The sequence below is a fragment of the Corynebacterium sp. HMSC076C10 genome (genome assembly GCF_001812455.1).
In the GTDB taxonomy this organism is placed as follows: domain Bacteria; phylum Actinomycetota; class Actinomycetes; order Mycobacteriales; family Mycobacteriaceae; genus Corynebacterium; species Corynebacterium jeikeium_D.
The window spans coordinates 57473-168819 of the sequence record NZ_KV809084.1 but is presented as its reverse complement, the minus strand read 5'-3'; the positions used below and the strand labels follow the sequence as shown (position 1 = coordinate 168819).

The 111347-nt window shown below is 60.3% G+C and carries 100 protein-coding genes, 2 tRNA genes, 2 pseudogenes and 1 riboswitch (1 of these 105 cut by a window edge); of the genes and pseudogenes, 48 read left to right on the top strand and 56 right to left on the bottom strand.

What is annotated here, in order from left to right; translation table 11 throughout:
* A partial coding sequence (locus HMPREF2857_RS00795; RefSeq protein ID WP_083310475.1) for an Abi family protein occupies positions 1–956 on the top strand: 956 nt, incomplete at its 5' end.
* Positions 957–1091: 135 nt separating this feature from the next.
* On the opposite strand, the gene HMPREF2857_RS00790 is transcribed toward HMPREF2857_RS00795, so the two are convergent.
* The 10 genes and pseudogenes from HMPREF2857_RS00790 to HMPREF2857_RS00745 form a co-directional block, all read right to left on the bottom strand.
* Positions 1092–1403 carry a hypothetical protein gene (locus HMPREF2857_RS00790; protein ID WP_110217538.1) on the bottom strand — a complete coding sequence of 104 codons (312 nt, stop codon included), beginning with the start codon at positions 1401–1403 and terminating at the stop codon, positions 1092–1094.
* A 666-nt stretch (positions 1404–2069) separates the two neighbouring features.
* Positions 2070–3053: a Fic/DOC family protein gene (locus HMPREF2857_RS00780; protein ID WP_070642172.1), complete on the bottom strand. Its 984-nt coding sequence runs from the start codon at positions 3051–3053 to the stop codon at positions 2070–2072.
* The gene (locus HMPREF2857_RS11165; RefSeq protein ID WP_162565070.1) at positions 3050–3223 is read right to left on the bottom strand and encodes an antitoxin VbhA family protein; all 174 of its coding nucleotides are present in this window, start codon (positions 3221–3223) and stop codon (positions 3050–3052) included. Before HMPREF2857_RS11165 ends, HMPREF2857_RS00780 begins: the two co-directional genes overlap by 4 nt.
* A gap of 86 nt (positions 3224–3309) precedes the next feature.
* Entirely contained in the window at positions 3310–3684 is a 375-nt protein-coding gene (locus HMPREF2857_RS00775; protein ID WP_070642169.1) for a hypothetical protein, read from the bottom strand.
* Positions 3685–3821: 137 nt separating this feature from the next.
* Positions 3822–4280: a hypothetical protein gene (locus tag HMPREF2857_RS00770; RefSeq protein WP_070642168.1), complete on the bottom strand. Its 459-nt coding sequence runs from the start codon at positions 4278–4280 to the stop codon at positions 3822–3824.
* Positions 4281–4399: 119 nt separating this feature from the next.
* Positions 4400–4615: a ribbon-helix-helix protein gene (locus tag HMPREF2857_RS00765; RefSeq protein ID WP_110217540.1), complete on the bottom strand. Its 216-nt coding sequence runs from the start codon at positions 4613–4615 to the stop codon at positions 4400–4402.
* 51 nt (positions 4616–4666) lie between these two features.
* Complete coding sequence (locus HMPREF2857_RS10825) at positions 4667–6139, bottom strand: AAA family ATPase (protein WP_083310474.1); 1473 nt, start codon at positions 6137–6139, stop codon at positions 4667–4669.
* A gap of 955 nt (positions 6140–7094) precedes the next feature.
* Positions 7095–7436, bottom strand: a pseudogene (locus HMPREF2857_RS00755) (sodium:glutamate symporter); the annotation flags it as partial.
* Between the two features lie 34 nt (positions 7437–7470).
* A complete protein-coding gene (locus HMPREF2857_RS00750) occupies positions 7471–8544 on the bottom strand; it encodes a trypsin-like serine protease (protein WP_070642159.1) in 1074 nt (357 codons plus the stop codon).
* 2 nt (positions 8545–8546) lie between these two features.
* Positions 8547–9503 carry a DUF418 domain-containing protein gene (locus HMPREF2857_RS00745; protein WP_070642158.1) on the bottom strand — a complete coding sequence of 319 codons (957 nt, stop codon included), beginning with the start codon at positions 9501–9503 and terminating at the stop codon, positions 8547–8549.
* Positions 9504–9714: 211 nt separating this feature from the next.
* On the opposite strand from HMPREF2857_RS00745, the gene HMPREF2857_RS00740 reads away from it, so the two are divergent.
* Positions 9715–10221: a hypothetical protein gene (locus HMPREF2857_RS00740; protein WP_070642155.1), complete on the top strand. Its 507-nt coding sequence runs from the start codon at positions 9715–9717 to the stop codon at positions 10219–10221.
* On the opposite strand, the gene HMPREF2857_RS00735 is transcribed toward HMPREF2857_RS00740, so the two are convergent.
* Together HMPREF2857_RS00735 and arsB are read right to left on the bottom strand one after the other, a co-directional pair.
* Positions 10218–10646: an arsenate-mycothiol transferase ArsC gene (locus HMPREF2857_RS00735; protein ID WP_016423240.1), complete on the bottom strand. Its 429-nt coding sequence runs from the start codon at positions 10644–10646 to the stop codon at positions 10218–10220. The genes HMPREF2857_RS00740 and HMPREF2857_RS00735 overlap by 4 nt on opposite strands.
* A gap of 15 nt (positions 10647–10661) precedes the next feature.
* Positions 10662–11729 (bottom strand): ACR3 family arsenite efflux transporter, encoded by a 1068-nt coding sequence (gene arsB / locus HMPREF2857_RS00730; protein ID WP_049172185.1) that lies wholly within the window; start codon positions 11727–11729, stop codon positions 10662–10664.
* Between the two features lie 72 nt (positions 11730–11801).
* On the opposite strand from arsB, the gene HMPREF2857_RS00725 reads away from it, so the two are divergent.
* On the top strand, positions 11802–12140 hold the full coding sequence (locus HMPREF2857_RS00725; protein ID WP_016423238.1) for an ArsR/SmtB family transcription factor: 339 nt from the start codon (positions 11802–11804) through the stop codon (positions 12138–12140).
* A 42-nt stretch (positions 12141–12182) separates the two neighbouring features.
* Here the strand turns inward: HMPREF2857_RS00725 and hisN are convergent, their stop codons facing one another.
* The gene (hisN, locus tag HMPREF2857_RS00720) at positions 12183–12983 is read right to left on the bottom strand and encodes a histidinol-phosphatase (RefSeq protein WP_070642152.1); all 801 of its coding nucleotides are present in this window, start codon (positions 12981–12983) and stop codon (positions 12183–12185) included.
* Positions 12984–12993: 10 nt separating this feature from the next.
* On the bottom strand, positions 12994–13878 hold the full coding sequence (locus tag HMPREF2857_RS00715; RefSeq protein WP_070642150.1) for an inositol monophosphatase family protein: 885 nt from the start codon (positions 13876–13878) through the stop codon (positions 12994–12996).
* A 47-nt stretch (positions 13879–13925) separates the two neighbouring features.
* On the opposite strand from HMPREF2857_RS00715, the gene prfB reads away from it, so the two are divergent.
* Positions 13926–15038, top strand: coding sequence for a peptide chain release factor 2 (gene prfB, locus HMPREF2857_RS00710; RefSeq protein ID WP_038626269.1), 1113 nt, complete (start codon positions 13926–13928; stop codon positions 15036–15038).
* Between the two features lie 2 nt (positions 15039–15040).
* Here the strand turns inward: prfB and HMPREF2857_RS00705 are convergent, their stop codons facing one another.
* On the bottom strand, positions 15041–16396 hold the full coding sequence (locus HMPREF2857_RS00705; protein ID WP_246819565.1) for an HNH endonuclease signature motif containing protein: 1356 nt from the start codon (positions 16394–16396) through the stop codon (positions 15041–15043).
* A 419-nt stretch (positions 16397–16815) separates the two neighbouring features.
* Here HMPREF2857_RS00705 and ftsE point away from each other — a divergent pair, with 419 nt between their 5' ends.
* The 4 genes from ftsE to HMPREF2857_RS00685 all read left to right on the top strand — a co-directional run bounded on the left by ftsE (position 16816) and on the right by HMPREF2857_RS00685 (position 20650).
* Entirely contained in the window at positions 16816–17505 is a 690-nt protein-coding gene (gene ftsE, locus HMPREF2857_RS00700) for a cell division ATP-binding protein FtsE (protein WP_016423233.1), read from the top strand.
* Positions 17506–17553: 48 nt separating this feature from the next.
* Positions 17554–18456 (top strand): permease-like cell division protein FtsX, encoded by a 903-nt coding sequence (gene ftsX, locus HMPREF2857_RS00695; protein ID WP_070642144.1) that lies wholly within the window; start codon positions 17554–17556, stop codon positions 18454–18456.
* An 83-nt stretch (positions 18457–18539) separates the two neighbouring features.
* A complete protein-coding gene (ppk2, locus tag HMPREF2857_RS00690) occupies positions 18540–19436 on the top strand; it encodes a polyphosphate kinase 2 (RefSeq protein WP_070437500.1) in 897 nt (298 codons plus the stop codon).
* Between the two features lie 86 nt (positions 19437–19522).
* A complete protein-coding gene (locus HMPREF2857_RS00685) occupies positions 19523–20650 on the top strand; it encodes a 3-hydroxyisobutyryl-CoA hydrolase (protein ID WP_070642141.1) in 1128 nt (375 codons plus the stop codon).
* Here HMPREF2857_RS00685 and HMPREF2857_RS00680 read toward each other — a convergent pair.
* Together HMPREF2857_RS00680 and HMPREF2857_RS00675 are read right to left on the bottom strand one after the other, a co-directional pair.
* Positions 20647–21603: a MinD/ParA family ATP-binding protein gene (locus HMPREF2857_RS00680; protein ID WP_016423229.1), complete on the bottom strand. Its 957-nt coding sequence runs from the start codon at positions 21601–21603 to the stop codon at positions 20647–20649. The two genes, HMPREF2857_RS00685 and HMPREF2857_RS00680, sit on opposite strands and share 4 nt — an antisense overlap.
* A gap of 51 nt (positions 21604–21654) precedes the next feature.
* Complete coding sequence (locus HMPREF2857_RS00675; RefSeq protein WP_070642139.1) at positions 21655–22449, bottom strand: YwiC-like family protein; 795 nt, start codon at positions 22447–22449, stop codon at positions 21655–21657.
* 109 nt (positions 22450–22558) lie between these two features.
* A riboswitch (FMN riboswitch) is annotated at positions 22559–22728 on the top strand.
* Positions 22729–22738: 10 nt separating this feature from the next.
* Between HMPREF2857_RS00675 and pnuC the strand changes: the two genes are divergently transcribed.
* Together pnuC and HMPREF2857_RS00665 are read left to right on the top strand one after the other, a co-directional pair.
* Positions 22739–23458 (top strand): nicotinamide riboside transporter PnuC, encoded by a 720-nt coding sequence (gene pnuC, locus HMPREF2857_RS00670; protein WP_049192843.1) that lies wholly within the window; start codon positions 22739–22741, stop codon positions 23456–23458.
* A 10-nt stretch (positions 23459–23468) separates the two neighbouring features.
* Positions 23469–24128 (top strand): hypothetical protein, encoded by a 660-nt coding sequence (locus HMPREF2857_RS00665; protein WP_016423226.1) that lies wholly within the window; start codon positions 23469–23471, stop codon positions 24126–24128.
* Here the strand turns inward: HMPREF2857_RS00665 and HMPREF2857_RS00660 are convergent.
* From HMPREF2857_RS00660 to HMPREF2857_RS00650, 3 genes are all read right to left on the bottom strand, one after another.
* The gene (locus HMPREF2857_RS00660; RefSeq protein WP_070642137.1) at positions 24125–25825 is read right to left on the bottom strand and encodes an FUSC family protein; all 1701 of its coding nucleotides are present in this window, start codon (positions 25823–25825) and stop codon (positions 24125–24127) included. The two genes, HMPREF2857_RS00665 and HMPREF2857_RS00660, sit on opposite strands and share 4 nt — an antisense overlap.
* Positions 25826–25849: 24 nt before the next feature.
* Complete coding sequence (locus HMPREF2857_RS00655) at positions 25850–27496, bottom strand: peptide chain release factor 3 (RefSeq protein ID WP_070642134.1); 1647 nt, start codon at positions 27494–27496, stop codon at positions 25850–25852.
* Positions 27497–27594: 98 nt separating this feature from the next.
* Entirely contained in the window at positions 27595–28488 is an 894-nt protein-coding gene (locus HMPREF2857_RS00650; protein ID WP_070602839.1) for a Cof-type HAD-IIB family hydrolase, read from the bottom strand.
* 183 nt (positions 28489–28671) lie between these two features.
* Between HMPREF2857_RS00650 and HMPREF2857_RS00645 the strand changes: the two genes are divergently transcribed.
* From HMPREF2857_RS00645 to HMPREF2857_RS11375, 3 genes are all read left to right on the top strand, one after another.
* Positions 28672–30123, top strand: a complete 1452-nt coding sequence (locus tag HMPREF2857_RS00645; RefSeq protein WP_049172209.1) for a glyceraldehyde-3-phosphate dehydrogenase — start codon at positions 28672–28674, stop codon at positions 30121–30123.
* A 75-nt stretch (positions 30124–30198) separates the two neighbouring features.
* Positions 30199–30447 carry a hypothetical protein gene (locus HMPREF2857_RS00640; RefSeq protein WP_016423221.1) on the top strand — a complete coding sequence of 83 codons (249 nt, stop codon included), beginning with the start codon at positions 30199–30201 and terminating at the stop codon, positions 30445–30447.
* A 106-nt stretch (positions 30448–30553) separates the two neighbouring features.
* Positions 30554–30676 (top strand): hypothetical protein, encoded by a 123-nt coding sequence (locus tag HMPREF2857_RS11375; protein ID WP_256375556.1) that lies wholly within the window; start codon positions 30554–30556, stop codon positions 30674–30676.
* Positions 30677–30810: 134 nt separating this feature from the next.
* Here HMPREF2857_RS11375 and HMPREF2857_RS11275 read toward each other — a convergent pair.
* Positions 30811–30979, bottom strand: a pseudogene (locus tag HMPREF2857_RS11275) (IS110 family transposase); the annotation flags it as partial.
* 567 nt (positions 30980–31546) lie between these two features.
* Between HMPREF2857_RS11275 and HMPREF2857_RS00630 the strand changes: the two are divergent.
* The 11 genes from HMPREF2857_RS00630 (at position 31547) to HMPREF2857_RS00580 (ending at position 50716) form a co-directional block, all read left to right on the top strand.
* Positions 31547–32128 carry an ECF transporter S component gene (locus HMPREF2857_RS00630; RefSeq protein WP_246819564.1) on the top strand — a complete coding sequence of 194 codons (582 nt, stop codon included), beginning with the start codon at positions 31547–31549 and terminating at the stop codon, positions 32126–32128.
* 107 nt (positions 32129–32235) lie between these two features.
* On the top strand, positions 32236–34437 hold the full coding sequence (locus tag HMPREF2857_RS00625) for an ATP-binding cassette domain-containing protein (protein WP_246819563.1): 2202 nt from the start codon (positions 32236–32238) through the stop codon (positions 34435–34437).
* Between the two features lie 174 nt (positions 34438–34611).
* Positions 34612–36384, top strand: coding sequence for an AMP-binding protein (locus HMPREF2857_RS00620; protein ID WP_016423217.1), 1773 nt, complete (start codon positions 34612–34614; stop codon positions 36382–36384).
* A 10-nt stretch (positions 36385–36394) separates the two neighbouring features.
* A complete protein-coding gene (locus HMPREF2857_RS00615; RefSeq protein ID WP_070642191.1) occupies positions 36395–42727 on the top strand; it encodes a non-ribosomal peptide synthetase in 6333 nt (2110 codons plus the stop codon).
* Complete coding sequence (locus tag HMPREF2857_RS00610) at positions 42720–43898, top strand: saccharopine dehydrogenase family protein (RefSeq protein WP_246819562.1); 1179 nt, start codon at positions 42720–42722, stop codon at positions 43896–43898. Before HMPREF2857_RS00615 ends, HMPREF2857_RS00610 begins: the two co-directional genes overlap by 8 nt.
* Entirely contained in the window at positions 43895–44938 is a 1044-nt protein-coding gene (locus HMPREF2857_RS00605; RefSeq protein ID WP_049172221.1) for an ABC transporter ATP-binding protein, read from the top strand. Before HMPREF2857_RS00610 ends, HMPREF2857_RS00605 begins: the two co-directional genes overlap by 4 nt.
* Complete coding sequence (locus HMPREF2857_RS00600; RefSeq protein ID WP_070642125.1) at positions 44935–45687, top strand: ABC transporter permease; 753 nt, start codon at positions 44935–44937, stop codon at positions 45685–45687. The genes HMPREF2857_RS00605 and HMPREF2857_RS00600 overlap by 4 nt, the downstream gene beginning before the upstream one ends.
* Positions 45684–46421: an ABC transporter permease gene (locus tag HMPREF2857_RS00595; RefSeq protein WP_070602850.1), complete on the top strand. Its 738-nt coding sequence runs from the start codon at positions 45684–45686 to the stop codon at positions 46419–46421. Before HMPREF2857_RS00600 ends, HMPREF2857_RS00595 begins: the two co-directional genes overlap by 4 nt.
* 106 nt (positions 46422–46527) lie before the next feature.
* Entirely contained in the window at positions 46528–47211 is a 684-nt protein-coding gene (locus HMPREF2857_RS00590; RefSeq protein WP_070602852.1) for a class I SAM-dependent methyltransferase, read from the top strand.
* Positions 47208–48986: an ABC transporter ATP-binding protein gene (locus HMPREF2857_RS00585; protein ID WP_070642123.1), complete on the top strand. Its 1779-nt coding sequence runs from the start codon at positions 47208–47210 to the stop codon at positions 48984–48986. The genes HMPREF2857_RS00590 and HMPREF2857_RS00585 overlap by 4 nt, the downstream gene beginning before the upstream one ends.
* Positions 48983–50716, top strand: coding sequence for an ABC transporter ATP-binding protein (locus HMPREF2857_RS00580; RefSeq protein ID WP_016423209.1), 1734 nt, complete (start codon positions 48983–48985; stop codon positions 50714–50716). The genes HMPREF2857_RS00585 and HMPREF2857_RS00580 overlap by 4 nt, the downstream gene beginning before the upstream one ends.
* A 181-nt stretch (positions 50717–50897) precedes the next feature.
* Here the strand turns inward: HMPREF2857_RS00580 and pth are convergent, their stop codons facing one another.
* From pth to HMPREF2857_RS00555, 5 genes are all read right to left on the bottom strand, one after another.
* Positions 50898–51506, bottom strand: coding sequence for an aminoacyl-tRNA hydrolase (pth, locus tag HMPREF2857_RS00575; RefSeq protein WP_016423208.1), 609 nt, complete (start codon positions 51504–51506; stop codon positions 50898–50900).
* 147 nt (positions 51507–51653) lie between these two features.
* Positions 51654–52295: a 50S ribosomal protein L25/general stress protein Ctc gene (locus HMPREF2857_RS00570; RefSeq protein WP_016423207.1), complete on the bottom strand. Its 642-nt coding sequence runs from the start codon at positions 52293–52295 to the stop codon at positions 51654–51656.
* A 250-nt stretch (positions 52296–52545) separates the two neighbouring features.
* Positions 52546–53523, bottom strand: a complete 978-nt coding sequence (locus HMPREF2857_RS00565; RefSeq protein WP_016423206.1) for a ribose-phosphate diphosphokinase — start codon at positions 53521–53523, stop codon at positions 52546–52548.
* Positions 53524–53530: 7 nt separating this feature from the next.
* On the bottom strand, positions 53531–55021 hold the full coding sequence (glmU, locus tag HMPREF2857_RS00560) for a bifunctional UDP-N-acetylglucosamine diphosphorylase/glucosamine-1-phosphate N-acetyltransferase GlmU (RefSeq protein ID WP_070642120.1): 1491 nt from the start codon (positions 55019–55021) through the stop codon (positions 53531–53533).
* An 87-nt stretch (positions 55022–55108) separates the two neighbouring features.
* A tRNA-Gln gene (locus HMPREF2857_RS00555) sits at positions 55109–55179 on the bottom strand.
* Between the two features lie 101 nt (positions 55180–55280).
* Between HMPREF2857_RS00555 and HMPREF2857_RS00550 the strand changes: the two genes are divergently transcribed.
* The 9 genes from HMPREF2857_RS00550 to HMPREF2857_RS00510 all read left to right on the top strand — a co-directional run bounded on the left by HMPREF2857_RS00550 (position 55281) and on the right by HMPREF2857_RS00510 (position 65388).
* Complete coding sequence (locus tag HMPREF2857_RS00550) at positions 55281–55973, top strand: TetR/AcrR family transcriptional regulator (protein WP_141737464.1); 693 nt, start codon at positions 55281–55283, stop codon at positions 55971–55973.
* A gap of 44 nt (positions 55974–56017) precedes the next feature.
* Complete coding sequence (gene mfd, locus HMPREF2857_RS00545) at positions 56018–59644, top strand: transcription-repair coupling factor (RefSeq protein WP_070642118.1); 3627 nt, start codon at positions 56018–56020, stop codon at positions 59642–59644.
* Between the two features lie 7 nt (positions 59645–59651).
* Complete coding sequence (locus HMPREF2857_RS00540; RefSeq protein ID WP_049182369.1) at positions 59652–60692, top strand: MazG nucleotide pyrophosphohydrolase domain-containing protein; 1041 nt, start codon at positions 59652–59654, stop codon at positions 60690–60692.
* Between the two features lie 71 nt (positions 60693–60763).
* Positions 60764–61624 (top strand): lytic transglycosylase domain-containing protein, encoded by an 861-nt coding sequence (locus HMPREF2857_RS00535; protein ID WP_049172246.1) that lies wholly within the window; start codon positions 60764–60766, stop codon positions 61622–61624.
* 85 nt (positions 61625–61709) lie between these two features.
* Positions 61710–62984 (top strand): phosphopyruvate hydratase, encoded by a 1275-nt coding sequence (gene eno / locus HMPREF2857_RS00530; RefSeq protein WP_048733955.1) that lies wholly within the window; start codon positions 61710–61712, stop codon positions 62982–62984.
* 112 nt (positions 62985–63096) lie between these two features.
* A complete protein-coding gene (locus HMPREF2857_RS00525) occupies positions 63097–63633 on the top strand; it encodes an FtsB family cell division protein (RefSeq protein WP_048733957.1) in 537 nt (178 codons plus the stop codon).
* A gap of 139 nt (positions 63634–63772) precedes the next feature.
* Positions 63773–64309, top strand: coding sequence for a DUF501 domain-containing protein (locus HMPREF2857_RS00520; protein WP_048733959.1), 537 nt, complete (start codon positions 63773–63775; stop codon positions 64307–64309).
* On the top strand, positions 64310–65299 hold the full coding sequence (locus HMPREF2857_RS00515; RefSeq protein WP_070642116.1) for a Ppx/GppA phosphatase family protein: 990 nt from the start codon (positions 64310–64312) through the stop codon (positions 65297–65299).
* A gap of 12 nt (positions 65300–65311) precedes the next feature.
* Positions 65312–65388: transfer RNA gene (locus HMPREF2857_RS00510), tRNA-Leu, on the top strand.
* A gap of 62 nt (positions 65389–65450) precedes the next feature.
* Here HMPREF2857_RS00510 and HMPREF2857_RS00505 read toward each other — a convergent pair.
* Both HMPREF2857_RS00505 and HMPREF2857_RS00500 read right to left on the bottom strand, forming a co-directional pair.
* Entirely contained in the window at positions 65451–67034 is a 1584-nt protein-coding gene (locus HMPREF2857_RS00505; RefSeq protein ID WP_049190697.1) for a succinic semialdehyde dehydrogenase, read from the bottom strand.
* 71 nt (positions 67035–67105) lie between these two features.
* On the bottom strand, positions 67106–67438 hold the full coding sequence (locus HMPREF2857_RS00500; RefSeq protein ID WP_048733964.1) for a hypothetical protein: 333 nt from the start codon (positions 67436–67438) through the stop codon (positions 67106–67108).
* 235 nt (positions 67439–67673) lie between these two features.
* Here HMPREF2857_RS00500 and HMPREF2857_RS00495 point away from each other — a divergent pair, with 235 nt between their 5' ends.
* Positions 67674–68501 carry a Bax inhibitor-1/YccA family protein gene (locus HMPREF2857_RS00495; RefSeq protein ID WP_070642113.1) on the top strand — a complete coding sequence of 276 codons (828 nt, stop codon included), beginning with the start codon at positions 67674–67676 and terminating at the stop codon, positions 68499–68501.
* 249 nt (positions 68502–68750) lie between these two features.
* Here the strand turns inward: HMPREF2857_RS00495 and greA are convergent, their stop codons facing one another.
* Entirely contained in the window at positions 68751–69263 is a 513-nt protein-coding gene (greA, locus tag HMPREF2857_RS00485; protein ID WP_048733968.1) for a transcription elongation factor GreA, read from the bottom strand.
* A 174-nt stretch (positions 69264–69437) separates the two neighbouring features.
* Positions 69438–69905 (bottom strand): DUF4307 domain-containing protein, encoded by a 468-nt coding sequence (locus HMPREF2857_RS00480; RefSeq protein ID WP_048733970.1) that lies wholly within the window; start codon positions 69903–69905, stop codon positions 69438–69440.
* A 261-nt stretch (positions 69906–70166) separates the two neighbouring features.
* Here HMPREF2857_RS00480 and mca point away from each other — a divergent pair, with 261 nt between their 5' ends.
* The 4 genes from mca (at position 70167) to HMPREF2857_RS00460 (ending at position 73564) form a co-directional block, all read left to right on the top strand.
* The gene (mca, locus tag HMPREF2857_RS00475) at positions 70167–71021 is read left to right on the top strand and encodes a mycothiol conjugate amidase Mca (protein ID WP_049172258.1); all 855 of its coding nucleotides are present in this window, start codon (positions 70167–70169) and stop codon (positions 71019–71021) included.
* Positions 71022–71048: 27 nt separating this feature from the next.
* On the top strand, positions 71049–71333 hold the full coding sequence (locus HMPREF2857_RS00470; RefSeq protein ID WP_048733974.1) for a hypothetical protein: 285 nt from the start codon (positions 71049–71051) through the stop codon (positions 71331–71333).
* 315 nt (positions 71334–71648) lie between these two features.
* Complete coding sequence (locus tag HMPREF2857_RS00465) at positions 71649–72740, top strand: 3-deoxy-7-phosphoheptulonate synthase (RefSeq protein ID WP_049172260.1); 1092 nt, start codon at positions 71649–71651, stop codon at positions 72738–72740.
* A gap of 38 nt (positions 72741–72778) precedes the next feature.
* Positions 72779–73564 (top strand): isoprenyl transferase, encoded by a 786-nt coding sequence (locus HMPREF2857_RS00460; protein ID WP_016423188.1) that lies wholly within the window; start codon positions 72779–72781, stop codon positions 73562–73564.
* Positions 73565–73594: 30 nt separating this feature from the next.
* Here HMPREF2857_RS00460 and coaA read toward each other — a convergent pair whose 3' ends face one another.
* Positions 73595–74530 carry a type I pantothenate kinase gene (gene coaA / locus HMPREF2857_RS00455; protein WP_042388837.1) on the bottom strand — a complete coding sequence of 312 codons (936 nt, stop codon included), beginning with the start codon at positions 74528–74530 and terminating at the stop codon, positions 73595–73597.
* A 150-nt stretch (positions 74531–74680) separates the two neighbouring features.
* Between coaA and glyA the strand changes: the two genes are divergently transcribed.
* Positions 74681–75982 carry a serine hydroxymethyltransferase gene (glyA, locus tag HMPREF2857_RS00450; RefSeq protein WP_005510713.1) on the top strand — a complete coding sequence of 434 codons (1302 nt, stop codon included), beginning with the start codon at positions 74681–74683 and terminating at the stop codon, positions 75980–75982.
* Positions 75983–76053: 71 nt separating this feature from the next.
* On the opposite strand, the gene HMPREF2857_RS00445 is transcribed toward glyA, so the two are convergent.
* Both HMPREF2857_RS00445 and HMPREF2857_RS00440 read right to left on the bottom strand, forming a co-directional pair.
* Positions 76054–77271, bottom strand: a complete 1218-nt coding sequence (locus HMPREF2857_RS00445; protein WP_241482098.1) for an HNH endonuclease signature motif containing protein — start codon at positions 77269–77271, stop codon at positions 76054–76056.
* A gap of 160 nt (positions 77272–77431) precedes the next feature.
* Positions 77432–77989 (bottom strand): GNAT family N-acetyltransferase, encoded by a 558-nt coding sequence (locus HMPREF2857_RS00440; RefSeq protein ID WP_070642108.1) that lies wholly within the window; start codon positions 77987–77989, stop codon positions 77432–77434.
* 80 nt (positions 77990–78069) lie between these two features.
* Between HMPREF2857_RS00440 and HMPREF2857_RS00435 the strand changes: the two genes are divergently transcribed.
* Positions 78070–78828, top strand: coding sequence for an enoyl-CoA hydratase-related protein (locus HMPREF2857_RS00435; protein WP_070642105.1), 759 nt, complete (start codon positions 78070–78072; stop codon positions 78826–78828).
* Between the two features lie 42 nt (positions 78829–78870).
* Here HMPREF2857_RS00435 and metS read toward each other — a convergent pair whose 3' ends face one another.
* From metS to HMPREF2857_RS00410, 5 genes are all read right to left on the bottom strand, one after another.
* On the bottom strand, positions 78871–79038 hold the full coding sequence (metS, locus tag HMPREF2857_RS00430; RefSeq protein ID WP_048733989.1) for a methionine/alanine import NSS transporter subunit MetS: 168 nt from the start codon (positions 79036–79038) through the stop codon (positions 78871–78873).
* A gap of 5 nt (positions 79039–79043) precedes the next feature.
* A complete protein-coding gene (locus HMPREF2857_RS00425) occupies positions 79044–80654 on the bottom strand; it encodes a sodium-dependent transporter (RefSeq protein WP_049190690.1) in 1611 nt (536 codons plus the stop codon).
* Positions 80655–80952: 298 nt separating this feature from the next.
* Complete coding sequence (locus tag HMPREF2857_RS00420; protein ID WP_048759734.1) at positions 80953–82125, bottom strand: acyl-CoA dehydrogenase family protein; 1173 nt, start codon at positions 82123–82125, stop codon at positions 80953–80955.
* A gap of 627 nt (positions 82126–82752) precedes the next feature.
* Positions 82753–83526: an alpha/beta fold hydrolase gene (locus HMPREF2857_RS00415; protein ID WP_070642103.1), complete on the bottom strand. Its 774-nt coding sequence runs from the start codon at positions 83524–83526 to the stop codon at positions 82753–82755.
* A gap of 52 nt (positions 83527–83578) precedes the next feature.
* Positions 83579–83971, bottom strand: a complete 393-nt coding sequence (locus tag HMPREF2857_RS00410) for a DUF5997 family protein (RefSeq protein ID WP_050773608.1) — start codon at positions 83969–83971, stop codon at positions 83579–83581.
* A gap of 40 nt (positions 83972–84011) precedes the next feature.
* Here HMPREF2857_RS00410 and HMPREF2857_RS00405 point away from each other — a divergent pair, with 40 nt between their 5' ends.
* Together HMPREF2857_RS00405 and HMPREF2857_RS00400 are read left to right on the top strand one after the other, a co-directional pair.
* Positions 84012–84764: a type 2 periplasmic-binding domain-containing protein gene (locus HMPREF2857_RS00405; RefSeq protein ID WP_070642098.1), complete on the top strand. Its 753-nt coding sequence runs from the start codon at positions 84012–84014 to the stop codon at positions 84762–84764.
* 64 nt (positions 84765–84828) lie between these two features.
* Positions 84829–85461, top strand: a complete 633-nt coding sequence (locus HMPREF2857_RS00400; protein ID WP_016423177.1) for a GNAT family N-acetyltransferase — start codon at positions 84829–84831, stop codon at positions 85459–85461.
* Positions 85462–85491: 30 nt separating this feature from the next.
* Here the strand turns inward: HMPREF2857_RS00400 and HMPREF2857_RS00395 are convergent, their stop codons facing one another.
* The 5 genes from HMPREF2857_RS00395 to glpX form a co-directional block, all read right to left on the bottom strand.
* Complete coding sequence (locus HMPREF2857_RS00395) at positions 85492–87090, bottom strand: MDR family MFS transporter (RefSeq protein WP_049172271.1); 1599 nt, start codon at positions 87088–87090, stop codon at positions 85492–85494.
* Positions 87080–87775: a TetR/AcrR family transcriptional regulator gene (locus tag HMPREF2857_RS00390; RefSeq protein ID WP_246819561.1), complete on the bottom strand. Its 696-nt coding sequence runs from the start codon at positions 87773–87775 to the stop codon at positions 87080–87082. The genes HMPREF2857_RS00395 and HMPREF2857_RS00390 overlap by 11 nt, the downstream gene beginning before the upstream one ends.
* A 192-nt stretch (positions 87776–87967) precedes the next feature.
* Positions 87968–89209 carry a TIGR01777 family oxidoreductase gene (locus HMPREF2857_RS00385; RefSeq protein ID WP_246819560.1) on the bottom strand — a complete coding sequence of 414 codons (1242 nt, stop codon included), beginning with the start codon at positions 89207–89209 and terminating at the stop codon, positions 87968–87970.
* A 283-nt stretch (positions 89210–89492) separates the two neighbouring features.
* The gene (locus HMPREF2857_RS00380; protein ID WP_016423173.1) at positions 89493–90893 is read right to left on the bottom strand and encodes a class II fumarate hydratase; all 1401 of its coding nucleotides are present in this window, start codon (positions 90891–90893) and stop codon (positions 89493–89495) included.
* A gap of 163 nt (positions 90894–91056) precedes the next feature.
* Positions 91057–92082 (bottom strand): class II fructose-bisphosphatase, encoded by a 1026-nt coding sequence (gene glpX / locus HMPREF2857_RS00375; RefSeq protein WP_005510610.1) that lies wholly within the window; start codon positions 92080–92082, stop codon positions 91057–91059.
* 369 nt (positions 92083–92451) lie between these two features.
* On the opposite strand from glpX, the gene HMPREF2857_RS00370 reads away from it, so the two are divergent.
* Complete coding sequence (locus HMPREF2857_RS00370; RefSeq protein ID WP_083310472.1) at positions 92452–93081, top strand: DUF4245 domain-containing protein; 630 nt, start codon at positions 92452–92454, stop codon at positions 93079–93081.
* Between the two features lie 118 nt (positions 93082–93199).
* On the opposite strand, the gene HMPREF2857_RS00365 is transcribed toward HMPREF2857_RS00370, so the two are convergent.
* From HMPREF2857_RS00365 to HMPREF2857_RS00350, 4 genes are all read right to left on the bottom strand, one after another.
* A complete protein-coding gene (locus tag HMPREF2857_RS00365; protein ID WP_005510689.1) occupies positions 93200–93490 on the bottom strand; it encodes an exodeoxyribonuclease VII small subunit in 291 nt (96 codons plus the stop codon).
* A 61-nt stretch (positions 93491–93551) separates the two neighbouring features.
* Complete coding sequence (xseA, locus tag HMPREF2857_RS00360; RefSeq protein WP_016423170.1) at positions 93552–94787, bottom strand: exodeoxyribonuclease VII large subunit; 1236 nt, start codon at positions 94785–94787, stop codon at positions 93552–93554.
* Between the two features lie 107 nt (positions 94788–94894).
* The gene (locus tag HMPREF2857_RS00355; protein ID WP_070642088.1) at positions 94895–96049 is read right to left on the bottom strand and encodes a DUF6542 domain-containing protein; all 1155 of its coding nucleotides are present in this window, start codon (positions 96047–96049) and stop codon (positions 94895–94897) included.
* A 79-nt stretch (positions 96050–96128) separates the two neighbouring features.
* Positions 96129–97679, bottom strand: a complete 1551-nt coding sequence (locus tag HMPREF2857_RS00350; RefSeq protein WP_038626131.1) for an AI-2E family transporter — start codon at positions 97677–97679, stop codon at positions 96129–96131.
* A 94-nt stretch (positions 97680–97773) separates the two neighbouring features.
* On the opposite strand from HMPREF2857_RS00350, the gene ychF reads away from it, so the two are divergent.
* Together ychF and erm are read left to right on the top strand one after the other, a co-directional pair.
* Positions 97774–98853 (top strand): redox-regulated ATPase YchF, encoded by a 1080-nt coding sequence (gene ychF / locus HMPREF2857_RS00345; RefSeq protein ID WP_038629114.1) that lies wholly within the window; start codon positions 97774–97776, stop codon positions 98851–98853.
* A gap of 686 nt (positions 98854–99539) precedes the next feature.
* Complete coding sequence (gene erm, locus HMPREF2857_RS00340) at positions 99540–100394, top strand: 23S ribosomal RNA methyltransferase Erm (protein WP_070642086.1); 855 nt, start codon at positions 99540–99542, stop codon at positions 100392–100394.
* Positions 100395–100613: 219 nt separating this feature from the next.
* Here erm and HMPREF2857_RS11230 read toward each other — a convergent pair whose 3' ends face one another.
* The gene (locus HMPREF2857_RS11230) at positions 100614–100937 is read right to left on the bottom strand and encodes a type IIL restriction-modification enzyme MmeI (protein WP_070642083.1); all 324 of its coding nucleotides are present in this window, start codon (positions 100935–100937) and stop codon (positions 100614–100616) included.
* Between the two features lie 415 nt (positions 100938–101352).
* Here HMPREF2857_RS11230 and HMPREF2857_RS00330 point away from each other — a divergent pair, with 415 nt between their 5' ends.
* Positions 101353–102360: an NAD(P)-binding domain-containing protein gene (locus HMPREF2857_RS00330; RefSeq protein WP_070642081.1), complete on the top strand. Its 1008-nt coding sequence runs from the start codon at positions 101353–101355 to the stop codon at positions 102358–102360.
* Between the two features lie 78 nt (positions 102361–102438).
* Here the strand turns inward: HMPREF2857_RS00330 and HMPREF2857_RS00325 are convergent, their stop codons facing one another.
* The 3 genes from HMPREF2857_RS00325 to HMPREF2857_RS00315 all read right to left on the bottom strand — a co-directional run bounded on the left by HMPREF2857_RS00325 (position 102439) and on the right by HMPREF2857_RS00315 (position 105636).
* Complete coding sequence (locus HMPREF2857_RS00325) at positions 102439–104331, bottom strand: heavy metal translocating P-type ATPase (protein WP_070642078.1); 1893 nt, start codon at positions 104329–104331, stop codon at positions 102439–102441.
* The gene (locus HMPREF2857_RS00320; protein WP_005510636.1) at positions 104328–104687 is read right to left on the bottom strand and encodes a Cd(II)/Pb(II)-sensing metalloregulatory transcriptional regulator CmtR; all 360 of its coding nucleotides are present in this window, start codon (positions 104685–104687) and stop codon (positions 104328–104330) included. Before HMPREF2857_RS00320 ends, HMPREF2857_RS00325 begins: the two co-directional genes overlap by 4 nt.
* A 274-nt stretch (positions 104688–104961) precedes the next feature.
* A complete protein-coding gene (locus HMPREF2857_RS00315; protein WP_070642076.1) occupies positions 104962–105636 on the bottom strand; it encodes a DUF998 domain-containing protein in 675 nt (224 codons plus the stop codon).
* Between the two features lie 26 nt (positions 105637–105662).
* On the opposite strand from HMPREF2857_RS00315, the gene HMPREF2857_RS11225 reads away from it, so the two are divergent.
* Positions 105663–105983, top strand: a complete 321-nt coding sequence (locus tag HMPREF2857_RS11225) for a hypothetical protein (RefSeq protein ID WP_210384763.1) — start codon at positions 105663–105665, stop codon at positions 105981–105983.
* A 126-nt stretch (positions 105984–106109) separates the two neighbouring features.
* On the opposite strand, the gene HMPREF2857_RS00310 is transcribed toward HMPREF2857_RS11225, so the two are convergent.
* The 3 genes from HMPREF2857_RS00310 to HMPREF2857_RS00300 all read right to left on the bottom strand — a co-directional run bounded on the left by HMPREF2857_RS00310 (position 106110) and on the right by HMPREF2857_RS00300 (position 108964).
* The gene (locus HMPREF2857_RS00310) at positions 106110–107834 is read right to left on the bottom strand and encodes a SulP family inorganic anion transporter (RefSeq protein WP_070642073.1); all 1725 of its coding nucleotides are present in this window, start codon (positions 107832–107834) and stop codon (positions 106110–106112) included.
* A 286-nt stretch (positions 107835–108120) separates the two neighbouring features.
* Complete coding sequence (locus tag HMPREF2857_RS00305; RefSeq protein WP_049170660.1) at positions 108121–108429, bottom strand: hypothetical protein; 309 nt, start codon at positions 108427–108429, stop codon at positions 108121–108123.
* 259 nt (positions 108430–108688) lie between these two features.
* Positions 108689–108964, bottom strand: a complete 276-nt coding sequence (locus HMPREF2857_RS00300) for an amphi-Trp domain-containing protein (RefSeq protein ID WP_049170663.1) — start codon at positions 108962–108964, stop codon at positions 108689–108691.
* A 372-nt stretch (positions 108965–109336) separates the two neighbouring features.
* Here HMPREF2857_RS00300 and HMPREF2857_RS00295 point away from each other — a divergent pair, with 372 nt between their 5' ends.
* Positions 109337–109831, top strand: a complete 495-nt coding sequence (locus tag HMPREF2857_RS00295; RefSeq protein WP_049170665.1) for a 2'-5' RNA ligase family protein — start codon at positions 109337–109339, stop codon at positions 109829–109831.
* Between the two features lie 47 nt (positions 109832–109878).
* Here HMPREF2857_RS00295 and HMPREF2857_RS00290 read toward each other — a convergent pair whose 3' ends face one another.
* On the bottom strand, positions 109879–110763 hold the full coding sequence (locus HMPREF2857_RS00290) for a hypothetical protein (protein WP_049170669.1): 885 nt from the start codon (positions 110761–110763) through the stop codon (positions 109879–109881).
* A gap of 147 nt (positions 110764–110910) precedes the next feature.
* Positions 110911–111347, bottom strand: the final stretch of a protein-coding gene (locus tag HMPREF2857_RS00285) for an MFS transporter (protein WP_371441557.1). Its footprint extends 787 nt past the window's final position; only the last 437 of its 1224 coding nucleotides appear in the window; its start codon lies beyond the right edge, outside the window — the gene reads right to left on this strand; its stop codon occupies positions 110911–110913.

The window sequence follows — 111347 nt, the reverse complement described above, 5'->3', positions numbered from 1 at the left end:
CCCGATTTCAGACACACTTTCTGACCCTTAACCCGAATTTCTCGAAACCCTCTCTCTCGCTTGACAAGCAAATCGAGCAACTGCAAAGTCGCGGGTTGGACTGTGAAAAAGAAGCTCTCAAGCAAGTCCTACAGCGAATGAGCTACTACCGTTTCACTGGATACCTCTGGTGGTACTACGAAGACGACGAGCAGGAAAATGGCGAGCATCGTATTGAGAAAGGGACGCAGCTCGAGGATGTCTTGAGACTGTATGAATTTGACGCTCGTCTGCGGAGTCATATTTTAGAGCTGGCTCACATCATCGAAGTGTGGCTGCGTGCAGCAATTACAAATAAGCTGGCGGAGAATTATGGTCCTTTCGGCTATTTAGAAGCGAGGAATTTTCATGGTAGGGGAGCCTTTTCCCGTGATATTAAGGAATTGGAGGAGCGGCTTGAGCTAAGTGATGGAGAGCCGTTTATATCCTCTTACCGGAGGAAGTATCACGACCGGTTTCCACCCATTTGGATGGCAACGGAAATCATGAGTTTTGGTCAGTTGTCTAAGTGGTATGACAATATCGGTTCTGAAAGAATCCGGAAAGATATTGCAAAATCGGTAGGATTACCGGCTTCCATGATTCTTGTGAGTTTTCTTCGTGTTTTCACAATCTTTAGGAATGCTGCAGCTCATCACTCACGAGTCTGGAGTCGACGACCAAATATACGTGTCGCAGAACTCCGGAACATACCAGATTGCTTGAATCTCTTAGCAGACGCGGACAGCAATAAGATTTTCTATACACTCACAATTGCAGTTTTTATCGTCCAAAAAGTGCATCCAGACAACCAAGTGGTCGATAGTTTACGGGATTTGCTTGTGAGTGCAGATGAAGAGTGGCTTGCGTGGATGGATTTCCCTCAGGACTTTGAGTTTGATGCTATCTGGAATCCGAATAATTACTCAGGAGACTGACTTTGTGAACAGCTGGAGTAGGTATGTCGAGCCTATTGGTGCAGGCGTTACTTCAAAAGAATGATTGGAATTGCACCAATGATGTCCACCATTAGCTAGACCGCATGCCCGCGAACAGGTATGCGGTCTTGCCTTTTAGCCAGTGATGGCTAGGCGGATTCTTTCGACTGCATCCGTTACAGCAATTTCAAGCCAGTTTTCCGCTGCTGTATTCACGGCGTTGTATGCGTGCGTTTGGATAGCGATTGCGTTGGTAATCCAGGGTGCGGGGGTGCCGTCGATGTGGAGGAGTGCTTGTTCTGACCATTCTTCGAGAGCAAGCCCGACGATGTGCTTGTCAACAATCATGTTGTGGTCATCGGCGAGCTCGTTTGTGACAAGTTCTGCGAGTCGAAAGAGCGTCCCGGTGACGGCAAGTCCGATTGGAATAGTGGCGTAGCGTGGCATTTTCTCTCCTTGCGTGATTGCGGTGACCATCTTTGGTGTGGTACCCGTCCTCGTTTTTTGCCTGAGAAGGCACGGAGTGCCGATTAGGTCGAGCTAAGTGGAATGCAAGTCCAGGTATCCGAGGAGGGAGAAAAAGTTTTCTGCGGAATAAGCGCAAGGAGCGGTACGCGACTGAAGCGCGTAGAAAAGTTTTTTGGAGGGAATCGGACGACGACGTCGCTGGACTTGCGTGGAGCGGGTCGACCGTATAATCGCCGCAGGCTTCTCATGGAAAAACGAGATTTAAGGATCGATCTCGATTCTTAAAAGAAAATGCCCCATGCTGTGCATGGGGTTCCGTATGTGGTCATGCCCGCATGACCGCCTGCCCGCATGCGGGCGTTGCGGTCTTATGCCTCTGTAGCATCACTATCAGCTGAGATATATTCGTGAGTTTCGGACTGGGGCTGGCTATTACCTTGCTCTGTTTGGCTGTCATTGAGCTGAATGCCATTGGGGTAAGCCGATTGTGCGAAAGCGAACGCATCGACTTGTGATTGGTCAATGTCAATGTTTTCCAGCTGGTCGTTAATCCACGTTTGGGCCTCATCGGTAAAGGAGTGGACGTTGCACGCGGCCATACCAAGATAGACGGTGTCGTCAGGCTCACGGTTTAGTAGGCCAGAGTCAAATACGGCGTTGAGGGTTTCGCGTGTGACATCGTGATTGATGATGATTTGGCGGCGGTCGTCGTCGAGGTCGATGTGGGGTGCATTTTTCGGTCAGCGTTGTGAAGATTTCTTCGTTGCCGTCTTCTTCATGGGTGAGAGTAATGCCGGGTCGTCCACCATTAATGTAGCGGTCGACCGTGACCTTGAGGTCGAAGTGTCGCCCATAGAAGTCCAGTGGAACATCCCAGTTTTGCTGAGCCATCGTGGGGGTTTTCCTTTCGTAGTCGTGTGCGTGTGTATAGCGGTCGAAGTGTTGGTCGAGCCGGTTCTTTGTTGCGTCGGTTTCATGCTGTTGAGCAAACAGTTCGTCGATGGTCAGGTCAGCGTCATCGTGTGAGGCTGGTTGGCATATTTGCTTGTAGAAGTTGTGGAATGGTGCCGAATTTAGCGTGGTGCCAGCCATGGAAGCCGCAGAGACATCATGTAGCTGACTGATGTGTCCGTCCCAGGCCAGCTCAATGTCGTATCTGGTAGCTAGGGTTTCCATGAGCGCGCGTGTTGTGCGTCCGTTTCCCTCTCGGAAGGCGTGGATTTCGTTCAGCTCGCAATGAAGATAAGCCAGAGCTTCGATTTTGTCGTCGTAGTTAGCTGAGTCCAGTGCGTCAACGACTTCGTCGAGTTCAGCAATCCGCGCTTCAACGGTGGTATGGCTCGCAAAAGTGGCGTAGCCGTCGGGGTGACTGGCGCTGGGGATCGTCATGTCGAGATCACGGAACTGTCCGGCCCAGTCGTAGCAATCCTGGAAGAGGTGTTCGTGCGTTTGAGCGAGCTGATTGGAAAGTGTCCCATCAAATCCAAGCGCAGGCAGGGTCAAGCTGCGCCTGAGAGATAATTGTCCCTCGGCCTGTTGCCACGCCTGTTCGTCTGTGATGCCTTGCTTATTTCGTAGCGTATTCGTGCCGGGGAAAAGGAGATTGTCCCAGCGTTCCTGCTGCGTCACTGGCTTGAGTCTTCGTTCGGAATGAAGCCCAGTTTGCGAATCTCGTCAGCAGCTGTGGATTGACCTCGGGCTAGGCGGTACGCCGCTTTAATATCCTCTTCGTCGAGGTGGACTCCCTCGGCTTGTGTGGAGGCAATGGCATTGCGGACTTTACGTTCATTTCGATCCATAGGGTGAGTGTATAGTCCATCACAATTTTTCGTAATGCGCTGCCCGCATGCCGGCGTGCGGGGCTGCGGGCATGCCCGCATGGCCGCTATTCGCCGTGCTTGCACTTAATCATCAGGTCGTAGCTGTCCTTAAGTCTTTGATCTCTTTCTTCCCATGACAGAGTGTTGGCGTCTTCCAAGGATTGCTGTGATACTCCTGGCAGGACGTCGTCGCCTTGGTCAGGTTGTTCAGCGCAAGGGTCAATGCCCGTCTGTTCAATTTGCTGTTCCCGCCAGTTCTTACCGTCTTCGCGCTTATGCAAGACTTCACCGAAGAGGACGAACGGGGTGGCGATGACAACATAGAGAATTGCGCAAATGATGCCGAGCGGAACGAAGCGAATTAGAAAATCGGTCAGGTTGCGGAATTTGCGCCACAAAAAGACGGCTACGAAGAACATGAAAATGTAGTAAGGCATCATGGGAATATCCCTTCTCTATGCGGTCAGTACCGCGTGCGGTCAGACAGGCATGTTGGAAGTCTGGGTAGTTGCGAGATGAAGAAGTATAAAGCTGTTCAATCGAGCAAGTTTGTGTTGCTCGATTGAGTGCTTTTGAATTAGGCGTAGTTGACTGCTGGTGCAATGCGGGCAGGTGCCATGATTGCGATTGCTGCTGCGCAGAGGAAAACGGCAAGGATCTTGAGCGTTGACCAGTCACCGCCGAGCAGTCCGCCGTAGAGGACGTATACGACTGAGACCACGGCAGTTAGTGCGCCGACCGCTACCTTGTACAGTCCTTCGTTTCCAGTGCCGTCTATAGGAAGATAGATCAAACCGAAGCACAGGCCGATTAGTGCGGAGCACACTGCGAGAAACAGCGATTCAGATAGTTCGGGCACTGGTTGGTTGCTGAATGCGTTGATGGTGGCTGATACGAGGAAGATGACGGCGAATGCGACGACACCTCCGAGTACGGTGAGCGCACCGAGGTTGATAGCCAGCTTTTGAATGTCGTATTTCGGACGTTGCTGGTTGTCCTGGGGGTGATGCTCATAGTTAGTAGATGGGTAGGTCATGAGTCCTCTTTTCCGTGAAGTGTGGGCGTGCGGTCAGGCGGGCGTGTGGTCATGAGGGCATGATTGCACGGTGCTCGGATTAGGCGGTCTGAATTGCAGAACATTCTTTCGGTAGTGGTTTAGGAGTCGAGTAGGTCGGTGACGGCTTGTGTCACGATATCGGTGACCGTGCGCTGGTTTTCTGCGGCGTAAATGTTTAGCCGGTGTCGAAGTTCCGGGCTAATGCGAACGGTGAGATGGACGCGATTGTCAGTTTGGGCGGCTTGCGTGAAAGTATCGCGTGCGCGCTTTGGCGTGGTAGCTGGCTTGTGCATAGCATTGGTGGGTTTTCTCATTTGATTGTTTTCCTTCTTCTCGTGATTCATACGGTCATGCCCGTATGCGGGCTAGCTATTTTGCGGTAGGAATTCTGTGAGGATCTCATCGGCAACGCCGTCGTATCCGTGCCATTGGGAGGGGGTGGTGCCCCATGCTCGTTTGATTGCTTGACGTGCGAGAATGATGTTGGAAAAAGTTGGCACGCCAGCCTCATCGAGTGCGTTGAGTAAGTCTTCAAGCGTCGTGGTGTTTAGCTGCGCCGAGGTGATGAGTACGGCAGCAGGTTTGTCGTTGATGATTTCGAGCGTCTCCCACATGCGAGCTACTTCAATTCCAGATGGTGATGTCGGCACAATGACAGCGTCTGCCGTGCGTAGCGCGGCATCGATGAGTGTAGGGTCACCCGGTGGGCAGTCGATGAGCACAATGTCCGCGTCTGTAGGGGAAATGCTGATTGAGCGTTTGTTGACTGGAGTGACTGAAAATGGCAGCGGGTCGTTGGCTTCTGCTGCCAGAAGCGACCAGTCGGTAGATGATCCTTGAGGGTCAGCGTCGAGGACAGCAACTCTCTTGCCCAGAGTCGTGAAGTAGGTTGCCAGCATGATGGTTGAGGTGGTTTTTCCTGTGCCACCCTTGTTGTTGCATACTGCGATTGTGCTCATCGTCGAATGATTCCTTTCCTTGGCAGAAGTGAGCTGTGTTGCGTGGGTGATTGCGATAAGGCCTGTTGTGTCTGATGCGGTGTAGCGGGTGGTGGTTTGCACGCTGGAGTGGCCGAGCGCCTGTCGTATTGAGAGCAGGTCGTGAGAGGCCTGGTAGCCGACGGTGGCGAACCTGTGCCGCAATGGGTGTAGCGTCCATTCGTCGGGAAGTGCTTGCGAGGCGAGTTTGCTGATATAGCGAGGCGATAGGTGTCCATTGATGCGACCAGGAAAGAACCAAAGGGAGTTAACTTTGTGCGATCTGCGACGAAGCAGTCCGGCCAATGTGGTGGGAACAGGAAGAATTCGCTGTTTGCCACCTTTGCCGTCGATTGTGAGATTCCAAAGGCCAGAAGGTGAGACGGAAAAGTGATCTGTGCGCAGGTGTGCGATTTCCCCGGCACGGAGTCCAAGTTCAGCAGCCAGGCGTAGGATAAGCCCGGTGCGCTCTGTGGTATCAGTAAGTACCTTTGTGAGGATTTCCTCGGGAATTGGCCGGGGAGGTGGAACTGGGCGTTTGACGCTGGGAAGTGTAGGTAGCTCCGGGCAGTAAGAATCTGTCGCGTACCAGCGCAGAAACGTCCGCACGCTGGCGTGGTATGCGTGTCGGGTTTCCGGGTGCCAGTTTTTCTCGCCGCTCCAGGCAGTAAGAGATGATTCAGTAACTGTGCTAGGCGTAGGGGCATGAAGTTCACGCGCCAGACGTCGCACATGGCGGATGCGAGTATCGATAGTGGCCGGTCGTAGTCCTTGCGCTCGTAGGTGAACTTCCCAATTCCGAAGAGGGGTTTCCCACCCAGAGGGAATGGAGGCAAGGTTGGCGCGGTCACTGATAAGCATGAGTTCATTGGTTTCTTTTGTTCACTCTAGTGTTATGTAACTGTAACTGTTTGGAAAACCAAAGCTCAGTTAAGGGGCTTCTTTGTGGTCGTGCGGTCGATGGGGCTATGCCGCGAGCGGTCGTGCGGTCATGCCTTGTTGCGGTCTCCTTGTCAGTGCTTTGTAGGGCGTGATTGTGTGTATGAACATGCTGCTGCGCCCCACACGTGCAAGTGTCTTGATGCGGGCTTGCGGGTATGCGGGCATGACCGCGTTTGGTCGTGGCCGCACGCGGTCATTGGGGTTAAAAAAATATGTTGTGCCTGCCAAGAGCCATTTTTGTAGAGCCAGAGCGTGTTAGGCCAGGCATTAATGTTGGCTAATGACCCAGAGGTCGTAGGTTCGAATCCTGCCCCCGCCACTAAGAAAAGACCCCTACCGGTGCAACGCCGGTAGGGGTCTTCTTTTTTCTGGGGCCAAATCACCGTTTTTCACCGTTTTTTTGGGGGGGGGTAAGTCGTTGGGTAGCCGTTGGGTCTGACGAACTCGCGCACTGCACAACCGGGCATTAAAGGGGCGGTCATCAGAAATGCAGTGTGAGGCGCTGCTCGATTAGTCGGCCTGAAGGTACTTAGCTTGAGGGGGTGCTGGGTTGATTCCGGTCGATTTGCCTCAGCTCATGTACGCGCTGCTGGCTTTCGGTTTCACATATCGATGAATTATTCACTTATGGATACGCTGGAGCGCATCGATAGGTGAATCATGCATCGATAAGTGAGCGCAGCGCTAGGAAATAGCTGGCAGACGGGCCTGGTCAGTCCACGGTGGGGTCGCAACAGTAGAGGGCGGGAGAAAACTTTTCCTGTCCCCGCCCTCTATAAAGAACTCTACGAAGCCCTGGCTTTCGATTTCTTCAGCATGATCATCGGCAGAATCAACAGGACTAGCCCACCGATAAGCGCTACTCCACCGAATAGCCACACCAGTCCGGCGTGTTGAACAGTGGGGCAAAAATTATCACGCCGAGTAGCGCGAAGAATCCCCACTGCGCCAGGTACATGCCTACGGAATAGGACCACATCGTTCGCGCGCGCTGGCGCACCTTGGCATCGAAATCCATTGTGAATGGCAGGGCACCGAAGACTGCCGCGATGAGAATGGTCGCGTAGTCGCCGAAATGCTCGCTGAACTGGATTATTCCCAAAGCGTTGGGGCCTAGCAGCAAGCCGAGCAAGCCCGCAGTAATCGGTGCGGGGATGAGAAGCTTTTGGAACCAGGGGATGAACCGCCGCATCAAAAAACCACCTACCCAGTTCATTCTGGGAGGTGGTTTTGGTTGAGGTCAGACGGTTTTACTGTCGCCCATTCCTAATGCGCGACCAAGCCGCCGCGATAACCACGCCAGCGCATGCGATGGCGAGGTAGGCCCACACGTGATCACCGCTGGTCTGAATGGTCTTTGGCGGAGCAGGAGTGTTCTCCGCAGTCAGCACACTTTCTGTGTCACGGCCGGAGGTGATGTCATCGATCCAGTCAGCAGTGCCAGCGAGGGTAGTTATAGCCGCGCTGGGGGAGGGCAGGTCAGGGTCGCCATTGGAGGTTCCGGCGGTAGCGAGACCAGCGAGCTTTCCGTCGACGAAGAATGGGCCGCCGGAGTCGCCTCCCTGCATACCCGCGCCAGAAACGGAATGTGCGTCCAGGATGGCGCTTTGAATCATTGGCATCATGGCAGCGTCGGCTGGGATACTTTCTGTCCCTGCCGGGATCGACTCGGTTTTGGAGTCATCTGGCATGGCAGCTCCTGGCTGCATCTCCATTGATTCCATAGCGTCACCCGGAACAGCGCCGCCCGGAATAGCCTCACCCGGAACAGCTTCGCCTGGAGTAGCGTCACCCGGAACAGCACCGCCAGGCGCAGCCTCACCTGGAGTTCCTTCAGTGGGGCCTCCTCCCAGCAGCTCATTGACGACCATCTTGGTCATCGGAAGCTGCCCGGATCGTGCCATGGACGAGCTGCTGCTCCAGCCATAGAGAGTTCCCGTCTGTCCAGGTGTGGGGATATCGCGGGAGACCTTCGCCGGGGTCGCGTCGGTGACCTTTTGGGTCAGGTGAAGCAATCCCGCATCAGACATTGGAGAAAGCGCCCAAGAATCGGCATCGTAGACCTTCCCACCGATGCGGGCCTGGGTCCCTTCGTTGTTCACAGACTCCAGGCAGTGGCGTGCGGTGAGTACCCACTGGTCGGCAACCAGCGTGCCGGTGCAGTCACCGAAATTACCGATTTTGCCAATCTTCAGCGCAGCCACAGAACCGCTTTCAGCATTGGCGGGTGCGGGTTCGCCGTTTTCCAATGCAAGAGCTGGAGTCGCAGATAGAAGCAGGGTGCTGCTAACAATTGCTGCGATGGAAAAAGATGTTTTCTTCACGGTTATTTCCCCTTCCCAGAAGGAACAATGGCCTTGATTGCGGTGGCAACGAGTTTTTCGGCAGGGCCCTGTCCGACAAATTTCTTCCAGAGGCTAGCGATGACGAGGAAGAATACGATGAAACCTGCTGCAGACAACGTGGAATGCAATGCAACATTCTGCTGCCAATAAAATGCGGTGAGAACGTGCAGGATGTAGATGGTCAGCGACATTGTTCCCATAGCCGCGAATGGGTAAACCACAGCTGGGAAGCGATCGCCGACGAAAAGGCACAAGTGCAGCACAATGGCGGCAACTGCGACGGAGAGAATGATTTCTCCGAAGACGCCAGTGTGTCCGGTAAAGCGGAGCCAGCCAGCAATCTCGGGATCAAATCGGAAGTACATGCCGACGGCCGTGATGACAGCACTGACAGCGGTGACAATCCAGCTCAACCGAGCATTGGCGCTGTTCTCAGAGTTGGAAGTGTCTTGCAGGCGACTGCGTAGGTAGACGTCGTAAAGCAGCATGCCGCCGATGAAATATGCGATCCACGCGAGTAGCGGATAGATCTGCGGCAGCGTCATAGGAGCGTACTTGATTGTGGCGGCGATGGTGGCGGCGATGAAGAAGCCGACTCGCCACCAGGTTCCGAGCGCTGGCATCCAGGAAACCAGCATCATTACCAGGCCCATGATGACGAGGACCACCTGAATTTCTCCACCCACCGGCAATAGCGCCAGGCCGATGAGAATGATCAGGGCACCGCGAGTGATCAGGCGCAAGAAGGTAGTGCTGCTGTAATTGCGGCCGATAATCATCATTGTGGCGCCGGCGATAATGGCGAACAGTGATGAGGGTAGGCCAGAGAGCACAACCTTTGTGCTCCAAAGTAGTGAGGCCATATGGACAATGATCATGCCGATGATGGCGAGTGAGCGCGCTATATCGAGCCCCACAATTCGGGTAGGTTTATTCACCCCGGATTTCTCCTTTACTACAACTTATAGGGAGGTGCTCTTTGGTAAAAAGCACTCTCTACAAACGGCGTATTGAAAACGACTTTCTAGTTGTAGCAACCGAACCTGACAATACATTAAGTGACTATGTGTAAATCATGGTGTTTCGTCTGTGTTTTTACTGGGAAACTAGCGCGCTCAAAAAGCTAAGAGGCAGGCGTAACCTGGTGGCATGACATCGATGCTGACGAGTTTCACCTGGGCAGAGGTGCCAGGCGTCTTCCTCGCGTACCTATTAATCATTGCCATCCCCACCGCTCTCGCATGGGTGGGTGCCGCATGGTTGGTCAAAAAATACGGCGAGCGTATCGCATTTGGGCACACGATTTTCGTCTTTGTCGCAGCATTCCTAATCTGCTTTTGTACGCTCGCGTGGACACTTGAGGGCGAATACGACTACTCGCCGTGGCAGGTTTTCTGCAGCGGCTTTGCGATGGTCATCCTCACTGCCTCTGCCATGATGCGCGTGGCCGTCCCAACTCTGAACCTGCTGCCCACCTGGTGGGCTGCCGTCGCCGGCTACGCCCTGTGCTGGAGCATCATTGCCGGCACCGACGACACCACCGGGCTCTGGGCAGTCGGCCTGATGTTCCTGCTCCTCGGCCTCATCGCAGGCGTCGGCGCAGTCGTGTGGCTTACGCTGGCGATAAGGCGGCTTTTGTTGGATTCTGCCGCTTAGGGATTCTTAGTGTAACGGAGTTCGACAGCTAACTCGTCGATACGGTGCTCGAGGTCATCGCGAATTAGGTCCATGCGTTCTTTTCCGTCGATGCCTCGTTTTGAAGGCTCGTCAGTAAGCCAACGCTCGAGTGAGCCTTGAGCGTCCGAGGGGAGCTCTACATGAGCGGCATCGCCGATGATGACAACACGATCTGCAGTCCGGAGAATCGTGGGGTCAATCGGCTTTGGTGATGCACCGTCCATAGAAGCGCCGATTTCTGCAACTGATTTGGCTGCAAGCGCATTGGTAGTAGTTTTGGGGTTCGTTCCTGCTGAAAGGGCGATGAACTGCGTGGCATATTTTGCACGCGCAATGGCCTCGGCCATCTGGGATTTACCGGCATTTGCCACGCAGATGAAAAGTACCTTCGGGATTTCCTTCATTTCAGAATCCTTTTTCTATAGTTTGTCCGGTACGGAAAGGTCATTAGGGAAAAGGCGCGGCCCGAGCCAGCGGGTGACGTAGACAAGTGCAACGAGTACGGGTACTTCAATAAGTGGTCCAATCGTTCCCGCAAGTGCTTGCTGGGACAATGGGCCGAAGGTGCCAATCGCAACCGCAATTGCCAACTCGAAGTTATTTCCGGCGGCCGTAAAGGCAATCGATGCGGAGGTTGCGTAGTTCATGCCCGCGGCCTTGGCCGAAGTGAGAGCGATCGCGAACATGGCGAGGAAGTAGATCACTAGTGGTAGTGCCACTTTCGCAACGGTCCAGGGATTCTCAAGAATCTGCTGTGACTGAAGCGCAAAGAGCAACACGATTGTGTATAGAAGGCCGGCAAGTGCCAATGGTGAGATTTTGGGCAAGTACTCATTTTCATACCAGTCGCGACCACGGGTGCGTTCACCAATTATGCGTGATGCCGCGCCAGCCAGAAGCGGAATACCGAGGAATACCACTACAGATAGTGCGATTGCCCAAAAAGAAAAGGTGGCGGAAGTGGTTTCCAGTCCCAACCAGGAGGGCAGAATCTGCAGGTAGAACCACCCTAGAGCGCCGAACATGAAAATTTGAAATAGCGAGTTGACGGCCACCAATACGGCAGCGACTTCAGTATCGCCGCAAGATAGGTCGTTCCAGACCAAAACCATTGCAATGCAGCGGGCGAGACCGACGATGATCACGCCAGTGCGCAGTTCTGGACTATCACTGAGGAATATCCAGGCAAGGGTGAACATCAGTGCGGGGCCGAGAATCCAATTGAGGAAGACTGTGATGCCCATCAGCTTCCTTGATGTCAAAATTTTGCCCGTTTTGTCGTATCGAACCTTTGCGAGCGGTGGGTACATCATGACCAGCAATCCGATGGCGATTGGTACGGAAATTGTCGTAATTTTTGCCTCTGCCAGCCAGTTCACAAGTGACGGTGCAATTTTGCCCAGAATGAGGCCAATTGCCATTGCAGCTGCAATCCATAGCGGCAAGAAGCGGTCTAGGAAGCTGAGTGACTTTGTAGTCTGTGTCATAGTTTCCGGTGTAATCAATATATCGATGATTGTCAATATATTTAGAGGGGAGGCCGTGTAGCCTCAACGGGTATGGACGAAATCTCAGAATGCTGTGCACTTGGCGGTCGGCCTCTCGACGCGGCGGAAGCGCAGGCTGCGGCAACGCTCTTCAAAGCGCTGGCGCAACCGGCGCGCCTGCAAATTTTGTCTCAGCTCGCTGCCGCTGGCTGTAGTCCGATGACCGTAGGGGAGCTGGCCGCTGTTTCTGGGCTTAGTCAGCCGACGGTGTCGCATCATTTAAAGACCATGGCGGATGCCGGGCTGCTAACTAGGTCTAAGAGTGGACGGGTGGTAACCCATGAGGTACGCCCTGAGGTATTTGCTGAGCTGCGACGTATCCTGGATATCGGTCACGCGGACGGGAGATAGTGAGCCGCTCGTCGCAAATTGCGATAGGTTGGAAAACCCTGTTTACCCGCCCAGGCGCTTGACGACGGCGTCGTGAAGCACCCCATTCGTCGCAACTGCGTCCCCGCCGTGCGGCCCGTCGACTCCCGCTAGGGAAGTGAAGTGGCCGCCAGCTTCCTCCACCAGGATCGCAAGCGCTGCCAGGTCCCACAGGGAAACCTCCGGCTCTGCGGCGACATCGACCGCACCCTCGGCTACCAGGCAGTAGGAGAAGAAGTCGCCATAGCCACGCAGGCGCCAGGCGTCATCGGTGAGACCGATGAAGTTATCGCGCAGGTCGCGCTCGGCCCAGCCGGTGAGCGAAGAGTTGGAAATTGAGCAGTCCGCGATGTCTGCCACCTTCGAGACCTCAATGCGGCGCTGAGCGGCTTCCCGGCCGCCGACGTGGGTGCGCTTGAATGCGCCGTTGCCCTTGGATGCCCACCAGCGACGGCCCAGTGCTGGGGCAGAGACTACGCCGACAACCGGCTTGCCGTCCTCCAGCAGGGCAATCAAGGTGGCCCAGACCGGGACATTGCGCACGAAGTTCTTAGTGCCGTCGATGGGGTCGATGACCCACTGGCGTCCCTCAAACACAGCTTCGCCACCGAATTCTTCGCCGAGAACTTCATCGCTCGGGCGCTTGTCCGACAGAATCTCGCGGAGCAGTTTTTCGCACGCGATATCGGCATCGGAGACCGGTGTCAGGTCGGGCTTGGACTCGACGATTAGATTGGCCGCCTCGAAGCGGGACATCGTGAGCTCGTCGGCTGCGTCGGCAAGCGAGAGTGCGAGGGCGAGATCTTCGGAGTAAGAGGTGGTCATGGCCGAAATTCTAGCGCAGAACCTCACGTAACTCTGCGACCTGGCCACTCGAGCCCGCGAGCTTCCAGCGCCCCACCGACGTGCATTCGCCGCCTGCGCCCGAGATAAGCGCATACCCAGGCAGCCAGTCCCAGGCTGCAACGTCGCGCTGGAACCACACGCCGATGCGGCCGTCGGCCACGCCTGCCATATCTACCGACGCCGAGCCCAGCATGCGCCAGGTAGCGCTGCGGGACACCGCATCCAACCAGGACTTTGTGGCGGTGACCTCGGATTCCTCGCTCGAGCTCACCACCGTGGTGTGGAGGTAGGTCGCTGCGCAGACTTCCGAGAGGGGGCGGTCAGTGACCCGGAGGTCATCAACAGTGCCATCGAGGTTGATGCGAGTGGTCGGGAGATTGGGGCCACCAATCCAGCTCTCGCCCGTTGCCGGGCGGTGCACCGCGCCGAGGACGACCTCATCCGGATTGTTCGCATCGCCCATAACCAGCGCCAATGCGCTGCACCAGTAGTCCGAACCAGTGGTGAAGTTGTAGGTGCCATCGACAGGATCGATCACCCACGTGCGACCAGACTGGGACTCCTTCGCTGACCCTTCCTCGCCAAGAATGCCGTCCTCCGGGCGGAGCGCGGCCAAAGCCTCGACGACGAATTTCTCCGCTGCGCGGTCGGCCGCGGTGACGACGTCGGAAATCGATGTCTTGTACTCCGTGACCAGGCCTTCGTCGCGCATGCGAGCAGCAATGGCAGCGGCACGCTTCACGATGGCAACCGCAACACTGGTATCCGATGCCACAATCGACTCGGATACTTGGGAGAGGAAGAGTTCTAGGTCTTGGCTGGAATCTTGGTGCGGGTCTTGGCTGGAATCTTGGCTGGCGGTGGATTCAGACATACGTCCTATTGTGCACCGAAACAGGCGGTATAGCTAAGGTAGTACCCGTGAACCCGGATCTGAATGCTGACCTCAAAGAACTCGACGCGACGCTGACCACCATTGAGAAGGTGGTCGATGTCGACGAGCTTTCCGACCGGATCAGGGAGTTGGAAGCCCAGGCCGCCGACCCGTCGCTGTGGGATGACCCCGACCACGCGCAGCAGGTCACCAGCGCACTGTCGCAGGCGCAGGCGAAGAAGAAAAAGATCGACTCGCTGCGCGGGCGCCTCGACGATCTCTCCGTGATGTACGAACTCGCGGAAGAGGAGGGCGACCCCGACGCCGTCGAGATGGCCGACGCCGAACGCGCTGAGCTTCGTGCGGACATCGAATCTCTCGAGGTCACCACCATGCTTTCGGGGCCTTACGACGAGCGCGAGGCGGTCATCAACATCCGCTCCGGTGCCGGTGGCGTGGATGCCGCTGACTGGGCCGAGATGCTCATGCGCATGTACCTGCGCTGGGCCGACAAGCATGGGCATAAGGTCGAGGTTTACGACACGTCCTACGCTGAAGAGGCCGGCATCAAGTCCGCTACTTTCGTCGTCCATGGCGAGTACATGTACGGCACCCTCTCGGTCGAGCAGGGTGCGCACCGTCTGGTTCGTATTAGTCCTTTTGATAACCAAGGGCGCCGCCAGACTTCCTTCGCTGAGGTCGAGGTGCTGCCAGTTGTGGAGGAAACGGATCACATCGACATCCCCGAGTCAGATTTGCGTATCGACGTCTACCGCTCCTCCGGCCCAGGTGGGCAGTCGGTGAACACCACGGACTCCGCGGTCCGACTTACGCACGTCCCAACCGGCATCGTGGTGACCTGTCAGAACGAGAAGTCGCAGCACCAGAACAAGGCATCTGCCATGCGTGTTCTGCAGGCGAAGTTGCTGGAGAAGAAGCGCCAGGAAGAGCGCGCGGAGCTGGACGCTCTCGGCGCAGGCGGCAATGCCTCGTGGGGTAACCAGATGCGCTCCTATGTGCTGCACCCGTACCAGATGGTCAAGGATCTGCGTACCGAATACGAAGTCAACAACCCACAGTCGGTCCTCGACGGTGACCTCGACGGTTTCATTGAGGCCGGTATTCGCTGGCGCATGGCTCAGCAGTCCGAAGGGGAGTAGCCCTAGAAGGGCGGTTCGTCTTCGAGTGCTTCCGGTGCGGTGGGCTCGTCGGCTTCTGATTTTCTCTCGTTTTTGTTCATTCCCAGTTCTTCGCGAGCCTGATTTGTCAGCTCCTGTGATTCGCGGAGGTTTTCCAACCTCTGCTCGTTGTACTCTTTGAGTGTCTGTGCTTTCTTTGTCTTGCGCAGGTCGAAGGAGTAGCGACCGTGGCCGGAGAGCGGCCCTGATTCTGTGCTGATTAGGGCAGCTTTTTCAGCGCTCTGATCAGTGGCGGAGGTCCAGTACTCCACGCCGTCGATATCGCGCACGACATTCCAAAGACCGGCCGTTTTTAGATTGTGGTGGCGACGGCATAGGCAATGGAGGTTGGGCGTCTCGGTTTGGCCACCTTCGTCGGGATTCTCGTGGTTATACGGCTGAATGTGGTCGATGTCGCACTTCGTCGCATCGACATCGCATCCGGGAAAGCGACAGGTGCCGTCTCTACCTTGGATGTAAGTACGCTGTCGCTCTGTTGGCGAGTACTTTTCCGTTTTCTCGTCCGCTAGTAGCCGGATGCTAGTGACCCGATCGAGCCAGGATTCAGTGGCGATTTTGTTGATCCACCCCAGGCCACCGATCCAGGCGTTTTGGGGCTTGTCTTGGGTTAGTGGGCAGTACAGATTCAGTGTGGCGGTGACCTGGGCAGTCCCGTGCAGAAGATGTGAAAAGGCCTCGACAAAGTCGCAGTCCTGATCAGCGGTGATTTCCTCCAAGACCTTCTGAAACTCAATTGCCCGCTCAGGCATCAGTTCCATGGTGACTTCAGTGAGGTTGTCCTTTAACTCGAACGTTATAGATTCGCCAGTTTTTTGCTCGATGCCTTTTTGAAACGAAGTGATCGGCGGGTCGTACTCATTCTTCGGGCGCAATAGCGGGCTGACTTCATCAATAAGCCGCTGAATATTCTGTTGAAGGCTCCGAACTCCGCGAAGAACTTCACCATTGACTCTCGGAGTGATCAGCTCAAGGAGATGGTCTTCGAAATATCTCACAGCCGAGGGGTCATCCAATGGGAGGATGGCCGTGGCAATGACCCGCATGTGGGGAAGCGGTAGCTGTGCGCGTTTGAGCAGAAGCTCTTTTAACCGCGGGAGTCGCTCTAGTTGCATTCCGACATCGATGTACTGGAGTGTTCTCCCACGTGACATGCCAAGAGCTGGAGCGATTTTGGCGATGTAATCTTCGACATCTTTTGTTGAAGAAGAGGGAACACAAGCAAGGGCAAGCTTCAAGTCAGCTCGATTGCGGTCAATTCCAAGACGTGCTGGTGCTGTTTGAGAAATCTCATGGTGAAAGCGTGGTGCCGTCGCTTCCATTGCCGCAGCGTAAGTGCGTTTGCGTGGTATATGTTCCCCGCTGGCCATTGGTGAATCCCCCTGAAAGATAAGGCCTGGACGTTGAAATGTTGAAATAAGGAAGAGGTAGGGAAAGTATTTTCGACTAACTCTGAGTGTCAATTTTCCAAGCTTAAAGCAGCTCGGCTACGTTATTTGATGTTTTCAATCCTCGCTTTTAATCTTTCATGGCTCATTTTAATCGAACAGGTAAGCGAAGTAAAGGGGCATTTAAAGATTTTTGGGGAAAATAGTTTCGAACATTGCTATGGCGTGAGCTTTCGTGCGGTCGCGCTCTGGGTTAGCGTTCGACGCCGCCTGTTCCCGCAATCCCGTCACGGCGACCAATTCCACGCATTCCAGAGTGACTTGAGTGGCTTAAGTGATTAGAGTGTCTACTTATGATCACTTTCGACGGGGTTACCAAGTCCTACTCGACTTCTAGCCGACCAGCTCTCGACGACGTTTCAGTCCACATAGATAAAGGTGAGTTTGTCTTTCTCATTGGACCGTCGGGCTCTGGTAAGTCGACCTTCCTGCGCCTTATGGTGCGTGAAGAGAAAGTGGATTCAGGAAAACTGACGGTTGCAGACCAGGATCTAACCAAGATTTCTCGTCGCAACATCCCGAAATTGCGTCAAAAGGTGGGGTACGTCTTCCAGGACTTCCGCCTGCTGCCAAAGAAGACGGTGTACGAAAATGTCGCGTTCGCATTGCAGGTAATTGGCAAGCCGAAGGCGAAAATCGACAAGGCAGTTCCGGAAACGCTCGAAATGGTCGGGCTCTCGGGCAAGGAAAACCGCTACCCGCACGAGTTGTCTGGTGGTGAGCAGCAGCGCGTCGCCATTGCTCGCGCCTTCGTCAACCGCCCGCTCATCTTGCTTGCCGACGAGCCCACCGGCAACCTCGACCCAAGCACCTCCGGTGACATCATGCTCCTGCTTGACCGCATCAATCGCATGGGCACGACCGTTATTGTGTCGACTCACGACAACGATGCCGTGGACTCCATGCGTCGCCGCGTGCTGGAGCTGGAGCTGGGGCGTCTCGTGCGTGACGACGCCACGGGTGTTTACGGCCTGAACAATTAGCAGACAGTCCATCGGTAGAAGAACTCATTCGAAAGGTATTACTGACCTATGAAGACTCGCTTTGTCCTCGGTGAGGCTTTCTCCTCCTTGGGCCGAAACATCACGATGACCATCGCGATGATCATTACGACTGCGGTGTCGTTGGCGCTGCTGGCGACGGGCATCCTGGTTACTGAGCAGACCAGCCGCACGAAAGATCTTTATCTCGATCGCGTAGAAGTGCAGATCGAGCTGAATGAACAAATCTCCGCCGAGGATCAAACTTGCTCATCGCCGGAGTGTGCTGAGGTCGTCGGCAAGCTTGAAGAGGCTGACGGCATTGATTCGGTGACCTTCCGAAATCGTCAGCAAAACTTTGACCACTTCGTGGAGATGTTCAAGGACAGTGACCCCGTGCTCGTGGAAAATGCGACGCCGGAGTCGCTGCCGGCTGTCGTGATGGTGCGTCTGAGTGATCCGACCGATGTCAGCCCGCTCGATCCGATTCGGGAGCTACCACAGGTCGACCACGTTACTGATCAGCATGAAGAGATCGGTACTGCAGCTCAGAACCTGGACTCGGTTCGAAATGCGACCTTCCTGCTAGCGGCGGTGCAGGCCGTTGCCGCGGTGTTCCTGATTGCGAACATGGTGCAGATTGCGGCGTTTTCGCGTCGTAAGGAAGTTGAGATTATGCGCATGGTCGGTGCCAGCCGCTGGTTCACGCAGGCGCCGTTCGTCCTCGAGGCTGTGATTGCGTCGCTGATTGGTGGTGTGCTGGCTATCGGTGCGCTGTTCCTGGGCAAGGCGACGGTTATCGATCCGGCGCTGAGCAACCTGTACAAGGCACAGCTCCTGGCGCCGCTGACCAACGGCGATATTGGTGTAGTGGCGCCGATTGTGGTGCTTATCGGTATGGTCTTTGCTGGGCTTGTTGCACAGGTCACGCTGCGTCTTTACTCACGTGACTAGGGTTGCAAAAAGGTTAGCGATTAGGCCCCGCGGTTAAACCCGGCGAATAGGGTCGTCGCGCCCTGCCGGGTAAACTGTGGACTATGAATAATGACGACGTCCAGCGCCCACCGAAGCTCGACAAGAAGGCTTATGAGGCCGAGCTCAAAAAGCTCCAGGCAGAGCTCGTCGAAATGCAGCAGTGGGTGGTAGAAACCGGTGCCCGAATTGTCATCGTGATGGAGGGGCGTGACGCTGCCGGCAAGGGGTCGGCCATTAAGCGCATCACGCAGTACCTGAACCCTCGTACCTGTCGTATTGAGGCCCTGCCGGCTCCGACTAGCCGTGAGCAGGGTCAGTGGTACTTCCAGCGTTACGTCGAAAAGCTGCCGACTGCTGGTGAAATCGTGATTTTCGACCGCTCCTGGTACAACCGTGCCGGCGTTGAGCGTGTCATGGGCTTCTGCACTTCGCAGGAGTACCGTCGCTTCCTGCATCAAGCGCCGATTTTTGAGCGTCTGCTGGTCGAAGACGGCATTATCCTGCGTAAGTACTGGTTCTCTGTGTCGGACGAGGAGCAGGTTGCCCGCTTCAAGTCCCGTCGTGAGGATCCACTGCGCCGCTGGAAGCTCTCGCCGATGGATCTGGAGTCCATCACCCGCTGGGAGGATTACTCCCGTGCAAAGGATGAGATGTTCATCCACACCGATATCCCGTCCGCACCGTGGTTCACGGTTGAGTCTGAGGACAAGAAGCGTTCGCGTATCAATGTCATCAACCACCTGTTGACGACCATTCCGTACGAGCGCATTCAGCGCGATGTTCCGGAAATCCCGGAGCGTCCGGAGTCGGAGGGAAGCTACGAGCGTCCGCCGCGCACTGAGTTCCGCTATGTGCCGGACGTTGCTGCCAATCTCGAGGCTGACCGCGTGAAGGGCGCAGGCAAGTCCGATAAGAAGGGCAAGAAGCACAAGAAGGACAAGAAGAGCAAGAAGAAGTAGCTCCTTAGTCTCAGTGAGGTTCTGGTCGTCAGAACCTTCCTGTTAGGACCTTTCCCTGGTTAGTTATCTGTGTCACACTGGGTGACATGACTGCTACTGATAACGGTTCTGGCACTGCACGCACCGAGGTCGATGAGCCGAAGGTGCTGCGAGAAGTCCACGGGCGATCTGGTCACCTTCGGCTGAATAGGCCGAAGGCACTTAATTCGCTCGATTTGGATATGGTCACCGAGGTCGTCGAGGGGCTCCGCGCATGGCGTGACGACGACTCGGTGGACCACATTGTTGTTTCATCCGGTCACCCCAAGGCGTTTTGTGCCGGTGGTGATGTGCGCGCAGTTCGGCAGGCTGTGCTCGATGGCGTTCCGGAGCAGGGGGAGGAGTTTTTCCGGGATGAGTACGAGATGAACGCGATGATTGCGGAATTCGCGCAGTCCAAGCCATATATCGCGATTATTGATGGCATCGCTATGGGCGGTGGCCTTGGTGTTTCCATGCACGGCTCCCACCGAATCGTGACCGAGCGTGCCAGCGCTTCCATGCCAGAAATGGCAATCGGCTTTATTCCCGACGTTGGAATTACCCACTTTTCGCAGCATGTGAACATGCGGTTAGGAGGGCCCTCGTCGGCAATCGCGAGGTTTACCGGGCTGACCGGTTACCGCCTAACTGCGGCGGACATGCTGTGGTCTGGATGGGCGACACATGCGGTGCCATCCGCGCAGCTGGACGAGTTTGGTGCGGCTCTGGACCGCGATGGAATTGATTCGGCGCTCGCGGAGTATGCGCTCGATGTGGACTCAGCTGAGGCTCGTGATCTGCTCGGGGATCCGCAGTTGGCCGAGTGGAGCGACTGCATTGAGGCTTGCTTTGGGGCTGATACCTGGGCGGAGATTGAGCGAGCTCTCAACGAAGCCGCTGAGGCGGGCTCCTGTGCATCGTCAACAGTGGAGACTTTTCGCGACCTGCTGGCACCCGCCAACCCGGAAAGTCTCGTAGCGGCCGTGGAACTCTATGCGGCTAACTCGGCCCACGAGGTCACCTTGCAGGAGGCGCTAGACCGGGAAATGAGGCTTGGCGCTTACATGCGTCAGCACCCCAATTTTGCCGAAGGCGTGCGGGCAGTGTTGGTGGATAAGGACCGCGACGCCGCCTTTAAGCCCGCTACCGTGCAGGAAGTTGATGTCGAAGAGATTCGACAGCACCTTCGTTAGACAAAGCTGTGGCGGCCAGTCGTCGGCGCGAAATCATCGGCGATCATGGCCGCCAATTCGAGATAGCTCTGGGTGGTGGCGGGCTGGAGATTGTCCAGCTCGATATTGGCACCATTTGCGATATGCGGATCATAGGGGATGACCTGTACTGCGCGGCAGCGCTGGGCAAATAACTCGTGTACGGTCTCTGTGGACAGTCCCTGTTTATTTAGCTCGTTGACCACCACGACAGTGGTAGAGACCAGCCGTTCGAAGCCGTGCGCTGAAAGCCAATCCAATGTCGTCCAGGCGCTTTTCACGCCGTCCAGTGCAGGCGTGGTGACCAGCACCAGACAATTGGCCGCAGACAGAATCGAAGCGGAGATGGGCTGCGTCAGGCCGGTACCGCAGTCTGTCAGACTCACGTTGTAATGCCGCCGAAGGATGTCGAGGGCCGCGCAGTATTCGCCGTCGGAAAGCGCGATCGTCGATGTCGGATTTTGGTCGCTGCCGACAACCTCCAGCCGTGACGGCGTGTGTGATGTATATGCGCGGACCTGCGCGTATTTGTCCGTATCCGGGGCTCGGAGCAGATCGCGAATAGATGCGGGATTGGCTGCGGTGACGCGTGCGCCGAGGGTGCCAAAGTCCGGATTCGCGTCGATCGCGACGATTCGGTCACTGCGCAGGCTTGCAAGCGTGGCGCCCAGGCACATGGTTGTCGACGTCTTGCCAACGCCGCCCTTCACGCTGATAACAGCGATGTTGTAGTCACCGTAGATAGGCTGTCGCACCCGCTCTATCAGCTCGCGTTGCTTGCGTGCCGACGATGATTCCCGCGGTGAAATTGCGCCCCAGGTGGCCTTATGAACCCAGCTGCGCCAGCCCGACTGTGGTGCCTGCCGCGAGTTCAGGCTAGCGGCCAAGTCTGAGACGGAAACTGCGTGATTGACTGCGTGTTTGGTGGAAGTCATAGACTTCATCCCCTCCCCAAAAATCCCCAAAGTATGTCCCCGCCGTCGTTTTTACCACGCAGCCAGGACGACGGCGACTCCAAAGAAGGCATCGAGAATTCCGACCTGTTTCGGAGTCCACGGCCGAGCGCGGCGAGCGCCGGAGATTGGCATGGTAAAAGACCTGATGAGAAGCCCAATTGCGACGATGGGCACACCGATGCTGATGAGGTTCCGGTCGTGGAGGACGAGCCACCCGATGATGGCCACGGCGGTAATGAGAACGTGATACGTGACCGAGCCAATGAGCCACTGGCGGTTGCCGCGCTTGCGAATCATAGTTTTTACATAGGGCACGGTGCCGACGAAATATCCAGCGTAGATAGCCGCAATTGCCCAAGCTTTCGGGGTTGGTCCGGCGATGATAGGCACCATGAGGCTAGCGGCCAGAACGGTGGAGACACCAGAGAGAAGTGAGCGCGGTCGGCGGCGGTAGGTCTCCCAAATAGCGATAGTGGCAAGAGGGGCAATGAGGGCGACCCAGGTGAGGAGGGAAACGTCGGCAAGCAGTGTGATGCAGCCGGCGACGGCGGTGAGCGCGGTGTATGTGGCGGCGGGTGCGAGGTGGCGGCGTTGGCGACGAGAGCGGAGCCAGACGCTCACGGCGAAGAAAGCGAAGTAGCCGAGCAGCCAGGTTGCGGTGACGGCAAGGCCTGTCCATGTGGGGTTGAGGGCGAGAGCGGTCAGCGGGGGAATGGTGACCATGAACCAGGCGCCGTGCTGGTCCGGAACCCAGCCAGCGGAGCGCTTGTGGTGGAAGCGGCGGGCGGGGCGGGAAGGACGTGGCTGGCAGGGCTTTTGGCTCATACTACGCATTATAGATGCGTAATTATGTTGGGGCTGTATTAGAACCTCATATTGAAACCTCATTGAATAAAATGCACATGCGCGCAAGGCGACAGTGCTAACGTTGAACTCGCATTCTCAGGGCGAGGTGAAATTCCTCACCGGTGGTGATGCTGCGGCTGACGCAGACAAGTCCACGAGCGCCCTACCTGTGGCCAGAAGGGTCGTCAGGTAGGGGACAAGCAGATTTCGGTTGGAATCCGAAACCGACGGTCATAGTCCGGATGAAAGAGAAGGAGTTGAATAATTCGTGGAATACGTGTCGGATTTTTTGGTGGGTTTCCTCACTGCACAGCTCAGTGTGGCGGGAGCACCAATCTTGATTCGAGAAATTGTCGGTAACCTCTTTGGCCTGGCGTGTGCCTTCCTAGGTATGAAACGGAAGGTATGGGCTTGGCCGGTCGGCATTATCGGAAATGCCTTGCTGTTTACCGTCTTCCTCGGCGGAGTTTTCCACACGCCGCAAAATCTTGATCTCTATGGCCAGGCGGGGCGTCAGGTCATGTTTATCGTCGTCAGTCTCTACGGATGGTTCAGCTGGGTCAAGAGCCGCAATCAGAGCGGTGACGAGGTCGCAATTGAGCCTCGGTGGGCGACGGCATCGGAACGCATTGGGATGATTACCGTGGCTATCTTCGCCACTGTGATTTGTGCCAATATCTTTGAGATGCTGGGCTCGTGGGGGCCATGGGCCGATGCCTGGATTTTCGTCGGTTCGATGTTGGCGACCTGGGGTATGGCCCGCGGGTGGAACGAATTCTGGCTAATTTGGATTGCCGTTGATGCCGTGGGAGTGCCGTTGCTGCTCAAGGGTGGCTACTACCCGTCGGCGGCGCTGTACCTCTTCTACGGATGCTTCGTTATTTGGGGCTTTGTCTCCTGGGTTCGCCTCGAGCACCAGAGCGACAATGACCAGCAGAAGAGCTCCGCGACCGACCAAGTACCGGCTTTGGCAGCAGCCGAGCGGTAGGATAGTCCAGGTGAGCTTCCGACCAGATAACTCCCGTACCAACCGCGCCCATCAAGCCGAAGAGCGTGCCCGCAGTCTCGTGCAGGACGTCCTCGACCGCGAGGAGCGGGTACGCAACAATCTGGCCAGCGCTGATGTCGACCCGTGGACGATGCGTTTCGTCGTCGATGAGTCGATTTCTGAGGGCGCAATCATCACCTGGCGCAATGAGGCCACTCGTGCCCGCCGCATCATGCGCCGCTATGACATTCAGCGGGGCTACCGCGAGAAGTTGCGCGAAGTTGAAAAGCGCATCGATGCCATGTTGCACCTCGCGGAATCGCTGGAGGAGTCGTGGGACGCCGCGGCACACGCTTCGAAGAGGCTTTCCGACGCGGAGGCCCGCGATGTCGCCGCCTTTGAACGCGAGCGCGAGCGGCAAAATGACGCGGCAGAGACTAAGCGGCAGCGTGAGGAGAAGGTCCGCAAGTTCCGTCGGAAAGCGGAGAATATTGCTACCGACGCGTGGGACGCGGGCCGTGACGCGCTGGAGAAGCTGCCGCCGCTGTCGTCTTCGCTGAAGGACATCGCGGCTAAGTTCCGTTCGCGGGGCTCGGAGGAGGAACCGCGCGAGGTACGGCGGGCAACAGCCCGCGACCTGCGCAAGGAGCCCCCGCTGCCGGAGGACTAGCGCTCCTCAGCTTTAGCTGCCTGGACTACCTCAACGAGCTTGGAAATCTCCTCGTGAGAGGGGCGGATATCCGGATGCGTGCGACAGTAGTCCAGCAACAAATAGCCAGCTGTGCGAATGCGACGATGCCCATCCCAGTGTGGAGTGGCGATTTCGGGGTCGTTGGTGGCCAAAGACGAGATGGCCTGGCGCTCACTGAGCAGCTCGTACTGGAGATCTCGACGAATATCGAGCGCCTGATTCGGAGTACCGGTTAGCAGCGCGCCGAGAAGAGCGCCCATCTGTCGATAGCAGCGCGGAATATGACGCAGGTAGTGCTTTTCAATGCTCTCGGTTGGCCAGAAGTGCAGGACAGCGAGAGCCAGCGCGCAGGCGATACCGACTTCCAAGACACGATCGGTCACAATCGGTGCGAGTTCGCCAGCGACGTTTCCGCCCAGCAGCAGAGCCAGCGGAGTGGTGACGATTGTCGTCAGCGCATAGTTCTTCACCACGAGAACCTCCGCGCCGAATTGGCAGGCTGCAAGCGCGATAAGTAGCGTCCAGCTGTCCAGGCCAAAGGAAAAGAGCAGCGCATAGAGGAAAATGCCGATAATCGAGCCCACCATGCGGTGAATCCCTCGGATCGAACCAGCGGTGCGGTCGGGACCCCACTGCAGAGTCATCAATGCGCTGACCACCGCCCAGTCAGGCCGGTCGAGACCGATTAGCACGCTGATGAGGCCGGCTAAGCCACCGGTAATAGCAACCTTTGCCGCAGTCATCGACGCATGGGAATAGCGATCGAAAGAGCGGAAGATTCGGTAACTCACGCTTGGTCGCGCGAGTGGAATGGTTGTCTGCGTCTCGTCGAAGAGGTTAGGTGTGTCCACGATGTCCACAGCGCTGCCGTGCACGCCCAAGCGTCCGCGGATAGCAATCAGCCGCTGATGAGCAGCAATGACACGGTTGACCAGTTCCGTGTGGGAGGGCTTAACGATTTTGCTGCCACGGATGATGCCTGCGTCGGCAAGCGATTCCCATGCGTCGGTGAGTGCAGTTTGCGCCTGGTGATGAACGGCGAACGATGTCGAGTCTGACTTTTCCATCGCGTCGATGGCTGATTCAAGGGATTCGACAGCCGCCATCTCGGGGCCATGCGGATTCCACAACCGCGGTGCCATTCCGATGACTATCGCGGAAAGCACACCAACGGTAGCCCACATGGCGGTTTCCACCGGGTTGAAGCCGAGGCGGGCGACCATTGTTGTGCCGCCGGAGACCATCACAATGAAGAATGAACCTGGCGGTGGCAGGCGCAGTGCGTTTTGAATAAAAGCGCCGATGGTGGCCAACGCCGTGGTAAAAAGTGCGATGAGCAGCAGCCATAGATTGCTGCCGCCGGAAGCGATCTCACCGTGGACCACTGATCCGACAAAACTGCCGGACATAACTCCGGCGATCAGGCATAGCCCGGCGATGGCCATCACGCGCAGACGACTGCGGTAGGGGTGGCCTTCGCCATAGATGACCACGCACCCACCAGCGGCGATAAGGAGCATCTCCGAGCCATGTCCGGTGAGAAGTGCCACGGCACCCGGCAGGAATAGCGCGAGTGCTGCGCGGAGGGCACCTGGCCATCTCTGCGCACGGGAGTGGAAGGCAGTAAAAAGTTGCCATGCACTTGGTTGTGGAGGAAGCTCAACCGTTTGGCTCAATGTTGGTGAAATCTCCTTAAAACTCTAGTCAGCGACCAGCGTCTCGAGCGTGAACTCCGGGTGCTCCTTCTCAATGAAGGACAGCTTCCACTTGTCGCCGAAGAGGGCGATGAGGGCGCCGTCGGAACGCGTGAAGATCTCCACGCCGCGCTGCTTTGCCAGCTCAGGCGCGGTCTCTTCGTCCGTGCGGCGGGCGACGGAGTAGGGGATTGGCTCGGCGATGGTCTCGACGTTGTACTCGTTTTCCATGCGTGCCATCATGACCTCGAACTGCATCGGGCCGACCGCGGCCATCACCGGGGCGGCATCGCCGCGGGCATCGTTGCGCAGAATCTGCACCACGCCCTCGGCATCGAGCTGATCGACAGCCTTACGGAACTGCTTGTACTTGCCCAGGCTCTTGGCGCGCAGAGTGCGGAAGTGCTCGGGCGCGAACTGCGGCATCGGCTTGAATTGAACCTTGCGGCCCTCGTAGATCGTGTCACCCGGCGCCAGTGAACCCGCATTGACCAGGCCGACAATGTCGCCCGGGTAAGCCGTCTCCACAGTCGAACGTGTCCGGCCGAAAACGGTCAAAGCATACTTTGTGGAGAAAGTACGTCCCGACTGCGCATGCGTGACCTGCATGCCGCGGTCAAACTCGCCAGAGACAACGCGCATGAAGGCCAGCTTGTCGCGGTGGTGCGTATCCATACCCGCCTGCACCTTGAACACGACGCCCGAAAAATCATCCGTCGGTTCGCGCTTTTCGACGATAGCCCCCTGGCCGCCAGCCGCTGCAGCGGCAACGGCAGCCGGGTCGGACTCGCGGGCACCAGGTGCCGGAGCCAGCTCGCAGAGAGTGTCCAGGATCTGGTGGACACCCCAGTTCAGCATGGCGGAGGCGAAAATCACCGGAGAGGTGTCGCCAGCGAGGTACATCTCCTGGTCGTGGTCAGCGCTATCGGCGGAGAGTAGCTTGGACTCCTCGGCGGCGGTCTCCCAGGCATCGCCCTGTTCAGCGGCGGCCTCCTCTGGGGTGAGGTGCCGCTCTGCGGCAATGGTGGCGCCACCGGCAGTGCGCTCGAAGCCAATGAACTGCTTGGCTTCACCGTCCTCGCCACGCTCCAGTAGACCGCGGAAGTCGCCGGCTTCGCCGACTGGCCAGTACAGCGGTGTCGGCTGCAGGCCAATCTCCGCGACAATCTCATCCATCAGTTCCAGGGGAGCCTTACCCGGGCGGTCCCACTTGTTGATGACGGTGACGATGGGAATTCCGTTGGACTTACAAACCCGGAACAGCTTCAACGTCTGAGGCTCGAGACCCTTGGCGCCGTCGACAAGCATGACTGCGGCGTCGACAGCGGTGAGCACGCGGTAGGTGTCCTCGGAGAAGTCGGCGTGACCAGGCGTATCGACGAGATTGATCATGTACGGCTCGCCGTCGTGCCCCTCTGGCTGGTACTCGAACTGCAGCGCGGAAGAGGCAATCGAGATGCCGCGATCCTTCTCCATGTCCATCCAGTCGGACACAGTCGACTTACGGCCGGCCTTGCCGTGGACAGCACCGGCTTCGTTAATGACATGAGCATGCAGCGCCAGCGCCTCGGTGAGCGTGGACTTACCGGCATCCGGGTGTGCGATGACGGCGAATGTGCGGCGGCGTGCGGCTTCTTCGGCGAGAGTGGTCACAGGGAAACTACGCTTTCCTTAAAAAGAAAATCGGAATAAGGGAATCGGGTTCAACCTTTCTAACTTACCGCTCCAGTGGGGTAAGGGGTCAATTGCAGTTAGAGGTTGAACAGCTCGCGCAGCGTCGTGATGACGCCTTCCTCCGCGTTCGACGGTGCGATGTCGGTGGCGCGGCGTTTGATTTCCGGGTGACCGTTGGACATGGCAAACGAACGGCCTGCGTGGTCGATGAGCTCGAGATCATTCAGGTAGTCAACGAAGCAGACAGTTTCGGCAGGAGAGACACCTAGGGCCTCCTGCAGGGCGGCGAGTGCCGTGCCCTTGTTGGTGTTGGCATCGATGAGGTCGACCCAGTGGGCACCGGAGACTACCGCGCGCAAGTGCGAGCTTTGGGAACGCAGGTAATCGGCCGATTCCTCTTCGACGGAGTAAGGATCAAAGGCGGCAATTTTGACGATGCCGTCCTCGGCGGCAGCGGCGATGACATCATCGACCTTCTGCAGCTTCAGGTAGTACTTGGCGGCCTCGTTGAACTGCAGCTGCTGAACTTCCTCCGGAATATTGAAATGCGGCGGGAAAAACTCCACGTATGCGCTGGCAGCGCCGCAGATAATAACCGACAGGGGAGTACGGCCCGCCGCCACACGGTTGTCGTTGAACTGGCGGATCGCGTGCACCAACTGGGTGACAACGCCGTGGTCGATGCTGGTAACCGAGACCACCTCGCCCGCATCCGCGACGTAGTTGCCGTTTTCCGCAATGATTGGGATGCGGTGTGCAATGGGGGCGAACTGGTCGGCCAGAGTCGCGTACTGGCGGCCCGACGCGGGAGCGAAGTGGACACCGCGGTCGAGCAGTTCGGTGACTACCGGCCAAAAGGAATCCGGGATTTCCTTGTCTTCATTTAATAGAGTCCCGTCCATATCCGTGACTACAAGGCGGTATGGCGGCTGGGCGGGAGATTGCTGCTGGATATCCAGGGGTTCCGTCATGGCTTTAATTCTAACGGGTAAGTAGGGTTCACTTTTCTTCCTCAGGTCGCCTCCCAGCGCCTCCCCCGATTGGGTGAAAGCTGGGCCACAATACGGGGTACCCAGTTGAGGACGATAGCCGTTGAATAGCGTGTGCGGGGTATTTTGAGGGGGAACTCATACTCATTTAAGCCAGGAGGATTTATGTCGGATTCGGCCCCCATCAAGCGCAATGACTGGAATGAGCGCATCAGCCTTGCAGAGCAGATGATCCCCCTCCTGGGACAACTGCGTCGCAACAACGATGTCGTGACTTCAATCTTCGGCCGCCGACTGGAAAACGTTACCGAGACCGGCATCATTAAGTCGCACCGCTACGCCCGTCGCATCACCTCGCAGGAGCTGCCGCTGAGTCAGACCCTGCCGATTCTGCAGGAACTGGTGAAGATGGATCTCGGCACCGCCTCCATTGACCTGGGCGCCCTGGCTACCAGCTTCGAAGAGGAAGGCGGCGATCTGCGCGCATTCCTCGAGCGTGAGCTTGCCGACGTCATCGGTGCCGGGACACAGACCCCGAAGACCGACATTGTCCTCTACGGTTTCGGCCGCATCGGCCGCCTGCTGGCTCGCATTCTGCTGGCTCGGGAGGCACTGTTCAACGGCCCGCGCCTGCGCGCAATTGTGGTTCGCCAGAATGGTGAGGACGACATCGTCAAGCGTGCTTCGCTGCTGCGCCGTGACTCCGTCCACGGAGCATTCGACGGCACCATCTCGGTTGACCGCGAAAACAACATTATTTGGGCAAATGGCACCCCGATTCAGGTCATTTACTCCAATGACCCGGCAACTGTTGACTACACCGCCTACGACATTAACGATGCGATTGTCATTGACAACACCGGTCGTTGGCGTGACCGCGAGGGACTGTCGCAGCACCTTCAGTCCAAGGGCGTTTCCAAGGTTCTTCTTACCGCACCGGGCAAGGGCGATGTGAAGAACATCGTCTACGGAATCAACCACAACATCATCGAGGAATCTGACAACATTTTGTCGGCAGCTTCCTGTACTACCAACGGCATCACCCCGGTGCTGAAGGTCGTCAATGACAAGTGGGGTGTCGAGTTCGGTCACGTCGAGACCGTCCACTCCTTCACCAATGACCAGAACCTGATTGACAACTTCCACAAGGGTTCCCGCCGTGGTCGCGCAGCCACCCTGAACATGGTTCTCACTGAGACTGGTGCCGCAAAGGCCGTCGCCAAGGCTCTGCCGGAGTTCGAGGGCAAGCTGACCGGTAACGCCATCCGCGTTCCCACCCCGGACGTTTCCATGGCGGTGCTGAACCTGACCCTGGACACTGAGGTCGACCGCGACGAAGTCAACAACTACCTGCGTGAGGTTTCCCTCAAGTCCGTTCTGCGCCAGCAGATTGACTACATCCACTCCCCGGAAGTGGTTTCCACCGACTTCGTCGGCTCCACCCATGCTGGCATCGTCGATGGTCTGGCTACCATCGCCAACGGTAAGCACCTGGTGCTCTACGTCTGGTACGACAACGAGTTCGGTTACTCCAACCAGGTCATCCGCATTGCTGAGGAGATCGCAGGCGCTCGTCCGCGGGTCTACCCGAAGCGCAAGCACATCGACGAGCTGTAAGTCGGCGGTCCTGGGCTTGAGCTGCTGAGCCCTCGAAGGCCCTCTTCCCCCTCCTAAACCACGGGGGTTGCGGCGATGGGGAGGGCAGGGGAGGGGGACGGGGAGATTTTCCTGTCCATCGACGACGACCTGGATTCCGCGTATGAGCCGTTCGAGTTGGTGAGGATTGTGATCCTGCCGGAACTGAGCGACGAGGATCTGGTTTTCGGCCTCCAATTCCGGGCCTCCGGCGACATCGAGCACGGGCGGGGGATGAAGATTCGGGAAAGTGATTTCGGGATCGTCGAATACGGCTCGGCGGAAGTGGCCCTGTTCGGCGCCTAGGTGGCGGTGTCTGGCCGCCACTCGGTTCCAATCCGCGTGGGGCCCTATGTGGATTGTCAATAGTCAGGCGGGACTTTCACGTACATCGTATGGGAGGGGTGTAGCCATGACTGATCGCCGGGCCGCATCGTGCGGGCCGGCGGTGATCAGCGCAGCGGTCTACGCAGCCGTGGCGATGGTTCTAGCAGGGATTTCTCGGAAGAACTCACGCCGAGTCAACAGGGCATAGATGTCGTTGCAGCGGCTCCGGGCAAGCCATATCACCGCGGCATTGTGCTTCTGTCCTTCAGCCCGTTTACGCAGGTAGTAGTCGCGCGATGCGGGATGGCAGTGCGACGCGATCCACGCCGATCGAAACATCGCGTTTTTCAACTGTTTATTGCCGGCCCTGGTGGGAAACTCGCCGCGGACCGACGTACCCGACTGCCGGGTGGTCGGCGTAAGCGGCTAAGTGTGCGGCGTCGGCGAAGTCCTGGCAATCGCCGATGGACAACACGATGTTAGAGGCGGTCTTGATGCCTACGCCGGGCATCGACATCAAGACCTGGGCAATAGGGAACGATTCGAGCATCTCCTCGACTTGTCCGGCAATCGTGTCGCGCTGTGCTTGAAGCGCTTTGATGTTCGCCGCCAGCTGGGGAATGACCAATTCTGCTGCCGCAGTGCCGGGTACCGTGACAGTTCGCTCGGCAAGGGCGGCGAAAATTGCGTCAACCAGGGCAGCAGGGGCCTTCTTGGCGCGGTTGCGCATCCACTTCAGGCCCCGGCCTCGACCTGCGGCGGCCAGTTTTGTCGGACCTTCGTAGTGGATGAGCGAGTCCAGCACCAGCGTGCGGGAGAGAATCTCGCCTGCAAAGACGCGCTCGAGTACGGGGCGAATCTCTGTGAGCACGCTGGGAAGGCGGTTTTTCGTTCGGGGGGGGGCGGGGGTAATTTCAGTAAATTGAGCCTGGCGTAATCCGATAAGCATTGCCTAACCTAATACTGTTTCAGGTGGTGTTCCCGATCGGGAATCGGCAACGGAAGCGAGGCGGCGACGATGAACGGAAAACGTGGATCGACCGGAGAACCCCTCTCCGGAGGGGGAGCCGGGGACGCGGTGGCGTCGCAGACGGATGACGGGCGGTTGGTGCACGTCGCACCGGTCGCAGCTGGTGGCCGACCATCCATCCGCGACATGCTCGTCGCCGCCGCGATCGGCGTCGCGGGGTCTCTCATCATCGTGCCCCTGACCTACCTGCAGGTGTTCGCCGGCATCGCCCACGTTTATCTCGTCGCGGCGACGCTCGGGTTGTGGTTCCTGCAGTGCGTTGTTCCCCTCATCGTCGTCCGCAAGCCTGGCGCGAGCCTTATCGCGTGCCTTGCCATGGGCGTCGTGTCCGCGGCGACCACCCCGTTCGGCGTCGCCGCAATCGGGGCGCTGACTATGGAAGGATTGCTCATCGAGCTTCCGTTCATGGTCACCCTGTACCGGCGGTGGACGCGTCCCCAGTTCGTGGCGTCGGCGATGTTGTTCTCCGCGCTGATGGGAACGATGGCCCCGCGCGCAGTCGGCGTCGACTCGCCGACCACGCCCATGACCCTGATTAGCTTCGCCGTAGCCTTGGCATCGAGCCTGGTGTTTTTGGTCCTGGGCTTTGCCGTCGCAAAGGGGCTTCGCAGCCGCGGAGTCACCCGGTGACCGGCGGAGCACCCGCGTGCGCCGGTGCGACACGCGGGACGGCCCCGGCCCGGTTACGGGTTAGTGGCGCGGGCGTCCGGCACGCCGATGGGCGATGGGCACCCGACATGGTGGATCTCTCCTTCGATTTCGGCACGATTAACGCCATCACGGGACCCGTGGGATGCGGAAAGACGAGCCTGGCCCACCTCATCGCTGGACTGATCCCCTCGCACATCCCCATCGACCATGCCGGATTCGTGCACATCGTCGATGCCGACGGCACCGAACGCCCCGTGGACGGGGACCGGGTCACCTTCGTCGGGCAAGACCCGTCGACGCAGGTGCTCACGCTCCGAGTCGTCGATGACGTGTCGATGGCCCTCGAGTTTTCCCTCGTGGAAGCCGGCATCGTCGCCAAGCAATCAGCCGAGGCCCTATCGGAGCTCGGGCTGTCAGAGCTCGCGGAGAAGGATCCGTGGGCTTTGTCGGGTGGGCAACGCCAGCGGATGGCCATCGCCGGTGCTGTGGCCAGGGCGCCGGAGGTCATGATCTTCGACGAGCCCGCGGCCCACGTTGACGAGGACGGTCGTCGGTCGCTGTTCGCCGCCATCCGTGATTTGCGGGCCCCGGGGCGCGTTATCCTGCTCATCGAGCACGACCTCCGCCCGTTCGACGGGTGGGTCGACACGGTGACAATCCTCGATGCGGACGGGAGCGTCGCCGCGCACGGAGCACCGGAGGGCATCGCGGTGAAGGGCATTGCGACGTCGGCCGCGCCCGCCGGAGCGCCGGACGCCAGTACGCCGGGCACGGGGGCACCGGACCGTCCCGATTTGGAATCGGAGGCGGATGCCGTTCCACTGCTGGCCTTGACCGGAACCCACGTGGCCCGAGGCGGGGAGAGGATTCTGGACGGGGCCGATCTGACACTGGAACGGGGCGAGATTCATGCCCTAGTCGGCGCCAACGGAGCCGGTAAGTCCACCTTGCTGGCGGTGCTGTCAGGCCAGATGAAGGCGGGAGCGAACTTCCGGATCGACGGCGCGTCCGCCCGGCGCGTCCCCGACGCCTTCGCGTCGTGGGCGTTCCAGAACCCCGAGCACCAGTTCACCCGCGCGACCGTCGCCGCGGAAATCGACTCCGCGCTGGCCGGCACGGACCCGCACGGACCACTCGGCGCCGATGAGCTGCGGAAACTGCGGGAAGCCCTGTGCCCCAGGGCACTTGACCCCGTCTCGCCGTTCGTCCTGTCGGGCGGACAGAAAAGACGGTTGGGCATCTTCCTGGCGGTGGCGGCCAATCGCCGTTTGCTGCTTCTCGACGAGCCGTTGGCGCACCTGGATTCGCCGAGCTCGCGCATCGTACTGGATGCGCTAGCGGAATACGCCGGGGCCGGCGGAACCGTTGTGTTCACGTGCCACGACCGCCGTGTCGCGCGAACGTGGGCAGATAGGGCGAGCATCGTCGCCGAAGGGAAGGTCGCCTGGTCCGGTCCCGCAGCCGACCTGCCGGCTTCCCCGGAGTCGTCCCGGCGGGATCGCCCACTGCCCGCGGCCGGCGCACGGACGTCCTTGGACGAAAGCCCCTGGACCAGTGAATCCGCCGCTCGAAGGCGCGCGGGGTTGAACGCCATCACGATTGTCGCGGCGGTGATGTTCGTCCTCGTCGCCGGGCTGCTCTCCGGCGGAGACGCCGTTCTCGCCCTGACGGTGGTCGGGTTCCTCGCACTCGCTGCGATCGCGGAACGCGACGTTCGGGCGACGGCGGGGAAGGTCCTTCTTGTCCTGTTAATCGGGGGGTTCTTCGGCCTGCTCGGGTGGCGCTCCGAGTTCTACGGAGGTGGGGATGCGTCGGAAGCCGTCCGCCACGGCATCCATCACGGACTGCTGTTGATGGCCGTGTTCGCGGGGACGGTCCTGGTCTCCGCGTGCATGCGCGTCGAGGAGCTTTTCGACGCCATGGTGCAACGCCTCCGGGTGCCCTACACATGGTGCACCATAGCGATTTCCGGGGTGAGCATCGCAGCGTTCCTGCGCAGTGAAATCCCCCAGCTGACATGGGCGATTAGATTGCGCTCGATGCGACCGGAGCAGTCTTTCCGCTCCGGTTTCATTCGCGCGACGACGCCCGCGCGCATCGCTTTCCCGTTGTTCGTCAGCGCCGTGCGCTGCGCCGAAAAGCTGTCCCTGACCCTGGCGATGCGCAACTTCGGCCTCTATCCGCGGCGTACCTTCCGCACCGATCACCCCTGGCGAGTGCGTGACGGGTTCGCGGCCGCAGCGTCCGCCGCGGTCTTCGTCGCCGCCCTGGTGTCTGCAGTGACTTGACGGGCGCCTGGAACCGGCGGGTCCCGGGCCCGCGAGCGTTTCTGAGCTTGTGCGGAGACGCGCCCCACCCAGTTGCTTCACCCTTTCAACCCTTCAGACACATCCTCCGGGTCACGCCATGCGGGCCCGGTCCGCCCGGCACCGGCATGGCGCCGACAACCGAAAGAGGTACCAATGAACACGATCCGGACCATCAGCGACGTGCTACGGGACAAGGCCGATGAGACGAAAAAGGGGATCACCTTCGTCGAGAATCGGCGGGACGTCTTCGTCCCGTATGGCCGGGTCCATGCGGAGGCGGTGGCGGCTGCGACTCGGTTGGCCGAAGCCGGCATCGGCCCCGGCGATCGCGTGATCTTCCAGGTTTCGGAGAACCGCGGGCTCATCCGGGCGTTCTGGGGCTGCGTCTACGCCGGCGCGGTTCCGGCGCTTGCGCCGCCGGTGTCGGGCCCGGTTGACGTCGACAGGGTGCGGACGCTCTCGGACATGATGCCCGGGGCCCCGATCCTGGTCGACGAACGCAGTTACACGCTGCTCACCGGCGCAAACGGTGCCGTGGTCGTGGGCGAGGATCGGCTGCTCGACGTGTCCATCGTCAATGACGCTGCCGCGGAACCGGATGCGGCGATGCCGGGTGATGCTGAATCGGACTTCTCTCAGGCGGGTGACGTGGATTCCGGGGATGGCGCCGGGGCGGTCCCCGCGTTCCCGGTGCGAGGTGGGACGGCAGGCGAAGCCCTCATCCAGTTTTCGTCCGGCTCCACGGGATCGCCAAAGGGCGTCATCGTAACCAACGAGTCCGTGCTGAACGGTCTGCGCGCGACGATCCCACGCCACGCGCACCGGTACGAGAACAAGATGCTCACGTGGCTGCCTTTGACCCACAACCTTTCGCTGATCGGCTTCCACGTCTACGCCCTTTTTCGTGGGTACGACCAGGTGTTGCTGCCGGTTTCCGAGGTGGTCGCCGATCCCCCGAGGTGGTTCGAGGCCGTGACCAGGCACCGGCCGACGGTGACAGTGTGCCCGAACTTCGCGTTCAAGCATTTTCTGCGCCATCTCGAGCGCCGGCCCCTCGGGGATGACCACGGTTACGACTTCTCCAACGTCCAGAAGCTGATGAGCGGTTCTGAGCCCATCGACGCTCCATTGGCCCGGAAGTTCCTCGCGGCGATGTCCGCCATGGGCCTCCGGGAGGATGCCCTGACCTCCGCCTACGGAATGTCCGAAGCTTGCCTGCTGGTCACGACCCGGGATATCTACTCGGGTCTGTCCACGGTGCGACTTGACCGGACGGGCATCGCCACGGGGCAGCGTTTCGAGGACATCGAGAGCGAGTCCGGAGCTGAGTTCGTCGCCTTGGGCAAGGCCGTCCCGGGGATTTCCTTGACCATCCGCGATGACGGGGGCGGGGTCCTCGGCGACGGCACCGTCGGTGAAATCCACATCGCCGGCGCTCCGATGACCCGCGCCGCGATCACAGCAGAGGGGATCGTGGAGCACGAGCTCACCGATGATGGGGCGTTCGCAACGGGGGACATGGGCATTCTCCGCGACGGCGAGTTGTTCGTCCTCGGCCGGAAGAAGGACATCATCTTCGTCAACGGCCGGAATTACTATTCGGCTGATTTGGAAGCCGTGCTGGAGAATGTGCTTGACCGCGATGTTGCCGTTCTCGGCCGGAGCAACCCAGCCACGGGCGAAGAGGAGATCGCCGTGTTCTTGGCCAGGCGGACCCCGACCGATCGTAAGGCCGACGATGCGACCGGTGCCGGGCAATCGGACGGGGATGAACCTCCGATCGATGAACAGGCGGTGGCCCGGTCCGCGACGACCGAGCTGATGCGCGTCGCCGGGGTGCCCGTCTCCAGGGTTCTGTGGGTCGACGAGCTGCCCGTCGCGTCGAACGGCAAGAAGCTCCGCCGCAAGCTCGAGGCTCTGCTCTGAGGCGATGACGATGACCAATGAAACGATCGCGCCGGCCGTCGCATCTACCGCCGTGGGAAGAGCCCGCACCGGGGCTCGAGTCGCCCCCGAACGGCTGTCGGAGTCCATCGCCGACGCCATCGGCGTGCACCTGGATTCGGCGGACGTGAAACTCCGCGACCACATCCCGAACTCCCTGACTTTCCTCCAGATGCTGCTGGCGCTGGAGGACGAGTACGGGGTCACCATCGATTACGCGGCGATGGACCCCGGGGTCACGGTCGCTGATTTGGCGGCCGTCATCGACGCCGCCCGGGGTGGCGCTGATGCCGGATCTGCCGCAGGCGCCGCTGCCGGGGCCGATCCCGCTGTAGCGACGGGTGAGTCGGATGACGGCTGTGCCGGCAAAAATGGGGCTGGTCCCGCGGATGCGGTCCCGCTCAATCCAATCCAGACCGCCTACCTGCTCGGCGCGGACGAGGACATCGAGCTTGGTGGCCAAGCGACGTACATCTACGCGGAATCCCGGCACGACTATTCGTTGCCGCAGGTGGAGGAGGCCGTGCGGGCGGTCTTCGGGCGTCACGACGTGCTGTTCCATCGGCTCGACGTCGATGCCGGGGTCTTGAGCCCGACCGGCGTGTGCCTCGCCACCGTCGAGGTAGTCGGGTCCGGCGACGATATCGACGCGGCGGTGGGGGAGATCCGTCGGGGCATGCGAACCGCGGCGCGATCGTCGAACGAGGACGGCCCCATGGTCGCCGCGAGGCTGCTCGCAGATGCGGGCGGGTGCAGGATGTTCATCTACTTCAACATGATCGTCATGGATGCGGGTTCGGTGTACCTGTTCTTCGACGAGCTCGAATCCCTGCTGGCCGGGGAGCCGCCGGCTCCGGCTTCCAGATATGGGGATGCCCTGGCGGCGATCTCTGCGCGCCGGCGCGACGGGAAACGGGCCGAGGACCTCGCCTACTGGGAGAAGAAGGCCGCAGATCTGCCGCGGCGTCCGGAGTTCCCGGCGGCCGTGGGGGGTGGCGACGATTGGTCGACCCGGCGCTTGGGCACGGTGCTCGACGCGGAGGTCACCGCCAAGCTCAGCGAACGTGCCCGCCGCATTGGAGTTACCCTGTCGTCGCTGGTGATGGCCGTCAACGCCGCCGTCGTCTGCAGGTGGCTGCCCGAATCCGCGTTGACGGTCAACGTGACTGTCAGCGAACGCAGCGGCCTCGCCGCGGGCACGAGGGTGATGGGAGATTTCACTTCATCGATGCTTGTCGGCGTCGACGCCGGGAGAGCCGCGACCATCGACGGGTTGGCGGAGGCGATCGACCTGGACATCCGCGAAGGGCTGTCCCACCGCTGCGTTTCCGGTGTGGAGGTGCTACAGCGATTCCTCCGGGACGCGGCCAATCAGTCCCAGGCCACCGCTCCGGTGGTGTTCACCAGCTACCTCGGCGGCGAGCGGGGAAGCGGGCGCAGCCCGGTCATCGAACGCGTCTACACGCAAACCGCGCAGGTGTGCCTCGACATCCAGGTGATGCCGGCATCGGGCGGGATGGCGTTGTCGTGGGACGTGGTCGACGATTACTTCCCTGCGGTAGATGCGATGTTCGGAGCCGTTGCGGAGGCCCTGGACGTGGTGGCGGAGGGGGGAGAGGCTCTGCCCATCCGTCATGCGGAGACGGAGAGGGCCGTCGCCCGCTACAACGACGCTGCGGGCCCGATCCACGATGACACCCTGGTTTCGCTTGTCGAAGCCGCATGCGCGGCGACTCCGGATGCGCCGGCCGTGCGCCTCGCCGCCCGTGGCATCTCGTACACCTACGCCGAGGTCTGGGCCAGGGCCGGACGCATCGCCCGCCAACTCTCGGATTCCGGCGTCGGGGCGGGGGATGCGGTGATCGTGCGCTACACCAAGCATCCCGACGACATCGTCAACATGGTCGGCGCATTGCGTGCGGGAGCCGCATTCGTGCCTATCGACGCGGGCATGCCGGCCCAGCGACAAGAATACGTAGTGGAAGCCTCAGGTGCGGCGGGCCCGATTCTGGACACCGGCGTGATCGATGAACTGGACCAAAGCGGAGTAGCGGGCGTCGGCAAGCCCGCAGCCGCGGAAGTCTGCGACCGCGCGAGCAGCGCGGGTGCGCACTCTTCGCCCGGCACTGCCCCTGACGACCTTGCCTACGTCATCTTCACCTCGGGGACCACGGGCCGGCCAAAGGGTGTGCGGATCAGTCATCGCAACTGTATCAACACCATCCTCGACGTGAACCGGCAGTATGGGGTCACCTCCGCCGATTGCATCATCGGATTGTCGTCGCTGGGCTTCGACCTGTCGGTCTACGACGTGTTCGGTGCGTTCGCGGCAGGCGCGACGGTGACGATGGTCGGAGACGAACGCGACGCCGATGAAATCCTCAACGTCTTGCGGGAAGAGCGGGTCACGCTGTGGAACTCCGCGCCCGCCCTGTTGGAGCTCGCCCTGGTCCGGGCGGCAGACGACGACGTGTTCCCGGATGTGCGCACCGTATTGCTCAGCGGCGATCGCATCGCAGCGGGGCTTCCGGCTCGCGCCATGTCCATGTTCCCGAACGCGTCGATCAATAGCCTGGGCGGTGCGACCGAAGGAAGCATTTGGTCCATCCACTACCCGTTGCAACGCGATAGCCTGGAAAACCGCATTCCCTACGGGTACCCGCTGGCGAACCAGGGCATCCACGTGCTCGCGCCCGACGGGGTGCATTGCCCTGTCGGGGTGCCGGGGGAAATCCACATCAGCGGTCTCGGCGTCGCGCAGGGGTATGCGGCCGATCCGGAGCGGACCGCTGCCGCCTTCGGGTATGTCCCAGGCATCGGTCGCTGCTACCGGACCGGAGACGTGGGCGTGTTCAACGCGGAGGGTTTTGTGGAATTTCTCGGCCGCCGCGATCGACAGGTGAAAATCGCGGGCTTCCGCGTCGAACTCGGAGAAATCGAATCGGTCCTCGAGCGGTCCGGCCTGGTGACCGCGTCGATGGCGGCGGTCGTCGAATCGGGCGATCGGGGACTACTGGCGTGCCTCTACGTTCCGGTGGACGATATGACCGGCTCGCGGGATGCCGTCCGGGCCGAGCTTGCCCGATGCTTGCCAGCGTACATGGTACCGACGGTCCTGCTGCCGGTGGCGCACCTGCCCGTTACCGTCAACGGGAAACTGGACCAGGAGGAAATTCGTAGGCACGTCGGCGCCGCGGGCGGCGGGGCAACGGCCGATGGCGAGGCCGCCGGGGCGGGGGCCGGAGCCGTGGGCTCGGCTGGTTCCGTCGCCGACCCCGGGGCGATCGAGTTGGTGTCCGGAGTCTTCGACGAGATTCTCGGGGAAGCCCCGTCGACGGGTGCCGCGGATTCGGCGTGCGGCGCGGGAGAGTCCTTCTTCCGCCGCGGCGGCGATTCCCTGCAATTCCAGGTTATGATTCGCGCAATCCGGCAGAAGACGGGAGTCCGGCTCCGTTTCCGCGACGTCATCGTCGACCCGACCATCGCGCACATCGCCGGCCTTGTATCGGAGGCCATGCGGGAGTCCGGGGCCGAGTCTGAAGCCGTCGCCGAGGCAGTGCCTTCCCCCGATTGTGCCGTCGGTGCCGGTTCAGCCGCAGGAGGCGCCCGAGAATGCTCCGCGAGTGCTCACGGAAAGGATCCGGTGGAACAATTCGGGGATGACCCCCACGCGCCGTTCCCCTTGACTGACATGCAGAAGGCCTACTACGTTGGCCGGAACTCTGGGTTCGAGCTGGGCGGCGTCACCGAGCACTACTACATCGAATCCGTCACCGAACCCGGTACCGACATCGATCGCCTGGAAGACGCCCTCGACAAGCTAATCCGCAGGCATCCGATGCTGCGCGTCGTGTTCACCGCACAAGCCACGCAGCGGATCCTGCCGGAGGTTCCGCGCTACCGTATTGATGTCGCCGACTACCGGACCGCCGATGAGGCGACCGTGGTCGAGGCGGTGCGGCGCAAGCGCGATGAGCTGAGCCACCAGGTATTCGATCTGGGCAGCTGGCCCTTGTTCCATCTGTCGGCGTTCGCGCTCCCGGACGGGCGGCACCGCCTGTTCTTCAGCGTGGACATGATCATCGGAGACGGGGCGAGCCAGCGGATTTTCATCGACGACCTGGACAAGCTGTACCGAGGAACGGAGCTTCCGCCCGTCACTGGCGACTACCGCACGTACGTCTTGGAGATGAAGCGTCGGGAAGCTTCGGCGGTCGGGCGGGGCGAAGAGACGTTGACTCGGACGGTGGTCGAGGAATTCCCGCCCGGCAACACCCTTCCATCAAGCGGTGCGGCCGCGGACGTGGATGTGCCGCGGATGCGTCGCCTGTCGTACACGTTCACCGCTGAGGAAACCGCACTGTTGCGGGAAAGGGCCAGCGCCGCCGACGGCAGCGTGTCCGCACTGCTTCTCGCCTGCTATGCGACGAGCCTGTCGCTGTGGTCGAAGGGGGATTCGGTCGGCATCAACATCACCACGTACAACCGTGATTCCGAAATCGCCGACGTCGCCGGCGTCTTCGGTGATTTCACCGGCGTCATTCTGATGCCTGTAAAAGCGGCCGCCGACCATGATCTCCGTTGGTGGACGGCGGAACTGCGCAACCGGCTGCTCGGGCACATGGCGGCCGGGTACTCCGGGGTGTCGTTGCTCGGCACCATCGCGCGCCACCGGGGTCTGCCCGTCGGACAGGCCATAGCGCCGTTCGTGTACACCTCGTTGCTGTTCGGCGAGGGGGCCGCGGCAGGCGATGGCTCGGGCAAGGATGCACACGTCCTGGGAGACGTCGATTACGCCATCTCCCAGACTCCGCAGGTGCTGTTGGACAACCAGGTGATGGAGGTCGACGGGCGTATCAACGTCGCCTGGGATTTCGTCGAGCAGATCCTGAAACCGGAACTGGTGGAGGACATCTTCGACCATTACATCAGGTCGGTGTCGGGCTTCGCCGGGGGCTGCTCCGAAGCGGCGCCGCTGAGCGTCGGCCAGGTTCGGCACCTGCGCCTGGCGGTCGGGGGCACTTCTTCCGGCGGTGGGGTGATCGACGACGGCGTCGCGGGCGTGTTATCGGCAGAGCGCGACAGGGCGGGCGCGATCTCGAGGATCGCATCCGGGGACCTGATGGGCCGAGTTCGCGGATACCTGACGGTCATCACTGGGATAGTCCGGGCCGACCTCGGCGGCGCCGAAGCCGGCGCGGACGACAACCTGTTCCTCCTCGGCTACGACTCCCTGGGATTCGTGAAACTGATGCAGCGGATCCAGGACATCACCGGGGCGTCGGTGCCGCTCGCGGAAGCGCTGGCCAAGCCGACGCCACGTGGCGTGGCAGAGCTCGTCGGCCAGTCGACGGCCACGCCGACCGACCGGCGGGACGCGGATGACCCCGGCGCGTCGGCCACGGACCGTTCGCTGGTTCTATTGCGCAGCGGTGATGAGGCGCGCCCGATCTTCCTCGTCCACGGCGGATTCGGCACCGTCGACATCTACCGAGACCTGGCACTCGCGATCCCCGGTGGCGGGCAGGTGTGGGGTGTCGGCTTCGCGGAGTTCGAGAGACCATTCCCCCACGCTATCGGCATCGGCGATATCGCGGCCCACTACTCGGGCCGGGTCCGCGAGGTGCTCGTCGACGGTGCCGCCCCTGCGATCGTTGGATGGAGCCTCGGCGGCACCATCGCGGCCGAGATGGCGCTCCGTTTGGCCGATCTCGATCCTGCGCTGGTGTTTCTCGACAGCCTGGCTCCGGGGATCGCGGTCGACGTCGGGGATTTCGACGCGGAATCCGAAAAGGGGCTGCTGTCCCGGGTGATGCCCTCGATCGCCGATCTCCCGCACGGAACGCCGGTTGCCCGCCTCTGGGCGGAGTTCGGCGGGGTCGACGAGACCGATGAGGAACGGGGAGCCCGCCTGCGTGCCCTGGCCGCAGCGGTCGCACCGACGCTCCTGGAGGACCTTGGGCTTTCCGGCGACCGGGTGACAGCGACGGAGTTCAACTCGCTGCGCTCGCTCATCGATGCCCGCACCCGGTACCGGCCCGAGGGGCGGGTGAGGGAGGCGCTGTTCGTTTTCCCCGATGACGGCGAGGCTCACAACCACGACCAGTGGCGGGACCACCTCGTCGATGACCTCTGCGTCGCCGGCGTCGCGGGAAACCACTATTCGTTCGTCCTCGGAGAGGATGCCGCGCTGACTGGGGCTCTCATCGGGGAGTACATCGAACACCGGCGCCGGGCGCCGGAAACGGACGACAGGGCAGTGGACCCGTCGTCCGATGGAATCGACCGGTCGCGGGACCGGGGAAACGAGATGGAAAGTGACTGATCGACGAAACGGCGGGGAAGCACGGGACCGCGACGCGGGCGAACCTGTGAAAGTGCTGGTGGCCGGAGGTACCGGCGTCACCGGACGGCTCGTCCGGGGGATGCTCGGCGCCGTCGACGGGATCGAGCTGGCCTACACTTCCCGAAAGAAACCGGACGATGGCCCGGGGCGGCACTTCCCGCTGAGGATCGCCGCCGGCCACAACGAGATCTGCAGGGTATTCCGCAAACACGATTGGGTGGTCAACTGCACCGGCCCGTTCGAGGTGCACGCAGACTCACTCGCCCGTGCTTGCATTGACTCAGGCACCGGATACATCGACGTCAACGATTCGATCGACGCCCGCCGCGCAATCATGGCCCTCGACGGGGATGCCCGGCGGGAGGGGGTTCCCGTGCTCACCGGGTTCGGCCTGTGCCCGGGCTTGTCGACGGCACTGTTGATTCTCGGGGCCCGCGCTGCGGGGGTCGAAGAGGTCCGCGATGTGCGGGTCGATCTGAGAATCGGCGCCGACCAGGAATCCGGGGCCGCGTCGGTCGAGTCGATGTTCCGGACCATTCGCGGCGGATACCGCGCGATGCTCGGCGGCGCCATTGTCGAAGTGCGGCGCAACCCGGTGTCGTCGCAAAGCGGAATCGGCTACGAATGCCCGGACGTCGACGTCGTACGCGAGGTGTGCCCCTCGATCCGTGGATATTCCTACCACGTCGCCTTCGATGCCCTCCCCGATGCGTTGGTGGAGAAGATCTGCACGTCGAGACTGTACGCGATGCCCGTTGTCTCCGGTCTGCTCGCCCGTCTCGGGGCGGCCGTGACATCGCGGAAGGCGCGGGCGAAGGGCACTCCGCAACCCGCCGAGCTGGTCGTCGCACTGTCGTCCGCCGGCGCGGGCGATGCGGGGCCGTCGGCCGAGACGACCGTCGTCCGGGCGACCGGCCCAGGTTCCTACAAAATGACCGCGGCGATTGCTGCCGCCACCGTTGTGGCGGTGGCGGGGAAGCCGGTCACGCCGGGGTGCCGGGATCTCGTCGGCCACCCCCGGCTCCTCGAACCGGTCCTCGCCTTCGCCCGCGATGCGGGCATCCATATCGAGGTGCCGCATGACAACCCGACCACGGGGCCGCTGCCGACAGCGGCCCACTGCGATACCAAAGAAAAGGGGAAACGATGACGGAGAAAGCTGAACGAGGTGCGGCGATCGTCGTCCGCAACCTCACGAAGAGCTACCCGATTGCGGGCAAAGCGGGCACCGCGCCCGAAGGCGGTGCAGGTGCCCCGCCGGACGGCGGGCGTAAGGGAAAGCGCGGTGCCCGGATGCGCAAGCATGTGCTCGACGGCGTGAGTTTCACCGTGCCCGCCGGGGCGATTGTGTCGTTCCTCGGCCACAACGGCGCAGGCAAGACCACTCTCATCCGAATCCTGTCGACGCTCATCACCGCAGACTCCGGCGAGGTGAGCATCTTCTCGCGCGATGTGAAAGAGGATCCGGTGGGCGTGCGCGCCGACATTGCCACCACCGGCCAATTCGCGGCGATCGACGAGAACCTCACCGGCCGGGAGAACCTGGAGTTCTTCGGGCGGCTGCGCGGACTCGACCGCGCCGACGCGGCCGCCCGCGCGACGGAACTACTCGCGCAATTCTCGCTCGCAGACAGTGCCTCGACGTTGGTGTCGGCCTATTCGGGTGGCATGCGGCGGCGCCTCGACATCGCCGCGTCGCTGTGCGTCGTGCCCAGGCTACTGTTCCTCGACGAACCCACGACGGGGTTGGACCCGGTCAGCCGCGAAGAGCTGTGGGGCTTCATCCGGCAGCTGCGGGACGACGGAATGACCCTGGTGCTGACCACCCAGTACCTGGAAGAGGCGGAGGCGCTGGCAGACCACGTCCATCTGCTCAAGGACCGCCGCATCGTCGCCAGCGGAACGCCGGAGGAATTGCGCCGCGACTTCGGGTCGCACGTGCTCCGCGTGTCCTTCGCCACCGCCGCCGGGGCGGAGGCGTTCGCCCGCTGCCTCGGGGGAACGTGCCTGGACCGCGCCCGCGTCGCGGGGAAGTCGGTGTCCCTCGACGTCGACCCCGGGCCGCGGATCCTCGAGGCGGTGGCGCGGGCGATGGAGGCCTCGGAAGCGTTGCCGGATTCGCTGAGCGTGTCGCCGCCCACCCTCAACGAGGTGTTCATATCGATGAACGCAGGGGGTGCGGCACGATGAGTGCGACGTCGGTCGCGGCGTTTCTCCGTCGGGATCTGCTGCTGTTGCGACGCAACACCGCGTCGCTGATCTCCATGTTCGTAGTTCCGCCCCTCTTCCTGCTGTGCCTGTACGCGGTGTTTGGGTACTCGGCGGGGCAATCCGGCTTCGGGTACCTGCGTTTCGTGCTCGGCGGCTGCCTGTTCCAGGCGGCGATGTTCACCGCCGCGGCGTCGGCGATGGCGGTGGGACAGGACGTCGAATCCGGGCTTGTTGACCGCGTGCGCCTGTTGCCCGGGGCCACAGGCGGCTATGTCGCCGGCAGGCTCGCCACCGATTTGCTGCGGATGTCCGCGTCGATCGCGGCGCTGCTGGTCGTCGCGTGGGCCTGTGGCCTCGACATGGCTGTCGGTGACGTCGCGTGGACTGTCCTGTGGTCACTGCTCGCCGCAGCGGTTCTGTCCCTGGTCACGGACGGGGTGATCCTGATGGTGCCCGCCCCGGTGTCGACGGCCTCATCGATCCAGGCGCTGGAAATGCTGCTGCTTATGTTCTCCACCGCGTTCATTCCGGCGACCGCTTTGGACGGCTCCCTGCGCGACGTCGTGCGTCACATGCCGTTTTCGCCGATGATCGAGGTGATCAGGGCGGCGTCCCCGGACGCCTTCCCGGATAGCGCAGGGGAAGAGGCAGCCCTGTGGCTCGGTGTCGCGGTGGTCGCCGGAATCGTCCTGTTCATCCGCCGGTTCACCTCGAGGAGCGAATCATGATCGACGCCATCTTCGTGCATTTGCGGCGCATCGCCCACATTTGGCTGCGGCGCCCCGACTTCTGGTTCATGACGTTCATTGCTCCGCTCGTGTACCTGTTCATCGTCAACCGCATGTTCGGTGGCCTGGTCAGGCAGCTCACCGGAGAGTTCGAACTCCGGAACGCGGTCATCCTGGTCGTGACGGCGTGGGCGTTCATCCTGGCCATCACGGGATCGTCCACCGTGTTCGTTGAACGCAGCAATGGCTTCCACGAGCGGTTAATCACCATGCCGTCACCGTACGCGGCCGTGCCGGCCGCACGGATTATTGCCGAGTTCATCCGGATCATGGCGATGACGGTCGTTGTCGCGGCGGTGGCCGCCTTGCTTTCCGACGGCCCCCCGGAGGTGTCCTGGTGGTGGAGGATCGCGGTGACCGGCGCGATGGTTGCCGCGGCGGCCGCATGCACCGGCACGTACATCGCGTTCTCCATCACCAGCCCCCAGGGTTCCGTGGCCCTCATCCCGTTAATCATCGTTGCGATGTTCGTCAACACGGTGCTCATGCCCGCCGACCACTTCCGTCCTCTCCTGCGCGGAATCGCCGGGCACACCCCCGTATCCGCGGCCGGCGAGGCCGTCAACGGCACCGGGGCTGCGGGTCTGGTGGTCTGCGCGGCCTGGTTCTTAGGCATCGCCGTGCTCGCGGCGTGGGGCATCGCCGTGAAAACGAGGCCGGGGGAGGCTGCATGACGGGCACGTCCACGGGGGCGGCGCCGCCGATGACGGCCCGCGAACCCGAGCACCTAACCCGAAACCGCCGCGTGGACGCGGCCCACACACCCGGAGACAGAACCAGATGAAGTCGATTGCCCAGATCGTCCAGAACAACCGCAGACTCCTCGCGGCCTACGAGGACAAGGTCCAGCCGAGGTTCCTCAGCCGCTATGCGCGTGAACCGATGGACGCCGCCGCCGTGTATCGGAAGCTCCGTGCGCTGGATCCCGGGCCGGATGCGCCAGCCCGGGTTCTCGACCTCGGTTGCGGAACCGGGTGGCTCGCCCGCATGCTTGCCGCCGAGCCTCGCTATCGCAGGGCGAACATCGTCGGCTACGACCTGTCGCCCAATGCGATCCGCATCGCCCGCGAACGCGCCGCCGTCGAAGGGCTCGGGGCTCGGACGGAATTCCACGTCGCCGACGTCCTCGCGCCGCTCGCGGGAGAGCCCGGCGGGACCGATGAAATCTGGGTGTGCGGCGCGCTCCACCAAATGAAGGATGCGGGTGCTGCGCTCGGCAGGGTCGCCGGGCTGCTCGCCGACGGCGGCATCGCTTACGTGCAGACGTTCGCCGAGGATCCCGACGTGAACGAGCGGGTCGACATGGCCGTCATGGCGAAGATGGGCCACCGGGTGTTCCGGGGCAGCGAGCTCGAGGACCTCGCCGAAGCCAACGGGCTGAAGCTGGGCGGAGCCTCACGCGCCGGCATGGTGTACTTCTGCACTCTCACGAAGAAAAGCACGATCGGGGAGGCGGGCAAGTGAGCGCCGTGGACGGGACTGTAGGCCCGTGGTCACTGCTCGCCCCGATCCGGACACGGATGCGTGCGGTGGTCGCGTTATCCGTCCTGTCGTCGGTGGCTACCGTCGCTTCTCTGGTCGGCATCATCGACATCGCGATGACGTACCCGGAGGCCCCGGAGCATCGGACGTGGTTGGCCGTGGCTGTCATCGTCGTCGCCGCAACGGTGCGCATGGCCGCGGACGGCGCCGCCGGCATGCTCTCGCACCGGGCGGATAACGACCTGCAGCTCCACCTTCGGCGCCGGCTGGTCGCCCAAATCCGGAAGTTGCCGCTGGGCTGGCTGGACGCCCGGCGCTCGTCGGGAATCATCGGGTCGGTTGAGAAGGACGTCGCGGCTATCCACCAGCTCATGGGCCACACCGTCGGTGAGACCGTGGTGGCGGTGCTGGTTCCTATGCTTTCCCTCATCGCGCTCGTTGCGGTGGATTGGCGGATTGCGGCGGTGGCGGTCGTCCCGGTGCTGGTCACCTTCGCCCTGATGGGCGTGATGATTTCACGCGGAGCCGGTCTTCAGCGCGACTACGAGCGAGCCTCCGAAGGAGTGACGGCCGCGGTCATCGAGTTGGTGCGCGGTATCCCAGTGATGAAGTCCTTCGGACGCGCCAACCAGGGCGCGGGTCGCTACGATGCCGCGGCGCTGTCGTTCGTCCGCGCGTGGTCTGCCTGGTCCCGGCAGTCGAACATCTATCTCGGGGTCATCGACGTGGTGACGTCCCCGATCACAGTCCTCGCAGTGGTGTGCGGGGCCGGCCTCGCGCTGAGGGACGCCGCGGGAGGTCTACCGGAGGGGCTCGTTGCCGGGCTGGTTCTCGGCCTTGGACTCTCCGCGGCGATCGTGCGGGTGGCCATGAACTCCGAACCCATCATCGCGGGGATCGCTGCCCTGAAGTCCATCGCGGAGGTGCTGGGCACGCCGCCGATCGTCGAGCCCGCCGATCCGGTGCCCGTGCGCGGAGGCGCGCTCGAGGCCCGGAACCTGGTCTTCGCCTACGGCGATGGGCCGCGGGTCCTCGACGGGATGTCCGCGACGTTCGAACCGGGGACCCTCACTGCGCTGGTGGGGTCCTCCGGTTCCGGAAAGTCCACCGTCGCCCGGCTGTTGGCGCGTTTCTACGACCCCGTTGAAGGCTCGGTGCGGCTGGGCGGCGCCGATCTTCGCGACATTGCCGTGCGCGACGTGCACCGCTCGGTGTCGGTGGTGTTCCAAGATCCGCAGTTGCTCACGCTGCCGTTGCGGGAGAACATCAGGCTGGCCAGGAGAGACGCCACCGACGGCGAAATCATGGCGGCCGCGAAGCTCGCGAACCTCGATGCGGTCATCGCGGCGCTGCCGAAGGGCCTGGATTCGGTGGTCAACGTCGACGTGACCTTTTCCGGTGGTGAGGCGCAGCGCGTGGCCATCGCGAGGTCGATCGTCACGGACGCGCCGGTGCTCATCTTCGACGAGGCAACCGCTTACGCGGATCCGGCTTCCGAGGCCCTCATCCAGTCCGCAATCGAGCGTTTGGCCCGTTCACGGACGGTGATTGTGATCGCGCACAGGTTGAGCACGATCCGCAACGCCGACCGCATCCTCGTTCTCGACGGGGGAGCGGTCGCGGAGGCGGGTACCCACGACGAGTTGCTTGCGCGCGGTGGCCGCTACCGGGATTTGTGGCGCGCGTTCGCGCTCGACGACGAACCATCCGCCCCGCGGGGCACTGAATTAGACGATGAAAAGGCGGGGAACCGATGATTCGGGACTTGTGGTCGATGACGGATCGGCGCTCGAGAATGACGCTGGCGTGGCTCATTGCGTTGGCCGCGCTTGCCGCGCTGGCTCAGGGAGCGGCGTTCGTCGCGCTGCTGCCGCTGCTGTCGGCTCTGGCCGAGGGAGATGATGCGACGGCGTGGCGTTTCACCGGCGTCATCGCCGGCCTCGCGGCCGCCCATGCGGTGCTGTCTCTCGCCGCGGGGACGGTCGGCAGGGCGAATTCCGCAGCGGTGCTGTCGTCCCTACTGCGCTCTCTGGGCGAACGCGTGCTGACGTTGCCACTCGGGTACGTCACCAAGTCCACGGCCGGCCGCTTTTCGGAGATGGCATCGTCGGGTATCGCGTTCGCGGCGTCCGTGCCGCACGTGATCCTGCGGCCTGTCATCGCCGCGGCGGTTGCGCCGACCGTCATCGCCTTCGGAATTCTGGCGGTGGATTGGCGCGTCGGTTTGGTTCTCGTCGCGTCGGCGCCGGTGATCTTCTTCGCTTACCGGGCCATTGGTCGGGTCGGCGGGGAGTCGGACGAAGCGCATGCTGACGCCGTCGCTGCCGTCTCCGGCAGGCTGATCGAGTTCACCCGCTGCCAGCAGGCGATTCGCGCCGCGGGCGACGGTTCGGCGGCGGACGCGATGGTGGATGAGGCAATCCGGGCCCAACACGATGCGTTCGCGAAGGCGACGTCGACGCAGGGGGCGGCCATCGGACGGCTGGGTTCGGTCGTCCATGCGGTGTTCACGGCGGCGGTGATAGTCGCCGTGGCAGTCGCCGCGACGGGCGGGATGGCGCCGGCGCATTTGGCGCCGATGCTCATCGTGGTCGTCCAGTTCACCGGACCGATCACCACGGCGGGAGCGTTGTCCGGCGGTTTCGGTGCGGGCCGCAACACGTTGGCTGCGTTGCGTGACCTGCGGGCAATCCCCGCCCTTCCCGAACCTGCCGCACCGGAGCTGCCCGACGGGCATGACGTGGAGTTCCGCGACGTGAGCTTCGGGTACGGGGATAAGAAGGTTCTCGACGGCGTCAGCTTCCGTGCCCCTCAGGGAGCGCTGGTTGCCGTAGTGGGACCGTCGGGGGCGGGCAAGACGACGGTCATGCGGCTGCTGTCGCGTTTTCATGATCCGGACTCGGGGGAGGTCCTCATCGGCGGGGTACCCTTGCCTCGGATTGGCACCGACGGCGTGAACTCGCTGGTGACCCCGGTGTTCCAAGAGACGTTCCTTTTCGACGCGTCCGTGCGGGACAACGTGGTCTTCGCCGATCCCGGATTCGGTTCCGAGCCCGGTGACGGGGATCGCTTGCGCGAGGCCGCCCGGCGTTCCGGGGTGGACCGCATCGTGGAGCTGCTGCCTTCCGGGTGGGATACCCCGGTGGGGGAGGAGGGGACGCTGCTGTCGGGAGGCGAGCGGCAGCGCCTCGCCATCGCCCGGGCGCTTCTGAAGGATTCCCCGGTGGTGCTTCTCGACGAGCCGACGTCCTCGCTGGATGCGGCCACTGAGCGGGCGATCGTCGGCACGATGGAGGCGTTGCGCGGCGATCGCACCGTGATTGTCGTCGCCCATCGCCTGCACACCGTTCGCGATGCCGACCTCATCGTCGTGCTTTCGGAGGACGGGACGGTCGCAGAACGGGGCACGCACGATGAATTGCTGGCGAAGGGCGGCCGCTACGCCGAGTCGTGGGCGTGCCGGACGGGGAGCTCCTCGGGCGCCTGATCCTCATCACCTGGTCGATGCCCTCACGGGCGCCCTGCCGCAGCTTCCCGAATCCCACCGCCAGGCGCTCGGTGGACAGAGCGAAAACGCCGACGAAAACGCCGAGCAGCACGAACACCGACGAGCTGTAAAGACTGAAGCTCCCGGGAACGTGAAAATAGCCCCCCCCTTCCCGCTACTGCTACCGCCCGTGAATCTGGTTCTGCGCAATCTCCAGCCCGTGGCTGGCGATTAACTCCACCGCCTCCGCAGCAGTGGGCAGAGTGAAAGCGAGCTCCTCGCGTTCCTTAGCATTGAAATTACGCAGCACGTAGTCCGCCGGATCTTGGCGGCCCGGAGGACGGCCAATGCCAATACGCACCCGCATGTAGTCCTTCGTGCCCAACGACTTCGTGGTCGAGCGCAGGCCATTGTGGCCATTCTCGCCCCCGCCGCGCTTAAGCCGTACCACGCCCGGGTCCAGGTCCAGCTCATCGTGGACTACCACGACGTCGGTAGGCGCGACGTTGAAGAACTTGGCCAGCGCCGCAATCGGACCACCCGACAGATTCATGTAGGTCCGGGGCTTAGCCAGAATCACCTGTCGCTCGCCGCCATCGGAGGTCTTAAACCGAGTCTGCACAATCTCAGCGTTGGACTTCTTATGCACGCTAAACGACGAAGGCATCGGAGAAGTGCGGCTCGCTAGTTCATCTAGCACCAGATGCCCGACGTTATGGCGGGTGAGTTCATATTTGGGCCCAGGGTTGCCGAGCCCCACGACAAGCAGAGGTGTGGTGGAGGCGTTCATGAATTCAATCTTGGCACACGGTGCGCGGTCTGTTGGCTTCGGGGAGTTTCAAGAACAAAAAAGGGACGGACCAGAGTGTCCGTCCCTTTTTAGCTAAACGTGAAAGCCTGTACTGGTTCAGTCAGATAGAGCCATTCAGCGTTTGAATTACTCAGCCTCTTCCTCAGCCGGCTCATCCGGGGTCTCAGCCTCGCCCATGCCCTCGATGTCGGCATCGACGTCGCCAGCCGGCTCTTCCTCCGGCTCGACAATGTTGAAGATGAGCAGGTCAGCGTCGTCGGTGAGGACCAGGCCCTCCGGCAGGGTAACGTCGCCGGCGTGAACCATGGTGCCGACCTCTGCGCCCTCGACGGAGACCTCGATCTCTTCCGGAATAGCCAGAACCGGTGCGTTGACCAGAATGGTTTCGGCATCCTGCATGAGCAGGGCGCCCGGAGCGAGCTCGCCAGTCGGAACGACCGGAACCTCAACCTCAACCTTCTCGTCACGGTGAATGGCGAGCAGGTCAGCGTGGTCGATGTCGAGGGTCAGCGGGTTCTGGTCAACAGCCTTGACCATGGACAGCTGGGACTCGCCCTCGATGTTGACGTCCAGAACAGCATTGACACCGTGGTTACGGATGACAGCGTGGAAATCCAGAGTGTCAACGAGGATGTGCTTCGGGGCATCCAGGTCAGCGCCGTAGATGACAACCGGGATGTCGCCAGCAACGCGGGCACGGCGAGCGGCACCCTTGCCGAACTCGGTGCGGTTACGGGCATCAATCTTGATGATGTTGGGCTTTGCCATGAAAATGGACTCCTAAACGATTCGATATTGAGTCGTCGAGTCGAGCACGTGCCGCATCCATGCCACCGTGGGCGCAAAAGTTGGGCTGCGAGCGTCGCGTCGATAACGGCAACCACCTACTGTGGCCGCCCTCGCCGAGACTTACCGGAGAAATTGTAGTGGACTAACAGGTCAAACAGCAAACCCCGCCACCACCAGCAAAACTAGGTTGCTGGTCGCGGCGGGGTGCCCGTCGGCAAGCGGAAAGAACTTATGCCTGACCCTCGAAGAGGGTGGTGACGGAACCGTTTTCGAAGATCTCATGGATCGTCTTAGCCAGCAGCGGTGCGATTGGCAGGACGGTCAGATTGTCCCAGCCCTCGGTGGACTGCGGCAGGGTATCGGTGGTGATGACCTCGCGGGCACCGCACTTCGACAGGCGCTCGCGAGCTGGGTCGGAGAAGACACCGTGCGTGGTAGCGATGATGACATCCTCAGCGCCAGCCTCACGCAGCACCTTGACAGCGCCGGCGATGGTGCCGCCGGTGTCAATCATGTCGTCGATGAGCAGACAGGTCTTACCGGAGACCTCGCCGACCACGCGGTTGGCGACAACCTGGTTTGCGACATCGACGGAACGGGTCTTGTGAATGAAGGCCAGCGGGGCGTCGCCCAGGGTGTTGGCCCACTTCTCGGAAACCTTCACACGGCCGGCGTCAGGGGAGACCACGACGAGGTTGTCCAGGGAGTAGTTCTTCTTGATGTACTCCGACAGAATCGGCATGGCGTGCATGTGATCGACCGGGCCGTCGAAGAAGCCCTGAATCTGGTCGGTGTGGAGATCCACGGAGACGATGCGGTCAGCGCCTGCGGTCTTGAGCAGATCAGCGACCAGGCGAGCGGAAATCGGCTCACGGCCACGGTGCTTCTTGTCCTGGCGGGCGTATGGGAAGAACGGCAGGATAGCGGTGATGCGCTTGGCCGAACCGCGCTTGAGCGCGTCAATCATAATCAGCTGCTCGATGAGCCACTTGTTCAGCGGTGCCGGGTGCGCCTGCAGTACGAAGGCATCGGAACCGCGGACGGATTCCTCGTAGCGCACGAAGATTTCACCGTTGGCAAAATCACGAGCGGTCATCGGAGTCAGCTCTGTGCCGAGCTCCTTGGCAACTGCCTCGCCCAATTCCGGGTGTGCCCTTCCGGAGAAGAGCATGAGGTTCTTTTGGTTATCGATCCACTGGCCGGTCATCTGCCGTCTAGCCTTCCTGGTCTTCCTTGTTGTTGTCAGCGTTGTCAGCTACCTGCGCCGCCTGCGCTGCCTCAGCAGCAGCGGTACCTGGACGCTTCCGCTCGACCCATCCCTCGATGTTGCGCTGACGGCCACCACTGACCGCCAATGCTCCCGGAGGAACGTCGTCCTTAATAACAGTACCTGCACCTGAGTACGCACCATCACCCACGGTCACCGGAGCGATGAACATGGTGTCGGAGCCGGTGCGAACATGCGAGCCGATAACAGTGCGGTGCTTGTTGACACCGTCGTAGTTCACGAACACGCTGGAGGCACCAATGTTGGAGTGCTCGCCAATCTCCGCATCGCCGACGTAGGTCAGGTGCGGAACCTTCGAACCGTTTCCGATCTGCGCGTTCTTCGCTTCTACGAAGCCGCCGAGCTTCGCGCCGACACCGAGTTTGGTGTTCGGGCGAATGTAGGTGAACGGTCCGACCGCCGCATCCTCGCCGATCTCCGAATCGGAACCGTGTGTACGTACGACGCTGGCGCGCTTGCCGACGACCATGTTGGTCAGTGTCGTGTCCGGTCCCACGGTGGCCCCGTCGCCAATCACGGTCTTGCCGTGCAGCTGCGTGCCCGGCAGAATCGTGACGTCGCGGCCGATTTCCACCTCAACGTCAATCCACGTGGTGTCCGGATCGACGATAGTGGCGCCCCCGCGCATAGCTGCCTCGCAGGTGCGACGGTTGAGCTCGCGGCCAAGGGTAGCCAGCTGGACGCGGTCATTGACACCGGCGACGACGGTGGCATCGGCGAGGCGGTGACCGCGCACTGAGCGGTCGGCCTCACGGGCGATGCCAATGACATCGGTGAGGTAGAGCTCGCCCTGGGCATTGTTGGTGTCCAGCTGCTTGAGAGCGTTCGCCAGGGTCTCGGCGTCGAATGCGTAGACACCGGAGTTGACCTCGGTGATCTCGCGTTCCTCGTCGGAGGCGTCCTTTTCCTCCACGATGCGCAGAACTTCACCGTCGGCGTTGCGAACGATGCGGCCGTAGCCGTGCGGGTTGTCAGCAGTGGAGGTCAGCACAGTCACGGCAGCGCGTGGCTTGCGGTTGTGCTCTTCGAGCAGTGCCTGGAGCGCTTCGGAATCCAGCAGCGGAACATCGGAAGTGGTTACCAGGATGGTGCCATCGAAGTTCTGCAGCTCGGGGTGCTCCAGCGCGCACTGAACAGCGTGGCCGGTACCGTTTTGCTCGTCCTGGTGGGCAATGACGACACCGTTGGAGTGCTCGGCCTTCTCTGTCCAGGTGCCGATGGCGTCGATTACCTTTTCGCGCTGGTGGCCAACGACAACAGCAATCTCTTCCGGACTAATGCCCTTGGCGGCATAGAGCGCGTGCTCCAACATGGTACGACCGCCGATAGCGTGCAGCATTTTCGGCGTATCGGATTTCATTCGGGTGCCTTGACCCGCGGCGAGAATGACCACAGCGGTGGCCGAACCGTTTGACATGAAACTTGCTACTCCTCGGTCAGGGTGCATCACGGTCACGGCGGGGCGAAAAGTCACTTCTTAATTAAGGGGCCGGCCCCCCGCTTGCTCTCCCACCAGGACTCGAACCTAGAATGCCGGTACCAAAAACCGGAGTGTTGCCATTACACCATGGGAGATTGGGGCAAACGCGAAAAAAATTGCATGGCTGATTCGACTCAGCCAACTCGCTTGCGCCTGCGATATACGATAGCAAGACTTTAGCCACTAATCTAAAAGCATGGCCTCCAATTCACCGAGACGACGTATGACCGGTCCACAGCGCAAAGCTCAGCTGACAGAAGTCAGCCGTGGAATCTTTGCCGCCAAGGGGCTTGATGCCGCCTCAATGGAGGAGATCGCTGCCGCAGCCGGGGTGTCAAAGCCGGTTGTCTACGAGCATTTTGGTACCAAAGAGCGGCTCTACCAGGCAGTCGTCGACCAGGAGATGAAGACCCTGGAGGCCACGATTAGGGAAGCGTTGTCCCTGGGGCGCTCGCGTTACCGCATCGAACAGGCGGTGTTGGCACTGCTGACTTATGTCGAGGAAAACCCGGAGGGATTCTCCATTATTTCTCGCGACCCCGGTGTGGCGGGTGGCTATGAGACGCTGCTGAATAATGCCACTGAGTCGGTTACGCCTATCCTCTCCGAGGCTTTCAAACGCGCTGGTTTCGACCCGGCCATGTCGGTGCTCTACGGAAACTGCATGGTCGGTATGGTTTCGCAGACTGCTCGCTGGTGGATGGAGAAGCGCAGTCCGGATAAAGAGACGGTGGCGGCGCACATCGTGAACCTGTGCTGGAACGGGCTGGCCGGCATGGAGGGGGCCCCGACTCTGCATGGCTCCGCTGATGTACCAGCGGCCGCTGAGGGCGCGAAGTTCGGAGCAGGTGCTGCGGCAGACCCGATGCAGGTGGCGGAGAACGGCTAACCAGCGCGCAGGGTGAATCCGGGGTGCATGGTTATATTGGGGCTATGCCAACTTCTGCGTCTTCCTCGGCGAAAGCCACACCCAGCATTCTGCCGAACCCACTGTCGGGGCTGGAAAGCCTCGTTGTCACGGATCCTCAATTTGTCGGCGTGCTCGGGCGCGTCGGCGAAGACGGGCTGGCGCTCACGGGTGCGGACGCGGTGCGTTCGCACCTTATTTACGCCATGTCCACGAAGGTGCCGGTGCTGGTCGTCACGGCTACTGGCCGTGAGGCGGAGGACCTGACTGCCGAGGTCAAGTCGATGATCGGCGACCGTGTAGCTATGTTCCCCTCGTGGGAGACGCTCCCGCATGAGAAGCTTTCGCCGGCTGTGGATACTGTGGCGCAGCGTCGTAAGGCGCTTTACGACGTTCGCCGGGGCAAAGTCGACGTTCTGATTGCGGCGGTGCGCTCGTTGGTGCAGCCGATTGTGGACGACCTCGAGGCTGAAGCCAGCGCGCCCATCCACATCCAGCTGGACCAGGACTGCGAGAACCTGGTTGAGCGGCTGGTGCATCACGGCTATTCGCATGTGGACATGGTCGGCAGGCGTGGTCAGTTTGCCGTGCGTGGCGGCATCGTCGATGTCTTCCCGGCGACCGAAGAGCTGCCGGTTCGTATCGAGCTCTGGGGTGACGAGGTTACCGACCTGCGCGCCTTTTCCGTCGCTGACCAGCGCACGATCTCTGAGATAGAGGTCGACCAGCTGGATATCTTCCCGTGTCGTGCACTGCTTATCGACGACGACGTGAAGGGCGCCGCGGAGAAACTCGCCACTACGCGTTCTGGACAGGTCCAAGAAATGCTCACCCGCATCGGTGATGGCCAGTGGGTGGAGGGCATGGAGTCGCTGATTCCACTGATTAGTCAGCATCCGATGAAGATGCTCACCGAGGTCATGCCGGAGAAAACGCATGTGCTCATGTGCGGGCCGGAGCGCATTCGCTCTCGCGCGCAGGACCTGATTAGTGCGGGCGAGGAGTTTATGGCCGCAGCGTGGGAAACGGCCGCGATGGGTGGCTCGGCGCCAATCGCCACCGATGGTCTGGAGCCCAGCGCTTACCGTAGCTTGGCCTCTATCCCGATGCCCACCTCGTGGCATATTTCCCCGCCCGGCATGTTGGAGGCGGGGGTCACCGAAGATGATGTGCTGCCGCTAACCTTTGAGCCTGGGCCCGCGCCACGCGGTGACTTAAAGGAAATTGGTCACCTGATGAGGCAGCTGCGCGATGCCACGGTCGCGGGGGAACGAGTGGCGTACGTGGCGGCGACGCCCGCGGGCGCGCGTCGGCAAGCGGAAAGGTTTAGGGAAGCCGGAATTGCGACGCGCATGGCGGCGGGCCCGGAGTATCCCGAGTCCGGGAGAATTACCGTCTACCAGGGTGTTTTGCACGGCGGCCTGGTGTTCCCGCGTATTCCCGGTGGCGCGCTGACTCTGATTACTGAGCAGGACATCACGGGTAACCGCATCGCGGAAGGTGCCCTTGGTGGTCGCCGTAAACCGGCGAAGCGCCGTGGTCGCGTGGATCCGCTGGCACTGAAGGCCGGCGACTATGTCGTACACGACACTCATGGCATCGGTCGATTTGTGAAGCTCACTGAGCGCACCATCGGCACGGGCGAGGATCAGGCTCGCCGCGAGTACGTGGTGCTCGAGTACGCACCGAGCAAGCGCGGAGGCCCCTCGGACCAGCTCTACGTGCCGATGGAGAGCCTGGATCTGCTGTCGCGCTATGTCGGCGGCGAAAAGCCCGCGCTGTCGAAGATGGGCGGCTCGGACTGGAAGTCCACCAAGCGCAAGGCCCGTGGCGCTGTCCGCGAGATTGCGGAAGAGCTGGTCAAGCTCTACGCCGAGCGTCAAGCCGCGCCGGGCCACGCGTTCGCGCCGGATACGCCGTGGCAGCAGGAGATGGAGGATAACTTCCCCTTCACCGAGACTGAGGACCAGCTGCAGGCCATCGACGAAATCAAGTCCGACATGGAAAAGCCGGTACCGATGGACCGCGTGCTCATCGGCGATGTCGGCTACGGCAAGACCGAGGTGGCACTGCGTGCTGCTTTCAAAGCGGTTCAAGATGGCCGTCAGGTAGCAGTGTTGGTGCCGACCACGCTGTTGGCACAGCAGCATTTGACTACTTTCACTCAGCGTATGGAGGGCTTCCCAGTCACCATCCGCGGGCTGTCCCGCTTCACCTCACCGAAGGACTCCAAAGAGGTTCTCGAAGGGTTGAAGAATGGGACGGTCGATATGGTTATCGGCACGCATCGTCTCTTGCAGACCGGCGTGCAGTGGAAAGAACTCGGTCTGGTCATCGTTGACGAGGAGCAGCGTTTCGGCGTCGAGCACAAGGAGCACATCAAGGCGCTGCGTCACCACGTCGACGTGCTCACCATGTCCGCAACGCCAATTCCGCGCACGCTCGAAATGTCGATTGCCGGCATCCGCGAGATGAGCCAGATTCTCACCCCGCCGCAGGACCGCCACCCGGTGCTGACATACGTCGGCGCGCAGTCTGACAAGCAGGTCGCCGCTGCTATCAGGCGCGAGCTGCTTCGCGACGGCCAGGTGTTCTACCTGCATAATAAGGTGGAAACCATTGACAAAGTCGCCCAGACTATCCGCAATTTGGTGCCCGAGGCCCGCGTGGTAGTGGCCCACGGTCAGATGGGGGAGGAGCAGCTGGAGCGCACGGTCGATGGCTTCTGGCAGCGCGAGTACGACGTGCTGGTGTGTACCACCATCGTGGAGACCGGCCTGGATATTGCCAACGCCAATACGTTGATTGTGGAAAACGCGCACCATATGGGCCTTTCCCAGCTGCACCAGCTGCGTGGTCGTGTGGGCCGTTCCCGTGAGCGCGCCTATGCCTACTTCCTCTACCCGGAAAATCAGACGCTGACGGAGACTTCCTACGACCGTCTGTCCACGATCGCGCAGAACAATGACTTGGGTGCCGGTATGGCTGTGGCCATGAAGGACCTGGAAATGCGCGGTGCCGGAAATATCCTCGGTGCGGAGCAGTCCGGTCACATTGCCGGTGTCGGCTTCGATATGTACGTCCGACTGGTTGGCGAGGCCGTGGCCGCGCTGAAGGCAGTGGCCGATGGTGAAACTCCGGATGCTTCCGATAACGAACCGAAGGAAGTGCGGATCGATTTGCCGGTCGATGCGAATATTCCGGCCGAATATGTGTCGTCGGAACGCCTACGTCTAGAGGCGTACCGCAAATTTGCTGCCGCCAGTGCGCTGGACGATATCGACGTAGTGCTCGAAGAGCTTGTTGACCGTTACGGAACCCCACCCATTGAGGTGGAGAGACTGGCGGTTATTTCACGACTTCGAATTATTTGCCGGGAATTCGGCGTGCATGAAGTTCAAGCCATGGGTGCGCACATTAGAATAACCCCTATGGAGCTTGCTGACTCCAAGCAGGTGCGTCTCAAGCGCCTGTATCCACAGGCGACCTATCGTGCGGCAACGCGCACGGTTTCCGTCGGAATGCCGAAGGAAGGGCGAGGGTTGCGGGCAAAACCTGTCCGCGATATTGCATTGGTGCAGTGGGTAGCAGACTTCTTGACATCGATGGCGGGAATTCCACGTATGGATATCTCGCACATGGGAAAGGACTAGAAACCGTATGACTATCATCAAGCTCGATAGCCGCTTTCCAACAGCGATTCCGCTGGAAGCCGCTAGCCTGCTGACCGGTGAAGTCAGCTACACCGAAGAAGTCCCGATCCGTGTGCGCTGGGCAATCGCCGACGCCGGTGGGCACTCGGTGTCCCAGGCGGAGATTCTGGTCACCACCGATATGGAAAACGACGAGGTACTCGATCGCCTCGATGCGGGCGAGAAGGTCTACTCGGTCGAGCTGGATGATGCGCAGGACCCAGCAGCTCCGGCAGCTCAGGTTGCGGCGGCTCCCCAGCAGGACTCGGTGAAAGAACCTGAGTCAGAACCGGTTGCAGAGCCAGGGGCAGAGCCTGTTGCAGAACCGCTGACTCCGCAGGAACAGCTTGCCGCAGCTCGTCTGCCCCACGTCGTCGAGGCCGTGGACATCATGGCGGCAGCACGGCGCACGGGGCAGTGGGAAGCTCGCCAGACGCACAAGAGCCTGCTGCCGTATCTCATTGAAGAGACCTACGAGTTTGTCGACGCAGTCAACGAGGGCGGTGACATTCGTAGCGAGCTGTCAGATCTGCTGCTGCAGATCCTCTTCCACGCTGAAATCGCGGAGGACTTCGACTTCGACGATGTGGCGACCGACTTTATTTTGAAGATGCGCGCTCGTCAGCCGTACCTCTTCGACGGCACTGTGGCCGAGGGAGAGATGGTGTCGGAGGAAGAACAGGAGCGACTGTGGGCTTACGGCCGCGGACGTCCGCGCTCGAACCCGGCCACACAGCTGCCAGCTCTGACTTTGGCTGAGGAAGCCATCCGCCGCGCACGTGCACTGGGACTGTCCGATGCAGACATTCCAGTGGAGATTCTGGTCCCGACCCCGGGGCTGGAGACTGAGTCCGGTGCGGAAGAACGGACCCGACAGGCTTCACGCGCATTCCTGACTGAGCTGGCCCAGATGGAGAATCAGCAGGCCGGCAGTGCTGAGCAGTGGGCAGCGGGCAGCGAAGATAACGAAGAGGCTGAGGACTTCGGCCCGTCGGAAAGCGACAGCTAGTTTCCAGCAAAAGTGATTTCTGTCCTCGAGTTTGAGTGATTTTTACGGTCTACCCCGTAGAGTAATTCCCCATGCCTTCTAATTCTCCCTTTGATGAATACGCGCACCCCGCACCCCGCGGGGCGAAGCCGCGTGGCCGCAGTAAGGGGAAAAAGAAGTCCTCGAGAGGCTGTGGCTGCCTCGGTCTAACCTCCCTGGCGGTGCTGATCATCATTGGCACGGTTGGGGCGTTGGCTATGTTCACTGGACCCGTAATCCCGTCGTTGACCAAGAAGCCGATTCCGGATAATGTGCCGCCTGCTGCGGCTGAGCCACCGCCGATGATTGATGTCAACGCGCCCGGGCGCACCTCGGAACAGCTCCGACAGTGGGCGCAGCAGATTTCCCCGAAGACGGGTATTTCTGAGGACGCTCTCCGCGCCTACGGCAACGCATATGTGATTGCGGCAGAACAGTTCCCGAACTGCCACCTGGAGTGGAACACGCTTGCAGGACTGGGCAAAGTGGAGACTAATCACGGCACGTACTCGGGCAATTGGCTCAAGCCGGCTCATATCGGCGCCGATGGGGTAGTCAGTCCGACGATTATCGGTCCGCCGCTGGACGGCACGAGTGGGTTTGCTGAGGTTCTCGATACTGACAACGGTGAACTCGACGGTGACACAGAGTATGACCGCGCTGTGGGGCCGATGCAGTTTATTCCCGAGACCTGGCATCGTTTTGCGATGGATGCTTCTGGTGATGGCGTCGCCGACCCCAACAACATCGACGACGCAACTGCGACCACCGCACGGATGCTCTGCAGTGGGGAACGCGACCTCGCCACCCCGGAAGGGTGGGCATCTGCAATTCGCTCGTATAACCAGTCTGAGCAGTATCTTCGCGATGTTCGGGATGCTGCGGCGAACTATGCGCTGAATCAGCCCGCATAGGGTGAAAAGGATTTAAGGCGAAGGTTGGCAAACCGTGCCACAATTGGAGTCATGTGCCGGAACGGTTCCGGCGGAAAGGTGACCTATGGCTGCAATCATCGAGTTGAACGCACGCGAAATTCTGGACTCCCGTGGTAACCCGACCGTTGAGGTTGAGGTGCTGTTGGAAGACGGCGCTGTGGGCCGCGCTGCGGTTCCGTCCGGTGCCTCCACCGGCGTTCATGAGGCACACGAGCTCCGCGATGGCGGAGACCGTTACCTGGGCAAGGGGGTCGAGAAGGCTGTCCGCGCTGTGCTCGAGGAGATTGAGGACGCAATTATTGGCCTCGAGGCTGAGGACCAGCGTCTGGTTGACAAGACCATGATTGAGCTGGACGGCACCGACAACAAGTCCCGCCTGGGTGCTAACGCAATCCTGGGTGTTTCCATGGCTGTTGCCAAGGCTGCTGCTGAGTCCGCTGGCCTGGATCTGTTCCGCTACGTCGGCGGCCCGAACGGTCACGTTCTGCCGGTTCCGATGATGAACATCCTCAACGGTGGCGCACACGCTGACTCCGGCGTTGACGTCCAGGAGTTCATGATTGCTCCGATTGGCGCCCCGACCTTCAAGGAAGCACTGCGCGTCGGTGCTGAGGTCTACCACGCACTCAAGAAGGTCATTAAGGACAAGGGCCTGTCCACTGGCCTCGGTGATGAGGGCGGCTTCGCTCCGTCGGTTGACTCCACCAAGGCTGCTCTTGACCTGATTGTTGAGGCAATTGAGGCTGCAGGCTACAAGTTGGGCGACGATGTCGCTCTGGCTCTCGACGTCGCTTCTTCCGAGTTCTTCAAGGACGGCAAGTACCACTTCGAGGGCGGCGAGCATACCGCTGAGGAGATGGCAGCTGTCTACGCTGACCTGGTTGAGAACTACGCCATCGTCTCCATCGAGGATCCGCTGCAGGAGGATGACTGGGAGGGCTACACCACCCTGACTGCTCAGCTTGGTGACAAGGTCCAGATCGTCGGCGACGACTTCTTCGTCACCAACCCGAAGCGTCTGGCAGAGGGCATTGAGAAGAAGGCCGCTAACGCTCTGCTGGTCAAGGTCAACCAGATCGGTACCCTGTCCGAGACCTTCGAGGCCGTCGCAATGGCTCACAACGCCGGCTACAAGTCCATGATGTCCCACCGCTCCGGTGAGACTGAGGACACCACCATCGCTGACCTGGCCGTCGGCCTGAACTGTGGCCAGATTAAGACCGGTGCTCCGGCTCGCTCCGAGCGCGTTGCTAAGTACAACCAGCTGCTGCGCATCGAGGAGTACCTGGGTGACGCTGCTGTCTACGCTGGTCGCAGCGCATTCCCGCGTTTTAAGTAAAGAGCTGAGGCGCTGCGAAAGCTGCGTCTAGCACTGCCCGTCCGCACCACGCACGTGGTTGTGGGCGGGTTTTTGTTATTTCATCGGCTGGCGGTCGGGTAGAGTGTGGGGCATGAGTGCATCGGACCGATCTCGCCGCGGAACACAGTCGCGCCCTGCAGGGGCGGGGCAGCGTTCGGCAGCGGCAATCGCATCGGGAATGCGCTCGCTGAGCACGGCACAGAAGATCGGCATTGGTCTGCTGGTGCTTTTCTTAGTATCTGTTCTCGCAATTCCGCTGCGGACTTTTGCACAACAGCAGGCGGATGTAGCCGCAACGCAGGACAATATTGCTCGCATGGAACAGCGAATTAAGCAGTTAGAGGATGAAAAGGAGCTTTACTCCAACCCTGCCTATGTTAAGGAGCAGGCACGTCTGCGCCTGGGGCTGGTAGAGCCGGGGGAGACCCCATTCCGTATCCTCGATCCGGCCGTGGGCGAACAGCCTGTGACGCAGCCGGAGGAAATTCCGCAGCACCAGGCTAAGAAGTGGTACGAGACTCTGTGGGATTCCATTTCCATCCCGCCCGAACCCGAAGAGACTCGCCCTAATCCGGGGCGCGATCAGGCAACGAGGCCAGAGAGCTTGCCGACGGTACCGGAGTCCTAAACCTCCGTAGGGCTACCTGGGGCCTCTCGGCGAGGTTGCATGCGCGGCGGAGTGTGCCGTCGTAAAGCGAAACAACGCGCTTGTAAGGCGACTGTGAGATTATGTGTCAGTAAAAACGGAAGCAAAAGGAGTGTGACCGATGTCTGTGGATACCGCAGATTTGGAAGTGATAGCGGAGCAGCTCGGACGTGAACCGCGGGGAGTAGTGGACATCTCTTACCGCAGCCCCGACGGCACTCCTGGTGTGGTCAAGACGAAGCCGCGCTTGGACGATGGCACTCCGTTTCCCACGCTCTTTTACCTAACTGATCCGCGACTCACCGCCGAGGCCTCTCGGTTGGAGACGACCGGCGTGATGAAAGAAATGACCGCGCGTCTGGAAAGCGACGAAGAGCTCGCCGCCGATTACCAGCGCGCGCACGAGGCGTTTCTGGCAGAGCGCAATGAGATGGAAGACCTAGGCACGGACTTCTCCGGTGGCGGAATGCCAACGCGCGTGAAGTGCCTCCACGTTCTTATTGCCTACGCGCTGGCCAAGGGGCCGAATCACTTCCGACTGGGTACTGAGTCGGTGGCGCTGGCGGCGGAGAACGAGAAACTGCGCGGCACCGCGATTCCCGCAGATTGGCCCACGATTGCCGAGCTCGGTATTGCGTATCCGGGGGTGGAGGGATAAATGACGACCCTCGCTGCCGTCGACTGCGGCACTAATTCGCTTCGCCTGCTTATCAGCCGGGTCGAGGTAGTCGATGGAGTTCTCGAAATCACAGAACTGCACCGACTGATGGAAATCGTCCGCCTTGGCCAGGGCGTGGATGCCACTGGCATGCTGGCTCCAGAGGCGCTGGAGCGCGTGCGGGAGGCTCTGACGAAGTATGCGGAGCTGATGCAGGTCGAAAAAGTGCAAGCAGTCCGAATGGTGGCGACATCGGCGACGCGCGACGCAAGCAACCGCGACGATTTCTTTGCAATGACCCGCGAGATTCTCGCTCCGTGGGGTGCAGCGGCCGAGGTTATTTCCGGCGACGAGGAAGCGGCGCTGTCCTTTCGCGGGGCAGTCGATGACTTGGAGCCCGAACTAGGTCCGTATTGCGTCATTGACGTCGGCGGCGGCTCTACTGAGGTCATTGTTGGCGATCACGACGGCACTGTGGCCGGTTCCGATTCCGTGGCCATGGGCAGTGTGCGCTTGACCGAGCGGTTCCTGCAGACCTCGCCACCGACGGCGGAGCAGGTCCAGGAGGCGCGTTCGTATGTTGCGGAGCTGGCCGACGAGATTGTTGCGAAGGTGCCTGTCGACAAGGCTCGCACCATCGTCGGCTGCGCCGGGACCTTCACCACGCTGTCGGCGCTGGCACAGGGTCTAGAAACCTACGACCCGGAGGCAATCCACCTGTCGCAGCTGCGCTTTGCGGCGTTGCGTGCGCTGACCGCGTCCGTCGTCGAGACCGATGCGGAATCGCTCGCTGCGAATCCGGTCATGCATCCGAAGCGCGCGGATGTCTTCGCCGGTGGCTCGATCATTGTGGACGGGCTGATGGACATGTTTGAGGCTCTGCCGGGTGCCGAAGGGACGCAGGAAGGGCAGCGCTTCTTCTACATCAGCGAGAAGGATATCCTCGACGGGATTGTGGCGAGTTTGGTAGACACCCACATCGCCCATTAATCTTTGCAGAGGGCCCCTATAGCCCAATTGGCAGAGGCAGAGGACTTAAAATCCTTTCAGTGTGGGTTCGAGTCCCACTGGGGGCACCAAAAGGCCAGGTCGGAGAGTTTTCTGACCTGGCCTTTTGCTATCTGTGTGCGCTACATGCGGATTACGGCAGGACGTTGAACTTCTTGCCGAGGACAAGTGCCGTGTTGAACACCTTCGAGTACAGCTCACGCGGCATCTGTGGCATCGACACAGGGGAAAGGCGCTGCACGGTCACTGTCTGCTCATCGGTGTACTTCAGCAGGCCGCCCGCTGCTTGACGACGGCCCACACCCGAATCCTTGAAACCACCCATCGGGGCATCGACAGACGCGAAGGCCGCAGCAAAACCATCGTTGACATTGACGGTACCGGCCTCAAGCTGTGGAGCCAGCTCCTTTGCGCGACGCGGGGAGGTCCACAGCGAAGCGTTGAGGCCATAACGGGAATCGTTGGACTTGGCGATAGCCTCATGGACGTCCGAGACACGCTGGAGGACTACCACCGGGCCGAATACCTCTTCGGTCAGCAGGGCGACGCCCTCCGGGACGTCGGTAAGCACGGTCGGTTCGTAGAACAGCGGTCCCAGATCCGGGCGAGGACGACCGCCGGCCAGCACGGTGGCGCCGGCCTCGATGGCCTCGTCGACCATGGACTTGACGATGTCGAACTGGCCCTGCGACTGCAGACAGCCCATCTCGGTTTCCCATTCGTAGCCAGCGCCGATGGACATTGCCTTCACGCGGTCGGTGAATGCCGGGACGAATTCGTCCCAGACGGAGTCCACGACATAGATTCGCTCAATGGACACGCACAGGTGACCGGAGTTGGTGAAGCAGCCGATGCGCGCGCCCTCGACCGCGCGGTTGATGTTGGCATCCTCAGCGACAATCAGCGGGTTCTTGCCGCCGAGCTCCGCAGAGAAACTGATCAGGCGCTCGCCGCACTGCTGTGCCAGTGAGCGGCCGGTCTCGGAGGAGCCGGTGAACATCAGGAAGTCGCACTGGCCGACAATGCCCTGGCCGACAACGCGACCTGGGCCTGGAATGACCTGGAAGAGATCCTCCGGAAGACCAGCGCGGTAGAGCAAATCGACAGCGAAGAGAGCGGTAAACGGAGTGGTGCTGTCCGGCTTGAGCACGATGGCGTTACCAGCCATCAGTGCAGCCAGCGCGTCGGAAACCGCGAGAGTCAGTGGGTAATTCCACGGAGCAATAACACCGACGACGCCCTTTGGGTGGTGGTAGACGGTGGTCTTGGAAAGTACTGGGACAGCACCGTGTGCTCGCTTCGGCTCAAGCAGTTTCGGGCCCTGATTGCCGTAGTAGCGGGCGGTGATAGCGGTGTGTACGAGCTCCTCGTGGGCACTGGCGCGGTTCTTGCCGGTCTCGGCCTGCAGCAGGTCCAGCACCTGGTCGCAGTGGGTAAAGAGCAGGTCGTGGAAGTGGTGCAGCACTTCGCCGCGCTTTTCCGGTGCCATGCGGGCCCACTTCTTCTGCGCCGCACGGGCACGCTTGAAGGCCTCGTCGACATCGGCCTGGGTACCGACAGGAATCTGCGCCAGCTCCTGGCCGGTAAATGGCGCCGAGATAGTGGCGGTCTTCGACTTATCAGCTACCGTGACGCGCTGAAGAAGGCGGGCAACGAGCTCGTCGTTAAGCGGATTGCGGATGGTAGTTCGGTTTGTCGTAGCAGTAGATGCTGTCATGGCACAGATACTACTGTTGCGCGGCGCCCCGAGATAGTAAATTTGGCAAAACTACAAAAACTTAGAAAACTTTAGTAAGTAGTCCAGCCCATCCGACGGTTGCGGTCCGGGTCGCGCGGGCCATCGTTGCCGAACTCGAACGGTTCGTGGCCGTCGACATCGCCGTAGCGCATCTCCGGGTCATCATCCAGATCGTCGTCGACGTCGATGTCCGGCTTTTCCTCGGCCAACCGCTTGCCGAGGGTGTCATGCGGAGAAGCGCCCCGCCAGCGGTCCGGCGGATCCATTACATAATTCTCGCCATCACCGGTGAGGAAGTCGCCATCGAGTCCCTCTGAGCCATCGAGCGTGGTCTCGTCGAAATCACCAGTGGTATCCGGATCGTAGTCAAGGCCATCAGACATCTTGACCAACCTCCTGTTTCATAATCACTCATGTGGTGCCCACGCCTGGCGACTGTGAGTTTTTCCGCGATTACAAAATCACCGCCAGCAGGCGAGGAATTACCTTGATACTAACTGTTTTTCAGGGTTGGGAACAATACCTTTACATCGCCCGTTGTAGAAAGTGTAGGCAAACGTAAGCGCGTGTGCCTGAATACAAAACGTAAGAAAAACTGAGAAAAGAAAGAAGGACGACGTGCGCGAAAGCAGCAATCCTGCATTCAGTTCACTTACTAAGACCGTCGCCCGCGGACAGGCGGGCGCACATCACTACGACCAAGGTCAGATGGGCGCTGGCTACGGGGATAACCCGTACCAGTCGCAGGTTGCCGCCGACTACCGTCCGATGACGGTCGACGATGTCGTTTCCAAGACCGGCATCACGCTGGCAACCATCATCGTTTTGGCTGCGGTCAATTTCTTCATTGCCGTCAGTGTCTCCACCAGCCTGGCCATGATTCTGACCATTGTCGGCGCCATCGGTGGTCTGATTACTGTTTTGGTTTCCACCTTCGGCAAGAAGTACGGCTCCGCGCCGGTTACCCTCACCTACGCGGCCTTCGAGGGCCTCTTCGTCGGTGGCATCAGCTTCATGTTCACCGCTCCAATTCAGGGCGTTGCCGCAGGTGCGCTGATTATGCAGGCAGTGCTGGCCACCCTGGGTGTCTTCATCGGTATGCTCTTCGTCTACAAGTCGGGCGCTATCCGCGTGACCCCGAAGTTCACTCGTTTTATGAGTGCGGCTCTAATCGGTGTGCTGGTCCTCATGCTGGGCAACCTGGTGCTCTCCCTGTTCGGCCTGGGCTTCCCGCTGCGTGACGGCGGCATGCTGTCGATCATCTTCTCGCTGGTCTGCATCGGCCTGGCAGCCTTCAGCTTCCTGATTGACTTCGATCAGGCTGACCGCCTGGTCCGCGCTGGCGCTCCGGCTCAGTACGCCTGGGGTGTCGCCCTCGGCCTGGCTGTGACCCTGGTCTGGCTCTACACCGAGATTCTGCGTTTGCTGTCCTACTTCAGGGACTAAACGCTAGAAAACTAACTAACGCACAAGCGCCGGTTAGCCCGTTATTACGGGTTGGCCGGCGCTTTGTTGTTGGCAGTCGACGTATTGACCGATAGGGCTGTGCAGTGTGACGTCGTAAAGCGCGATATCGAAGCGGGAGAGGGCACAAAAAATGGACCGATAGGCCATATGGGCTTCTATCGGTCCAAGAATCGGGCACTGTGGTCCGAAGTTGCCGCCTGGGTTGAGGCGGTCTAACGCCGGGAGCGCTTAGGCGTCCATCTCCGGGTCGTACGGCTCAGCCTTGACCACAGTGACAGACACTTCGTCGCCGCTCGGGGAAGCGTAAGTGCGGGTCTCGCCCTCCTTAGCGCCGACCAGAGCCTTGCCCAGCGGGGAATCGGTGGAGTAGGTCTCCAGGTTCGGGTTGGAGGAGTCAGCGCCACGGGTACCGATGAGGAAGGTCTCGGTGTCGTCTTCGTCGCCGTCGTAGTAGACGTGGACCACGGTGCCGACCAGAGCCACACCGGACTCCTGCGGAATCTCGCCGACGGTGGCGCGCTGGAGCAGGTCTTCGAGGTAGCGGATGCGTGCCTCTTCCTGTCCCTGCTGCTCGCGGGCGGCATCGTAGCCGGCGTTTTCCTTCAAGTCGCCCTCTTCGCGGCGCTCGTTAATCTCGGCGGCGATGACCGGGCGGTTTTCATATAGCGCCTCAAGCTCGGCCTTGAGCTTGTCGTAGGACTCCTGGGTGAGCCATGGGCTATTGTTCTTTGCCTCAGTCATGGTTCCTCCTGTGTTTTTGGCTATTTAATACAAAAGCGGCCCCGCGTGGGGCCGTCGGCTGCGTCACAGGATAGCACTGTCACGCCACATGGCAATAACAGGCGCGTCGGAGTGTTGTCGCGCACGCTTTACGACGTGCCGTGAAAGCGCATAATCCTCAGTTGCGAAAGGAGGTTACTTCGCAGGTGCGAGGAACTCCGGAATGTCGGTGGAGCAGCCGTAGACATCGCCTGCGACGGCCAACTCGCGGGTGGCAATGGGGACGTCCATACGCACCGTAGCGGGGCCGCCGCCCGGAATGAATACGTCGCGACGGCCGACCTCTGCCACGTCATAGTTCAGCGCGTAGATGATGCAGTAGCTATCCAGCTCCGGCTTTTCGCGGGTGACGTCCAGGGTGAAGATGAACTGCTCATCTTCCTTACCTGGAGTGCGGCTCCAGCCCGCTTGCGTTGCAGAGACATCCGGGGCGGAGACGCGGTTCATCTGAACGAAGATGTATGCGCCGGCGATGACGAGCATGCCAACAATAGCGATGACAACCAATTTTGCGGGGAGAGTGCGACTGTTGTCCCCATAGCGCTCGCGCTGCCCGTTAGGCGCTGCGGTATTTCGGGTGTTTCGCTCCGAACTTTCAGCCATGCTTTTTAGCCTATCGGAGTTCTTGGTCGACGTGGTAAAATGTTGACAGTTAAACAATCTTTCTGGTGTGGCGCAGTGTCCTGCTGCTATGTTGTTCCACCGAGTAGCGATGCTGCGTGGTCATATGATGGTGCAGCGCTATAGTGGGGCGGTATTGAAACGGTGCTGTAGTAGCATCGTTGCGGTCGAAGGGCCCCGGCCTCGGCCAGAAAACATGGACTGAGATAGTAGCGGGAGTGACTTCAATTGGCACTTCGTCTGATGGCAATTCACGCTCATCCTGATGACGAATCGAGCAAGGGCGCCGCAACAATGGCCCGATATGCGGCGGAAGGGCATCGCGTCAAAGTGGTGACCTGCACCGGCGGTGAGGCCGGTAGCATTCTCAACCCGGCGATGGATCGGCCGGAGGTGCGGGAGAATATCGCCGCGGTGCGCGTTCACGAAATGGCTGCAGCCGCTGAGATCCTCGGCGTTGAACATGAGTGGCTCGGCTTTACCGACTCCGGTCTGCCTGCGGGGAACCCGGTGCCGGTGCTGTCGCACGGTGTGTTTGCGCGCCAATCGGTCGAGGATGCGACCAAGCCTCTCATTCGGACCATCCGGGAATTCCGCCCGCACGTTGTCATTACTTACGACGAAAACGGTGGTTACCCGCACCCGGACCACATCATGACCCACATCGTGTCCATGCGCGCTTGGCTGGAGTCCGGAACGGATAAGTACCCCGAACTCGGTGAACCATGGGAGATTTCCAAGCTCTACTACACCCACGGTTTCATCAAGGCGCGCCTCATCGCGCTGGATAACTACTACCGTGACAACGGCTTGGAAAGTCCGCTGGCCGAGTCCTTCCGTCGTTGGACTAAGACTCCCGGCGACATCATGACCCGCGTGACCACGCAGGTCGAGTGCGGCGATTACTTCCAGCAGCGGGATCAGGCGCTGCTGGCGCACGCCACGCAGATCGATCCGAACGGGCCATTCTTCGCCGTGCCGGTAGACATTCAGCAGCGCGTTTGGCCGACCGAAGAGTTTGAGCTCGCCCGCACTCGCGTGCAGACTGAGCTGCCAGAGACCGATCTCTTCGCCGGTATCGACCCCGACGCGGAATAGTCCGGAATTAACGCTAAGCTGGAACTCATGATTGAAAGCTTCGATGCCTTGGCGGCTCGCACGACAATTTTCCTGGCGCAGAACCCCACTGGTCCGCGGGGTGCTGACTTCGGTAAGGCCTCTCCTATTGGCCTGCTCATCATTGTCGTTTTGCTCATCGTCATCCTGGCTCTCGGCTGGGATCTCTCGCGGCGCGCGAAGCGCATGGCCGCCCGCCGGAAGTTCGCCGAGGCGCACGGTATGGATCCCTTTGATTCCGAGGCCGTGGATAAAGCGATGGCTGCAGCAGAGCAGCGTCGTGAAGCGGAGTAGTTAGCGTCAAGGCATGTGCTCGCCGCTTGACGACGGGTAGTTGCGCGCGCCCCTGATTGCGTCCCATTTGGCGGGATTTGGAGTTCGAATTGCGGGATTCTAGGCAGTGCGCTACAGTCAAGCACATGCGTATGTGGCGATTTTATTTTTCGAAGGCTCCGGAGGCAGTGACGACCTAGTCACAGCCGGCGGCTAATCGTCACGTCGCCACCAACCGGAGCCAAAGGCAGCAGCCCCAACCAATCGGGGGCGCTGCCTTTTGTCGTATCTACAGCCAAAATGCGCAACTAATCACCCAGAGAAAAGAGACCTCAGATGACCCCTCCAACTTCCCTCGAAGCCCCCGCCTCGACCGCGAACCGCCGCGTCGTAGCCTTCCACGACCTGCCCTCCCCAGAAGAGGTCATGGCCAAACAGCCACTGACCCCAAACCTGGTTAACGAGGTAGAGCAGTCGCGACTCGACGTCGCCCGCGTCATCGCCCGTGAAGACGATCGTCTGCTGGTCGTTGTCGGCCCGTGCTCCATTCACGACCCTGAGGCCGCCATCGACTACGCCCGCCGCCTGAAGGCCACCGCCGATGAGCTCGACGAGGACCTGCTGGTCGTCATGCGCGTCTACTTCGAAAAGCCGCGCACCACCGTCGGCTGGAAGGGACTCATCAACGACCCCGACCTGGATAGCTCCTTCAAAATCAACAAGGGCCTGCACATGGCCCGCGAGGTACTCATCGAGGTCCTGCGCACCGGCCTGCCCGCCGGCGCCGAATTCCTCGAGCCCAACAGCCCGCAGTACATTTCCGACGCCGTCTCCTGGGGTGCAATTGGTGCGCGCACCACGGAGTCGCAGGTCCACCGCCAGCTCGCTTCCGGACTTTCCGTGCCCATCGGCTTCAAGAACGGCACCGACGGCAACGTCCAGGTCGCCGTGGACTCGCTGGTCTCCGCAGCAAACCCGCACTTCTTCTTCGGCATGAACGACCAAGGCCGCGCCGCCGTCGTCGAAACCGCCGGCAACCACAACTGCCACATCATCCTCCGCGGTGGCACCTCCGGCCCGAACTGGGACGAAGAATCGCTTAACGACGCCGAAGCGCGCCTGAACAAGGCCGAGCAAACCGTCAGCATTATGGTGGACGCCTCCCACGCCAATTCCGGAAAATCCGAGGTGCGCCAGGCCGAGGTCGTTGAGGAGCTCGGCAAGCTCATCGGGGGCGGCGACGAGCGCATCACCGGCATCATGATGGAGTCCTTCCTCGAAGCCGGCGCGCAAAAAATTACCGATGGTCGTAAGGGCCTCGTATACGGCAAGTCCGTCACCGATGCGTGCATGGATTGGGAAACCACCGACCGGCTGCTGCGTACGCTTGCGGCAGAAGTCCGGAAGCGTCGGCAGGCACGCGACTAAGCACAAAGTGGCCGTGCCCATTGGGTAGGGTTACATATGTGAAAGAAAACCAGCCGTCCTCACTCCGGCGGATCGCCTATCCGCTCTACGAGCGCAAACTAGCCCAAGAGCTAGAAGGAAAGCCTCGCCCCAAGCACGTTGCCATCATGGCCGATGGCAACCGCCGCTGGGCGAGGGAGGCTGGATTCACCGACGTCAGCCACGGCCACCGCGTCGGCTCCCGCAAAATCGCAGAATTCGTCGGCTGGTGCGCCGAGCAGGAAATCGAGCTGGTCACCATCTACCTGCTCTCCACCGAAAACCTCGGGCGAGACCCCGAAGAGCTGGAATTACTGTTCGACATCATCGCCGACGTCGTCGACGAATTGGCGCAATCGCCTAACGACGTGCGCCTGCGCATGGTCGGCCACCTCGAGCTCCTTCCGGAAAGAATGACCGCCCGGCTGCGTCACGACGAAGAAGTCACCGCGAACAACACCGGCATCCAGGTCAACATTGCCGTTGGCTACGGCGGCCGGCAGGAAATCGTCGACGCAGTACGCAGAATCATCCGGGAATCAGTCGCCGAGGGAATCGATGCTTCCGAGCTTGAGGAGCGCATCACAACCGACGCCATTTCTCGCCGCCTCTACACATCCGGACAACCGGACCCCGATCTAGTCATCCGCACTTCCGGAGAACAGCGGCTCAGCGGCTTCCTACTCTGGCAAACCGCCTACTCCGAGATTTGGTTCACCGATACCTACTGGCCCGAATTCCGCCGCATCGACTTCCTCCGTGCACTTCGAGACTTTTCGCAGCGCTCACGCCGCTTCGGCAAATAACCTCCCTACATCCGGAAAAATTTCCGGATGTTAGAGTTTGCGCATCCGGACCCTCGAAACCTTGTGGTCCCGAGACTTCGTCAGAACTAATGACGCCCGCACTCGAGTGGGCAAAATATTTTCCGTAAGGTTCGGCAAGTTCACCTGCTGCCAAATGCGTCGGGCCACCTCGGCCGCAGCTTCGTCGTCAAGCGTGGCGTAATCCGCGAAGTGCGCGCCCGGAGCGCGAAACGCCGTCTGGCGGAGACGGAGGAAACGGCTGATGTACCAACGCTCGATGTCCGCGCGCGGGGCATCGACGTAGACACTGAAATCGAAAAGATCGGAAATCATCAGCGTCGGGCCCGTCTGCAAAACGTTGAGCCCCTCGAGAATGAGAATGTCCGGACGGTCAACATCGACGAACTCATCCGGCACCCGGTCATAGAGCGTGTGTGAATACACCGGCGCCTTCACATGCCGCGCCCCCGACTTCACCGCCGTGACAAACCGCATCAACGCACGCTGATCATACGACTCCGGATACCCCTTGCGCTGCATAATCCCACGGCGATTCAATTCCTCAGAAGGGTAGAGGAAGCCATCAGTAGTAACCAAGTCCACCCGCGGATTAGTCTCCCAGCGCTCGAGCAGCACCTGCAGCAAACGCGCCGTCGTTGACTTGCCGACCGCCACCGAACCCGCGACGCCGATAATAAACGGCACCGACGCCCCCTTCGAAGGATTTTCCCCAAGGAAGTTTGACGTTACGGCGTTCAGCTCCCGATGCGCCGCCACACGCATGTGAATCAGACGAGAAAGCGGAAGATAGACCTCGGCGACTTCGTCCAGGTCGATGTTTTCACCGATACCGGAAAGTCGTTCAGCTTCCTCTTCCGTCAGCACCAGAGGCATATTCTTGCGCATTTCGCGCCACTGCTCGCGTTTGAACTCGACGTACGGGCTGGGGGATGTTGCGCGCGTCATACTTCCAATTGTGCCAAGGGGGTGCCGAAAACCGGAAAACGAGTCAATAAAGGGGGCATACCTGAATGGTGCTGCTTTCGTGGTTTGCCCCATAAAGGGCTAGCATGGCCTGTGGCATTGAAGTTTCATTGAAAGGTCGAAAACCTACTCATGACCGGGTCTAACAATAACGATGTCCGCTACCAATCGCTGCGTGAACTCGATCCCGACCTCGCAGAGGCAATGGCAGGGGAGCTCTCTCGTCAGCGTGACATGCTCGAAATGATTGCCAGTGAGAACTTTGTTCCACGTGCAGTGCTGCAAGCTCAGGGCTCGGTTCTGACCAACAAGTACGCCGAAGGCTACCCGGGCCGTCGTTACTACGGTGGCTGCGAATACGTCGACGTCGTCGAGGACATGGCACGCAACCGCGCCAAGGAGCTCTTCGGCGCTGAGTTCGCCAACGTTCAGCCACACGCAGGTGCGCAGGCCAACGCTGCCGTTCTGCATGCGCTAATCAACGCCGGTGACAAGATTATGGGCCTCGACCTGGCACACGGCGGTCACCTGACCCACGGCATGAAGCTGAACTTCTCCGGCAAGCTCTACCACGTCGCCGCATACGGTGTGGACAAGGACACCATGCGGATCGATATGGACAAGGTGCGTGAGCAGGCGCTCGCAGAAAAGCCGGATGTTCTCATCGCAGGTTGGTCGGCGTACCCGCGCCACCTCGACTTCGAAGCTTTCCGTTCCATCGCCGATGAGGTCGGTGCGAAGCTGTGGACGGACATGGCGCACTTCGCAGGCCTGGTTGCCGCCGGTCTGCACCCGTCGCCGGTTCCGCATTCTGACGTTGTGTCGACCACCGTTCACAAAACCCTCGGTGGTCCACGTTCGGGCATGATTTTGGCTAAGCAGGAGTACGCCAAGAAGCTGAACTCCGCTGTTTTCCCGGGGCAGCAGGGTGGTCCGCTGATGCACGCCATCGCCGGCAAGGCCGTGGCGCTGAAGATTGCTGGTACCGAGGAGTTCAAGGAGCGCCAGGAGCGCACTCTCGCTGGTGCCCGCATTCTGGCTGAGCGTCTCACCGCTTCCGACTGCGCCGAGGCTGGCGTCGATGTTCTCACTGGCGGCACCGATGTCCACCTGGTTCTGGCGGATCTGCGCAATTCTGAGATGAACGGCCAGGAGGCCGAGGATCTGCTCCACGCTGTTGGCATCACCGTTAACCGTAATGCCGTTCCGTTTGACCCGCGTCCTCCGATGGTTACATCCGGACTTCGTATCGGTACTCCGGCGCTGGCCACCCGTGGTCTCGACGAGAAGGCCTTCACCGAGGTCGCCGATGTCATCGGTACTGCTCTCGCCGCCGGCAAGAATGCGGATGTTGACTCCCTGCGTGCTCGTGTTTCGAAGATTGCTCAGGAATTCCCGCTTTACGACGGTATCGAGGACTGGAACCTCATCTGATTCTGCGTTTTTGCAGCGCAAGTACCCGTTCTAGCAGTGCGCTAGGACGGGTTTTCCCGTACATCCGGGTTTTAGTCCGGAGGTGGTGGCTCCGGCCCGAGCTGTTTCGTCGTGCCCGCCCGGTATCCGGCGTAGGACCTCCCGGACATTGATGTCACAAATGAGTTGCTAAACAGCGGCGGCCGAGTCTTGTCAGGTGGGCGCCATCGAATATGTCCGGATGTGGGGATGCGTTCGAGGTGGCCGTTGCGTCCTTCCCGGTCGTCGTCGTTAAGCCCGTTGTGTTCGCGGCAGACCATGGTGAGGTTGTCCAGCGTGGTTGTGCCGCCGTGTTTGTGGGCGACTAGGTGGTGCGCTTGGCCGCTATAGGCGGGGCGTTCACAGCCGGGCCAGGCGCAGATGGGGTTGTCGATGAGCATCGCGATGCGCTGCTCTTCAGTCGCCAGGCGGGGGTTGCCGATAGGAAATAAGTCCGTAATGGCGCTGTGTTCGTCGTAAAGCACGGCCCATCCGGTGTCGGCGAGTAGGGCGTTGAGGAAGACGTCGGGGGCGAGCGCGGAGCCGTTGGTGGTGGCGGCGAAGCGCGGGCTGTAGTCGATGAGGTCTTGTGCGGTGATGATGATGGCGGGTTGGTAGCGCATTTCATCGAGCTTATCGACGGGCATTGCGGCATCGGCATGCTCGAGGCGCTCGGCAAGCGCTTGGCCGACGCAGCGGTCGTGGGAAAACTCCGGATGGGACTTCCGGATTTCTGCGGCACGGATGGTAAGCGGCGACAGGAGATTGTCGAGCATATCCGAGGGGCCGGAGATGTGGAAGTGCTTCATTCCCCGGATGTCTACCTTCCGGGAAAATCGGGCGCGCAGATGCTGGGGTGGCTCGTCTTCGGTGTTGAGCTCGGTGAGAGTTTCCCGCATGTAGAGATCGAGTTCTTCGAAGCCGAGGCGTTCGGCGGCAGCGACGAATGTGAGCCGCAGGTTGTCGTGGAGTTCGGCGTTGTTGGCTTGGCGGCTGCGCTTGTCGATAAGCACGCAGGTGTCCAGGCTGAGGCCGAGCTGGCGCGCAAGGGCGGTGGCGTCTTCGCGGGCTTTGGTGTTTTCCTCGGTGTCAGCGGGTTGGAGGTAGTGGGCGGCGACGCGTAGCAAAAGCCGGAGGCGCGCCGGGTCAAGGCCGAGGGTTGCCGCCAGGTGGGAGGTGGCGTCGTGGCCGTCGGGACGCGCGGCGTGGAGTTCCGCCAGCGTGTCCATTCCGCGCGAGGCCAGTGCGGCGAGCGTCCCAAGAACTGTCATGCCTTTGAAGGTAAAAGTCCGGATGTAGGGGGGACAACGCCTATGGGGGCAGGCTGTGGATAAGTCAGCTGGTTTAGCAGTTATCCACATCCGGACTTTTCACCGCGCAAAACGCAGCGCAGCTGCACCGCCGTACCGCCGCACCACGCGCTGCCGTCTGTTACGCCCCGAAGTCACGCAGGGCGCTGCCGGTGAGGCGGAAGGTGTCCCATTCGTCCATGGGGAAGGCGCCGAGGGAACGGTAGAAGTCGATGGAGGGTTGATTCCACTTCAGGACGCACCACTCGATACGTGAGTAGCCTCGCTCCACGGCAATTCGCGCGAGGTTCTGCAGCAGTGCTTTGCCCTTGCCGGTGCCGCGTGCCTCGGGGCGGACGTAGAGGTCTTCGAGGTAGATGCCGTGGGTGCCTTCCCAGGTGGAGTAGTTGAGGAACCACAGTGCAATGCCGTCGAGGCGCGGGCTGCCTCCAACACCGCCAACACCGCCAACAACACCACCAACACCGCCATCACCGCCACCGGCGCCGTCGTCCAAATTTCCGGATGTGGAGTCGACGACGTGGCAGAAAATCGCAGGGTTGTCCCCGAAGAGCTGTTCGCGCAGGCGCTCGGGGGTCAGTCGGACGGCATCGGGTTCTTTTTCGTAGGCCGCCAGGTCTTTGATGAGGTCGACGATCTCGTGGACGTCGTCAGGCGTGGCGGGGCGTGGAAGTGTCATGTGTCCCTTGTTACTCGCGGCGGGTGATTTGGTGCAAAAGTGCGTCCGAGGCGGGGGAGATTGCGATAACCTGCGAAGTTATGAGCAACGTTACTCAAGACTTTTCCGACGGCATTCTAGCCATCACCATCGACCGCCCGGATGCCTATAACTCCCTGGATAAGAATCTTCGCTTGGAGCTGAAAGCCGCTTTTGAGCGTGCGCAGGAGCCGGATGTGCGCGCTGTTATCCTGCTCGGCGGGCCGAAGGCGTTTTGTACGGGCCAGGATTTGAAGGAGCACATTTCTGACCTGCAGTCCGGCGCCGGCATGGGCAAGGTTGTCGAGGAGTACAACCCGATGGTCGCGGAGCTGACCGCGATTAACGTTCCGGTTATTGCAGCTATCGAAGGTGCTGCGGCGGGTGCCGGCTGGTCGTTGGCGCTGCACTGTGATTTCCGTATCGCGGGCCCGAAGGCGTCGTTCAAGGCGGCGTTCCCGTCGATTGGCCTGGCCACGGACTGTGGCATGTCGGCGCTGCTGCCGCGTATGGTCAGCGACGCGAAGGCGCGTGAGCTGTTGTTCTTCGATAAGAAGGTGCTTGCCGACGAGGCCCTGAGCCTCGGCCTGGTCACCGAAGTGGTGGATAATCCAGCGACTCGGGCACGCGAGTTGGCTGTCCAGTTTGCGGCGGGGCCGACGGCCGCGCTGAAGGAGATTAAGGCTCTGCTGCGCCGGGATACCTTGTCTGCCGCTGCGGCGGAGGCGGACGCGCAGGCTCGTTTGGCGGTCTCGGCCGACCATAAGGAAGCGGTGGCCGCGTTCTTGGAGAAGCGACCACCGCATTTCGTAGGTGAGTAAGGCAGATACCTGGAGTGGCAGGGGAGAGATAGTAGTGAAGAACTACTGCTCTTCCTGTGCTCCTAGTACTTCACTGGTGAGTTCTGGGTGATCTCCCAGCTCACCGGAAACCTCGTCAGGGTGCTTGGATAGGCTGACCAGCGAGACCGCCAGACCGCCCCAGATGACGATGATGAACAGTGCCATCATGACAATTGCGATACCGGACATTTGGCTTAAACCTCCTCAGTTTCCGGAGTGTGCTTGCGTGGCAGGTGTGAGGACCGCTTGAAATCTGGCGTCACACCGAAGTCCGAGCCCGGAGGGCCATCGAGACGGTGTTGGCCGCGCCAAGGCAGGATGGCCATAATCAGAGCGCCGATGAGAATCACGCCGATGACACCCCAGCCAAAGATGTCGATTTGGGTGTCGGAGTAGCCTTCGTAGTTTTCCTGGAAAAGTCCAATGAGCTCCTGGAACAGGATGACGGCGAGAATGACCGGGGTGATGTTTCCGACGAAGATCTGCCACATGGTGCCGACCTTGAACGAGGAGACGGCGTTGAGGTGCATGGCGAACTCGTTGGTGCGGCGCAGGATCCAGTCGATTGCGATGATGGTCAGCAGCGCAACCAGGACGATACCGACGTTGTTGGTGAACTTATCGACGATGTCGAGGGTTACCAGACCTGAGGTGGTCGGGAAGGCCAGCAGCGAGATGACGGCCATGGCGCCACCGACGGTGAGGGTGGCCTGGACGCGGCCGAGGTTCAGCTTGTCCTTTACTGCGGAGACGACGACCTCGAGCAGCGACATCAGGGAGGTCACACCGGCGATTGCCAGGGAGAGGAAGAACAGTAGCCCGAAGACCGAACCGATGACCTTTGGCATCTCAGAGATGACCGTCGGGAATGCGATGAAGGCAAGACCAATACCGGAGGTTGCGACCTCGTCAACGGCCTGACCCGACTGCGCTGCCATGAAGCCCAGGGTGGCGAAGACGCCGATACCGGCGAGAACCTCGAAGGAGGAGTTTGCGAACGCGGTGACCAGGCCGGAGCCGGTGAGGTTCGTGCGTGGCTTCAGGTAGGAGGCGTAGGTCAGCATAATGCCGAAGGCCACGGACAGGGAGAAGAAGATTTGGCCGTAGGCGGCAATCCATACGCTGGAGTCAGTGAGTGCGGACCAGTCTGGGGTGAAGAATGCGTCCAGGCCCTTTGCGGCGCCGTCGAGCGTCAGGGAGTAGATGACCACTGCGACGAAGAGGATGGTCAACAGTGGGATGAAGATAATCGAGACCTTGCCGATGCCCTTGTCCACACCAGCGGCCAGAATGCCGATGACGAGTACCCAGACAATGAGCAGGACGATGGAAATCGAGGGGACGAAGTCCAGAGAGAAGACGCTCTCGGTGTCTACTTGGAGGAAGTCCTTCATGAAGTGGGTCTCGGCATCTGGGCCCCAGCTCTTGCGGATGGACTTCCAGGCGTAGATGAAGGACCACGCGATAATAACGGCGTAGTAGACGGTAATGAAGAAGGCGATACCGACCTGGATCCAGCCGATTGGCTCAGCCCAGGGCTTGATGCGACGCATCGACTTCGGTGCGGACCCGCGGAAGCGGTGGCCGATGGCGAAGTCGAGGAAGAGCAGTGGGATACCTGCGGTCAGAAGTGCGACCAGGTAGGGGATAAGGAAAGCGCCACCGCCGGAGTCATACGCGACATAGGGGAAACGCCAGATGTTTCCAAGCCCGACTGCCGAGCCGATGGCGGCGAAAATGAAGGCTGCTCGGGTGGAAAACACCTCCCTTCGCTGAGGGGTAGCGGTCGAGTTGGTTGTGCTCATGCCTCTGGAACTCCAATCCTTCATCTCCGGTCACGCGCTCGCGCGGCCTAGGAGGGAATTTGGTGAAGTGCATCACCATTACCTAACAGAATCTTAGTATATGAGATGGGTATCTCATTGTATAGTTTCGGTTTTGTAGGGGGTAATGTTTTTAGTGGGGGTGTGGCACGGGGGAAGGGAGCTCTAATCAAGCCTCGTAAATAATCGCCAGCCACCTACTTTGAGGTATGCAAAAACCCCGCCAGGAAGACCTGACGGGGTTTGGGGGGGGCGAATCGGCTAGGCCGACGTGCGCTGTTTACTCTGCGCCGCCCTTGGCGATACGACGGAAGATGATCTCCTTCATGATCTCGTTGGTGCCACCGTAAATGGTCTGGACCTTGGAGTCGAGGTAGTGAGTGGAGATTGGGTACTCGAGCATGAAGCCGTAGCCACCGAACATCTGCAGGCAGCGGGTAACGATGTCCTGCTGCTCCTCGGTGGTCCAGTACTTGGCCATGGAAGCACCGGTCTCGTCCAGCTGACCAGCGTTGTGGGCCATAACAGCCTGGTCAACGAAAGCCTGCAGGGCGGTGACGCGGGTAGCGATATCAGCCAGGTAGTGGCCGTGAACCTGGTGCTGGATGATCGGACGACCGAATGCCTCGCGCTCCTGAGCGTACTTGTAAGCCAGGGTCCAGGCGCGGCGGGAAGTTGCGACAGAGCCGCAAGCCAGGGTCAGGCGCTCGTGAGCGAGGTTGGTGCGGAGGTAGCCGAAGGCAGCGCCCTCTTCGCCGAGCAGGTTCTCAGCCGGAACGCGGACGTTGTCGAAGTTGAGCTCAGCGGTGTCCTGAGCCTTCAGGCCGACCTTCTGTAGCGGGCCAGCCTTGGTGAAGCCCTCGAGGTCGGCGTCGACGATGAACATGGAGACACCAGCGCGGCCCTTGGATGGGTCGGTGATAGCTGCGACGAGAGCGAAGTCGGCCATCATGCCGTTGGAGATGAAGATCTTGGTGCCGTTGAGGACGTAGTGGTCGCCGTCCTTCTTGGCGAAGGTGCGCATACCTGCCAGGTCGGAACCTGCGCCCGGTTCGGTCATGGCGAGGCAGCCGATGGTGTCGCCGGCGTTCATGGAAGCCAGGTACTTCTGCTTCTGCTCTTCGTTGCCGAACTTAGCCAGGTACGGAGCGACCAGGTCGTTGAGAACGCCGAAGGAAACGACGATGGAGCCACAGTCAGCGTTGGAGAGCTCCTCGTTCAGGACCTGGTTGTAGCGGAAGTCCATCTCTCCGCCACCGCCGTATGCCTCCGGAGTGGACATACCAATCAGACCGAGCTCGCCGGCCTTCTTGAAGACCTCGCGATCCGGCTGGCCTTCCTTGTGCCAGCGCTCTACGTTCGGGGTGATTTCCTTCTCGACGAAGCCGCGAACCATGTCGCGGAACATGTTGTGCTCTTCTTCGAAGTGAGTACGGGGCAGAAAGTCCTTCATGACATGCTCCTAGAAATATTGTCGTGGAATTTTTGTCTTAAGGCCTTTTCGTACGTCGCAGATAAACGCTGCAGATAAACGCGATGGCCTCGGTTCATCGTCATAGTGACTATGACTGTTGTACCCCATTATGCATGAGTGTGATGAGAGACACTTGTTTTTTTAAAAGTTTTTTCCCGATTGGTGATGTGGAATCGCTTGACGACGGATATTGCGCCCAGCCTTCCCGGAAAACTACCCCCGTTGCGGTTGGGGGTTGCTATTGAATTCGGACTATCGCCGACGGTCGGCAATATTAGGTAATGCTAACCTACAAAGCCAGGTGGATGGCTATTTTTGTCATGTCTGCCAGTCGGGCCGCTGGGGCTTTGGGGTCGATAGGGTAGGCGTTTTGGATGGTCATCATGGGGGTGATTAACGAAACATTCTCGTTTTCTTATTCCCATTAGTGCTGGTGGTAGTTAGTATGAGCATCAGGTGGAGACCGGTTCCCTTGATTATCCGAGCTTCTTCCACTGCAGTCATAGCAACCTCCAATTGCACTCGAAAAAATGACGCGACCTGTGCGCCGTCCCCGTGGAATGGACAGCGAGCAGGTCGCGTTATTTTTATTGCTGCGATTAGGCGCTAGCCGGCAATCCCATCAATGTGCGCCAGCAGGGCCGAGTTGTAGTACTCCGGGGTTTCCTGGTTGAGCAGGTGCTTGGCCGGCGAAATGACGACCATGGTCGAGCCCGCGATGCCGTCGTGAAGCGAAGTGACGACGTCGAGAGACGTAGAGGTGTCCTGCTTGCCGGCGATGACCAGCGTCGGAGCGGTGATCTCGGCGAGGCGCTCGCGGGTGTCGAAGCGAGAGAGTGCTCCGCAGGCGCCGATGTAGCCGTCATCGGGGCAATCTGCGATCATGTCGCGGAAGCGGGCGGGGAGCTCAGGGGTGGTGTCGAAGCACTCGTCGGTAAACCAGTTGCGGACGACAGTGTCGGCGAGTGCGACTGTGCCCTTGTCGCGCACGAGCTCGGCCTTTTCCTGCCAGGCCTCGGGTGTGCCGAATTTCGGCGCCGTCGACGACAGTGTCAGACTGACCACGCGATCGGCGTGTTCTAGTGCGATGGTCTGGGCGATAGCGCCGCCGAGAGATAGTCCCACAAAATGTGCACGGTCAACATCCTCCTCATCGAGGACCTCGATGATGTCGGCGGCCAAGTGGCTCATGTCCCACTCACCCTCGGGGATAGGGGAATCGCCATGGCCGCGGACATCTGGCGTGATGACCTGGTACTTTTCGCTCAAAGCGGCTACCTGTGGCTCCCACATCTCCTGTGTGGTGCCCAGCGAGCCAATCAGGACAACCGTACCGTTGTCCTTGTGGTTGATTGCATGTGCGGTGTAGTCGATGGCCACGGGAGAATCCTCCTTGAAGGTGTCAGCTGTGTCGGCGTGTCAGCTGTGTCGGCTATTTCTCGGCGTTACGAGCAGCTTCAGCGGCAGCCCGACCAGGGCCGTCGTCCTTCTTGGCCTCTGCCTCAGCGGCTTCCACGCGCTGCTTCGCCATGGACTCACGAGCAGCCTCCAGCCACTCCGGCATCTGCTCAAGCAAATCCTTAATCTCCGCCGTTGTCAGCGGCTTGTCCATGTCGTTCTTCTTCAACGCCGTGATAGTGATGCCCAGCTTGCGGGCAACTTCCGGGCGCGGGTGCGGTCCGTTGCGGCGTAGCTCAGCGAGCCACTCCGGCGGATTGGACTGCAGCTCGGCAAACTGCGCGTGCGAAATCTCACCAGTGCGAAATTCCTCGGGTGTGGCCGGGAGGAAAATGCCAAGTTTCTTGGCTGCGGTTAGGGGTTTCATGGGTTCAACGCTAGCACCCATTCGAGTAACCTTGCGGAGTATGTCGACTCCTGAACCAGCCGTCCTGCGCATCGTGTTCGCCACCGGCACCAGTCCCGAGAAGTGGTTTCGCCGCTTTAGGGATCGAATTCCGGCAACACTGCACACCCACGCCGCCGACGATCCGATGTCCGACCTGGTCGGCGGCGCCGCTGACATGGCGCTGGTTCGGTTAGAGTCCGAAAGCTCGCTGCCCGAGTCGCTCCATCGCATCCGGCTTTACGACGAAGCCTGGGGCGTGGCCTTCGAGAAAGAGCACGTGTTCTCCCTCACAGAGTCCGTGCCGGAGGAGCTGTTGGCGGACGAAACTGTGCTGTTGACCTCCGTGGATCCGGATGAGCTGCGACAGATGCTGCCCGTTGCGGCCACTGGTGCAGGTGTCGTGGTGGGACCTCGCACGATTTTGAAGGCGCTGTCGAAGAAGGCGGTGGCCTCATCGAACTTGGTGGCCGAGGAAGGCGCCACGGAACCGCTGTCTCGGACAGCTATTTGGTTGGTGTGGCCGAAAGTAGAGGACGACGAGCTCCGGCAGGAGTTCGTCGGCATTGTCCAGGGGCGCAGGGAGGGCTCGACACGCACGCAGTTGGGGCGCAAGAAGGCTGACGAGCAGCCGAAGAAGTTGTCGGCCCGAGAAAAGACGCTTGCTAAGCAAGCCCGCCGGCAGCGCGCTGGGGCCGTCGTAAAGCATGCGCGTAGTAGCCGTAGCGGGCGTCGAAGCAGCGGCGGAAGCGGGCGACCGCGCAGGCGAAAGTAATCTTTTTACAATATTTTTGCCGTTTCGTTCGACGTGCGCGGAAAAATTAGCCACACTTGTAGTTATGGCTGAAAAGAAGCGCGATTTCACGATTCGAATGATGCGTGAAGAGGACTATCCACAGATCCAAGAGATCTACGAGATTGGCCTGGATACGGGGCACGCGTCCTGGGAGCACTCCGCTCCCGAGTGGGACGAATTCATCGCACTCAAACGAGTGGATTTGTGTTACGTCGCCGTCGACGCAGAAAACCCGGACAAGATTCTGGCTTGGGCATCGGCAGCGCCGGTATCCAAGCGCCCGATTTTCAATGGCGTCATCGAAGACTCCATCTACGTCCATCCTGACGGGCAGGGCATGGGGCTGGCGGCGACGCTGCTGCAGAAGCTTATCGACGATGCCACGGAGCTCGACTGCTGGTCGATTCACTCGTGGGTCTTCCCGGAGAATGTGGGATCGTTAAAGCTGCATCGAAAGCTCGGCTTCCGTGAAGTGGGGATTTACCACCACATGGCAAAGATGACCTACGGTCCAATGGCGGGGCAGTGGCGCGATGTCATTATTTTGGAAAAGCTCCTGGAAAAGCCAGAGGAGCGCGCACTGAAGCGCGTCCAGGAAGAAGCAGAAGCCGCCGGTGAGCCGAACCGTCCGATTCTGGACAAGCTCGACCGCGCCGACGGCCAGGTGGGGGCATAGCTGCGGGGAGCCGCGGCTCCCGCGAATTAATTATTCGACGGTTTCCTTCAACGGATCCTCGCGAACAAAGAACACAATGATTGCTGCCAGAATAATCACTGGCATTAGTACCAAGAAGATCGGCGTCAAACCATCGTTGTAGCTGGAGATCAGCGCTTCGTGGATTGGCGCCGGCATGCTATCCAGCACATGAGGCGTCAGTGAACCGATCGACTTAGAGGAAAAGCCCTCCGGGCCCATCTGCTTTGCGAACTCTGCTGCAGCCTCCGGTGATGCGGCCTTGATCTGTTCGACAGCCGCCGGAACGCGTTCGCCTGCCAGGTCCTTCATGCGGTGGATGAAAATCGAACCCACAATGGAGGAACCGACCGCACCACCAATCTGGCGGAAGAAGTTATTCGCAGCGGTAGCGGTACCGACCATGGCGACCGGGAAGGAGTTCTGCACGATGAGGACCAGGACCTGCATGCCGGTGCCCAGGCCGAAGCCCATGATGAACAGGTAAACACCAACCTGCCACAGCGGGGTGGTGGTCTCCAGCGTGGACAGCAAGTAGAGGGAGACAGCCATAATCATCAGGCCGACGAAGGGGTAGAAGCGATACTTACCAGTCCGCGAAATAATCTGGCCAACGCCAATTGAGGTGAGCAGCATGCCGACCATCATCGGCGTCATCATCAAACCTGCAGCGGTCGGTGACATTGAGTGCACCATCTGCAGGTAGGTCGGAATATAGGCCATAGTACCGAACATCGCGATCCCCAGAATGAGACCCGACACAGTCGTGAGCACGAAGTTCCGGTTATTAAACAAGTGCGTCGGAATCAGTGGGTTGGAAACACGAGTCTCGGTGAGGAAGAACAGCACCCAGGAAACCACGGAGGCAACGATAAGCGAGATGATGACCCCGGAGTTCCAGTCGTACTGTGTACCGCCCCACGTGGTGGTGAGAATTAGCGTCGAGGCAGCGGCAGTCAAGAACATCGTGCCGATGTAGTCGAAGTTTCCTTCACTCTGGCGTCGGGGCAGCTTCAGGAAGGCTGCAGCTGCCGATAGTGCAACCACGCCCATCGGGACGTTGATCCACAGGCCCCAGCGCCAGCCCGGGCCGTCGGTGAACCAGCCTCCCAGCACTGGTCCCAGCACGGAACTCAGGCCGAACACAGCACCCATGATGCCCATGTACTTACCGCGCTGGCGTGCGGGAATAACCTCGGCCAGGATGGCCTGCGAGGAAACCATCAATGTACCGCCAGCAAATCCCTGAAAAGCGCGGGCGGCGATGAGCAGGCTCATGGAGTTGGTGATTGCACCCATGACGGAACCGACCATGAACAGCGCGATGCCCATCATGAACAGGCCCTTGCGCCCAATCATGTCACCGAGCTTGCCGACAATCGGCATTGCCACAGTCTGTGCCAACAGGAATGCAGAAATAACCCACGACATGTGGTCAACTCCGCCGAGCTCGCCGACGATGGTCGGCAGGGCGGTGGCGAAAATCATCTGCCCCAGCGAGCTCATCAGCATAGTGAGAATGAGCGCGAAGAAAATGATTCCCAAGTGGGACTTGTTGTCAGAAACCGTGGTGTCGGTTTGATCTTGAGCAGTGGTGTTGCTAGCTGTCACTATTCCTCCTCCAGAAATTTTTAACGACGTCGGCGGCGTCGTGAAGCGGTGTATCTGTTGTGAATTCGTCCCGATGAGCCGATGAGTACAGCACGCATTCGCGGACGAAACCGACCGACAGTGCTACCTCGTGCCCGACGGGCAGCTCGGGGTGCGTGCGCGCCTGTGGATTCATCTCGAAATAGCGCTCAAAGGCAGAACGGACGCGGCGCATTGAGTTGCCAAAATTCGAAATGACAACCGTCGATAGCTTTGGCTCATTGCGCAAAATCTCGCGGATACGCTCCTTGAGCAGACGGTGAAACTCTTCGGTTGCCCCCAGCTCTTTATATCGGAGTAGCTGGGATTGCTGCTTTTTCTCGATGAAATCGAGCATGTCCGCGATGGGGTCTTGGTGAATTTGGGCGAGGAATACCTCTTCATCGTCAGCATCGAATGACATGATGCCGTTGCCGAAGATGGCTTGATCCTTGGAGTCGAAGTAATTGAAGAATGTGCGTCGACTGATATTGACCCGCTGACAGATGTCTTCGATGTTGACTTGGTCGTATCCGCGATCCAACACAAGGGCGGTCGCGGCATCGGCCAAAGCGCAGTGTGTTTGAAACCTTTTGAGCTCCCGGAGACCGCACTCGGGGTGTTGGCCCGGATCCAATCTGTGATAGGTATTCTCATCAATTTGCACGAGGTGCAAAGTTACACCGAGTGCAATGTGATGGCAAGTTGATGAGTCAACAGGTGTTTAAGTACCTATGCAGAGAGCATCTTTGGGTTGTTCAGGATGCCGTGGACTCAGGCGCAGGGGTCGGGTTGTTGATAGTCGCAACGCGCCATTCAATTACACAACCTTCGTGTTTTGTGTAGGCACGGTGGAAGGCTACCTCTCCTTCAATAGCTCGTGGCGCAGGGCGTCGTTAAGCGAAGTGAAGCGGAACCTGTGCCCCGCCTTTTGCAGCGCTGCTGCCTCTACTCTCTGATTCGCGAGAGCCAACTCCGCAGCACCGCGTTTGCCCAGCAGTACTGCAGGCCCCAGTGAAGGAATCGGAACCGCCGTCGGGCGGTGCAAGACCTCTCCCAATACCCTCGTGAACTCCGCATTATTCACTCCGGAAGCCAGTGGCACCACCGCATTGACAGGTCCGGCAAGGCCGGAATCTGCCAACGACCGGTGATAGATGTCCAACAGGTCGTCCAAAGCAATCCACGGGAACCACTGCTCGCCCGACCCCAATCTGCCTCCAAGCCCGGTGAACACCACGCCCGCTAGTAGCGGCAAGAGACCGCCGCCACCAGCAAGCACGAGACCAGTGCGGACGTTTACGACCCGCTTGCCTGCATCGCGAGCGGGATCCCATGCATTTTCCCAATCGCGCACAATAGCCGAGAGACTGTCCGCGGCGGCGCTGCCGTCGTAACGCTGCGCTTCCGCGCCAGGGCCAGCGTCCTCGGTGAGCACCTCTGGGCCACGATCCGCACCGTAGAACCCCACCGCCGACGCTCCAACCGCGACCTTCACGCTGTCAGTAGATGCAACGAGCTTTGCCAGAGCTCGCGTTGGTTCGACACGGGAATGGCGAACCTTTCGAAGATGCGCCTCCGTGAAGCGCCCCGCAATCGGTGCGCCGGCCAGATGGATGACCGCGTCGACTCCCTCCAGCAAGTCAGCTGCGGGTGCCGCGGTATCCCAATATCGCTTGTCCACACCCGTCTGTTCACGTGAGCGCACCAGCGAAATCACCTCATGTCCGGCCGTGGTCAGTAGCGCGCGCAGCTGCGTTCCGATGGTCCCCGTAGCTCCACTGATCGCCACTGTCAGCGGCTCCGGCATATGCCCCAAATACTCCGAAAGCCTATCGACGGCCGCAAGGTCGCCAGCAACCTTCGTAGCACGGTAGGCGAACATCGAATCTAACCCGGGTACCGGAACCTTGGTGTCAACGGTGTCCTCTAAAACCGTGCCAGCGCTGCCGTCGTCAAGCGGAGTATCGGAGAGAACGTGGGTGTGCTTCCACCCCGTGATGCGGCGAAAGGGTTCGCTGGTGACTTCGTCAATGAATCTCTGGCCGGGGAGGAAACCGGCCGGGTCGTGACGTGCAATCCATTTGAGGCCAGCCGGCACGGAGAATACGGTCGTGCCGTCGGCGAGGTTGGCGGCTTCGGATTTCGGTGAAATCGGGAGAAGCCCCGGTGTTAGGCGGGTGACAGCGCCGGGGCGGGAGAACCACTCGGCGACGCAACGGCGAGGAAATGCGATGGTGTGGCGATAGGTGGGAATAGTTAGTCACTCTCTGAAACTTGTCCGACGTTTAGGAAAAAAATAGTAGACCCCGAAGTCTTTCAGCGAAGTGAGACTACGGGGTCTTATGCGTAAGGTGCTCTCACACCTTCGAGTTCAGAAAGAACTAGTCACGATCAGTGTTGGCCATTGCCAGCACGTCGAGGCGCTTGTCCAGCTCTTCCTCGGTCAGCTTCTCGCCGTCGACGAAGCCCATGTCGATAACAGTCTGACGGATGGTCTTACCTTCCTTCAGAGCAGTCTTAGCGACCTTAGCTGCGTTCTCGTAGCCGATGGCGGAGTTCAGCGGGGTCACAATCGACGGGGAGGACTCAGCCAGAGTCTTCATACGCTCAACGTTCGGCTCGATGCCGTCCACCAGCTTCTCGGCGAAGACGCGTGCGGTGTTCGCCAGCAGCTTAGCGGACTCCAGCACGTTACGTGCCATGACCGGGATGAAGACGTTCAGCTCGAATGCGCCGTTAGCGCCAGCAAACTCAACAGCGGTGTCGTTGCCCAGAACCTGCGCTGCGACCTGGGTGGCAGTCTCGCACAGAACCGGGTTGACCTTACCCGGCATGATGGAGGAACCCGGCTGCAGATCCGGCAGGTGAATCTCAGCAAGGCCGGTCAGCGGGCCGGAGCCCATCCAGCGAATGTCGTTAGCGATCTTGTTCAGGGAGACTGCGACGGTGCGCATAGCGCCGGAGAATTCGACCAGGGCATCGCGGTTAGCCTGAGCCTCGAAGTGGTTCTGAGCCTCGCGCAGCTCCTTGATGCCGGTCAGTTCGACGAGCTCAGCGGTGACCTTGGCACCGAAGTCCGCCGGGGTGTTCAGGCCGGTGCCAACAGCGGTACCACCGATTGGCAGCTCGCCCAGACGCGGCAGGGTGGCCTCGATGCGCTCAATGCCAGCCTCAATCTGGCGAGCGTAACCCGAGAACTCCTGACCCAGGGTCACCGGGACAGCGTCCATCAGGTGAGTGCGGCCGGACTTAACAACGGTCTCCCATTCCTTGGCCTTCTTAGCCAGGGACTCCTGCAGAACCTTCAGTCCCGGGACGAGGTCCTTGACAGCTGCCTCGGTTGCTGCGACGTGAGTGGCAGTCGGGAAGGTGTCGTTGGAAGACTGACCCATGTTGACGTGGTCATTCGGGTGAACCTCAACGCCGTTGGCCTTTGCGATGGACGCAATGACTTCGTTGGTGTTCATGTTGGAAGAAGTGCCCGAACCGGTCTGGAAGACGTCAATCGGGAACTCAGCATCGTGCTTGCCTTCGGCAATTTCCTTGGCAGCGGCGACGATGGCATCTGCCTGCTCAGCAGACAGCAGGCCGCGCTCCTTGTTGACGATGGCGCAAGCTGCCTTCAGCAGACCCATAGCGCGAATCTGTGCAGACTCCAGCGGACGGCCGGAAATCGGGAAGTTCTCAACTGCACGCTGAGTCTGTGCGCGCCACAGGGCGTTAACCGGAACCTTAACCTCGCCCATGGTGTCGTGCTCGATGCGGAACTGCTGCTCTGTCATTCGTTGCCTCTTTCAGTTAGGGGAACTTGAGTGCGCGCAGAACGGCCCCTCATTGCGCATGCAATTTTCATGCGATGCAGAACCGTTAGCGCATTCGTCTTCAAGTATGAATCAGTTTGTTAAAAAAGTGGTGCCCTGAGGGCACCACTAAAGGGGTAGTTACTTACAGATCGATGTCAGGCATCTCGCCCTTGCCGTAGTCGATGCTGGCGTACTTGCGCAGCTTCTCCAGGGAGTGGAAAGCCTCGATGCGGCGGATGGTGCCGGACTTGGAGCGCATAACCAGCGAGCGGGTCCACGCGCCGTTACCGCGGTAAGCGACACCGCGCAGCATGTCACCGTTGGTGACACCAGTGGCAACGAAGTAGCAGTTGTCGGATGCGACCAGGTCATCGGTGGTCAGAACACGAGAAAGATCGTGTCCAGCGTCGAGAGCCTTCTTAATTTCAGCCTCATCGCGCGGGTGCAGTTTGCCCTGGATCTCGCCGCCCATACACTTCATGGCGCATGCGGTGATGACACCTTCTGGGGTGCCGCCGACGCCCATCATGATATCGACCGAGTTCGTGTTCTGAGCTGCGGCAACAGCGCCAGCAACGTCACCATCGCCAATCAGTCGAACCTTGGCGCCAGCTTCGCGGATGTCACGAATCATGTCAGCGTGGCGCGGGCGATCCAGCACGACAACAGTGACATCTTCCGGACGCAGCCCCTTGGCCTTAGCAACGACCTTGATGTTGTGCTCAACTGGAGCCTCGATGTCAATCTTGCCGGCAGCCTCCGGGCCAACAGCAATCTTATCCATGTAGAACACAGCCGACGGGTCGTACATGGAGCCGCGGTCTGCAGCAGCAAGAACAGCGATAGAGTTCGGGCGGCCCTCTGCCATCAGAGTCGTGCCGTCAATCGGGTCAACCGCGATGTCAACGGCCGGGCCTTGGCCGTTGCCGACCTTTTCGCCGTTGAACAGCATCGGGGCTTCGTCCTTTTCGCCCTCGCCAATAACAACGACACCGTTCATAGCCACGGTGTTGATGAGCTGACGCATGGCATCGACGGCAGCGCCGTCGCCCTTTTCCTTCTGACCACGACCGACCCACTGACCAGCTGCCAGTGCAGCGGACTCAGTAACTCGGACGAGCTCCATCGCAAGGTTGCGATCTGGTGCTTCAGGATTCGAGGCGTTCATTGACTTCTGGCCCTTCCGTCGTTTTTTAGAACTCTTTTGAGGTTTGAGAATGTGCTGGGAGACGCCACGCCAGGAAACTGGGGTTTAGCGCTGCAACAATTTCTATTGATTGATGTTTGGCGCATCGGTTTTAGCGCCTTTGCATCTGTTACTAGTGTTCCACCTTTTTGGTGTTCGGGGGTGGACGCAGCGCCAAAGTGGGGGGAGTTTCAGGGCTAACCCCCCACATCACGCGGGTATCAAAAGTTTGTTCGGCGTCAGTTCGCTTGACGACGTCGACAGCGTCCGTCATCAAGTATTGCTAGTCGCAGCTGTGCAGGTGCGACTGATGACTAGGTTCGTTGCGGGGCCTTTGGCATACTTGAGCGCGTGGCGAATGAGAAACCTAGGATTTTGCAGGACAGTCGAGACATGATTCTCACCCTCGTGGTGATGTTTCTTGCGGTGGCTGTCACCATCGGCTTTACCGGCCTGTGCAGTTTTAACCCCGGGAAGCCGGAAAATGGTCCGGTGCACGAAGTCGATGCCGCCCCATTCGTGAACATGGAGGCTCGGCGCGTGGACTATCCAGTTCGCCTGCCGAAGGTGCCTGAAGGCTGGACTTCAAACTCGACCCGCGCGGGTATGGCGGCGGGGAAGCAGACGACCATTATTGGCTATGTCACCGCTAGCGGAGCATTCATTCAGGTCACGCAAACAGATGCGGAAGCAGGTCAGCTGCCGGATGATGGTAAGAACCGTCTCCGGGACGGTACTACTGACGTGGAAGGTACAACCTGGACTAAGTATGAGCCGGCTGAGGACAACGTGCGTCGCGTATGGGTTGGGGACCTCGGTGGCTCCCGCGCAATTATCGAGGGCACTGCCAACGACGAGGAGTTCACACAGTTGGCGGCGGCTATGCAGAAGGCCGAGCCAATCGATCCTGACGCGACAATGCCGGATTCGTCACGGCCGCAGCCGACTGCGTCCGAGATGCCGTCGGCACCAGCAAAGTAGGCCGAGTCGAGCACTCACCTGGAGCGGTAATCCCTACTAGGGCCATAAAATAGCTGAACTCAGCTATCAGCGAAGAGACGAGAAACGATATGAACTGACGATCGTTTCTCGTCTCTTTTTAGTCCTCATCGCCCACATTCTCGGCAGAAGCCGAGACATCCTGATTCTTGCTGGCCAAGGCGGCTTCAACCTTTGCCCGGGCGCCAGCCAAATGCTCCTCGCAGCGGCGGGCCAACGCCTCGCCTCGCTCCCACAGCGCCAGGGATTCATCCAGGCTCATCTGTCCGAGTTCTAGGAGCTTGACGGTCTCTACCAGCGCATCTCGAGCCTGCTCGTAGCTCAGGTTCTCCACCGGTACCTGTTCCTCCGAAGAGGGAGCCTGACCCGCGCCGAAAACATTGTCATTCATTAGCGAATACGTCCTTTACATCTAGTAGTTAAAGATTCAAAGTTGGAAAAGTCATTGCTTACTAATTCGCCGGCTTCGTAGCTAGCGTCGCTGCAGAGATGGAGCCGTCACTGACGCGAATTCGCAGTTGGGAACCCATCGGAGCATCTGCAATAGAGGTCACAATCTGTGGTTCCGGCTGAGTAGCCGATTGTGCCTGCACGATGGCATAGCCGCGAGCGAGTGTGGCAGAGGGGCCAAGTGCTGAAACCTTGCCGCGCAATCCCGATACCACGGCTTCCTCACGTTCCAGACTGCGGTGGATGAGAAAACGTAGCCGATCGACCTGCGCCGTGACAAACTCTTCACGCACGCGGATGGGAGTGAGCGGATCGCGCAGTACCGGCCGCGACGTTAAATCCCTCAGAGTAGCTACTTCACGGTCAACCCATCGCCGCAGGGATGCCGAGGAGCGCTCACGCAGCTGTGCAATGAGGCGGCGTTCCTCCGCAGCATCGGGCACTGTTTTCTTTGCTGCATCCGTCGGTGTGGCAGCACGTAAATCAGCGACGTAATCCAACAGCGGAGTATCCGGCTCGTGCCCGATTGCAGAAACCACCGGTGTTGTCGCCTTACTCACCGCACGAATCAGAGCCTCATCTGAAAAAGGCAGCAAATCTTCGACACTGCCACCGCCACGGGCGACGATGATGACATCGACCTCCGGGTCGGCGTCGAGCTGTGCCAGCGCTTCAATAATCTCCGGAACAGCCTTGGCGCCCTGCACAATTGTGTTGATTACCCGGAAATCCACTTCGGGCCAGCGGGCGCCCGCGACCGAAAGCACATCGCGTTCAGCTGCCGAACCGCGACCGGTAATCAACCCGATCTTGTTGGGGAGGTAGGGCAGAGGGCGTTTCAGCCGTGGATCAAAGAGGCCTTCCGCCGCTAGTGCCTGGCGCAGCTGCTCCAACCGTGCCAATAGTTGCCCCAAACCTACGGGCCTCCACTCCGTAGCCCACAGGGAAAACTGCCCCCGCCCGGCATAAAACGCAGGCTTGCCCAAAACCACTACGCGGTCGCCGTTGCGCAACGGATTATTGCGCAGAGCCGCCGTAGAACAAGTCACCGACACCGAAAACTCCGCGGAGGTGTCACGCAGAGTGATGTAGGAGAGCTTCCAGCTCGGCTTGGAGTTGACCTGGGCGATTTCCCCCTCGACCCAAATCTGTCCAAGGCGCTCAATATAGTCCTTGACTAACTGGTTCAGGCGTCGAACCTGAACCGGTTTCTCGGCCGACGTTTCCAATTTCGACATACATCAACACTTACACGATGGCGCGGATTGCCCTGCTAATAAACGCACGTTGCCCACAGGCTAAATCTGCCTGTGGGCAACTGTGACGGTAAAAGTGCAAGCCCGAGCTACTTGCGGTAACGAGACCTGCTATCGCGCCCGGTTATGCGCTCCTGGCGAGGGCGCTGCTGTCGCGGTGGCCACTCTTCGGTGCGACGGTGGTTGCTCCCCGGGCGTGCGGGACTCTGCTGAGGCTTTTCGGACCGAGACTCCGGCGAAGACTGTTCTCCCCACATCCGTGCCGTTCCTGCCGCTTGACGACGGGGAAACTCCTGCGTTGGCCGCTGCGGTGCGTTTGGCCGTTCAATCGGACGACGAGGCTGCTGTCTGGTCGAGTTTGGCGAAGTGGAATCCTGAGTGAACTGCGCCTGGCCCGGATGCGGGCGAGACTGCCAACGGGATGTTGGCTGCTGGGCCCGCTGGGCGAAATTCGAGCGCTGCTGGGCGCGCTCCCCAGAGCGGTCAACTGGTCGCTCACGCAGTTGCTCGGCGTTGCGCGATGCCGAGCTGGCGCTCGCTGCCGGTCGGGCACCAGAACGAGAAGTCTCCTGCCGAGAGCGTGCAGCCTGCTGGCGCGCCTGGCGGCGAGCTTCGGCATCTCGGATAATGTCCGCAGCGGGACGTCGTGAAGCAGGGCGTTCCTGAGAGCGAGAAGCTACGCGGCGATCAGATTCGGCGAGACGACGGCGAACCTGAGAGCTGGATTCGACAGCGGCTTCGTCACGGTGCTGGCGTTGTTTAGCGACCTTGCGCTGGGTGTTGAGGGATTTCTCCTGGGTGCGGGTGATTTCGAGGTAACGCCACACTGCGATGATGACACAGATAATCATCAAGACCAGCAGCCACGGGAACTGCTGGATGATGGGATATGCCGAGGTCACCAGGCGAGCGCGTTTAGAGGTTGTCGCGGTCGCGCCACCATTTTCAGGATCGGCGAGAGAACCGGTAAACCACGCTGTGAAAAAGGTGACAAGCGCGAACAAAATGGGGATTTGAGCGACGGTAACTACCAGACCGCGAGGAACCACCAACAGTGTTCCGGCCACAGCAGCCACGGCAAAAGCAATGAAGTAGGGCTTGCCAATCGAACCGTTGGGAACAGAAAAGAGCAAACCAATAACGCCAGCTAGAAGCATCAGCAACGGCGGCACAAACATTGGCACGCGTGGAAGCAGGGGTTTGTTTCCACTGCCTTTACGGGTTATTGCTGATCTGTTCGACACGAATGCGTATCCTACCGGTTATTAGTGATAATACGGGCAAGCCCGGTATGTGGGCTCGCCCGTGTCTTAAAATTTCGCCTTACTTCTTTTTCTTAGAGAAAGACCCGGAGACCACTTCAGAGACTTTATGGAAGGCCTTGGTCATCGTTCCCTCTTCCTGCTTGGTCGGACCAGCATCGGGGGAAACCTTACCGGCGGTGCGAGCATCTGCCTTCACGGCGCTCTCTGCAGAGCTGTCGGAGTCGTCACTGCCCAGGCGGAACGAAGCCAGTCGGTCGCGCATCGCACGGCCGGCAGCTTCAATCTGAATGCCGGAGATCGATCCGGCATCCGTGGCGAACTCGATATCCTTTGCGGTCTTGTCACCCGTACGCAAATCTGTGAGGTCGCCGAGGTAGCGGAACCAGACCGCGACGACTGCAGTGACTGGCACCGCCAGGAAGGCGCCGATGATGCCGAAGATACCGCCACCGAGCAGAACCACCAGCAGGACGATTGCGGCGTGCAGGTCCATAGCCTTGGACTGCAGAATCGGGGAGAGGATATTGCCCTCAATCTGCTGGACGGCAATGATGATGAGCAAGACAAAGATTGCTGTGGTCAGGCCGTTGGCAACAAGTGCGACTACCACTGCAATGAAGCCAGCGGTGAAAGCACCGACAATAGGAATGAAGCCAGCGAAGAAAGTCACCACGGCCAGAACCATTGCCAGCGGCACATTCAAAATCGCAAGACCAGCACCGATGAAGACCGCGTCGATAAGCGAAACGATAGCCTGCGTGCGGATGTAGCCCGACAGCGTGTTCCAGGAGCGGGTGAGTACCTCCGTGAGATGCCAGCCGAGGCGACGTCCGGTCAGGCGGCGGAGCCATGGCAGGAAGTCCTGGCCGTCCTTGATGAAGAAGAACGTCAGAACCAGCATTGCCATCAAGGTTACGGCGACCGAGGAGACCACCGATATGCCTTGGAAGACTGTGTTGGCGATATCGCCGGAGCGCTCCTGAAGCCATGTGGACCCCTGGTCCAGGGCGTCGAGAATCTGCTCATCCTTGACGTTAAATGGTGGGGCCTGAATGATGTTCTGGACTTCTTGGATGCCGTCGGTGAACTGGCGACGCAATTCTGGGAACTGCGACTGCACAGTCGGTGCGAGGACCGCGACAACGCCGCCAAGCACCGCCAGCGCGCCTAGGATGACCGTCAGTGCGGAGAGTGCGCGGGGCCAGCGGTGCTTCATCAGGAACACTGCGGGCGGAGCCAGCACCGTGGAGACAATCAGGGCCAACAGAATCGGCAGAACGCCAGCCCAAATCTTTCCCAGAATCATAGCGCTGACGTACAGCGCCGCTGCGGTGATGAGGAAACGCAGGCACCAACCTGCGAACCACCGGGCGCCCTCGCCAATGACGTCGGCGCGGTCGATGGACTCGGAGTCATTTTCGCTCATAAGCTCATCGAGATTCTCAGCATCTTCCGGCAAATCCGGTTGCGTTACCGCTGACTTATGGGCGTCGGAGGGGATAGACAGAGACTGTTCTACACGCAGAGGCTCTGATCCCATTACGTGATCGATAGCGTCTTTTTCGGACTGCGCAGTCCACTCTTCGCCTTCATTGGGTTTATTGCTCACATATTCATTATGGGGGTTCGGAGGGGATAGGGGGCAACTTCACGAAGTTAGGGCGAGTTCAAATCTGTCTCCCCAAGCCCGTAAGATGGGCAATGTGAGTCTTACACTTGGAATCGTCGGTCTGCCCAATGTCGGAAAGTCAACCCTGTTTAACGCCTTGACGCGCAACGATGTGCTGGCTGCGAATTATCCGTTCGCCACCATCGAGCCGAACGTCGGCGTTGTGGAGCTTCCCGATCCCCGTTTGAATAAGCTCGCCGAAATTTACGGCTCTGAGCGTATTCTTCCGGCTACAGTGTCGTTTGTGGACATCGCCGGCATCGTCAAGGGTGCATCGGAGGGCGAAGGTCTTGGTAACAAGTTCCTCGCCAACATCCGCGAGGCTGACGCGATCTGTCAGGTCGTCCGTGTCTTCAATGATGATGATGTCGTGCATGTCGACGGCAAGGTTGACCCGGCCTCTGACATCGGTGTGATTGAAACCGAGCTGATTCTGGCTGATATCCAGACTATTGAGAAGGCGCTGCCGCGTCTGGAAAAGGAAGCCAAGAAGGATAAGGAAAAGGTCGGTGAGGTTGAAGCCGTCAAGCAGGCTCTGGCCGTGTTGGAAGAGGGGCGCACTCTCTTCGCTGCTTCCGATGATGTGAAGCTCTCCGCTCTGCGCGAGCTGCACTTGCTCACCGCAAAGCCGTTCCTCTACGTCTTCAATGCTGACGAGGAAGTGCTTGCCGACGAGGACCGCCGCGCGGATCTGGCCGCTGCTGTGGAACCGGCGGACTGTGTGTTCCTCGACGCCAAGGCTGAGTCGGACCTTCTGGAGCTGGATGAGGAATCCCGCAATGAGCTTCTGGCTGAAATTGGTCAGACCGAGCCGGGCCTGCATTCGCTTGCCCGCGCTGGTTTCCGCACTCTGGGGCTGCAGACTTACCTGACCGCTGGCCCGAAGGAGTCTCGCGCCTGGACCATTCCGAAGGGTGCTACGGCCCCGCAGGCTGCCGGCGTGATTCACACTGACTTTGAGCGTGGCTTCATTAAGGCTGAAATTGTGTCCTTCAATGATCTGGTCGAGGCCGGTTCGATTGCCGAGGCAAAGGCTAAGGGGAAGGTCCGCCAGGAGGGCAAGGACTACATCATGCACGACGGCGACGTGGTCGAATTCAAGTTCAACGTGTAGCTAGGGGCCTTATTAATAGCGTTTGACACACGCGCTCCTATTTGCCGTCGCATCTCACGAGACGCTGACGTGGATGGCCGCACCATCGACCGGCAGCGTCAGGACTGTGAAGCCATTGCAAAGCAGTGTGGCTTGCACGTTGGACATAGAACATAACGACGTCGATCAGTCCATTTCCGCGTCAAAGAAGAATGTGGCTCGCCCCGACTACGACGCCATGGTGGCATCCTTTGAACGCGGCGAAATCGACGCGATCATCTGCTGGGACCTCGAACTACCCGCCCCACGTCGGTGGACAGTCCGATCGGTCGAACAAAATTACGCACCCCAGCTTAATCAGGGGTGCACCTTAAAAGCATTCGGAGGTGGGGGTAACTGCCCCTCGTTGCCCAGAGACAAAATACGCCAGTGGCGTCTGTACGACGAGCCAAAGGTGGCACAAACCCCAATCCAGAGAGGTCTTGCACTGTTGCGGTGCAGTTGTCTTCTTTCTCACAGTATTGCACCCTTCGAAATTAATTGGATACGATAAGGCCCATGTTGATTTCAGGTTCCGTTTTCATGCGGCCGCTCACCAACCGCTAAGGCGGTTTTCTCCCTCCCGCGGGTCAAAAACCGCTCCGGTCCTTTAGCCGGGCGGCCATTTGCCATGCCCGGCTCCGTTTCAACTCCACGGAGCACACCTGATGTCTACATACGGATACGGCCGTCACGAACATGGCCAAAATTTTCTCACAGACCAAAAGATCATCAACACCATCGTCGATCTTGTAAAACAAACCTCGGGCCCCATCATCGAGATCGGGCCGGGAAGCGGTGCCCTCACTCACCCGATATCCCGCTTGGGGAGGGCAATAACGGCAGTTGAAGTGGACACAACACTAGCTGCAAAACTCACAAAAAGGACCGCCTCGGCGGCGATCGAAGTGGTCCATGATGATTTCCTTAACTTCCCGTTACCCGCCACTCCCTGCGTCATTGTGGGAAACATTCCCTTTCACCTCACCACTGCCATTCTTCGAAAGTTGTTCCATGCGCCGGCATGGACTGACGCTGTACTCCTCATGCAGTGGGAAGTCGCTCGCCGCCGGGCCGGGGTAGGCGCAAGCACAATGATGACGGCTCAGTGGTCCCCATGGTTCACATTTCACCTTGGTTCCCGAGTACCAAGGTCTGCGTTCCGGCCACAGCCAAACGTTGACGGGGGGATCTTAGTAATCCGCCGTGTGGGTGACCCGAAGATCCCGATAGAGCAACGCAAAGCCTTTCAGGCGATGGTGCACACCGTTTTCACCGCCCGGGGACGCGGGGTAGGGGAAATTCTCCGAAGGGCAGGGCTGTTTTCATCACGCTCAGAGACACAATCATGGTTGCGCTCGCGAGGAATCGACCCCGCAACCCTACCCCCCAGATTGCGCACCAGCGACTGGATCGATCTCTTTCAGGTGACTGGTTCCTCTCCATCGCACCATCGGCGAATTTCACAATCGGGAAGTAGTCAACACCCTCCTCAACGGAAAAAACGAGGCCGGCGGCGTTAATCCCCCCGCCACCCAAACCGAAATCCACCAGTAGTAGTGGACGACCAGTGCTGGTCTACCGTGAGCCGGGTTATGACAGTGACGTGTTCTCGTCGGGCACAGTCATAGTTCCCGGCGTTGCCGGCGACAGGGTTCTATACCCAGCAGCGGGGTCGATCAAAATTACCCACACGGGGAACGACCCTGCTGGTGGTTTCGATCTTGATGGAAGCGAGGAGATTAGCCCCTCGACAACTCCCCGTAGCTGGCGAACAGTAGCTCCTGGCGCTGGCGCTCGTTGGTGAGTTTGCGTGCCACACCGAAAGCTTTATTTACTTCTCGGTCCAATTCGTCGTGAGCCTTGAGCAGAATTTGGTCTATCGCTAACGGGTTGTAGTGCTCCGCGAGTGGCCCCTCGGGGTGCCGCTCGCGGGCCCGCAGTACCAACTGTCCAGCGTCGATGATTCGCTGCTGCGCTTTCTCATCTAGTTCACACAGAGCTGGTCCGAAGGAGTAGCTCCCGATGTACTCCGAAGAACGGAAAAATGAATAGTGGGGATACATCGACTTCCATTTTCCATTCTTCCGGCTCAGAGTATTGAGGGGGCTGGGACCGGGTCCGTAAACCCTTTATGTTTTCCACGCACAGCGGTTTATAGCGACGATCCCTATAGGTTTTCCGCAGAACCTATATGTATTTCTGTGCACCCAAATGTTGTCCGTTTTAGCGGTATTTCGTTGCTACTTCCGCACTTGCGAATCAAATGGTTATTTATCGCCGACACTCCGTCGAGTTCAAGTTCAACGTGTAACGCGGGGTGGAGAAGCTCCCCCTGCACGTTACTTCTGACACCGCTGACCTTTCGATCGCAGGCATTGAGCCCCGTGACCGACAACAAGTTCGAGTCGATCCAGCTAGCTGACCTGCTGGATGAGGATAAACTCGCGGGCGGCATGCGCGTGAAGCTGACCAGTCTCGATGGGGAGTTTATGGAGGGATGATCGATTGGCTGAGCATCACACTGCCATCGTTGTTGGTGGTGGCCAGTCCGGTTTAGCCACGGCCTACTACCTGCGGCGCTTCAAGGTGGACTTTCTGGTCCTGGACAACCAGGAGGAACCTGGTGGAGCGTGGTTGCACGCGTGGCCTTCACTGACGCTTTTCTCCGCCGCGGGGTTCTCCAATCTGCCCGGCTGGCCGATGCCGCAGTACCCGGGGTACCCGCCGGCACGCCATGTCATCGACTACCTCGAACACTACGAACGGCGCTACGACCTTCCGGTTCGGCGCCCAGTGCACGTTCGCAGAGTGTCCCATGAGGGAGGGATGTTCTACCTAGATTCGACCGTCGGTCAATTCACAGCGGAACACGTTGTCGCGGCCACAGGCACGTGGTCCGCGCCCTTCGTGCCCCACTATCCCGGCACCTTCCGCGGCCGCCAGTGGCACTCGTCGACCTACCCCGGTCCCGAACCATTCCGCGGCGCGAAGGTCGCGGTGGTCGGTGGGGCGAACTCGGGTGCCCAGATCGCTGCCGACCTCATCGGGACGTCGGAGGTCACATGGTTCACGCTTGAGGAGCCTCGCTGGATGCCTGATGATGTCGATGGCCGTGATCTTTTTCTCCGCAGTCGCCGTCGGATTCTCGGCGGCGATTCCGGCCCGAATCTCGGGGACATTGTCGCGCTTCCTCATTTAAGTGAGCTCCGCGATTCCGGCCAGCTCACCGCTACCCCCATCTTCGATAGCTTGAGCGAGCTCGACCACGACCATCTGATCTGGTGCACTGGTTTCCGTCCGGCCCTCGGCCCATTCCGCGACCTCATGCGCGGCCGCGAAACCGCGGTGAAGAATCTGCATCTCGTCGGTTACGGCAACTGGACCGGCGACGGCTCAGCGACGCTGATGGGCGTGGGGCCCTTTTCCAAACACACTGCCCAGGTAGTCGCGGGCCGTGTCGATGAAGCTCGGCAGCAAAAGTTTTGAGATGACGCTTGGTCCCTGAGCAGCTCGATCCTTCCAAGATCCGCGTTGGAGAGCCAGCGCGCTGGGCGAAGGTGTGACTCAGCGCTTCGCTTGCGCTGCCCGCAGGCCGTTCAAAATCACGAGGACTTCGGCGACCTCGTGAACCAACACGACGGCAGCGAGGCCCAGCACGCCGCTGATCGCCAGCGGCATCAGCACGATGATGATGGCCAGAGACAGCACGATGTTCTGGTTAATAATCCTGCTGCCTCGACGGGCGTGCTGCAGCGCCTGCGGGATCAACCGGAGGTCGTGGCCGGTGAAAGCGACGTCAGCGGACTCGATTGCGGCGTCAGAGCCGGTCGCTCCCATCGCTATGCCCACCGTCGCGCCCGCCAGCGCAGGAGCGTCGTTGATGCCGTCGCCAATCATCGCCGTCGGCGTCTTGGAGGAGAGCTCGGCGACGATGCTTGCCTTGTCCTCCGGGCGAAGCTCAGCGCGCACGTCGTCGATTCCGGCGATTTCAGCCAGCGCCCGGGCGGTGCGAGCGTTGTCGCCGGTGAGCATGCTCACTTCCACGTCGTTGGCGTGCAGAGTCTGCACTGCTTCGGGCACCTCGGGTCGCAGCTCGTCGCGGACCCCGATCGCCCCGGAGAGGGCGTCATCGACGGTGACAAGGACGCAGGTCTGGCCCTCGGACTCCATGCGCTCAACGTCTGCCTTTAGTGGCCCGGCGTCGATCCACCGGGGGCTGCCCACCAGCACCCGTCGACCTTCGACGGTGCCGCCGATGCCATGTCCGGCTTCCTCGCTGATGTCCTGGGCGACGGGCGCTTCGGGCACCGCTGCCGCGATCGCCGCAGCGAGGGGGTGCGTCGATTGCTGCTCAACTGCCGCCGCGAAGGCAAGCACCTGCGCCCGATCGAATCTGTTTGCCGGGACCACGTCGGTAACCTCGGGCTGGTTGCGGGTAAGGGTTCCGGTCTTGTCCACCGCCAGGTGACGGATGCCGCCGAGCCGCTCGAACGCAGCGCCGGACTTGATGACCACGCCGAACTGGCTGGCCGCGCCAATCGCGGCCACGACCGTCAGCGGCACGGAGATTGCCAGCGCGCACGGCGATGCTGCGACCAGGACCACCAACGCGCGGGTGATCCACGTCTCGGGGTCGCCCAGCAGCGAGCCAAACACGCCGACCAGCACTGCCAGGATCATCACCCCGGGCACTAGGGGTTGGGCAATCCGGTCGGCGATCCGGGCACGGTCGCCCTTTTCCGCCTGCGCCTGCTCGACCAGGTCCACGAGTGTGGTCAGCGAGTTGTCCGTTCCAGCTGCGGTCGTCTCGACCTCCAGCACGCCGGCGGAGTTGATTGCTCCCGCGGGCACCTCGTCGCCGGGCGCAACCTCCTCCGGAATGGATTCTCCGGTGATCGCTGAGGTGTCAAGGCTGGAGCGCCCAGACCGAATGATGCCGTCCGTGGCGATCCGCTCTCCGGGGCGCACGAGCATCAGCTCGCCAGCCACGAGGTCCTTCGCTGCGACCTCAACCGCTGTACCGTCGCGCAGCACCGTCGCGGTCTGCGGTACCAACTTCAACAGTGCCCGCAGTCCGCCTTGGGCCCGGTCCATCGCCTTGTCTTCCAGTGCCTCGGCGATCGAGTACAGGAACGCTAGCGCCGCGGCCTCTCCGACGTAACCGAGGATTACCGCGCCGACCGCGCTGATCGTCATCAGCAAACCAATGCCGAGCTTGCGCTTCGTGGCAAGGTTCCGGATAGCGCCGGGCGCGAACGTATACGCCCCTAGCAGCAGACCGACCCAGAACAGTACTGTCGCGGGTGTCTCTAGCCCGGACCAGCCCAGCGCCAGACCTATGCAGAGGGCTACGCCGGAGAAGATTGGCAGTAGCAACTCGGGGTCCTTCCACCATGGCCGATCGAGATCTTCGATCTCCGTGGCTGGTTCGTGTTCGCATCCACATGCTGAACTCATGCGTCCGCTCCTTTTCCGTCGCAGCCAGGCACCGAGCACTCAGGGTCGATGCACGGGGCGTTTTCGTCGACAGCCAACGTCGCGTTCACTAGCGCGTTGAGCGCTGTCGCGAGGTGGGGATCGGCGATTTCGTAGCGTGTCTTGCGGCCCTCCGGCTCGGCGACGACGATGCCGCAGTCACGCAAGCAGGTCAGGTGGTTCGAGACGTTCGAGCGGGTCAGGTCCAGGTCGCGCGAAAGCACGGCTGGGTAGCTCGGGCCGTCGAGTAGGGTCAGCAGGATTCTGGAGCGCGTCGGATCCGCCATGGCCCGGCCGAGCCGGTTCATGACGTCGAGGCGTGAAGCAATGGTCAGCATGTACTGAACTATACATCGTGTGCTGAACTATTCAAAATGCGCTGAACTGACAGTTACGCGAAGGTCCTGCGACCTGCAAGAATTAGTCGATGGATAGCAGATGACTGATCCTTTGTGGTTCGGCTGCCGCCCAACGCGGGAGCGACGTGGGCGGCGAGGTTCTCGAGAAAGTAACTTTGCAACTACATACCGTGGAGTTCAAGTTCAACGTGTAGCCGAAAGCTCATGTCCGGTTCTCAGCGCAGGGCTCACGCATCGAGACAGCAGTGCTGTCTCATGGCCGTCGCAGAGAGGCCCGCTCCCGCATCTGAGCGGACGGCTTGTGAGCCCTCACGAGCGCAACGCCGGTCAGCGCGGTCCAGAGCGTCAGCGAGTCGAAGGAGAGCCGCTCGGCACCGCCGAGCCCAATCCAAGGCATCTCGTACCCATCCAGTGCTGCGACGAACATGATGAAGCTTGCGACGGAGAGGATCACGACCGCGGCCGTGACCTTCCGGAAACTGCCCGGCCCGGCGGCGACGGCGATGAGCGTCATGGCGATCCACTGCGCGGCGGCTTGAAGCAGGGCGAAGCCGTCGTGGGCTGCGGGCGACACGTCCCAAGGGAGAAGGCCGACGCCGATGACCGAGGCTCCGGCAATCGCCATCAGGATGGTTCCGCCTTTGCCGGCGAGCCGAGCCCAGTATCCATGCAGGGCAACCGCGCCGAGCAGGACTAGAGCCCCGGAAGCGACCATGCCGATGTTGAAGACCGCGTGTTCCGGCGAGCACACCTGACGTATCTGCTGACCGAGTTCGGAGTACTCCCCGCAGGTGGTCACACCGAGATCGCTGATGGTGTTGCGAGAGAGCGAGTAGCGATTTGGCCAGCCCAGCGCCACGAACAACTGAATCGGGAGCACCAGTGCGCTGAGCACCCAGGCCATCGCGCCGACGCGGTGCCGCTTCATACGGGCCTCCTTTAGCATACGATCGTATGATAAATGCTAGCGGCGATTGTCGACGTGTTCAACGTGCGCAGGCAGCCGACGCCGAGCTCGTGGTGGATGCGGCAGTGCGCGTCCTCGTGCGGGATGGCTTGGATGGGTTGTCGGTGCGCAAGGTGGCGTCGGAGTCCGGTGATCACTATCGACGACTTCTACCTCCTAATGGCCACCGCGCCCACGGACCCGAAGGCCGAGGTGTGTCGTCGCTGGTTGGAGCTTGTGCTGTCCGGCATCTCGACGAGTGCGTGACTATGGCAGAGTGGTTGACCCCCTCGACTCGGCGTGGTCAGAGGCTCGTGCGGCCTCGGTGATGGCGTTACGCGCCGGAACTCGGTGGAGTTCAAATTTAATGTTTAGCGTCATTGGCGCTTCACATTATGGCGGTAGCGTGAGTCGTCATCTTAGAACTTGGCTTCACGACCACAGGTTCGACAGCGCTACTCGTCGTGCTGATTGCTTTGCGAAGCTGCGTGTTCGCCACCAGCCTCTTCGTGCTGAATGCGTGAGGCATGCAGTCGGGCGTGGGCGATGGCGTCAGGGGTGTTGTCGAAGACGTGATTCCCGTGCGCAAGCTGGTCGAATACGCCGAGTTCGCGCAACACCGGAATATGTTCGGGCTTCGTGGCTGCGAGCAGGACTCTGGTACCGCGGCGTTCGAGGCGCCCGATTGTGTCGGCGAGCATCTGGGCGCCGGTGGCATCGATCGTCGTGACGTAGCGCATGCGGAGTACGACAACCTTGACCGACGAGGCATCAGCGAGCTCGAGGAGGAAATCGTGCGCTGCGCCAAAGAAGAGAGGGCCTTCCATACGGAAGGCGGCGATGTGCTCGTCGAGGAGCTCGCGTTCCTTGTCGCGGTGGTCCCCCTCGTCTAGTGGGGCGGCTTCCAACACCGCAGTGCGGGCGGTCTCGCGCAGTGCGAAGAAGCCCGCCATTACAAGGCCGATGAGTACGGCGACGACAAGGTCGAACACGACGGTGGCGGCAGCTGTGATGAGCAGGGTCGCCCCGTCGCCCTTGGTGGCGCGTATCACCGAGCGGAGGTTCCGCGGGTGGATCATCTGAATCGCAGTGGCGATGAGCACGCCGGCGAGCGCGGCGAGAGGAATCTCGCCCACCCACCGGGCCGCGACGAGCACGGCCACGAGCAGGAGCAGCGAATGGAACACCGCTGCCAGGCGTGTGCCTGCGCCTGCACGCACGTTGACGGCAGTTCGGGCAATCGCGGCGGTTGCGGGAATCCCGCCGAACAGGGGCGCGACGACGTTGGCCACGCCCTGCCCGAAGAGTTCGCGGTCGGGATCGTGCCGGTCGCCGACAGTCATTGCGTCGGCAACCGTCGCAGACAGCAACGATTCCAGCGCACCGAGAGCTGCGACGGCGACCGCTGCAAACAGCAATGAATCCAGGTGCTCCCACGGAATCTCTGGCCAGCGCGGAGCAGGCAATGTCGACGGGATGTAGCCGATTGTCTTCAGGCCGCTGTCTGCCAGCATGTTGATGGCTGTCGCTGCAGCTACCAACACTAGCGCCGCGGGGAAGCCACTACGGACGCGCGCAGCAAGCACGATTCCAGCCGCTACTGCAAGGGTCATCACGGGCGCCTGCCATGCCGGAGCATCTAACCAAGCATTGATTGAGCCCCACGCCAACCCGAGGACTTTCTCGCCCTCCACGTCAACACCAAGTGCTGCAGGCAGCTGTTGTAAGCCGATGATTAACGCAATACCGGCGGTGAAACCTTCGACGACAGGTAGTGGCATGTACTTCATCGCGCGGCCAGCGCCGGTGAACGCCAGTACGAGCAGCATGAGCCCTGCCAGCACGCCGACGACGAGAACCCCATCGGCACCATGGTTGGCCACGATGGGGATTAACACGACGGTCATTGCGCCGGTCGGGCCGCTTACTTGGACGTTACTACCGCCGAAGATCGCGGCCAGGATACCCGCAACGATGGCCGTCGTAATTCCGGCCGCCGCGCCGACACCGGACGCAACGCCGAAGCCGAGCGCGAGAGGGAGTGCGACGAGGGCCACCATGAGGCCTGCCGAGAGGTCGCGCCCAATCGTCGCGCGGGACCAGTCCGAGCGGCGCGGTGCGAAACGCAGGGCACGAGATTGGAAGCCCACCGTAGAGGCGGCGGAGGAGGGGCGGGTCATGCTACTTTCTTGCTCCTTCAGGGCTCAATGACACTCAAAGGATACACAAGGTGTCATCCTCCGACGGCCGCATTCCCGGTTCTGGCCGAGGCCTCATGTCGACGGAATAAAACTTCCTGACCTGGCGGGAGTTCGCTGGAGCGTTGTCGCGGTGCTTGGAGTGACGCGTGTGAGCCGGTGTCCGAAGAGCAGACAGCCCGGGAGAATCGGTACCAGTGCCATACAGTGCGCGACACCACTGCTCATAGGACGGGCCCGACGGCGGGCTGGGGGGGGCGAGGGCCGGCTACCGGATCCGGGCTTTCGCGGCGACGAGCAGCAGGGCGGCGTGGTCGACTTCGCCGTTTTTGATCTCGCGATTGAGCTTGTGTAGCACCACGGGGCAGCGCAGGCAGCGGATGCCGGATTTGCAGCACTTCTTCTTCGGCGTCATTGCGGCCAGTTTGAAGGGGTCCTTGCCGGCGAGCTTTTTCGCGGCCTTGGCCTCGGCCTTCGAGTATTCGGGCAGGCGTAGCGAGGTCGTTGCCGCAGCCTTTTTCTTGGTTTTGGCGGCGTGCGTCTTCTTGCCCTTGTCGCCTTTCTTGCCCTTGGCCATGCGCGTTCCCTTCGTCGCGGATTTTCCCGAATTAGGTTAGCGTCACCTCATGCGATGTGGGTAGGCGTGGGTGTATGGCGGGTGTATTCGGCGTGGTGTACGACGACCGACCAGGTTGTAGAGATTCTGCGATACGTGCTTAAGGCGTAAGGCCTGCAGAATTAAGAGCCAAGACAAAGGGCGACTTCGGAAGACAATTCCGAAGTCGCCCTTTGCTTAGTCAACACTGCGCGGACCAAACCGGACAGCAACAAGCCTGCTAGGAGATTGCGAAGCCAGATGCTGGTCCTGGCTTTTCGACGGGCTCGCCAGCCTCGTCGACCATCCAGTCAATTTCCAGCTCCAGCTCGCGCTCGATGCCAGCACGCTTTCGGGAATCGACGACTTCCATCGTGGTATTAAACGATGTCGGCATGGTCATCGTCACCGTGGACTCACCAGTGCCGAGAGTCATTTCCCCGGCGCGGATGCGAGCTGCCAGCGTCTCCAGCAAATCCGCGAGCTCATCGCGGCTGAAGCTTGCCTTGCTCTTCACCAGCTTTTGATTCTTCGGGGGGTGTAATTTTTTTAGGTTTCGGTGCCATGTCTTTACTTACCTTTCCAGCCGTGTAGGTATTTGTGCAGTGTGGAGAATCGGCCGTCACTCCACACTGTCTTTGAAGATGGTCTAGAAAGCTTTCAGGAAGCCTGTCTATCCCCATTATCCCAATAAAAAGTGGTTTTTACCGGGCTAAATAACAAGAGGCTAGAAATTTCTATAGGTAGGTTATAAATTGTGGAAAATCCCTACGCTATGCTCTGGGGTGCAAGGTCCTAAGTGCCTTAGGTTAGGAGCTCTAGTAACGGCGCCCTTGGGTAGCGCCTCAAACGTGTCGACCGACAGCAATAGGGGAGGAGTAAACGTCACATGGTGTCACCCGACAACATCCTGATGTACCTTCTGCCTGAGCAAGAGGCGCAGGTTAAAGAGATATTTGTGCAACTGGCAGAGCGTGGATTCCCGCAGCAGAATCAAAAGCCCCACATCACTGTCACCTTCGCACCGACCATGAGCCCGGAGGTAATCCAACGAGCAGCCGAAATTCTCCCACCGCTGATGCCTGCGGAATTCCGCAGGGTAGGAACGGTAGTGTTCGGCACAAAGAGTAAACAGACTGTCGCATGGTTATTAGAAACAAGCGATGAGCTGGAAGAAGCCGCTCGTGAGATCAGTCGTCTTAACCCTGAAGGTCGCGGCTCCCGCTGGATTCCGCACCTGACTATGGGGCTGCGAATCCCGCGGGATATGGTTCCCGGTTACGTCCGGGCTCTTGATGAACTAACAAGCCCGCACTTCAAAACTCTTAGTGCACCACGCGCTGCGTTCTGGAGTCCCAAAGTGCAGGAATTAACGGAGTTTTAGCGCGCCGCACGCCGCAACTTTTCAAAAGCAGCGCAGCCAAGCGGCCACTAAGCGGCGTCCATAATCTTCTTTGCCTGGGCATCGAAGACCTCCAAGGCGCGCTTCTTTGCCGCTTCCTTGGACTCTGGGGTCGCCTGTGCAAGTTCCATCGGTTGTGTCGCATTTTCCGCGCCGGTTGATGGAACGTCTGGAATCGGGGCAGCGGACACCATCACCATCACGCCATTGACAACGCCGACAATGTCGTAGCTGGTGGCATCAGTATTAGTGCCACCGGAGCTAATGTCCACAACTGTCGCGTGTGCAGTGAGCTCATCTGGCTTGACGGAAAGATCCGGCTCCCACTTTTCCCGGTGCATTTTCATGGTGGTTGTCATATCCATGTCATTGAGCATCTCCTGCGCCTCAGGAGGAAGTTCCTGGCCTTCCATGGATTCGTTTACGAGGTCGGAAGCATCCATCGAAGCGGTCACCTCAGAGCACTTGTTAAGAACATCTGTGTACTCCTGGTAGGTCTGAGGGTTCTTCAATACTGAGACAGCGATGGTGACCTTTTCCGCGTCCAAATTAGCGAAAGAACTGACAGCTCGCTCCAATTCTTCCGTTGGCTTGATGAAAGTGGCACATTCGGCCGGCTCTATATCTAAAGAATCCTCCGAAAACATCTCCATTGCGTCCTTGTACCCATTAATCCTGTTGTTGGAGAAGTCCACACCTTGAACTTCATTAGTGAGCAGGAGCTGATCTTCGGATGCAGCTGGAGCTGACCCGTCTGCCTTCGTCATCTTGCTGGTCGACTCTTTGCCTGCCTCGCCACCGGCATTGTTGCTTTCTTCTCCCGAGCCGCATGCGGTGAGCAGGGCGGCGCTTGTACAACCTGCGACGACGGTTGTCGCAATTTTCTTCCACATTCCAGAGCTGCGCTGCTTCATGATTCCTCATTCCATCGAGCTGAATTTCAACAACCTATGCAACCTGATCAGATGTCCTGAGCCGGAGCCAATCTTTTGTGAAAGAAAGAATACAAGAGCTCGGCTCAGCACGCTTCCCAAAAATCAAGAATTTCAGTCGCGTCTGCTTTACGACGCTCCGTCGGACCTCACCGCAGACTGTGCAACCTTTGCCACGGGGTACGTGGATACCAACGCAATAATCGCACCGAAGATGAAAACGGGCACGAACCCGAACTTCGGTGCCGCGAAGGAAATAACAAAAGGGGCGAAGAAACCAACATAGGTCAGCGAATAGTAGATAGCAGTCGCAGCGCCCAGCTCGGCAGGCGGTGCGATAATTTGCACTTCGCGGAGGCCGGAGACCATCATCACGCCGTACGCGGCACCGAGGGCCAGAGCAGCGGGGAAAACGCTCCACACATTCTGGGTGAGTGCGACGATAAGGCTGAGCAGCATTCCGACCGTCGTTAAGCCAAGACCGAAAATAGCTGGCGGGATAAAGCTGCTGGAACTGATGCGAGTGACCAGTGGTTGCACCAGAACACCGGTGCCCATCGTAAGGC

Excerpts from the sequence above, each read along its gene's own strand:
- HMPREF2857_RS00790 (WP_110217538.1), bottom strand. The coding sequence starts at position 1,403 with ATGCCACGCTACGCCACTATTCCAATCGGACTTGCCGTCACCGGGACG.
- HMPREF2857_RS11165 (WP_162565070.1), bottom strand. The coding sequence starts at position 3,223 with ATGGATCGAAATGAACGTAAAGTCCGCAATGCCATTGCCTCCACACAA.
- HMPREF2857_RS00775 (WP_070642169.1), bottom strand. The coding sequence starts at position 3,684 with ATGATGCCTTACTACATTTTCATGTTCTTCGTAGCCGTCTTTTTGTGG.
- HMPREF2857_RS00770 (WP_070642168.1), bottom strand. The coding sequence starts at position 4,280 with ATGACCTACCCATCTACTAACTATGAGCATCACCCCCAGGACAACCAG.
- HMPREF2857_RS00765 (WP_110217540.1), bottom strand. The coding sequence starts at position 4,615 with ATGAGAAAACCCACCAATGCTATGCACAAGCCAGCTACCACGCCAAAG.
- HMPREF2857_RS10825 (WP_083310474.1), bottom strand. The coding sequence starts at position 6,139 with ATGCTTATCAGTGACCGCGCCAACCTTGCCTCCATTCCCTCTGGGTGG.
- HMPREF2857_RS00740 (WP_070642155.1), top strand. The coding sequence starts at position 9,715 with ATGACATCGATGCTGACGAGTTTCACCTGGGCAGAGGTGCCAGGCGTC.
- HMPREF2857_RS00735 (WP_016423240.1), bottom strand. The coding sequence starts at position 10,646 with ATGAAGGAAATCCCGAAGGTACTTTTCATCTGCGTGGCAAATGCCGGT.
- arsB (WP_049172185.1), bottom strand. The coding sequence starts at position 11,729 with ATGACACAGACTACAAAGTCACTCAGCTTCCTAGACCGCTTCTTGCCG.
- HMPREF2857_RS00725 (WP_016423238.1), top strand. The coding sequence starts at position 11,802 with ATGGACGAAATCTCAGAATGCTGTGCACTTGGCGGTCGGCCTCTCGAC.
- hisN (WP_070642152.1), bottom strand. The coding sequence starts at position 12,983 with ATGACCACCTCTTACTCCGAAGATCTCGCCCTCGCACTCTCGCTTGCC.
- HMPREF2857_RS00715 (WP_070642150.1), bottom strand. The coding sequence starts at position 13,878 with ATGTCTGAATCCACCGCCAGCCAAGATTCCAGCCAAGACCCGCACCAA.
- HMPREF2857_RS00705 (WP_246819565.1), bottom strand. The coding sequence starts at position 16,396 with ATGGAAGCGACGGCACCACGCTTTCACCATGAGATTTCTCAAACAGCA.
- ftsE (WP_016423233.1), top strand. The coding sequence starts at position 16,816 with ATGATCACTTTCGACGGGGTTACCAAGTCCTACTCGACTTCTAGCCGA.
- ftsX (WP_070642144.1), top strand. The coding sequence starts at position 17,554 with ATGAAGACTCGCTTTGTCCTCGGTGAGGCTTTCTCCTCCTTGGGCCGA.
- ppk2 (WP_070437500.1), top strand. The coding sequence starts at position 18,540 with ATGAATAATGACGACGTCCAGCGCCCACCGAAGCTCGACAAGAAGGCT.
- HMPREF2857_RS00685 (WP_070642141.1), top strand. The coding sequence starts at position 19,523 with ATGACTGCTACTGATAACGGTTCTGGCACTGCACGCACCGAGGTCGAT.
- HMPREF2857_RS00680 (WP_016423229.1), bottom strand. The coding sequence starts at position 21,603 with ATGACTTCCACCAAACACGCAGTCAATCACGCAGTTTCCGTCTCAGAC.
- HMPREF2857_RS00675 (WP_070642139.1), bottom strand. The coding sequence starts at position 22,449 with ATGAGCCAAAAGCCCTGCCAGCCACGTCCTTCCCGCCCCGCCCGCCGC.
- HMPREF2857_RS00650 (WP_070602839.1), bottom strand. The coding sequence starts at position 28,488 with ATGACGGAACCCCTGGATATCCAGCAGCAATCTCCCGCCCAGCCGCCA.
- HMPREF2857_RS00645 (WP_049172209.1), top strand. The coding sequence starts at position 28,672 with ATGTCGGATTCGGCCCCCATCAAGCGCAATGACTGGAATGAGCGCATC.
- HMPREF2857_RS00640 (WP_016423221.1), top strand. The coding sequence starts at position 30,199 with ATGGGGAGGGCAGGGGAGGGGGACGGGGAGATTTTCCTGTCCATCGAC.
- HMPREF2857_RS11375 (WP_256375556.1), top strand. The coding sequence starts at position 30,554 with ATGACTGATCGCCGGGCCGCATCGTGCGGGCCGGCGGTGATCAGCGCA.
- HMPREF2857_RS00625 (WP_246819563.1), top strand. The coding sequence starts at position 32,236 with ATGGTGGATCTCTCCTTCGATTTCGGCACGATTAACGCCATCACGGGA.
- HMPREF2857_RS00620 (WP_016423217.1), top strand. The coding sequence starts at position 34,612 with ATGAACACGATCCGGACCATCAGCGACGTGCTACGGGACAAGGCCGAT.
- HMPREF2857_RS00615 (WP_070642191.1), top strand. The coding sequence starts at position 36,395 with ATGACCAATGAAACGATCGCGCCGGCCGTCGCATCTACCGCCGTGGGA.
- HMPREF2857_RS00605 (WP_049172221.1), top strand. The coding sequence starts at position 43,895 with ATGACGGAGAAAGCTGAACGAGGTGCGGCGATCGTCGTCCGCAACCTC.
- HMPREF2857_RS00600 (WP_070642125.1), top strand. The coding sequence starts at position 44,935 with ATGAGTGCGACGTCGGTCGCGGCGTTTCTCCGTCGGGATCTGCTGCTG.
- HMPREF2857_RS00595 (WP_070602850.1), top strand. The coding sequence starts at position 45,684 with ATGATCGACGCCATCTTCGTGCATTTGCGGCGCATCGCCCACATTTGG.
- HMPREF2857_RS00590 (WP_070602852.1), top strand. The coding sequence starts at position 46,528 with ATGAAGTCGATTGCCCAGATCGTCCAGAACAACCGCAGACTCCTCGCG.
- HMPREF2857_RS00580 (WP_016423209.1), top strand. The coding sequence starts at position 48,983 with ATGATTCGGGACTTGTGGTCGATGACGGATCGGCGCTCGAGAATGACG.
- pth (WP_016423208.1), bottom strand. The coding sequence starts at position 51,506 with ATGAACGCCTCCACCACACCTCTGCTTGTCGTGGGGCTCGGCAACCCT.
- HMPREF2857_RS00570 (WP_016423207.1), bottom strand. The coding sequence starts at position 52,295 with ATGGCAAAGCCCAACATCATCAAGATTGATGCCCGTAACCGCACCGAG.
- HMPREF2857_RS00565 (WP_016423206.1), bottom strand. The coding sequence starts at position 53,523 with ATGACCGGCCAGTGGATCGATAACCAAAAGAACCTCATGCTCTTCTCC.
- glmU (WP_070642120.1), bottom strand. The coding sequence starts at position 55,021 with ATGTCAAACGGTTCGGCCACCGCTGTGGTCATTCTCGCCGCGGGTCAA.
- HMPREF2857_RS00550 (WP_141737464.1), top strand. The coding sequence starts at position 55,281 with ATGGCCTCCAATTCACCGAGACGACGTATGACCGGTCCACAGCGCAAA.
- mfd (WP_070642118.1), top strand. The coding sequence starts at position 56,018 with ATGCCAACTTCTGCGTCTTCCTCGGCGAAAGCCACACCCAGCATTCTG.
- HMPREF2857_RS00540 (WP_049182369.1), top strand. The coding sequence starts at position 59,652 with ATGACTATCATCAAGCTCGATAGCCGCTTTCCAACAGCGATTCCGCTG.
- HMPREF2857_RS00535 (WP_049172246.1), top strand. The coding sequence starts at position 60,764 with ATGCCTTCTAATTCTCCCTTTGATGAATACGCGCACCCCGCACCCCGC.
- eno (WP_048733955.1), top strand. The coding sequence starts at position 61,710 with ATGGCTGCAATCATCGAGTTGAACGCACGCGAAATTCTGGACTCCCGT.
- HMPREF2857_RS00525 (WP_048733957.1), top strand. The coding sequence starts at position 63,097 with ATGAGTGCATCGGACCGATCTCGCCGCGGAACACAGTCGCGCCCTGCA.
- HMPREF2857_RS00520 (WP_048733959.1), top strand. The coding sequence starts at position 63,773 with ATGTCTGTGGATACCGCAGATTTGGAAGTGATAGCGGAGCAGCTCGGA.
- HMPREF2857_RS00515 (WP_070642116.1), top strand. The coding sequence starts at position 64,310 with ATGACGACCCTCGCTGCCGTCGACTGCGGCACTAATTCGCTTCGCCTG.
- HMPREF2857_RS00505 (WP_049190697.1), bottom strand. The coding sequence starts at position 67,034 with ATGACAGCATCTACTGCTACGACAAACCGAACTACCATCCGCAATCCG.
- HMPREF2857_RS00500 (WP_048733964.1), bottom strand. The coding sequence starts at position 67,438 with ATGTCTGATGGCCTTGACTACGATCCGGATACCACTGGTGATTTCGAC.
- greA (WP_048733968.1), bottom strand. The coding sequence starts at position 69,263 with ATGACTGAGGCAAAGAACAATAGCCCATGGCTCACCCAGGAGTCCTAC.
- HMPREF2857_RS00480 (WP_048733970.1), bottom strand. The coding sequence starts at position 69,905 with ATGGCTGAAAGTTCGGAGCGAAACACCCGAAATACCGCAGCGCCTAAC.
- mca (WP_049172258.1), top strand. The coding sequence starts at position 70,167 with ATGGCAATTCACGCTCATCCTGATGACGAATCGAGCAAGGGCGCCGCA.
- HMPREF2857_RS00470 (WP_048733974.1), top strand. The coding sequence starts at position 71,049 with ATGATTGAAAGCTTCGATGCCTTGGCGGCTCGCACGACAATTTTCCTG.
- HMPREF2857_RS00465 (WP_049172260.1), top strand. The coding sequence starts at position 71,649 with ATGACCCCTCCAACTTCCCTCGAAGCCCCCGCCTCGACCGCGAACCGC.
- coaA (WP_042388837.1), bottom strand. The coding sequence starts at position 74,530 with ATGACGCGCGCAACATCCCCCAGCCCGTACGTCGAGTTCAAACGCGAG.
- glyA (WP_005510713.1), top strand. The coding sequence starts at position 74,681 with ATGACCGGGTCTAACAATAACGATGTCCGCTACCAATCGCTGCGTGAA.
- HMPREF2857_RS00445 (WP_241482098.1), bottom strand. The coding sequence starts at position 77,271 with ATGACAGTTCTTGGGACGCTCGCCGCACTGGCCTCGCGCGGAATGGAC.
- HMPREF2857_RS00440 (WP_070642108.1), bottom strand. The coding sequence starts at position 77,989 with ATGACACTTCCACGCCCCGCCACGCCTGACGACGTCCACGAGATCGTC.
- HMPREF2857_RS00435 (WP_070642105.1), top strand. The coding sequence starts at position 78,070 with ATGAGCAACGTTACTCAAGACTTTTCCGACGGCATTCTAGCCATCACC.
- metS (WP_048733989.1), bottom strand. The coding sequence starts at position 79,038 with ATGTCCGGTATCGCAATTGTCATGATGGCACTGTTCATCATCGTCATC.
- HMPREF2857_RS00425 (WP_049190690.1), bottom strand. The coding sequence starts at position 80,654 with ATGAGCACAACCAACTCGACCGCTACCCCTCAGCGAAGGGAGGTGTTT.
- HMPREF2857_RS00420 (WP_048759734.1), bottom strand. The coding sequence starts at position 82,125 with ATGAAGGACTTTCTGCCCCGTACTCACTTCGAAGAAGAGCACAACATG.
- HMPREF2857_RS00410 (WP_050773608.1), bottom strand. The coding sequence starts at position 83,971 with ATGAAACCCCTAACCGCAGCCAAGAAACTTGGCATTTTCCTCCCGGCC.
- HMPREF2857_RS00405 (WP_070642098.1), top strand. The coding sequence starts at position 84,012 with ATGTCGACTCCTGAACCAGCCGTCCTGCGCATCGTGTTCGCCACCGGC.
- HMPREF2857_RS00400 (WP_016423177.1), top strand. The coding sequence starts at position 84,829 with ATGGCTGAAAAGAAGCGCGATTTCACGATTCGAATGATGCGTGAAGAG.
- HMPREF2857_RS00380 (WP_016423173.1), bottom strand. The coding sequence starts at position 90,893 with ATGACAGAGCAGCAGTTCCGCATCGAGCACGACACCATGGGCGAGGTT.
- glpX (WP_005510610.1), bottom strand. The coding sequence starts at position 92,082 with ATGAACGCCTCGAATCCTGAAGCACCAGATCGCAACCTTGCGATGGAG.
- HMPREF2857_RS00365 (WP_005510689.1), bottom strand. The coding sequence starts at position 93,490 with ATGAATGACAATGTTTTCGGCGCGGGTCAGGCTCCCTCTTCGGAGGAA.
- xseA (WP_016423170.1), bottom strand. The coding sequence starts at position 94,787 with ATGTCGAAATTGGAAACGTCGGCCGAGAAACCGGTTCAGGTTCGACGC.
- erm (WP_070642086.1), top strand. The coding sequence starts at position 99,540 with ATGTCTACATACGGATACGGCCGTCACGAACATGGCCAAAATTTTCTC.
- HMPREF2857_RS11230 (WP_070642083.1), bottom strand. The coding sequence starts at position 100,937 with ATGTATCCCCACTATTCATTTTTCCGTTCTTCGGAGTACATCGGGAGC.
- HMPREF2857_RS00330 (WP_070642081.1), top strand. The coding sequence starts at position 101,353 with ATGGGGAGTTTATGGAGGGATGATCGATTGGCTGAGCATCACACTGCC.
- HMPREF2857_RS00325 (WP_070642078.1), bottom strand. The coding sequence starts at position 104,331 with ATGAGTTCAGCATGTGGATGCGAACACGAACCAGCCACGGAGATCGAA.
- HMPREF2857_RS00320 (WP_005510636.1), bottom strand. The coding sequence starts at position 104,687 with ATGCTGACCATTGCTTCACGCCTCGACGTCATGAACCGGCTCGGCCGG.
- HMPREF2857_RS00315 (WP_070642076.1), bottom strand. The coding sequence starts at position 105,636 with ATGAAGCGGCACCGCGTCGGCGCGATGGCCTGGGTGCTCAGCGCACTG.
- HMPREF2857_RS11225 (WP_210384763.1), top strand. The coding sequence starts at position 105,663 with ATGATAAATGCTAGCGGCGATTGTCGACGTGTTCAACGTGCGCAGGCA.
- HMPREF2857_RS00310 (WP_070642073.1), bottom strand. The coding sequence starts at position 107,834 with ATGACCCGCCCCTCCTCCGCCGCCTCTACGGTGGGCTTCCAATCTCGT.
- HMPREF2857_RS00305 (WP_049170660.1), bottom strand. The coding sequence starts at position 108,429 with ATGGCCAAGGGCAAGAAAGGCGACAAGGGCAAGAAGACGCACGCCGCC.
- HMPREF2857_RS00295 (WP_049170665.1), top strand. The coding sequence starts at position 109,337 with ATGGTGTCACCCGACAACATCCTGATGTACCTTCTGCCTGAGCAAGAG.
- HMPREF2857_RS00290 (WP_049170669.1), bottom strand. The coding sequence starts at position 110,763 with ATGAAGCAGCGCAGCTCTGGAATGTGGAAGAAAATTGCGACAACCGTC.